The sequence below is a fragment of the Streptomyces sp. NPDC051051 genome (assembly GCF_040682975.1).
Classification (GTDB): domain Bacteria; phylum Actinomycetota; class Actinomycetes; order Streptomycetales; family Streptomycetaceae; genus Streptomyces.
In genome coordinates this window covers 54,271-144,332 of the sequence record NZ_JBFBCB010000013.1, presented here as the reverse complement: position 1 = coordinate 144,332, position 90,062 = coordinate 54,271, and the positions used below count along the sequence as shown (strand labels likewise).

Below are 90,062 nucleotides of genomic sequence, written 5' to 3'. Positions count from 1 at the left end.
CCCCGTAAGACCGCCCCCACACGATCGAAGCCGCGCTACACTCCGCCCGCCCGGCGAAAGACCAGGTCAGACAGCGAAATCCTGCTGGAGTACTAGAAGAAGCCGAGCTTCTTCGGCGAGTAGCTCACCGGCAGGTTCTTCGTCTGCTGGTGGTACGCGCTCACCGTCGCCTCTGACCTGCGGCAAAGGGTGGAATCGTCTGCTGCTGAGCCGAGTTGGTCCGCACCTGGTCCGGATCTTGGTCCGTGATCTGTGGTGTTGGCGTGCGAGTCCTGCGGTACGACATGGCACAGGTGGTAAATACTGTCCGTGGGCTTCCTGGCCGGTCCAGGATGAGCGCGTAATGCCTGTTCAGGGCAATTCCGGTCCGCGGGGGCCGACATAGTCGGTGACAGGCGTGTGACAGCGGCGTTCGATGGAAAGCCGCAGGTCCGGCCCGACGAGGCTTCCGGACAGGTGGGTTGCAGGGTCAGGCATGGGCACCGTTGCATGCGGTTGTCCGCTCTCGAAGCACCCGACGTAGAGATGCCGCAACGACACGCGTCGCATGCCCGGTGCGCAACACGCGACTCAGGGATTGCGCCCGACCAACCAGACCACATGCTTTGTGCATGCGAAATGGGACGCCTCCGCGACACTGCCTGCCCCTTGAGGTTGCGCGGGTCGTGTGGACGCGACCGCCCCGGCGTCTTGGGCCCGTGCGACGGTACCGCCGCCATGCCCGGCGGGCCGGACAGAGTCCGCCGGGCGTGTCTCGTCGGCATCGGGGCGTTTCCCGCCCGGAAGAACGTCCCCGACCCGTGACTCCGATCGGTGTCCCGCAGACGTGCGACGTTATCGGACCGGTGGCATGCGCCGGACATCGCCGCATGCCACCGGCCTGTTTTCTCATGACGTCACACCAAAGGGCGTGCCAAGGCAGGTCAGAACAGGTCGAGCTGGGCGGACTCGGTTGCTCCCAGCATGCGGCACTCCCCTGTTTCCCCGTCGACGCGAACGTAGCCCGTGCCGACAGCCATGTCCCGGAGGTCCCCGGTACGGAGGTAAGCGACCGATTGGCAGTCGAAGTAGAAGGTGCTTCCCACCTGGGTGCGCTCTCCTTCGACGAGCGCAAGGGTCATGCCCTCGTGGCTGACCTTCTCGTCCAGGAACTTCTTGGCCAGCTCGGTCGCCTCTTCTATGTCCAGCATCAATCTGTCCTCAGGAGGGAGAAGTTGCGCCACGGCGAGAGATCGGCATGCCCTGATTGGCCATCCAGGAACACCACGTCTCCCTTGATGTTCACCACGTTGAAGACATGGGCTTGCCTCCCCTTCTGACCCATCACGATACCTCGGGCGCCATTTCCCGCCTTCTTGATCTGATTGACGATGCCCGAGAGCGTGGACGCTTTGAACTGGCGTCCGCCGTACAAAGCTTCGATGGGTGCTGTGGAGCCCTCTCGGAGCCCTCCGGGCGCTGAGGACGGAGATCCCTCGGCCAGCAGGCGGTCGACTGCCACAGCGCAGGCACGGCAGTTCGTGTTGCCGCCTTGAGGGTTCACCAGTGCTTTGAGCTGCTCCGTGATCGGGGTCTTGTAGGGGATGCCTCCGTATCCCCTGGTCACGCCGCCACCTCCAACGCCGAACCTCAGGTTCCCCACATTGACCGCCGCGGTTTCGGGGGCCACGGCCGCCCGACGCCAGCCGGTCAGTCCGCCGACTCCCACGAGGGCGATCTGCTGGGTGAGTTCTTCGGCTGCTTCGGCGTACAGATCGGCGAGTGCGTCGCAGCCCTGTTGGCGGAGCATGTACTCGGCGCGGTAGAGGCGGTAGGCGGGGCGGACGGGGAGGTACTTGTCGACGAAGGCGCCGGCGCCGCCGTTCTCGCCGGTGAATGCGTCGTGTGCGTCACCGAGGAACACGAAGGGGGACTTGAAGACGTCGACGAAGGCGTCACCGAAGATGCCCGCTGCCTCGCCGAGGCTGTCGACGCGGTCGTTGTTCGGGTCGTCGGGGGTCAGGCCGCTGGGGTCGGTCAGGAGGGTGGGGACGTTGTCGGCGTAGGCGTAGGGCGAGGCGTACGGGGTCGTCCGGGCGCGGGTGGCGGGGTCGGGCCGGGTGAAGCGGCCGGTGGTGGTGTCGTACTGGCGGGCGTGGAGGTCGAGGCTGCCGGTGGTGGTCTCGTAGCGGGCGCCGGTGTACGACGGGGTGTTCGCGGGTGCGCCGGTGGTGGTGGTGTTCAGCACGCGGGTGCCGAAGGGGTCGTAGGCCCAGCGCTGGTGCAGGGTGCCGGTGCTGCCGGTGACGTCGACCGGGGAGCCCTGGGTGTCGTGGTGGTAGTAGAAGAGTGTCCCGGAGCCGGTCTTGGTGGCGGTGGGCTGGCCGAGGGGGTCGTAGTGGTAGGACTGCTTGACGGTCCAGGCGCTGTCGTATTCGGTGGCCAGGATCGGCAGGGGTGCGTTGGGATCCCACTGGGTGCGGTTGGTGACCGCGCCGTCCTTGAGCGTGGTGACCTGGTTGCCCTCGGCGTCGTGGTCGTAGGTGTAGCTGCTGCCGCCGACGGTGGCGGCGGAGATCTGTCCGGCCAGGTCGTAGGTGTAGGTGTCGGCGCCCTTCTTGGTCTGGTTGCCCTCGGCGTCGTAGCCGTAGGCGGTGGTCGTGGTGCCGGTGGTGGCGGAGGTGAGCTGGTCGGCCGCGTCGTAGGCGTAGCCGGTGGAGGTGGTACCGAGGGTGGAGGTCAGCCGGTTGCCGACCTTGTCGTAGGTGTAGGCGGTGGTGCGGCTCGCGGCGCAGCCGGTGACCCAGGGCTGCGGGAAACAGCCGGAGGTGAGGCGGCCGGCCGTGTCGTAGGTCAGGTCGTAGCCGCCGGTGCCGACACTCGCGCGGGTGACGTCGACGTGGGTGGGCAGGCCCGCTGGGGAGAGGGCGAGGGCGGTTCTGGTGACCGTGGCGCCGGCCTTGGAGGAGGTGACGGCAATGAGGCGGCCGGCCCGGTCGTAGGCGCGGTCCTCGGTCTCGGTGTTGGGCAGCGCCGACCTGGTGAGGCTGCCGGCCGGGTCCCAGGTGTACGTGGTGGTCTTGCCGTCGGCCAGCATCGTCGCGGTGCGGCCGTCGTTGTCGTACGTGTAGGTGATCGTGTTGCCGTCGGCGTATTTGCGGGTGAGCATCTGTCCGGCGGCGTCGTAGGTGTAGGCGAAGCCGCGGGTTTTGGTGAGGTTGCCGACCGCGTCGTAGACGAAGTCCTCGGAGATCTTCGCGTTGGCGCGGGTGGTCATGTGTCCGGCGTCGTCGTAGCCGAACGTCGCGTCGGGGGTGGAGTCGGAGTAGTCGATCTTGGTGAGCAGGCCGCGCGGGTCGTAGGTGTAGCCGGTGGCTCCGCGGGGCGTGGTCTTCTTGGTGAGGTTGCCGGCGGTGTCGTAGGTGTACGTGGTCTCCCGGTTCAGCGGGTCGGTGACCGAGGTGAGGCGGCGGGCCGCGTCGTAGCCGTATGCGGTGACGTGGCTGTTGGCGTCGGTGCGGGTGGTGACGTTGCCGGTCTTGTCGTGCCCGTAGGTGGTGACCGCGCCGCCGGGGGCGGTGACCTCGGTCAGCTGGTCGAGCTTGTTGTAGCCGTAGGCGGTGACGCGCTTGTCGGCGTCGGTGTGCTTGGTGACGTTGCCGACCGCGTCGTAGACGGTGGTGGTCACGCCGCCGAGCGGGTCGGTGACGGTGGTGGGGTTGCCGGCCGGGTCATAGCCGTAGGTGGTGGTGTACTGGGCGGGGTCGGCGCCGGTGGCGTTGCCGCGGGGGTCTACCGAGGTTGCTTGGCGGCCGTCGGCGTCGTAGGTCCAGCTCTCCTTGTGGCCGAGCGGAGAGGTGCGGCTGAGCAGGTTGCCGTCGGCGTCGTAGGCGTAGGCGGTGGTCTTGCTCAGCTGGTCGGTGCTGCTGGTGAGCCGGTTGTTCTTGTCGTAGACGGAGGTGACCGTCTTGCCCGCCGCGTCGGTGGTCTTGGTGACGTTGTCGTTGGCGTCGTAGGTGTAGCCGGTGGTGTGGCCCAGCGGGTCGGTGACCACGAGCGGCCGGTTGATCGCGTCGTAGGTCGTGGTGGCGGACGCCCCGGTGGGGCCGGTGACCTTGGTGGTGTTTCCGGCCGCGTCATAGGTGTAACTCGTGGTGTACGCGGCCGGGTCGGCGCCGGAGACGTTCCCCCGTGGCGAGACGCTGCTCAGCAGGCGGCCCACCTTGTCGTAGGTGTAGGTGGTCTTGCCGCCGGCCGCGTCGGTCTCGGAGGCCAGGCGTCCGCTCGCGTCGTAGGTGCGGGTGACCGCGTTGCCGGACGGGTCGGTGGTGCGGGTCGGATGCCCGGCGTCGTCGTAGGCGAACGTGGTGATGTCGCCCGCCGGGTTCTTGGCCGACGTCAGCTGCTCGGCGCCGTTGTGCCCGTAGGTCGTGGTGCGGCCCAGAGAGTCCGTGGCCGAGCTGAGCAGACCGCGCCCGTCATAGGTGTACGTCGTGGTGTGCGCGGCCGGATCGGCGCCGGCGACGTTGCCGCGCGGGTCCGTCTTGGACAGGATCCGGCCGGCCTTGTCGTACGTGAACGTCGTCCTGGCGCCCAGTGGGGTGGTGACCGACGTGCGGTTGCCGGCCGCGTCGTAGCCGTAGGTGGTGACTTTGCCGCGCGGGGTCGTCACGGTCTCCAGGGAACCGAGCGCGGTGTACGTGTAGAGAGTCTTGCCGCCCATCGGGTCGGTGGTGGAGGTGAGTTGGTTCGCCGTGTTGTACGCGTAGATCGTCTTGTTGCCGCGTCCGTCGGTGTGACTGGTGATGTTGCCCGCGCTGTCGTAGGTCCAGCTCTCCGCGTAGCCGAGGGCGGTGGGCGCGGTGCGGGTGAGCATCCGTCCGGCGCTGTCGTACGTCATCTGCGTGGTGTTGCCGCGCTGGTCGGTGATGGCGGCGGGGCGCAGGTGGCGGTCGTAGTCGTAGGTGATGCTCTTGCCGTAGGGGTCGATCGTCTCCATCAGGACGTTGCCGGCATACACGTCGGTCCACACGCCGCCGTCGGGGGCCGTGGTGTGCGACGCGCTCCTGCCGTCCCAGGTGAAGGTGGTGGTCCTGTCGTTCTGGTCGGTCTGGGACTTGATGCGGCCCGTCGTGTCGTAGGCGTTGGTGACCTTGCCGCCCGCCGGGTCGGTGTAGGAGGACAGCCGCTCGTTCGTGTCGTACGCGTACGACGACGTCCTGTCGGCCGGGTCGGTCACCGAGGTCAGCAGGCCGTCGGTGTAGCCGTACGACACCGACGTGCCGTCCGGCAGGCCCACCTCGGCCAGCAGTCCGTCGGTGCCGGTCGTGAAGGTGGTGGTGCGCCCGGCGGCGTCCTTGACGGAAGCGAGCCTGCCCGACGTGTACGTCAGGCTCAGTCCCTTGCCCGCGGTGTCGACCACGGAGGTGAGCAGACCGGCGCTGTCGAAGACGCGCCTGGTGTGGTCCGGTGTGGTGATCGTGTACGTGCTCGTGCCCTTGACCAGCTTGGCCGCGGAGCCCGCCGGGGCGGTGTACGTGCCGTCGCTCGCCTGCGTGAAGACGAACGACGCACCGTCGTCGGTCCGGTACGTCACCTTGTCCGTCGCCAGTGTCAGCCTCGCGTCGAACGGGGTCGCCCAGCCGCGTCCCAGCAGGCCGACGGCGGTCGAGTCGGAGCGGTAGGTGCGCTCCAGGGCCAGGGGCACACCGGGGCTCACCAGGGAGGCGTCGGTGAGCTGTTCGTAGAACATGCCGGTGGCCGTGTTGACCGGGTCGGCGCGGTGCGCCTGTGCGTAGCAGGTGCAGATGCCCGCCTGCGCTCCGGGGATCACCGGGGTGTAGAACGCCTCCACCAGCGGCGAGGTGGTCCCGCCCGGGCTCGACGTCCCGTCGGCACTGTTCAGGAAGACCCAGGCGTAGTATTTCTTGCCGTCCTGCAGGATTCCACCCAGTTCGCTACTGGCCCACCAGAAGCACTGGTCGGTGGGGTAGGAAGTGCTTCCCCACCAGTCGTAGCACCAGGCCCCGGTGTTGGCGGTCGAGCCGGCCGGATCGTCCGTGGCTTTCTTGATCTCCTGCTGGACGACGAAGTTGCCCGCCTCGTCCCGTACGTACAGCCACATCCCGGTGTACGACGAGCCCCGCTTGGGCAGTTTTACCTGCCCGCCGATCGACAGTATTCCCGGGTACGCCTCGGCCCAGGAGGACACCCACGTCGGGTTGTCGCCCGCCGTCGCGAGGGGCTGGACGGCTGTGCTTCCCCCGGCGGCTGGACCGCGTTCGGCACTGTTCTTGCCCGGCCGACTGTGAGGCTTGCCTTGGGGCTCGCGCTCGGGCGAGTTCATGTACTCGCGCATCGGCGACCGTTCGTGCCGGTCCTCCGCGACCTGCTTGCGACGCTCGGCCAGCGTCATGGCCCTGGGTGGCTTGGGCAGGTCGGCGGCTGTCCGGGCCTGTGCTCGTGTGACGGCCGCGGTGGCCGTGGAGGGCGGACGGTCCCGGGGGGACGCCCAGGAGGGGACGACCCCCGCTATGGCCAGCAGAGTCAGGGTCAGAACGGCCGTGACGAGTCCTCGCGCTTGTGTGCGCACAGTGCATCACCTGTGGGTCAGGAGTGAAGAGAGGTCGCGGTGATGCATGATCAGGAGAACCGTCGAACTAACGTGCCGTGGGACTCGGGGCCGAAACACGACGGGGTCCCCACTCGCCCTGGGCCATAACTCTCCTGGCCGAGTGGGCGAAGGGCTCCGACTGGCCGCGCCATTTGGCGCGAAGGTGATACCGAACGCCAGATGGTGTGGGTAAACGGAGCATCGACGGTGGGTCAAGGGGAGGTGGCGGGCCGGAAACGGGAGAAGGGGCTGCTTGAGCGGGATCTTTCTCCGGCCTTAGAGCTCGTGACAGGATCTTGTTGAAGCGTGCTGGTGGGGCGTAACCGGTGTGACGATTCGGCCGTTCGTGGGGTGTGGGTACTCGACCGTGGATCGTGGACGATGAGTTGTGGGCGCTGGTCGAGCCGTTACTGCCGCCGTGGCCGGAGCGGTCCCCGGGGCCACGACCGGTGGCGGATCGGCTCTGCCTCCAGGGCATCCTGTTCGTCCTCTACAACGACATGGTCTGGCAACTCCTGCCCCTGGAGCTGGGGTTCGGCTCGGGGCAGACCTGCTGGCGCCGCCTGGACCGGTGGCAGAAAGCAGGAGTCTTCGACCGGCTACATCGGGTCCTGCTCGCGGAGTTGAACGCGGCCGGCGAACACGCCCTAGTCACGTGCGTGCGTGGACGGCTCTCACATCCGCGCGAAAAAGGGGGCGCCGACACGGGTCCGTCGCCGGCCGACCGGCGGAAAGCGGGCAGCAAACACCACCTGATCTGCGATGGACGCGGCACCCCGCTCAAGGTCATCACGACTGCGGCCAACGTCAACGACGTCACCCAGACCCTCGCCCTGGTCGACGGCATCCCGCCCGTCGCGGGCCGCCCCGGCCGGCCCCGCCGCAGGTCCGAAGCCCTGCTCAGCGACAAGGGCTACGACTCCAACGCCCACCGCGACGAGTTGCGTCGCCGACGGATCCTGCCCGTCATCTCCCGCAAGGGATCATCGAACATCCAGGGTATGGGCAAGCCCGCTACGTCGTCGAGCAGACTTTCGCCCTGCTGCACCACTTCGAACGCCTCGCCGTCCGCTGGGAACGCCGCACCGAACTCCACGGCGCCTTCGTCTCCCTGGCCTGCAGTCTCATCTGCCGGCGAGGCTTCGGAAGCACAAAAACGACTGACCGTGTCAGGACAGGCCAGGGCCCCAGCGGGCTACTTCAGAACGTTGGTGCTCTCCGCACCTACGGCGAGGCGGGGGAGACGATCGTGGGAGCAGCGCCGTCGAGTCCTCCGAGCCGCTGGTTCAGAGGAACTGGCTTTGGTGTCCTCTTCGGTGGGCTGACCACGGTGGTGTCCGTTGCTGCGATTGGGAGGGTATGGGCTGCTTGTGACATCGGCGGCAGCGCGGCAGCCAACGGCATGACTTTGCTGTTTCTTGCGCCTCTCATATGGATCGCCGCTGCGGTTCCGTGGATGATCCTGCACAGCACCCTCGGAAGACGTCATTGCAGGACAGCCCTGACTGCAGGGCTCATCTTCACCCTGTGGTTCACCTGGTTCCTTGTCACATGGTTCGGCATGCCGGACTCCTACCCCGCCCTGTTGTGCCCGGGCAACGTCCCACCCTGGTGGCCGAGCTTCATCCCAGCATGACTCCGGCGTAGCCCGTGAATGACCTCGACAGCGGCAACCTGCTCGACAGCGCGCCGACCAGCCGCGGCACGCCAGCAAGATCGTGTGACGAGTTCTTAGCGAGACCTTGGCTCGGAAATGCCCCGGAACTGCTGGTCAGAGCTGGGGCACGGGTGGGAGATATCGGGAGTAAGGGTGTGTTTCCACTCGCTACTCAGATGTGCTCCGAGAAGGGCGCCTGCCGGGCATCAGCCCTGGTCAGGCGCCCTTTTTCTGCGCCTAGAAGAAGCCGAGCTTCTTCGGCGAGTACGACACCAGCAGGTTCTTCGTCTGCTGGTAGTGATCCAGCATCATCTTGTGCGTCTCGCGGCCGATTCCCGACTGCTTGTAGCCGCCGAACGCCGCGTGCGCCGGGTAGGCGTGGTAGCAGTTCGTCCAGATGCGGCCCGCCTGGATGGCCCGTCCCGCGCGGTACGCCGTGTTGATGTCCCGCGTCCACACCCCGGCGCCGAGGCCGTACGACGTGTCGTTGGCTGTCTTGACGGCGTCCTCGAAGTCGTCGAACGAGGCCACCGAGACGACCGGGCCGAAGATCTCCTCCTGGAAGATCCGCATGCGGTTGTCGCCCTCGAAGATGGTCGGCTGGACGTAGTAGCCGCCCTTCAACTCGCCGTCGTAATCGGCACGTTCGCCGCCGGTGAGGATCTTGGCGCCCTCCTGCCGACCGATGTCGATGTACGAGAGGATCTTGCTGAGCTGGTCGCCGGACGCCTGGGCGCCGATCATCGTGTCGGTGTCCAGGGGGTGTCCGGGCTTGATCAGCTCGGTGCGGGCGACGGCGGCCGCCATGAACTCGGAGTAGTTGCCCCGCTGGACCAGCCCGCGCGACGGGCAGGTGCACACCTCGCCCTGGTTCAGCGCGAACATCGTGAAGCCCTCCAGGGCCTTGTCGCGCAGGTCGTCGTCCTTCTCCCAGACGTCGTCGAAGAAGATGTTCGGCGACTTGCCGCCCAGCTCCAGCGTGACCGGCTTCAGGTTCTCCGCGGCGTACTGCATGATCAGCCGCCCGGTCGCCGTCTCACCGGTGAACGCGACCTTCGCCACCCGCGGGCTGGACGCGAGCGGCTTGCCCGCCTCCTCGCCGAAGCCGTTGACGATGTTCACCACGCCCGGCGGCAACAGGTCCGCCACCAGACTCATCCAGTAGTGCAGCGAGACCGGTGTCTGCTCGGCGGGCTTGATGACCACCGCGTTGCCGGCGGCCAGGGCCGGCGCGAGCTTCCACGTCGCCATCAGGATGGGGAAGTTCCACGGGATGATCTGCGCGACCACCCCGAGCGGCTCGTGGAAGTGGTACGCCACCGTGTCCTCGTCGAGCTCGCTGAGCGAACCCTCCTGCCCTCGGACCGCACCCGCGAAGTAGCGGAAGTGGTCGATGGCCAGCGGGATGTCCGCCGCCAGCGTCTCGCGGACCGGCTTGCCGTTCTCCCAGCTCTCCGCGACCGCGAGCGGCTCCAGGTGGGCCTCCATACGGTCCGCGATCTTCAGCAGGATGTCGGAACGCTCGCTCGCCGACGTCCGGCCCCAGCCCGGCGCGGCCGCGTGCGCCGCGTCGAGCGCCCGCTCCACGTCCTCCGCCGTGCCGCGGGCCACCTCGGTGAACGGCTGCCCGTTCACCGGGGACGGGTTCTCGAAGTACCGGCCGCGGGCCGGAGGCACGTACTCGCCACCGATGAAGTGGTCGTAACGCGCCTGGTAGGAGACGATCGCGCCGTCGGTTCCGGGCGCCGCGTAACGGGTCATGGTGGATGGCCTCCCTCAGCAGCGCTGCCCGCCGTTGGGCAGCTCTGCTGAGGGAGGCTAGGCAAGCCGACGTTGCATGCACGTTGCGCGGGCGGGGCGGCGACCGGAGCCGTCCGGGCGGCGCGCGCGGGCAGCGCGTCGCGTCGACGGTGCCGGCCCGGGCGGGCAGCCGGTGATCAGCGGCGCGTCCATGACGCCGGCGCCGCCAGCTCCGACTCCAGCGCGGCCAGCCGAGCCCGCACCGCGGCCGTCGGCCGTGCCGTCGCCAGCGCCCGCCACACGTCGATGTCGTCCTCGCCCCACGGCGCGTGCGCCCAGTCGGCGAGCAGGTCGGGGTCCCGGCCGGCCAGCAGGGCGGCGCGCAGGCCGTCGGCCAGGCGGTCCCGGAGCCGTACCACCGCCGGTGCCCGCGACGCCGGCAGCGGCGGCCCGGTGTACGCCGTGATCGCGGCCGTGACCGCCCCGGTCGCCAGCCGCCGCTCCACGACGGCGAGGTCCGACTCGACGGGGACGGTGAGCCGGTACGGCCGCGAGGCAAGCAGTCCCGGTCCCAGCACCCCGCGCAGCCGGGCGAGTTCGACCCGCAGCGTCACCGGGGTCACCGACTCGTCCTCGTACAGCGCGCACAGCAGCTCGTCCCCGGTCAGGCCCTCCGGACGGCGGGCCAACAGGACCACGATCTCGCTGTGCCGTCGGCTCAGCCTGATCCGTCGCCCGCCGACGGCGAGGTGTGCCTCGTCGCGCCCCAGCACGGTCAGCTCGGGCGGGTCGGTCTCCGGCCGCTCCGGGGCGAGCAGCGCGAGGTGCGACTCCGCGGCCCGCGCGACCGCCTGGACGAAGCCCAGGCTGTGCGGATGCGCCAGCCCGTCGCCGCCGGTGATGTCCACCGCGCCCAGCACCCGCCCGGTCCGCGGATCGTGCACCGGCGCCGCCGCGCAGGTCCACGGCTGCACCCGCCGGATGAAGTGCTCGGCCGCGAACACCTGCACCGGCCGGTCCACGGCGACCGCCGTCCCCGGGGCGTTCGTCCCCACCGCGGTCTCCGCCCACCGCGCACCCGGCACGAAGTTCATCCGCCCCGCCTGCCGCCGTGTCGCCGGGTGACCCTCGACCCAGAGCAGCCGGCCGTGCGCGTCGCAGACCGCGAGGAGGTGTTCTCCGTCGGCGGCGAACGTGCCCATCAGCTCCCGGAACAGCGGCATCACCCGCGCCAGCGGATGCTCGGCCCGGTAGGCGCCGAGGTCAGCGTCGGTCAGCTCCACGTCCGCGGTGCCGTCCGGCCCGACGCCCGCCCGCGCCGATCGCCGCCACGAGTCGGCCACCACGGACCGCACCGGCCGCGGGACTCTGCCGGCCTGGGTGAACGCGTCGTGCGCCCGTCGCAGTGTCCGTACACGCTCGGCAGGGTCGGCCCCCGGTTCCAGGGCCACCCAGGGATCGGTCACGTCGTCCTCCGGAAGGCGATGCGGCTGGGGGACATCGTCACGCCGGGGGTGCGTCCCGACAACCGTTTGGACCGGGGTCACCCGAAAGAGGGGAACAGGCGCAACCCGCGGGAACGCCCTCGCGCTCCGGCCCTGCCGACGCATCAGGCGTCGGGCCCGGAGGCTCAGCCCCGCCCCGCCACTCCCGCCGGGTCGTCCAGCACCGCCCGCACCACGGAGTGCGCCGCGCCGAGCAGCGGGCCCTCCGGGCCCAGCAGGGAGACGGACACCGGCCAGGGCGGGCCGGCCGTGCGGCGGGCGAGCTCGGACTCCAGGGACGGCAGCAGCCAGGGTGCCAGTCCGGCGAGGGCCCCGCCGAGCACGACGGCCTCCGGGTCCAGCAGGTTGAGGGCTCCGGTGAGGGCGACGCCCAGTGCCGTGCCCGCCTCGCGCAGTGCCCCGCGCACCCGCTCGTCGCCGTCCGCCGCGCGTCGGGCCAGCAGACCGACGCGGTCCTCGCCCGGTTCCAGGCCGGCCGCGCGCAGGACCGCCTCCTCGCCGGCGTACTGCTCCAGGCAGCCACGGCCGCCGCACACGCAGTCCGGCCCGTCGGGATGGACCGGAACGTGCCCCAGTTCGCCGGCGAAACCGCGGGTACCGCGCAGCAGGCTGCCGTCGACGACGAGTGCGGCACCGATGCCGATCTCCGCCGAGACGTGCAGGAAGTCCCGCGGGGTGTCCGCGCCGAGCCAGAGTTCCGCGAGGCCGCCGAAGTTGGCCTCGTTGTCCACCGTCAGCGGGAACCCGCCGGGCAGCAGGGCGCCGAGATCGACGTCGTGCCAGTCCAGGTTCGGGGCGCGGACGACGGTGCGGGCGTCCCGGCCCACCAGTCCGGGGACGGCCACCGCGAGCCCCGCCGGCCACAGCCCCTCACGCTCCCCGTCGGCCACGACCCGGCGCACGAGCGCGGTGAGTTCCCGGAGCACCGGTCCGGGGGCGCGACCCCGGTTCGTGCCGTGCCGTACGGCGCGCGCCCGCACCTCGCCGCGCAGGTCGACGGCGCAGACCGCGAGGTGGTCCACGCCGATCTCCGCGCCGATCCCCGCCGGGCCGCGCCCGCTGACCGCGAGTGCCGACCCGGGCCGGCCCACCCTGCCCGGCCGCTCGGGGCCGAGTTCCTCGATCAGGCCGGTGCGTATGAGTTCGTCGACGAGCGTCGAGACCGCCGCACGGGTCAGGCCGATGCGCGTGGCGACCGCCGCCCGCGACAGCGGTCCCTCGGCGCTGACGGCGTGCATCACCCGGGCGAGGTTGCGGCGGCGCATGCCCTGCTGGGTGTCGGGCAGCGTTCGCCCGGGGCCGGTCGGGCGGGCCTCGTGCGGCGGTGCGCTCATGCCTGCGTCGATCCTCAGTGGGTGTCCGTGCCCCGCTCCAGCAGCGGGGACGCGTCGGAGAGTACCCCGGCGATCCTGGCCAGGGCCGCCTCGTCCCGCTCCACGGCGTCGAGCACCGGGCCCCGCGCGGTGTTCCAGCGCCGGGCCACGGCGGCCGGGTCCTCCCCGGTCAGCAGGCCGGCCGCCTGTGCCGCGGCACCCAGTGCGACGAGTTCCCTGGCGTCCGGGATCTGCACGGGCCGTCCGGACAACCGGCGCACGGTCTGCTGCCAGGCCGTGCCACGGGCACCGCCGCCGATCAGCAGCAGCGGGGCGGAGCGGTCGGCGTCCTCGTCGAGGACCAGGTCGAGTGCGCCGAGCAGGGAGTGCACGGCACCGTCGTAGGCGGCCTGGAGCAGCTGGCCGGCGGTGGTGTCGTGGCGCAGACCGTGCAGCAGACCGGAGGCGTTCGGCAGGTTCGGGGTGCGCTCGCCGTCCAGGTAAGGCAGGAGCGTGAGGCCGGTGGCGGGCTCGACGGCCTCGCGGTCGAGGCCGAGCAGGGCGGCGACGCGGTCGACGGCGAGGGTGCAGTTCAGCGTGCAGGCCAGCGGGAGCCAGTCGCCGTGCGCGTCGGCGAAGCCGGCCACCGTGCCCGTCGGGTCGGTGGGGCGCCGCTTCGACACGGCGTACACCGTGCCCGAGGTGCCGAGGCTCAGCACCGGGCTGCCGGGGCGCAGCCCGAGGCCGAGCGCGGCCGCCGCGTTGTCGCCGGTGCCCGCGGCGACCAGGGTGCCCTTGGAGAACGGCAGGTCGTGGCTGTCCCGCACGGTGCCCGCCACCTCGCCGGGGCGCACCACGCGCGGCAGCAGCGCCGGGTCGAGGCCGACACGGGCCAGGATCTCGTCGTCGTACGCCTCGGTCGCGGACGCCCACCAGCCGGTGCCGGACGCGTCGCCGCGGTCGGTCGTGCCCTCGCCCGTGAGACGTTCGGTGAGGTAGTCGTGGGGGAGGCGTACGGCCTCGGTCGCGCGCACGGCCTCCGGCTCGTGCTCGGCGAGCCACGCCCACTTCGTGACCGTGAAGGAGGCGGCCGGCACCAGGCCGGTGCGCTCCGCCCAGAACTTCGCGCCGCCCAGCTCCTCCGTCAGCCGGCGGGCCTGCGGGGCCGAGCGCACGTCGTTCCACAGCAGCGCCGGGCGCACCGGTTCGCCGCGTCCGTCCAGCGTCACGAGCCCGTGCTGCTGCCCGCCGATGGACACGGCAGCCGCTTCGCGCGCCGCGTCACCGCACTGGCGCAGGGCCTCGTGCAGGGCCTCCCACCACTGGCGCGGGTCGCTCTCCCGGCCGGCGCCGGAGGTCACCGTGTGCGGTGCCTGGCCGCTCGCGACGACCTGGCCGGTGGCCGCGTCGACGACCAGCACCTTGGTGGACTGGGTGGACGTGTCCACGCCGACGACGAGCGGACCCTCGGCTGCTGACATCGGGATCTCCCTAACTTTTTCCGCGGCTCCGCGGGATCTGACTTCCCAGAGATGCCTCCGCATACTAATTTGTAAACGGCCATGACGAAATAGTCTGCAAGCAAGGAGCCGCGGCAATGAGCTACCAGCCCACCCCCGAGGACAAGTTCACTTTCGGTCTGTGGACCGTCGGCTGGCAGGGACGCGACCCGTTCGGTGACGCCACGCGGCGTGCCCTGGACCCGGTCGAGACGGTGCAGCGCCTGGCCGAGCTGGGCGCGCACGGCGTGACCTTCCACGACGACGACCTGATCCCCTTCGGATCCTCCGACAGCGAGCGCGAGGAGCACATCAAGCGCTTCCGCCAGGCCCTGGACGCCACCGGCATGAAGGTGCCGATGGCCACCACCAACCTCTTCACGCACCCCGTCTTCAAGGACGGCGCGTTCACCGCGAACGACCGCGACGTGCGCCGCTACGCGCTGCGCAAGACCATCCGCAACATCGACCTGGCCGCCGAGCTGGGCGCGAAGACCTACGTCGCCTGGGGCGGGCGCGAGGGCGCGGAGTCCGGCGCCGCCAAGGACGTGCGCGTGGCCCTGGACCGGATGAAGGAGGCCTTCGACCTCCTCGGCGAGTACGTCGTCGAGCAGGGCTACGACCTGCGCTTCGCCATCGAGCCCAAGCCGAACGAGCCGCGCGGCGACATCCTGCTGCCCACCGTCGGGCACGCGCTGGCCTTCATCGAGCGCCTGGAGCGCCCGGAGCTGTACGGCGTCAACCCCGAGGTCGGTCACGAGCAGATGGCGGGCCTGAACTTCCCGCACGGCATCGCCCAGGCGCTGTGGGCGGGCAAGCTCTTCCACATCGACCTCAACGGTCAGTCCGGCATCAAGTACGACCAGGACCTGCGCTTCGGCGCCGGTGACCTGCGCTCGGCGTTCTGGCTGGTCGACCTGCTGGAGAGCGCCGGCTACGAGGGCCCCAGGCACTTCGACTTCAAGCCCCCGCGCACCGAGGACCTCGACGGCGTGTGGGCGTCGGCCGCGGGCTGCATGCGCAACTACCTGATCCTCAAGGAGCGTGCGGCCGCGTTCCGCGACGACCCCGAGGTCCAGCAGGCCCTGCGCGACTCCCGTCTGGACCAGCTGGCCCAGCCCACCGCCGCCGACGGCCTGCAGGCCCTGCTCGCCGACCGTGCGGCGTTCGAGGACTTCGACGCCGACGCGGCCGCCGACCGCGGCATGGCCTTCGAGCGCCTCGACCAGCTGGCCATGGACCACCTGCTCGGCGCCCGCGGCTGACGGCACGCGCGCGTGGGTGCATCCGGACCGGACCCCTCCGGTGCCCTCACGCGCGCCGTTCGCCACGTACGCGCGTGTACTGATCGCCACGTACGCGCGTGTGCGGCTCACCACGTAGGCGCGTGTGCGGCTCGCACGTACGCGGGTGTGCCGTCGGGACGTACGCGCGTGTGTGCCGTCGAGCACGCCGAGTCGGGACCTCCGTGGGGAGTACGCCGGAATGATGCCGTCCATGACATGAGTCGGTATCAACTTCCGTTCAGGGGTCGCGCGTCGGCGCGTCCACCACGACCCTGGACGCCATGGCCATGCCGCCCGTACCGCCCAAGCCGCCCGGCCCGCCGGGTGACACGCCGCCTCCGAGCGGCTTCGGACCGCCTTCCCCGGGCTTCGGCCCCGATCACGACGCGGGAGGCGGCGGCCGGCCGCCGTCCGAGCCGCCCCCCGCGCCGCCCGGCCCTCCCGACGGCCCCGGAAGGCGCAGGAACCCACTCTTCGCCGTACTGGCGCTGCTGGTCGCCGCCGCAGTCGTCGTCGCCGTGGTGCTGACGACCTCCGGGAACGGCGACTCGCCCGACGGCGACGCGCCGGCGGGCACGGGCTCCTCGCCCACGCCCTCGCTCCGTCCGCCGAGCGGGCTGCCCAGCGGATTCCCGACCGAGCTGCCGTCCCAGCTGCCCAGTGGGCTGCCGAGCGGGCTGCCGTCCCAGCTGCCGAGCGGACTGCCGACTGTGCTGCCGAGCGATCTCGAGTCCCTCCTGCCGTCTTCGGAGGAACTGCTCCCGTGAGCCTGCCGTCGTGCGGCACGCGCGCGTGAAGTCGCGTGCCGCACGCGCTTCGCCGCATCGCGCGTGGGCCCCTGCGCCGCATCGCGCGTGACGGCGTGTGCGGCACGCGCGCGTGCCGCACACGCCCACCGTCGTCGCCCGGCCCGTGCCGCCCGGCCCGTCGTCACCGGCCGGCTGTCACAACCCCTTCGGCAGGCGCACGTACGTCACCTTCGTCTCGATGCCGCTGTCGACCAGCCGGCCCCGGGCGTCGAACGCGTCCGCCCCGTCCGTCATCCCGAAGTCGTTGTCGTTGATCAGGGCGAGCGTGTCGCGGTTCACGAGCGCGACGCCCTCGATCTTGCCGGGCACTCCGGCGACCGTGCCGAGGTCGACGACCAGCCGCTTGGAGAGCACCGGGACGCCCGCGGCCGCCGGGTCCGCCAGCTGTTCCAGCGACGGCGACGTCGCCCCGTCGTCCCAGCGGCCGCCCAGGATGTCCGCCTTGCGGTCCAGCCGCACCAGGTGCAGGCGGGCGGCCTTGTCGGTCCGTTCCTCGACCAGCAGCCGGTCACCGCCCACCGCGACGACCGAGGAGATCTTGAGCTCGGAGGCGTCGTCCTCGCTCGGGTCGACCACCGTCACCGGGTCGAAACGGTACGCGTACTCGGCGGTGACCGCCTTCTTCTTCGGCGAGAAGCGCAGCAGGCGCACCGTGCGCGAGGCCTCGCCGGCGTCCTTGTCCGGCAGCGACAGCGGGCTCTGCATCGCCAGCACCAGATCGCCGCCCGGTAGCTGTGCGAGCCCTTCGAATCCGCGGTTGACCTTGCGGTGCAGCAGCACCCCGGGCAGCGCCTCCACCACCGGGTGGTCGGCGCCCGTCAGGTTCAGGCCCTCGGGCACGTAACGGGTGAGGACCTTCCCGCGCGCGGAGACGTGGACGAGCGAGGGCCCGTACTCGTCGACGAGCCAGAAACTGCTGTCCGCCGCCGGCACGACGCCCTCGGTGTCCAGCCCGTTCGGATCGAACGGCAGTGGCGTCCTCGCGTCGTAGGAGTACGGCGCCTCGTCGCGTTCCGCCTGGTTCGACAGGCCCGTCACGGGCTCGCCGGACGAGGTGGTGAGCGGGATCGACCGAAGCACCTTCACCGTGTCCCCGGACACCTTGATCCGGACGATCGCCGGATCGAAACCGGGCACGGGGAACGTCCGGCGCTTCGTGCCGTCCACCTTGATCTGGCCGTTGGGGCCGCGGTCGGTGACCGTCCAGTACTCGCCCTTGCGGCCCGCCGGGTGGATGTCGCTGCCGATGCCGCCGAGGTCCACGCCCCGGTCCTCGGCGACGGTGCCCGGCAGAAGCGCGTTGCTGAACGTCCCGAGCGGGATGTCGCCGAGCGTCGCCGTCGAGATCACGCGCGCCTCCCCGGACCGCCTGTGGGCGGACGCCGGGCCGGCGGTGGCGAGGGCGGCCAGCACGGTGAGCGGTACGACCGCCGCGACGCAGCGGTGGACCGCGCGTCGACCGGTGGCATGCGGGGACATCGAGCCTCCTGAGGAGCATCTGTGGTGACAGCGGACAGAGTCGGTTCACCCGCGGAACACCGTGCGACGCCCCGGTGAACGCGTGCCGTCGGCCGACCGTCGGTCCGGCCCGCCCGCCTCCACCGGAGCGGCCCCCGCCTCAGGAAGGCTCTTCCTCCCCGTCGGACCCGACGGCGGCCAGGGCCGTCGCCGGGTCCCGGGCCGCGTCCCCGGCGGGCACCCAGCGCCCGCGCTCCTTGCGATACGGCCACCAGCGGCCGTCCCGCCCCAGACGCAGCTGACCGGCCGACCCGACCACCGTCCACCGGTTGCCCCGCGCCCGCAGCGCCGGCCGCTCGTCCTGCGCCCAGGCGGCGTCCAGGGCGGCACGCGCGCGTGCGAGAGCCTCGCCCTCGACGGCCCACTCCTCCTCGAGCACCGCCAGGGCGGCCCGGCCCCCGATGCGCCAGGCCCGGACGGCCAGCTCCAGTTGCTCCCGGCCACGCCCGGAACCGGCGGCGAGCCGGTCCGACACGGGGCGCGGCGTCCCGGGGACCGCCCGCCGCCAGCCGCACCGCGTCCTCACCGACCGTCAGCGCTCCGGCCGGAGACCGCTGTTCCGTCCCGCCGCGCAGAGCCTCCGCGAGCAGGGCCCGGGCCCGTAGGGCCGTACGGGCGGCCAAGAGCTCCAGGGCGGCCGGCTCCACCTCCCCGGTGGGCGGCACCCCGGTGTCCAAGGAGGGTGGCACGCCGGGGTGTTCGGGCAGGTCGGGAACGGAGGGCAACGGAGGCAGGACATGCCCGGCGAGGTACGCCTCCAGTGCGTCCACGCCCTCCTGCGGGACGGGCGCGGTCTCGGCCGGTGCCGCGGCGGTGCTGCGGGCCTGGAGGTCGGCGAGGAGGGCCCGTTCGGCGCCGCCGCGCAGGAGCAGCAGGACGAACGGATCCTCGTCGAGCAGCCGTGCCACCTGGTAGCACAGGGCCGTCGTATGGCCGCAGTGGTCCCACGCGCCGCAGCCGCATTCCGCCTCCAGGTCGCCCGGCCCCGGCAGCAGGTCGACACCCGCCGTCCCCGCGTCCTCGACCAGGTGCGGCGGCAGCTCACGGTCGAGCAGCGCGGCCACATGACCGGCCCGCTCCACGGCCAGGTCCAGGAACCGGTCCCACTGGCCGTCCGTCAGGACCTCGAGCAGCACATCGGCCCGGTGTCCCGTGCCGTCACGGTCCTTGACGACGGCCGTGACCCGCCCCGGCCGCACCGACACGGCGCCCACCGCTCCCGCGCGCGCGAGCCTGCGGCCCGTCCGCACCTGCTCCCCGTCCAGCGCCCCGTCCTCCAGGGCGGCCAGCCAGGCCCGCCCCCACCACGACTGCGCGAAACCCTTCCCCCGTGCGGGAGGCAGCGCCTGAAAAGTGCGTTCCCGCTCGCCGTCGTACGCGTTCACCGCGTTCCCCCTCGCAGTTCCACCAGTTCGGCCAGTTCGGCGTCCGACAGCTCCGTGAATCCCGCCTCTCCGGAGCCGAGCACGGCGTCGGCGAGTTCGCGCTTGCGGCGCAGCATCTCGGCGATGCGGTCCTCGACCGTGCCCTCCGCGATCAGCCGGTGCACCTGCACCGGCCGGGTCTGTCCGATGCGGTGGGCCCGGTCGGTGGCCTGCGCCTCGACGGCCGGGTTCCACCAGCGGTCGTAGTGCACGACGTGCTCCGCGCGCGTCAGGTTGAGTCCGGTCCCGGCGGCCTTGAGCGACAACAGGAACACGGGCACCTCGCCGTCCTGGAAGCGCGCCACCATGGCCTCGCGCTCCGCGACGGGCGTCCCGCCGTGCAGGAACCGGGTCGGCACGCCCCGCGCGGCCAGATGGCGTTCGAGAATCCGTGCCATGCGCACGTACTGCGTGAACACCAGGACGCTCGCCCCCTCGGCGAGGATCGTGTCGAGCAGCTCGTCCAGCAGTTCGAGCTTCCCGGAGCGCCCGGCGGTCCTCGGCCGTTCCTCCTTGAGGTACTGCGCCGGGTGGTTGCAGATCTGCTTGAGGCCGGTCAGGAGCTTCACGACCAGCCCGCGCCGTGCCATGTCGTCCGCCTCGGCGACCGCCGCGAGCGTCTCGCGCACCACGGCTTCGTACAGGCCCGCCTGTTCCCTGGTCAGGGACACCGGGTGATCGGTCTCGGTCTTGGGCGGCAGCTCGGGCGCGATACCCGGGTCCGACTTGCGGCGGCGCAGCAGGAACGGGGTCACGAGCCGGGCGAGCCGCTCGGCCGCGGCCGGGTCCCCGCCTTCCTCGACCGCCCGGGCGTACCGGGTACGGAACGTGCCCAGCCGGCCCAGCAGTCCGGGGGTCGTCCAGTCCAGGATCGCCCACAGTTCCGACAGGTTGTTCTCGACCGGCGTTCCCGTGAGCGCCACACGCGCGCGTGCCCCGATCGTGCGCAGTGCCCGCGCGGTCTCCGCGTACGGGTTCTTCACGTGCTGCGCCTCGTCCGCCACCACCAGCCCCCAGGGCACCTCGCCCAGCCGGCCCGCGTCCATGCGCAGGGTGCCGTAGGTGGTGAGGACGAACTCCCCGTCTGCCGGGTCCGCGAGATCGCGGCGCGGCCCGTGGAAGCGGCGCACGGGTGTGCCGGGGGCGAACTTCTCGATCTCCCGCTGCCAGTTGCCCATGAGGGACGTCGGGCAGACCACCAGCGTGGGACCGGCTGCCGAGGGGTCCGTCCGGCGGTGCAGGTGGAGGGCGATCAGCGTGACGGTCTTGCCGAGGCCCATGTCGTCGGCCAGGCAGCAGCCGACCCCCAGGGACGTGTTCCTGACCAGCCAGCCGAGGCCGCGTCGTTGGTAGTCGCGCAGCGTCGCGTGGAGTGCGGCGGGCTGTTCCACCGGTTCCTGGTCCTGCGGGCGCGCCAGACGCTCCCGCAGGACCGCGAGCCATCCCGTGGGTCGGACCTCGACGCGGCGGCCGTCGACCTCCGTGGATCCGGTCAGAGCGGCGGCGAGCGCGTCGACCGGGGGCACCTCGCGGTCCTGCCGGGCGTGAGCGCGACGCACCTCCCGGAGGTCGATCAGCACCCACCGGTCGCGCAGCCGCACGAGCGGCCGGTTCGCCTCGGCGAGGCGGTCCAGCTCGTCGCGCGTGAGGTGCTGGTCGCCCAGCGCGAACCACCAGCTGAGGGTGAGGAGCGCGTCCGCGGACAGGGACGACGGCGTGTCCGAGGCGGCCCGGTCCGGTCCGGTGACGTCGTCGGGCGGGCCCACCACCGCGCGGGTGGTGAGCGTGCGGGCCAGTTCCCTGGGCCAGTGCACCGCGACTCCCGCCGCTGCCAGCGCCCGCGATCCTTCTCCCAGGAGTTCCGCTACCTCCTCGTCGACCAGATCGACGGCGTCCGGGACGGCCGCCGACAGCAGGGGCGTGAGCGCGGGCCACGCGCGGGCGGCACGGCGCAGGGCGAGGAGCGCGTCCCTGCGCGCGCGTGGGCCGAACGCCGGCCGGCCGGCACCGGAGCCCTGCCAGATCTCGGAGGCGTCCGCGAGGAGCCCGGGATCACTCACGCTGTGCACCTGCGGCACGGCGCGGAAGGACGGTGCCGCTTCCTCTGCACCCGGGGCGAGCCCCGAGACCTCGATCCGCAGCGAGACCCGTACACCGGCGTCGTGGCCGGCCGCCACGTCGGCGGCCCAGGCCCGCAACTGCGGCACGTGCAGTGGCCCCGGCGCCGCGTAGGCCGGTCCGCCCGTCAGGAGCGGCGCGGCGGGGGAGCGGGGGAGGGTGTCCGCGACCGCGTCCAGGAAGGCCCGCAGCAGCCGCTCCTGGTCCGGCAGCCGCAGGGGCGGGACGTGGTCCAGCGGTAGGGCGTGCGCCTCGGGAGGCATGGCGGCGGCCAGCCGGCGCACCCGCTCGACGTCGTCCGGCCCCAGGGGGCCCGCGCGCCAGGCGTCGTGATCGTCCGAGGAGAGACCGGGCAGCAGCAGCCCGCGCGCGGTGAACTCGAGGGCCGTCAGAGCCGCCGCGCCCCAGAAGGCGACCGCCCGGTGCGCCTCGCGAACGGCACGCGCGCGGGTGAGGACGGGCAGGGCCTCGTGCACCGGCAGCAGCACGGCCGGTACGCGGACCAGTGCCACGCCCGCACCGGAGGGCCGGACGACGGACAGGTCCTCCAGCGAGCCCGACCCGGGGGCGGGCGGGATCTCGCCGTCGTGCTGCCAGAAGGCGAAGCGGCCGGTGCGCGCGGGGACGCCGGGCACGAACAGGGCGGGCCGACGCGCCAGTTCCACGATCTCGGACGGCGTTCCCGCGGAAACCCACTGCACGGAGAAGTCCACTCCTCAAATTTGACTACTGATGTCGGCGGCCGAGGGTACAGCACTCCGCCACCAGACGCGTGCCACCGCCGGAAGGGCTCCCGGGGGATGCGCGGTCGAGGGGTCTCAGGGGCATCTCGGGGTGGACGTCAGGGACGTCTCAGGGCTGATGCTGGAACCGGGCGCCGCACAGAGCCGTTCTCACACCAGAGAGCGGCAGTAGCCGCGGAGGAGGCGACGCACATGTCGAAGAACGCGAAGATCGCCGCAGGGGGTGTGGCCGTAGGGCTCCTGCTGCTGATCTGGCTGCCCTGGTGGGCGGCTCTGCTGATCGTGCTGGGAGTTCCGGCCGTGGCGTACCTCGCGCTGGACCCCTCACAGCGGCGCAGGCTGCGCCGGGTCACGCGCAAGGAGATCGGCCGCTGATCCGCGGGGGCCGCGTCGCGGCCCCCGCCGTGCGGCATGCGTGCGGGCTCAGCTGGGCCGTACGGCCATCTTGTCGAGCGCCTCGAGCAGGCCGGGCAGTTCGGGCCCCCGCCCGACCGGCAGCACCTCTCCCGGTTCGTCGTCGAGCAGGACGAAGGCGATGTCGTCGGTGCGGGCCACCAGTGACCAGCCGGGGCCGTCCGCGCGCAGCGTGCGCGCGTCACCCGGAGCGAACGAGGAGCGCACGCGCCCCAGCGGAGGCGGTGTCTCCGCGTAGGCGCGGACCTCCGCGAGGACACGTCGGACACCACCGTGCCCCGCCGGGGTGTCCCTGCTGCTTCCTTCCCCGCCGTCGGCCGGCTCGGCCGCCTCCGCCCCTTCCGGTGCGGGCGCGAACTCGGCGTCGTCGATCTGCTCCCGCCACAGCGCCCACTGGAGCGCGATCTCGTCGGCTCCCAGCCGCCGCTGCGCGGGGCCCCAGGTGGTCGTGTCCGGCGGGCGCAGGGCGGGGCCGTCCGTCGCCTCCGGCCCGGGGTCGTGAGGCGCCGGCACGCCGGGCGCCGCGACGGCCACCGCCAGGGGCCAGCCTGGCAGGGCGGCGACCATCGTCCGCTCGTCGGGCGACAGGTCGTACTCCATGCCGCAGTCCCACGACGCGATGGCGACGGCCACCAGCGACACGTCGTCGATGACGACCGTCCACCGGGCGCCCTCACCGTCCTGGCCCAGCACCAGGCCGTAGCCGTCGGCGAGCGGCGCGAGACCGAGCGCCGCGCAGGCCTCCGGGTAGTCGTCGCCCAGCACGCTCGGGAACTTCGCCGGCGTCAGCAGCACCGCCGTGAGCACGTAGAGCGCATCGTCCGCGGCGGCGACGGTGTCCTCCTCCGTCCCTGCCATCCCAGCCTCCCCATCGGTTCGTCCGTCGGCGCGCACCCTAGTGCGGCGAGAAGGCGCTTGTCACGACTCCCCGACCTGCCCGGAGCTGCAGTTTTCCGACCGGACGGGGGCGAATCGCCCTCTGGCCGCCGACAGCGTCACGCCGACGACAGCCCGAGAAGGGCCCGCGCCACCGTCCGCGGTGATTCGTCGCGCTCACGCGCGAGCGCGATCACCGCCCGGCACGCCAGCTCGTTGACCCCGAAGGACAGCGCCTCGGGGGACACCCAGCCCGCCACCTCCTCGATCCCGTCCTGATCGTCCTCCGCGCACGCCGCCACGTACGCGGCGGCCGCCTCGAACAGGTTGGGCGCGCGCTTCGTGCCGGACCCCCGCGGATCCCCGGCGGAGCGCGACTCGCCCGGACGCGGCCGCCCGCGCGCGGCGCCGAGAAACCGCTCCCAGACCCTGCGGACCGAGTCGAACATCGCCGACCGCCTTCCCCTTGTCCGTTGTGCCGACCGAGCGTTCATCAGCTGTCACTCAGAGTAGAGTCGGAGCTTCGGCGGCAGAAGGGGGACGGAGCGGTGAAGCGCTACGAGCGGCTCGAACGGATCCGGCGCATGGACCCTGTGACGGAGGCCTCCGAGATCTACCGGCTGACCGTCGCCCACGAGTTCCCCTGGGACGTCACCCGGGCCCTGGAACTCGCCCTCTACCGCACCTACGCGGTGCCGAGCATCGGCCGTCTGCTCGCCCGCACGGCGGAACTCACGGAGCGCTCGCAGAAACGCTACGACGACACCGCACTGCTCCTCGACGCCGTCGTCGAGCACGGATTCGACAGCGAACAGGGCCGAACGGCCGTCCGCCGCATCAACCGCATGCACCGCAGCTACGACATCAGCGACGACGACATGCGTTACGTGCTCTGCACGTTCGTGGTCGTGCCCAAGCGCTGGATCGACACCTACGGATGGCGCAGGCTGTCCCGCCACGAGATCGTCGCCTCCAGCGTCCACTACCGCACCCTCGGACACCGGATGGGCATCAAGGACGTTCCCTCGTCCTACGAGGAGTTCGAGGCCTGCCTCGACGCCTACGAGGAGGCCCACTTCGCCTGGGACGAGGAGGCACGGGCGGTCTCGGACGCCACCCTCGACCTGATGGCCTCCTGGTACCCGAGGCCGCTCGCCCCCGTGCTGCGCACCGCCACCCTCGCCCTGCTGGACGAACCGCTCCTGCGGGCCTTCCGGTACACCCCGCCCGCCCCCGCCACGCGCGCGCTGGTCCGTCGGGCCGTACGCGCGCGTGGACGTGCCGTCCGGCTCCTCCCGCCGCGCCGCGCACCGCACTTCGCGCGCCAGAACCGGGAGATCAGGAGTTACCCGGACGGCTACCGCCTCGAGCAGTTGGGCACCCGGCCGACGCCCGGACTGCGAGGCTGCCCCGTGCGGCACGGTGACGGCTCAGCCGGCCGGTGACGTCGGCGTTTCGCGCAGCCAGGTGAGTTCGGCCCGCGACGTCGCCCGCGCGACGGTCGGTGCACCCGCCGGAACAGGTCGTCCGACTCCTCCATGAGCAGAGCCCGTCCGCCGTCGTGGAAGAAGCTCGCCGGCTCCTCGAGGAAGGCCGGTCGGCGGCGCGACACCGCTGCCCGGGCCGGGGCGCCGTCGGGCTGCGACGAGGGTCCCGACCGGTCATGCGGGAGATCCGCACGGGGCTCGACAAGGCCGAGCGCGTCTGCCCGCAAGGCGAGTCGAGCGGCCCGCCCGACGGGGCCGACGCCCTGAGGGCGTCGGACGTGCGGGTCGAGACCGCGCCGGCCGCCGGGTACCACGTCATGGTCGACGACCCCGGCACCTTCGTGAAGGCGGCCGCCGGAGACGCGTGGGCCTCAGCCCTCGCGCACGGCCAGCGCCAGGAACCGGGCGTCCTCGTCGACGTACGACGTCATGCGCCATCCCGAACCCGCCAGCAGCGGCCGCAGGTTCGGCTCGGCGCGCAGGTCGTCCGGAGTGACGCTGCGGCCCTGGCGTGCCGCGAGGGCCGCCCTGCCGATCGGATGGAAGAGGGCCAGCGCGCCGCCGGGACGGACCACCCGCGCCAGTTCGCGCAGGTTCCGTGAAGGGTCGGGCAGGTGGGCGACGAGACCGGCGGCGAACACCGCGTCGAGCGAACCGGAGCGCAGGGGGAGCGCGGTGACATCGGCGAGCAGCAGCCGCCCGGCACGGTCACGTCCGGCCCGCGCGGCGGCTTCCAGCATCGCCGGGGTCAGATCCGCCCCGACGACCACCCCGGAGGGTCCCACGGCGTCGCGCAGTGGTGGCAGGGCCCGTCCGGTGCCGCAGCCCGCGTCGAGCACGCGGTCGCCCTCGCGCAGACCGAGTTCCGTGACCGCGGTCGCGTAGGCGGGGGCGTCGTCGGGGAACCGGCTGTCCCAGTCCGCGGCGCGCGGGGTGAAGAACTCCTGGACGTGTGTGTGGTCGTCGCTCATGGTCCGCATGATCCCTCACCGGCGGGGAGACCGTCGCTGCGTACACGTTCGGGCGAGAGGCGATCACCCCGGCTCGTTTTCGTGTCATATTGCGGCAGCTTTCGAAATGCGCCCCCTTTGTGCTTCCGTGCCCCGGCTGGCGTCCCCGAGCCATGGGACACCTGGACCACGCCGCCTTCGGCTGGCTGACCCCCGTGCTCTCGTACGCGATGGCCCGCATCGGCGCCGCCCTCGGGCTGCGCTGCACCGTCCGTGCGCTGGGCGCGACCGGGCGCTCGCGCCGCAACCGGCTCGTCACGGCGGCATCGTCGATCGGCACCGGCATCTGGACCATGCACTTCGTGGCCATGCTCGGGTTCGGCGTCGGCGGTACCGACATCCGCTACGACGTCCCCCTCACCGTGCTGAGCCTCCTGGTCGCCATGGTCGTCGTCTGCGCCGGCGTGTTCGCCGTCGGCCACAGCCGGGACCGCACGCGCGCGTTGCTGATCGGCGGGCTCACCACCGGGCTCGGCGTGGCGAGCATGCACTACCTGGGCATGGCGGCGGTGGACTGCACGGCGACGTCACCTACGACCCGATGCTCGTCGGACTCTCCGTCGCCATCGCCGTCCTCGCGGCGACCGCGGCGCTCTGGGCGGCCCTCAACACCAAGTCGCCGGTCGCGGTCACCCTCGCCTCCCTCGTGATGGGAGCGGCGGTCAGCAGCATGCACTGCACCGGGATGTTCGCGGTCCACGTCCAGGTCACGCCCTCGCCCGAGACCCCGCCCGGCGCCACGGCGATGCAGTTCGTCTTTCCCCTCGCCGTGGGTCTCGGGTCGTACCTCTTCCTGCTCCCGGCCTTCGTCGCGCTGTCGCCCACCGCGGGGGAACGCGAGGCGTCCGCCTCCGCCCAGTGGACGGAGAGCACCGTCGGCCTTCAGCAGGCCCGGACCGTATGACGGGACCGGACCTCCACCTGCGCGCCACTGACGAACGAGGAGGCCATGCGCAGACCCCGGACGACCCCACGGACGGCGCCCGCACACCGACCCCCGTACGCGGGCGCCGCGCCCACGCCGGACGGTCGAGGACCACGCGCGCGTGGAGGTGCGACAGCTCCCGGAGGCCTTCGTCGAAGGAACCGCCGTCGCGGACCTCACCCACCTGCTCGCCGAACTCGTCGAGAACACGGATGCACACCGCCCGGATCCTCGACTCCGTGAGCTGAGGGAGGCCGCCCTTCGCGTCAGTCCGCCACGGCCCTCTGCGCCAGGACCTTCTCGATCCCGACGCGGACCAGCAGTTCGCCCGGGACGCCGTTGCGGGCGCCGAACGCCTCGGCCCGGTCCTCTCCCATGTACCGGGCCGCGATACGGGTCGCCCACAGCCGCACCTGGTCGAGGTCCTCCGAGATCCGGGCGCGTCCCTGCAGCACCACGAAGTCGAACGGCGGCCGGTCGTCGTCCACGCACAGGGCGACCCGGCCGTCCCGCGCCAGATTGCGCCCCTTCACCGTCTCCTTACCGGTGTTGAACACCACCTCGTCCCCGTCGAGCAGGAACCAGACGGGTGCCACGTGCGGGCTTCCGTCGGCCCGTACCGTCGACAGCTTCGCGGTACGGGTGCCCTGCGAGACGAACGCCCGCCATTCCTCGTCGGTCATCTTCTGTGCCATGCCCCCATCCTCCTTGCCCGGCGGCCGGAGGTGGGGAAGGCTGGCGGACGGACCTGTCGGCCAGGCGGGAACACCACACGGGGAAACGTCACGGGGAGACGGATCATGGCGCAGAAGCAGAGCCTGGGGTGGCTGCTGGACGACCTGACCGAGCGGGTCGAACAAGTGCACCACGCGCTGGTCCTGTCCAACGACGGGCTGGTGGCGGGCGCCAGCACGGGACTGCGCAGGGAGGACGCCGAGCACCTCGCAGCCGTCTCGTCCGGACTGCACAGCCTCGCCAAGGGATCCGGCCGTCACTTCGGCGTCGGCGAGGTGCGCCAGACGATGGTCGAGTTCGACGACGCGGTGCTGTTCGTCACGGCTGCCGGCAGCGGCAGCTGTCTCTGCGTGCTCAGCACGGCCGAGGCCGACATGGGACAGATCGCCTACGAGATGGCCCTGCTCGTCAATCGCGTCGGAGAACACCTCACCGTCGACGCACGCCGACCCGGCAGCGACCCCTACCCGCATCTCTGACCTGCGTGTTCGCTTTCCCCTGTGGAGTTATCCACAGGCCGCCAAGAATTTCGCGAAGACGGCTACGGTTTTTCCCGAGGCCACCGCGGACGGCGCGGGGCCCTTCACTCCACGGGGGAGACCGACCATGTCAGGCAACACCGTCGCGCCACCGCACACCCTCTCCTGCGCTTACAGCCGTGCGGCACGGGAACTGGGCCTCAAGCGAAGCCAGTTCGATCTCGCCGTGCACCTCGGACGCATCAGGACCGTGCCCGACGACGGAGGCGGGGGCCGACGGGTGGCCCACGCCGAGATCGACCGCCTGCGCGCGGCGCCCGGCTTTCCCGACACCCTGACCAGGAGCGTCGAGGCCGTCGGCACCACCGAGGCGGCAGCCGTCATGCGGGTGCCTCCGAGCCGGTTCACCCGCCTGGCGCGGATGGGGTTCCTGGTGCCCGTGACGTTCTACCTGAATCGCTACCGTGCCGTCGTATGGCTCTATCTCGCCGATGAACTGCGGCAGTTCGCCGCCGACGAGGACAACGCGACCCTGCTGACGGGCCGCGCGCCCGAGGGGATGCGGGACCAGTTGGCCGCGGGACTGGACCTACGGGCCCGGAACTGGCGCGGGCGGCACCTCGGATCCCTGCTCCGGCAGGCCGAGGGGCCCTGGCAGCGGGCGGGCGCCCTGGCCGCCCTCCTGGACCCGGCACAGGTCGCCGACATCGCCAGGGACCCCTACGAACGCTCCCACCTGAACCGCTTCCGGCCCGGACCGCCGACGTACAGTGCCCCGGGTTCACCGGCAGCGCAACTGGCGGAGAGGATCACGACGGCGGCCGACCCCGACGAGATCGCCTGGCTGCGCTCCGACCTGACGCACGCCCTCGAACTGGCCCGCGCGCACCGACCGGCACCACGACCCACCGAGAAGCCCGCCCCACCGCGGCCGGCCGGGAAACGGGAACCGGCCCCGCGGACCGAGCGGCCCAGGACCGGACTCCTGGGCCGGCTGCTCCGCAGAAGCGTCCGAGACGCCGGAGCCTACAGCTTCCGGAACAGGCCCTCCTGCACGACGGACACCAGCAGCCGCCCCTGAAGGTCGTAGATCCGCCCGCGGGCCAGACCGCGACCCCCGATCGCGACGGGCGACTCCTGGTCGTAGAGGAACCACTCGTCCGCGCGGAAGGGCCGGTGGAACCACATCGCGTGGTCCAGGGACGCCATGTCGAAGTTCCGGGGCCCCCAAAGCGGTTCGACCGGAAGACGCACGGCGTCCAGGAGAGTCATGTCACTGGCGTACGTCAGGGCGCAGGTGTGCACCAGCGGATCGTCACCCAGCGGACCGACGGCACGCATCCAGACCGCACTGCGCGGCTCGGCGTCCTTGATCTCCTCGGAGCTCCAGCGCAGCCGGTCCGCGTACCGGATGTCGAAGGGCTGCCGACGCGCCATCCGCTCCAACTGCTCCGGGAGCGCGCCCAGATGTGCCCGGACCTCATCGGTGACCGTCGGCAGGGACTCCGGATCCGGTACCTCGCGGGCCGGCGGCAGCTGGTGCTCGAAGGGACCTTCCTCAGGCTGGTGAAAGGAGGCGGTGAGATTGAAGATCGTGCGCCCCTGCTGCACCGCGGTGACCCGGCGGGTCGTGAACGACCGCCCGTCCCGTACCCGTTCGACCTGGTACACGATCGGCACCCCCGGCCGGCCCGGCCGCAGGAAGTACGCGTGCAGCGAGTGCACGGGCCGATCGCCCTCTGTCGTCCGGCCGGCCGCCACCAACGCCTGGCCGGCGACCTGCCCACCGAAGACCCGCTGCAGCGACTCCTGCGGGCTGCGGCCGCGGAAGATGTTGACCTCGATCTGCTCGAGGTCCAGCAGGTCCACGAGCCTCTCGGCCGGATTCGTCATGTGTGTGCTTCTCCTGTACCGCGACTGCCTCGTCCTGTGCTCACAACTGGCCGACGTCGGTGACGCGGACCACCGCGCGACCCTCGGCGTCCGACGCCGCCAGGTCGACCTCCGCGCTGATGCCCCAGTCGTGATCGTCGTTCGGGTCGTCGAAGATCTGACGGACCCGCCACAGCCCGTGCTGCGACTCCTCCTTGATGACCAGCAGCCTGGGACCGCGGGCGTCCGGACCGGTGCCGAGGTCGTCGTACTCGTCCCAGTACTTGTCCATCGCCTCGCCCCACGCGTCGGCGTCCCAGCCGGACTCACCGTCCATCTCGCCCAACTCGTCGACGTGATCGAGGGCGGCGAGTTCGACACGGCGGAACATCGCGTTGCGGACGAGGACACGGAAGGCACGCGCGTTGGCGGTGACGGGCTTGACCTCGTCGGCCTTCTCCTGGGCCTCCTCGGCGGTCATCTCCTCCGGGTTGGCCAGCTGCTCCCATTCGTCCAGCAGACTGGAGTCGACCTGCCGCACCATCTCGCCGAGCCACTCGATCAGATCCTGCAGGTCCTCCGACTTCAGGTCGTCCGGGACCGTGTGATCGAGCGCCTTGTAGGCGCTCGCCAGGTAGCGCAGCACGATGCCCTCGGTGCGGGCCAGCTCGTAGTGCGACACCAGCTCGGTGAACGACATCGCCCGCTCGTACATGTCACGGATCACCGACTTCGGCGACAGCGGATGGTCACCCACCCACGGGTGACTCCTGCGGTACGTGTCGTACGCGTGGAACAGCAGCTCCTCCAGCGGCTTCGGGTACGTGATGTCCTGGAGACGCTCCATGCGCTCCTCGTACTCCACGCCGTCCGACTTCATCGCGGCGACCGCCTCGCCGCGCGCCTTGTTCTGCTGGGCCGCGAGGATCTGCCGCGGGTCGTCCAGCGTGGACTCCACGACGGAGACCATGTCGAGCGCGTACGACGGCGACTCCGGGTCCAGCAGCTCGAACGCGGCCAGCGCGAAGGTGGACAGCGGCTGGTTCAGCGCGAAGTCCTGCTGGAGGTCCACCGTCAGGCGCACGACGCGGCCCGTGGCGTCCGGCTCGTCGAGCTTCTCCACGATCCCGCCGTCCAGCAGCGAACGGTAGATCGCGATCGCGCGCCGGATGTGCCGCAGCTGCTGCTTGCGCGGCTCGTGGTTGTCCTCCAGCAGGTGCCGCATCGCCTCGAAGGCGTTGCCGGGGCGTGCGATGACCGACAGCAGCATCGTGTGCGTGACCCGGAAGCGGGAGGCCAGCGGTTCCGGGTCGGAGGCGATGAGCTTCTCGAAGGTGCTCTCGGTCCAGCCGACGAAGCCCTCGGGCGCCTTCTTGCGGACCACCTTGCGGCGCTTCTTCGGATCGTCGCCCGCCTTCGCGAGCGCCTTCTCGTTCTCGACGACGTGCTCGGGCGCCTGCGCGACCACCAGGCCCGCCGTGTCGAAGCCGGCCCGGCCGGCCCGGCCCGCGATCTGGTGGAACTCACGGGCCCGCAGCGTGCGGACACGGCTGCCGTCGTACTTCGTCAGCGCCGTGAACAGCACGGTGCGGATCGGCACGTTGACGCCGACGCCGAGCGTGTCCGTCCCGCAGATCACCTTCAGCAGGCCGGCCTGGGCGAGCTTCTCCACGAGTCGCCGGTACTTGGGGAGCATGCCGGCGTGGTGCACGCCGATGCCGTGCCGTACGTAACGCGAGAGGTTGCGGCCGAACTTGGTGGTGAAGCGGAAGTTCCCGATCAGCTCGGCGATCCGCTCCTTCTCCTCGCGCGAGCACATGTTGATGCTCATCAGCGCCTGCGCCCGCTCCACCGCCTGAGCCTGGGTGAAGTGCACGATGTACACGGGAGCCTGCTTCGTCTCCAGCAGCTCGGTGAGCGTCTCCGTGAGCGGCGTGAAGCGGTACTCGTAGGACAGCGGTACGGGCCGGGTCGCCGAGCGGACCACCGCGGTGGGCCGGCCGGTGCGCCGGGCGAGGTCCTTCTCGAAGAAGGACACGTCGCCGAGCGTGGCCGACATGAGGATGAACTGGGCCTGGGGCAGTTCCAGGATCGGGATCTGCCAGGCCCAGCCGCGATCACCCTCCGCGTAGAAGTGGAACTCGTCCATGACGACCTGGCCGACGTCCGCGTGCCTGCCGTCGCGCAGCGCGATCGACGCGAGCACCTCGGCGGTGCAGCAGATGACCGGGGCGTCGGCGTTGACGGACGCGTCACCGGTGAGCATGCCGACGTTCTCCGTGCCGAAGATCTTGCACAGCTCGAAGAACTTCTCCGACACCAGCGCCTTGATCGGAGCGGTGTAGAAGGTGACCTCGTCACGGGCGAGGGCCGCGAAGTGCGCACCCGCCGCGATCATGCTCTTGCCGGAGCCGGTCGGCGTCGACACGATCACGTTCGCCCCGGAGACCGCCTCGATCAACGCCTCCTCCTGGTGGGGGTAGAGCGTCAGACCGCGCTCCTGGGCCCAGGACTCGAAGGCTTCGTACAGGGCGTCGGGATCTGCGGTCGGCGGCAACTGATCGATGAGGGTCACGCCCCCATCTTGCCTGCCCCGGTGCGCAACGGGGGAATCGGATGCGAGACCGAAGATCACGGCAGCTACGCTGTGTCGCCGACGGAGCGTCATCGCACCCGGTCAACCGGACAGCGGCGCACGAGGAATGGGGCGGGCAACGGCCATGATGGGACCAGCACACTCACTGTCGGGCGCCGCCGCCTGGCTCGGCGTCGGCGCGGCGGCAGCCGCGGCCGGCCACTCGATGCCGTGGCCGGTGCTGCTCGCCGGTGCGCTGATCTGCGCCGGCGCCGCTCTGGCTCCGGACCTCGACCACAAGGCCGCGACGATCTCCCGCGCCTTCGGACCCCTCTCGCGCTGGCTGTGCGAGATCGTGGACAAGCTCTCCTACGCCGTCTACAAGAGCACGCGCAAGCAGGGCGACCCGCGGCGCTCCGGGGGGCACCGCACCCTGACGCACACCTGGCTGTGGGCGGTGATGATCGGTGCGGGCTCCTCGGCGCTGGCGATCACCGGTGGACGCTGGGCGGTTCTGGCGCTGCTCTTCGTCCACATGGTCCTGGCGATCGAGGGCCTGCTGTGGCGGGCGACGCGGGGGTCCAGCAGCGACGTGCTGGTGTGGCTGCTGGCGGCGGCGACCGCGTGGATCATCGCCGGCGTGCTGGACGAGCCGGGCAACGGGTCGGACTGGCTGTTCACGGACCCGGGCCAGGAGTACCTCTGGCTCGGACTGCCGATCGTGCTCGGCGCCCTGGTCCACGACATCGGGGACGCTCTGACCGTCTCGGGCTGCCCGGTTCTGTGGCCCATCCCGATCGGGCGCAAGCGCTGGTACCCGATCGGCCCGCCCAAGGCGATGCGGTTCCGGGCCGGAAGCTGGGTCGAGCTGAAGGTGCTGATGCCCGTGTTCATGGTGCTCGGAGGAGTGGGCGGCGCGGCCGCGCTCAACTACATCTGAGTCCTGCCGTGGCCGACGGGATCGGCTCAGGTCTGCGTGCCTTCCCCGTAGCGCCGCTCGAAGCGGGCGATGCGGCCTTCCGTGTCCACGGTGCGGGCCTTGCCGGTGTAGAACGGGTGGCTCTCCGAGGAGATCTCGACGTCCACGACGGGGTAGGTCTCCCCGTCGTCCCATTCGATCGTCTGGTCGCTGGTCGCGGTGGACCGGGTCAGGAAGGCGTAGCCGGCGGTGCGGTCGCGGAAGACGACCGAGTGGTAGTCGGGGTGCTTGTCCTGCTGCATGCGTGCTCCTCGGACAGTGCGTGCGGTGGGTGCGGGGCCGCCCGGCACGGGTGGGCCGTGGCGGCCGGACCGGACGGACGGCGCCGATCAGCCGGGCAGGGCGTCCTCGTCGACGATGTGCATCGCTGCCTCCTCCGCGGAGGAGGCAGCGCCGTCGATACCGACGTCGGTGGCGACCAGGGCACTCTCCTCGTCCTCGTGGGCTCCCTCGTCCGGTGCGACGAGCCGGCCGGAGCGGACGGCGCCGACCTCGTTGTCCAGGAGTTCCCCGTCGGTGCCGTCGCAGTCGCCGAGGCCGTCGCCGTCGGGTGCGACGAGGTCGGGCAGTTCTTCCGCGAGCCGCTGGTCCAGGGTCTCGCCCCGCCGGCGCTCCGCGGCCGTCACGCCGGAGTGCTCCACGGCCCAGGGCCGCTCAGGAGGCGACCATCCCCGGTCCAGGGGATCGCCGACGCCGTCGTTCTCCAGAGTGTCCTCCGCGTCGAGAAGTCCGGCGTCGTCCTGGATCTCGGAGGCGTCGGGCTGGTAGACGTCGTCTCCCCATCCGTCGGCGCTGTTCACGGGTACCTCCAGGGGGTGACGGGCCCGTCCTCACCGCGAGGTCGGCGGTGGGCGACCGTGGCACGGGACACCGACCGGCGGCGGTGCGCGCCGGACCGGCCGGCCCGGCTGCCTGCCGCGGGGGGTGCCGCTCTCCAGCGTTCCACCCCCCTTCGGGAGTGCGCAACGCCAGAGCCGCGCCGACGCGCTCGGACGCGGGCGGAGGGCCTCCCCCCCGGCGCCGCCGGCGTGGCGACTCCGGTGGTCCGCCGACGGGGGCCCCACCGGTCCCGCGCAGCGTCGTCACCCCGGTGCGGTGTCCGCCTCCCGTTCGTCCGGCGGTGATCCGGCCTCGTGGGGCAGCCGCCCGTCCCGCGGTGGTCCGGCCGCCGTATCCGCCCCGGGTGAGCCGGGCGGCCGGCTCCCGCCGGTCCGTCCGGTTGCGGGCCGGCCGCGACCGGTTCCTGTCCGTCCGGGTCCCGGATCCGCCTCCTCAGCCGTGCCAGGACCGCCACAGGGCCGCGTAGGCCCCGTCCGCGGCGACCAGCTCGGCGTGGCTGCCCAGCTCGCTGATGCGGCCGTTCTCCACGACGGCGATGACGTCCGCGTCGTGCGCGGTGTGGAGGCGGTGGGCGATGGCGACCACGGTGCGGCCGTCCAGGACGCGGGCGAGGGAGCGTTCCAGGTGACGGGCGGCGCGCGGGTCGAGCAGCGAGGTCGCCTCGTCGAGGACCAGCGTGTGCGGGTCGGCGAGGACCAGGCGGGCCAGCGCGATCTGCTGGGCCTGTGCCGGGGTGAGCACGTGCCCGCCCGAGCCGACCTCCGTGTCCAGGCCGTCGGACAGGGCGCGTGCCCAGCCGTCGGCGTCGACCGCGGTGAGCGCCGCCCACAGCGCGGCCTCCTCCGCCGGCCCGGCGTCGGCCTGATCAGGCCGTTCCTCCTCGAGGCGGGCGTGGGGGAGGGCCAGACGGAGGTTGTCGCGCAGCGAGCCGACGAAGACGTGGTGCTCCTGGTTGACGAGCGCCACGTGCGAGCGGACGCGTTCGGCGGTCATCCGGGACAGCTCCGCGCCGCCGAGGGCGACCCTGCCGTCCCTGGGCGCGTAGATGCCCGCGAGGAGCCGGCCCAGCGTGGACTTGCCCGCGCCGGAGGGGCCGACGAGGGCCAGCCGGGTGCCGGGCGTGACCTCCAGGGACACCTGGCGCAGCACGTCGACGCCCTCGCGGTAGCCGAAGTGGACCCGCTCGGCGAGCACGTCCCGCCCGTCCGGTTCCAGCCCGGGGTCACCGGCGTCCGACTCGATGTCGCGCACCCCGACGAGCCGGGCCAGCGACACCTGCGCGACCTGGAGCTCGTCGTACCAGCGCAGGATCAGGTTCACCGGGTCGACGAGCATCTGGGCGAGCAGCGCGCCCGTGGTCAGCTGACCGACCTCGATCCAGCCCTGCAGGACGAACACCCCGCCGAGCATGAGGACCGAACCCAGGACGGTGACGTGCACGAGGTTGATGACCGGGAAGAGGACCGACCGCAGCCACAGCGTGTAGTCCTCCCAGGCCGTCCACTGCTTGATCCGCAGTTCCGACAGTCCGACGCGGCGGTCGCCCAGGCGGTGGGCCTCGACGGTACGGCCGGCGCCCACGGTCTCGGCGAGGGCGGCGGAGACGGAGGCGTAACCGGCCGCCTCCGAGCGGTAGCCGGCCGGGGCCCGTTTGAAGTACCAGCGGCAGCCGGCCACCAGCAGGGGCACCGCGACCAGTACGGCCGGTGCCAGCGGCGGAGCGGTCACGACGAGTCCGCCGAGCAGCAGCGCCGCCCACATCACGCCGATCGTCAGTTGCGGCACGGCCTCGCGCATGGCGTTGCCCAGCCGGTCGATGTCGGTGGTGATGCGCGACAGCAGGTCACCCGTGCCGGCCCGCTCCAGCACGCCCGGCGGCAGCCGCACCGCCCGGACGAGGAAGTCCTCGCGCAGGTCGGCCAGCATGCGCTCGCCGAGCATCGCGCCGCGCAGCCTCACCTGCCGCACGAAGACGGCCTGGACGACGAGGGCGAGGGTGAACAGCGTCGCGGTGAGACCCAGGTGGAGTTCGCGGGTTCCTTCCGACAGCCGCTCCACGACGTCGCCGAGCAGCCACGGGCCCACCATCGAGGCGACGGTGGCGATCGTGTTGACGGCCAGGAGGATCCCGAACGCGCGCCGGTGCCGGCGCAGCAGTTCGGCCACATAGGCGCGTACGGTCGCGGGGGCGCCGACGGGCAGCGTGTCGGCTGTCGTCGGTGCCGCCGGATCGTGAGCCGGTGGCGCCACGCCGATCATGCGGACTCCTCGATCTCGTGCCGTGCTGTGTCTTTCAGTCCGTGCAGTCCGTGCAGTTCGTCCAGCACACCGCTCAGCGCGGTCTCCTCGTCGGTCTCGCGGGTGACCACTGCGCGGTACCGCGGCTCGGTGTGCAGCAGTTCGCGGTGCACACCGGCGGCGACGGCCAGGCCCTCGTGGACGAGGACCACGCGGTCGGCCCGGTCCAGCAGCAGCGGGGACGAGGTGAACAGGACCGTGGTGCGCCCCGTCCTGATCTCCCGCAGCCCTTCGGCGATCCGTGCCTCGGTGTGCGAGTCGACGGCGGAGGTGGGCTCGTCCAGGACGAGGACCTCCGGGTCCGTGAACAGCGACCGGGCCAGTGCCAGCCGCTGGCGCTGGCCGCCCGACAGGGAGCGTCCCCGCTCGGTGATGTGGGCGTCCATCGGATCGTCCACGTCCAGGGAGCCCTGGACAAGGGCGTCGAGGACGTCCCCGCACCGGGCGGCCGCCAGCGCCGCGGCCGCGTCGACCGCGCCCGAGGCGGGCACGTCGAGCAGGTCGCGCAGGGAGCCCGACAGCAGCACCGGGTCCTTGTCCTGGACGAGGACGGCGGCGCGCGCGCTGTCCAGCGGCAACTCGTCCAGCGGGACCCCGCCGAGCAGCACGGACGGGCCGTTCTCGGCAGGGTGTCCGCCGAGGCGTTCGGCCAGCCGCCCGGCGGCGTCCGGGTCGCCGCACACCACGGCGGTGAGCCGTGCGGCCGGGGCGAGAAGGCCGGTGGCCGGGTCGTACAGGTCACCGGCGGGCAGGTCCGCGGCGCGTGATCCGCCCGCGTCCGTGACCCGTTCCATCGACAGGACGCGGGCGGCGCGTTTCGCCGACGGACGGGAGAAGGAATAGGCCATCGCGATCTCCTCGAAGTGCCTGAGGGGGTACGCCAGGACCATGACGGAGCTGTAGACGGTGACGAGTTCGCCGACGGAGATCCGGCCCGCGCGGGCCAGGTGGACGCCGTGGAACACGACCGCGATCAGCAGCAGCCCCGGCAGCAGGACCTGGACGGCGCTGATCAGCGACCACATGCGGGCACTGCGCACGGCCGCGTGACGGACTTCCTGGGAGGCGCGGCGGTAGCGGTCGAGGAAGAGGTCCTCGCCGCCGATGCCTCGCAGCACCCGCAGGCCCGCCACGGTGTCGGAGGCCAGTTCGGTGGCGCGTCCGGCCTTCTCCCGCTGGAAGTCGGCCCGACGGGTCGCGCGGGGCAGCAGGGGCAGCGCCGCGAAGGCGACGACGGGCAGGCCCACGGCGACGACGACGCCGAGGGCCGGCTGGTAGACCACCAGGCCGACGCAGACGAACACGACCGTGAGGGCGGCTGCCGTGAAGCGGGAGGCGGCCTCGACGAACCAGCCGATCTTCTCGACGTCGCCGGTGGAGACGGCGACGACCTCCCCGGCCGCGACCCGCCGGCTGAGCGCCGAGCCCAATTGCGAGGCCTTGCGGGCGAGGAGCTGCTGGACGCGGGCGGCCGCGGTGATCCAGTTGGTGACGGCGGCGCGGTGCAGGAAGGTGTCCCCGAGCGCGGTGGCGGCGCCGAACAGGGCCATCAGTCCACCGGCGAGGGCCAGCCGGGCGCCGGAGCGGTCGACGACCGCCTCGATGGCGAACCCCACGCAGAACGGCTGGGCCGAGACGGCCGTGAAGTGCAGCAGGCCCCAGGCCAGGGAGGTGAGCTGACCGCCCAGTTGTCTGCGTCCGAGCCACCACAGGAATCGGGGCCCCGAGCGGGCGTCGGGCACACCCGGGTCTGGATAGGGAAGGTCTCGGATCTTCATGACGTCCCGGTGGCTCGTGTCAGGGATGGGGGAGGGGACCGCGGCGAGCGGCGACAGCAAACCGTGAAAGGTTCGCTCCGCAGGGTGGTCGGAATCAACCGGTTTTCCGTGGCACCGCGTGGTTCCGGCTGCCACCGGAAGCGGTCGTCGCCCCGGGGAACCCGCCGCCGGCGCCCAGTGCGGCCGGCCAGTCGTCGGAAAGTCGTCCCCAAAGGCGACGACCGCCCCTCCGGCATCCCGGAGCGGCGGCCGTGGCCTGCCCTCGTGTCGTGCGTGAACGCCTCAGCAGTGGGGGGCCGCCGTCCCGCCGATCAGCGTGTCCAGCAGATCCCCGAGCACCGCCCGCTCCACGTCCGTCAGGGGGGCCAGGATCTCCCGCGCCGCCGACTGACGTGCCCGGTGCAGTTCGCGCAGCGTGGCGCGGCCCGCGTCGGTCAGCTCGATCCGGATCACCCGGCGGTTGGTCGGGTCGGGTACCCGGCGGACCTTGCCGTGCGCCTCCAGCCCGTCGACCAGCGTGGTCACCGCCCGTGGCACGACCTCCAGGCGTTCGGCGAGGTCCGCCATCCGCGGCGGTGCGCTGAAATGGGAGAGGGTGCGCAGCAGGCGGGACTGGGCGGGCGTGATGCCCAGGTCCGACAGCTCCAGATGGTGCTTCTGGATGCGGTGCACCCGACGGGTGAACCGCAGCAGCTGCTCGGCGAGCGCGCCGTCGGGATCTGAGGTGGTCATGCGGGAACAATATCAGGACGCCGCTCATTGTGAGTATAGGTAACAATGAGCTACGCTCCCTGTGTCTCGCTCACCTCGCCTCACCTCCCGTAGGAGCCCATGCACCCCGACACGCCAGATTCCTGGAACCCGTCCGGCGACACCGGGGAACACCCCCGGCAGGTACGCCGCATCCTGAAACTCTTCCGTCCCTACCGCGGACGGCTCGCGGTCGTCGGCCTGCTCGTCGCCGCCTCCTCGCTCGTCTCGGTGGCCACGCCGTTCCTGCTGAAGGAGGCCCTGGACGTCGCCATCCCCGAGGGCCGCACCGGCCTGCTGAGCCTGCTCGCCCTCGGCATGATCCTCAGCGCCGTCCTCGCCGGAGTCTTCGGCGTCCTCCAGACGCTGATCTCCACCACGGTCGGCCAGCGTGTGATGCACGATCTGCGCACCGCCGTCTACGGCCGCCTCCAGAGCATGTCGCTCGCGTTCTTCACGCGCACGCGCACCGGCGAGGTCCAGTCCCGCATCGCCAACGACATCGGCGGCATGCAGGCGACCGTCACCTCCACCGCCACATCCCTGGTCTCCAACTTCACCAGCGTCGTCGCCACGATCGTCGCGATGGTCGCCCTCGACTGGCGCCTCACCGTCGTCTCGCTGCTCCTGCTGCCGGTGTTCGTGTGGATCAGCCGCCGCGTCGGGAACGAACGGCGGAAGATCACTACTCAGCGGCAGAAACAGATGGCGGGGATGGCCGCCACGGTCACCGAATCGCTCTCGGTGAGCGGCATCCTGCTCGGCCGCACCATGGGCCGCGCCGACTCCCTCACCCACTCCTTCGCCGACGAGTCCGAGCGCCTCGTCGACCTCGAAGTGAGGTCGAGCATGGCCGGCCGCTGGCGCATGGCCGTCATCGGGATCGTCATGTCGGCCATGCCGGCCGTCATCTACTGGACCGCGGGCCTGACGATGGAACTCGGCGGACCCGGCGCCTCCCTGGGCACGATCGTCGCCTTCGTCTCGCTCCAGCAGGGCCTGTTCCGCCCGGCCGTCAGCCTGCTGTCGACCGGAGTGCAGATCCAGACCTCCCTCGCGCTCTTCCAGCGCATCTTCGAGTACCTCGACCTGCCCGTCGACATCACCGAGCGGGCGGACCCGGTCCACCTCGACCAGATCAAGGGCGAGGTCCGCTTCGAGCACGTGGAGTTCCGCTACGACGGCGACGACGACACGGTCGCCCCCGTCCTCGACGACATCGACGTGACCGTCCCGGCCGGCAGCAGCCTCGCCGTCGTCGGGCCGACCGGCGCGGGCAAGTCCACGCTGGGCTACCTGGTGCCGCGTCTGTACGACGTGACCGGCGGCCGGGTCACCATCGACGGGGTCGACGTCCGCGACCTCGACTTCGACACCCTCGCGCGCGCGGTCGGCGTCGTCTCGCAGGAGACGTACCTCTTCCATTCCTCGATCGCGGACAACCTGCGCTTCGCCAAGCCGGACGCCACCGACGAGGAACTGCACGCCGCGGCGCGGGCGGCCCAGATCCACGACCACATCGCCGCGCTGCCCGACGGGTACGACACGGTCGTGGGCGAGCGCGGCCACCGTTTCTCCGGTGGTGAGAAGCAGCGCCTGGCCATCGCCCGCACCATCCTGCGCGACCCGCCGGTGCTGATCCTCGACGAGGCGACCAGCGCCCTGGACACCCGGACCGAGCACGCCGTCCAGGAGGCCATCGACGCGCTCTCGGCCGACCGCACCACGCTCACCATCGCCCACCGGCTGTCCACCATCCGCAGCGCCGACCAGATCGTGGTCCTGGACTCCGGCCGATTGGCCGAACGGGGTACGCACGAGGAGCTGCTGGAGCGCGACGGGCGGTACGCCGAGCTGGTGCGCCGGGACGCCCGCCTGGAGCCGACGAGATGACAAGATGACGATAGGCCGAGTTGTGTCGGGATTGTGATGGTATGCGGGTTACCGTGCCCGCATGCAGATGAACACTCCGCCACGGAGCGCGATCCGACTGACGCGCCGGGGCCGTCTCGTCCTCATCGCGATCGGAGCCGTCGCGGCCGGCACCGCTGTGGCCGTGCCGCTGCTGAGCATGGACGGCTCCGAGGAGAAAAGACCGACGACGCTGGTGATCCCGGAGGGCCGGCGCGCGAGCCAGATCTACGAGGCCGTCGACAAGGCCCTCGCCCTGCCGCCCGGCACCACCAGGAAATCGCTGCCGAAGGCCGGTCTGAAGCTGCCGGCCGACGCCGAGGGCAACCCGGAGGGCTACCTCTTCCCGGCGACGTATCCGCTGGGCGAGAAACCGACGCCGCAGGCGCTGCTGGCCCGGATGGTCGACACCGCGAACAGGAAGTTCAACGGCGCCCCCGTCGCCGCCGGGGCCCAGCGCAACGCCATGAACGTCTACCAGGCCGTCACCGTCGCCAGCATCGTCCAGGCCGAGTCCGCCACCAAGGCGGACATGGGCAAGGTGGCCCGCGTCGTCTTCAACCGCCTGGAGCGCGGCATGCCGTTGCAGATGGACTCCACCATCAACTACGCGCTGAACCGCTCCACGCTCAGGACGAGCACGGCGGACACCCGCATCGACAACCCCTACAACTCCTACCAGCGCATGGGGTTGCCCCCGACCCCGATCGGCAACCCCGGCGAGGAGGCCGTGCGCGCCGCGATCAGCCCGACGCCGGGCGACTGGCTGTACTTCGTCACGGTCAAGCCGGGCGACACGCGCTTCACCGCCAGCTACGAGGAACACCAGCGCAACGTCGCGGAGTTCAACAGGATCCAGCAGAGCGCTCAGGCCTCGGCGAGTCCGTCGAAGGCCCGCTGATCCGACGGCGGCGCATCAGGCGGCGGCCGGCTCGCCGGCCCGCTCGGCGAGCAGCCGCCTGATGTCCCGCACGGCGGCGCGCCCCGCCCGGTTGGCGCCGACGGTGCTCGCGGAGGGGCCGTAGCCGACGAGATGCACCCGAGGGTCGGCGACCGCACGCGTGCCCTCGACGCGGATTCCGCCGCCCGGCTCGCGCAGCCGCAGCGGTGCCAGGTGGTCCACGGCGGGCCGGAAGCCGGTCGCCCACAGGATGACGTCGGCGGACACCCGCCGCCCGTCCTTCCACTCCACGCCGTCCGGGGTGATCCGGTCGAACATCGGCAGCCGGTCGAGGACCCCGTCCGCCAGCCCCTGCCTGATCGCGTCGTTCAGCGGCAGGTCCGTCACGGAGACGACGCTCTTCGGCGGCAGCCCCCGCCGCACCCGCTCCTCCACGAGGGCGACCGCCGCGCGGCCCGCCTCCTCGTCGAAGGGGCCTTCGCGGAAGACCGGCGGGCGTCGCGTCACCCAGGTGGTGGCGGCCGCGTACGGGGCGAGTTCCAGCAGGTGCTGGGTCCCCGACGCGCCCCCGCCCACCACGACCACCCGCAGCCCGGCGAACGCCTCGGGCCCCGGATAGCGCGCGGTGTGCAGCTGCCGGCCCAGGAAGGTCTCCTGCCCGGGGTAGCGTGGCCAGAAGGGACGGTCCCAGGTGCCGGTGGCGTTGATCAGCGTCCTCGTCGCCCACGTACCGGCGGTGCTCTCCACGAGCAGTCGCCCGTCCGTCCCCTCGCGCACCGCCGTCACATCGACCGGCCGCCGTACCCGCAGGTCGAAGGCGCGCTCGTACGCCGTGAAGTACTCGGTGATCACCTCGGAGGAGGGCCGCGCCGGGTCCGCGCCCGTCAGCTCCCTGCCGGGCAGCGCGTGCATCCCGTGCACCTTGCCGTACGTCAGTGAGGGCCACCGGAACTGCCAGGCGCCGCCCGGGCCGGGGGAGTGGTCCAGCACCACGAAGTCCCGGTCCGGCTCGAAGCCGGTGCGCCGCAGGTGATAGGCGGCGGCCAGCCCGGCCTGCCCGGCGCCTATGACGGCGACCTCGACCTCACGCATGTCGTTCACGTTTGAACCAACAGTGGCGGAGTCGTGGATCTTCCCGCGAACGCGTCGGAGCCCCTCCGTACCGGCGCGGCCGTGGTCGTGGCCGACGGGCGTCTCGCGGACCGGGCCCCCTGTGTCACGGGCCGGCTGGACACCGGCCTGTGGAATCCGGCCTGTGGAATCCGGTGTACGGGGTTGCCGATGGGCCAGGATGGAGGCATGTCAGATGCGTTCACCACCCGGGTACTGCACATCGCCTCCGGCGCACAGGAGAGGGTCGTCGACCTCACCCGAGACTGCGAGGCCTTCCTGCGGGAGGCGGCGGCCGGCCGCGACGGCCTCCTGAACGTCTTCGTCCCCCATGCGACGGCCGGCATCGCGATCATCGAGACCGGTGCCGGAAGCGACGACGACCTCCTCGCCGCCCTGCACACCCTGCTCCCCGCCGACGACCGCTGGCAGCACCGCCACGGCAGCCCCGGCCACGGCCGCGACCACGTCCTGCCGGCCCTCGTGCCCCCCCACGCCACCCTGCCGGTGGTGGACGGCGCCCTGCAGCTGGGAACCTGGCAGTCGGTGTGCCTCGTGGACACGAACAAGGACAACACCGACCGTGGAGTCCGGCTGAGCTTCTTCGGTCAGTGAACCGCTCCGGTGAGACCGTGGAGGGGACCTCCGGCCGTAGCGACTGAGCAGCACCACGGTTGCGGGGTGAGCGTGCCACACCTGACAGCGAGTCCTTCGCCTCATGGCGATACGGCAGTCATGCCGCCACCACCTCGGCCCTGCGGCCCTCGGGGCTGCGGACGGGGTTCGCAGTCCCGAGCCTGACGCTCACCGCGTACCCGAGCTCCAGCGCCTCGCAACGGTACAGCGGGGTGTCAGGAAGACGGTTCCGGAGCCTGTCGCGGGGTCCCCGCCGTCGTGGGCCTCTTCGACCCGCTCATACTCGGCTCGCGTCCTCGCGGACGACCCGCGTGGAGCGGCCGGGATCCTCGCCGGGCAGGCCCGGCGGGAGCACCGGGGCCAGGGCGCGGAACACCGCCTCCATGTGCCGGTCGTCATATCCGGCGAGGGTCTCGCTGGCCTGGAGCAGCAGGCCGCCCGCGCGCAGCGGGCGCACCGCGTGGAAGGCGCCGGTGGCCTCCAGCGCGGCCGGACCGCCGAGCCGGTCGGCCAGTTCGGCGGGGACGCCGGTGACCCAGGAGTAGCCGCGCAGCAGGGTCCGCGACTCCCGCAGGGAGCGGCGCCGCGGGCGCTTGAGCACCGCCTCCAGATCGGTGGTCTCGTGGAAGTTGCGGTGGTCGATCCGCGCGAAGGCCGGGTTGGCCCCGTCCAGGGCGGTGGCCAGGAAGGCGACCAGGCCCGCGCACCACGCGGCGTCGGCGACGTGCTCGGCGCCCCGCACCGCCGCCGACAGCTCGGTGTGGCTGCCGCCGCGGCCCGTCTGCGTGCCCCCCACGCGGCCCACGTCGTCGACCCAGACGCCGCCGTCGTCGCGGGAGGACGGGTGGAAGCCGGCCGCGGCATAGAACGGCGACGGCCGCAGCGCGTCGGCCAGTTGGCCCCAGTGGGCGCGGACGTCGCGCATCCGGACGTCCCGACCGCCGGTCATCGACTCCGTGACCAGGGCCCAGGATCCGGCCGACTCCTCGTCCCCGGCGGGGAAGAGCCGGTCGGTGGCGGTGCGGAACCAGTGGACGAGGAGGTCGCCGCGGGGTGCCGCCGCATGGTCGTCGAGCGTGGCCCACAGGGCCACGTCCATGGTCGGGGTCTCGTCGTCCACCGGGTACGTGCCTTTCTCGATGTTTCGGGGCCCTCGGCCGTCCGCCCGACCCTACCGGGGCGGGCCGACGGCCAAGGGTGCTGTGCCGGTGGCGCGGACCGTGGTCGGGCGAAGGCGCCTCCGGTCAGCCCGTTGACGAAGAAGCCGACGGTGAACAGGACACCCGTGAAGACCGCCGGCACCGGACAGCGCGTGCGCCGCCGGAGCCGCGACCGGGACGCTCATCAGGACGGTGGACCCGCACACGGCCGCGACCGCGGCGAAGGCCGTCGGCCCGCGCCTCCGTCCTGATGGGGGACGGCCCCGGCGCCCGGCAATGCACGACAACACCGACAGCACAACTTCCCCCCACGTTGCACATGATCGTCACTGCGGTTGCCATCCCTGCTCCGGTTGATTGCGTATGGTCAATCACATTCCGTCCGGCTCGAAAGAAATGATTGTTTGCGGGCCGGGAATTCTGCGGGAGTGTTTGTTCGAGGTGAATGTGAGGGAAATGTGAGCCGTCCGGTTGCCGATGCGTGATGGTGTGTGACCGAATGCCGTGCCACTGCGCACACGATGGTGCTCGGGCCGACGCGCACGCAGCTCGCGGCGTACGGGACGTGAACCGCCCCGGGTTCGCTGGAGATTTCAGTCGGTGACTGTGGACCGGGATTTCGTGGTCGCTCGGTAGTGATTCGCTTCGTGTGAGTTTCCTCGGCTGAGGCACGCGCCGGACGGAGGCCTCGCATGCCGGCCCCGGCGGGGTCGGGAAGGGGGCCGGCGAGCTGGTCACGATCCGTACCTCCTGGCGGGGGACTCCCACCGGCACGGCGGTCGCGGGCACGACGCCCACCGGCACGGCGGTCGCGGCCCGCGCGGCCGCGGCATTCCCTCACGGTCCGTGTTCACCGCGCGATCCGTTGGTGTGGGCGAAGCGACCCCCGGTGTTATTCAATGAGGTGTGCGTCCAGGGGTCTCGCGGGGCCCCGTCGCACGGGTCCGAGTACGGCCCCGGTGCTGTGCCGGGGATTGCCGAGAGAGCCGCATGGACTCCACACCGTCTCCGTCGTCGCCCTTCGAGCTGGTGAGCAGCGCCCTGGGGCGCTACATCCCGCGCGGCGGAGCGGCAGCCGCCGACGAGCAGGACGACCGCGCCGCCCGCCGGCGCGAGCCCGACGACCCGGAAGCCGACCGGCAGGAGCAGATCCTCGGCGTGGTCAATCTGGACCGGGACCTGAGGGTCACCCGCTGCAATCTGGACGCCCCCGTGTTCGCGGGCCTGGAAGCCGACACCGGAAGCCTTTTCGTCGATCTCCTGCCCGCCGGGGACGTACCGACGGTCACCCGGCGGTTGCGACAGGTTCTGGAGACCGGTGAGGCGCACGTCGCCCGGATCCAGCGCCTGCGGCGTGGCAACGGGTCGGAGCTGGTGGTCTCCCTGAGCATCCTGCCCGCCGCGGCGCCCGAGGAGGGCCTGACCGTCTCCTTGATCGCCATGGCCAGGAGGCTGCACCTGTACGCCGCCGAGACCGCGATCGGCACGTCGCTGGACATCGGCGAGACCGCCCAGTCACTGGCGGAGTCACTGCTGGCCTGGGGCGATGTGGCCGCCGTCGACCTCGACTTCGCCGTGTGGACGGGTGAGGGGGTCACCGGGCAGGCACAGGGGCGCATCCGGCTCCGGCGGGCGGCCCTCGTACCGGACCGCGCGTGGCCCGACGGCTATGCGACGCCGGGTGACGATCTCCCCGGCGACGCGAGTCGCCTGCTGGCGCAGGCGGTACGACGGGACGACGCCCCGCAGACGATCGTCATACCCGACCGGGAAACGGTCGAGCGGGTACTCGGCAGTCCGCGAGTGGTGCGCGCCCTGGTGCCCGGCGACCGGTCGGCGGGCGTGGCGTGCATCCCGCTGGTGCTGGACGGCGCGCCGCCCGTCGTGCTGGGCGTGGCGGAGGTCTGGCGGCGGGCGGACCGTCCCTTCCGCGACAGCGAGTTGCTGGACCTGCAGGAACTGGTGGCCAGGACCGCCCATCACGTCGATCTGGCCCGCCAGCACCAGCGCGAGCACACGCAGGTCCTGGCGTTGCAGCGCCGGCTGCTGCCCCGGACCGGCGGCGACACCATCGCGGTTGCCAGCGTCTACCAGCCCGCCACCCCCGACAGCGCCGGCGTCGGCGGCGACTGGGTGAACAGCTTTCCCCTGGCGGACGGGCGCACCGCGCTGGTGGTCGGTGACGTCGTCGGCCACGGCCTGGGGGCCGCGGCGGCCATGGGCCAGCTGAGCATGGAGGCCCGGGCGCTGCTGTCCGCGGGGCTGGCGCCCGACGAGGTGCTGGAGCACCTGGACGAGACCGTGACGCTGCTGGACGACGCGGAGTCCGGGCTGACGGCCGGCTACAGCGCTCTCGGGTCGACCTGCTGCATCGTCCTCTACGACCCGGTCAGCCACCAGGTGACGCTGTCCAGCGCCGGCCACCTCCCGCCGGTCCTGGTGTCGCCGGAGGGGCAGGCGGACCTGCTCGCGGTCCGCCCCCATCCCGGCCTCGGCGCCGAGTTCGCGCTGCGGGAGCCGTTCGACCTCCACACCTTCGACGCACCTCCGGGCTCCCTGCTCGCCCTCTACACCGACGGCCTGGTGGAGGATCCGGCCATGTCGATCGACGAGGGCATCGGCAGACTGGCGGAGACCGTGTCGACGGTGCACCCCTGGGACTCCCTGCAGCAGGCCGCGCGGCAGGTCGTCTCCGTGCTGGCGCCCGTGCGCCAGCGCGACGACGTGACCCTGCTGCTCGCCCGCACGATCGGCTACCGCAAGGGGGACACCGCGACCTGGCGGCTGCCCGCCCGCGACGACGCGCCCGCGCGCGCCCGCGCGCGGGTCTCCGCGCTGCTGCGGCAATGGCGCACCAGGGACGACACCCGCGACAACGTGTCGCTGCTGGTCAGCGAGCTGGTCACGAACGCGGTGCGCTACGCCACCGGTCCGATCACGGTACGGCTGATCAGGACCGGCCACGGCCTGCTGTGCGAGGTGGGCGACACCGGCAACGGCAGACCGCGCCTGAGCCTGGGCGGCCTCCTCGACGAAGGCGGTCGTGGCCTGCACATCGTGCACAGGCTCACCACCCGGTGGGGAGTGCGGTGGACGGAGACCGGCAAGGTGGTCTGGGCGACCGTCGTGAGGTGACGCGCCCGGCGGGCGGTGACGCTGCCGTGCCCCGCGAGCCGCCGCACCCGTTCGGCCCAGCGCGCGGCCACCGCCCGGCGCGCGCCACCGGGCCGAAGCCGGCCGCCGTACCGGAGCGCGGTGCCGGTCCGGGCGGCGTGCGCGTCGGCCCGGCACCACGGTACGCACGGTGCTCCCCGGCGGTGACGGCCGCGTGCCGCGGCCGTCCCGCCGCCGCTGCGGTTACAGCCACTCCCCTTCCAGGGCGGTGGCGGTGAGGCCCGGCGCCGCCGCGTACAGCACGGCGCGACTGCCCGGCTTCTGCCCGGCGTCGTGCGCCCGCCGCAGGATGTCGAACACGGCGGCGCCGCCACGGTTGCCGCTGGTGTAGCTCTCCCGGCTGTGGTCCAGCAGTCCCGACGGCCAGGAGTCGGGCATCGTCTGCTCCATGTACTCCAGCACACGGGTCCCGCCGGGGTGCGCCAGCAGCACGTCGGGGTGCCAGGAGACGGGGTCGTCCTGGTAACGGACGCGCAGCCACTCCCACATCGCGGTCACCGTCTCCTGCACGGCGCGCGGCCCGCGCCGGTCCATCACGAAGTGGGTGCCGTCCGCCCGCGTCTCCAGGCGGTGCAGGTCCTGTGTGCCGGGCAGGGTGTGGTGCCAGGCGGAGTCCAGCCGCAGCACCGACTCGTGCCGCGGGCGACCCGTGACCACCGCGGCGACGGCGGTGTCCGCGAACAACAACCGGACGATCAGGGACTCGAGGGTGTCGTCCGCGGGCTGGTAGGTCGTGCTGAGCGCCTCCGCGATGACGACCAGGACCACCCGGTCGGGGTCCGCGGCCACGAGATCCGCCGCCAGCGCCAGTGAGCGGGTGCCCGCGATACAGGCCCACTGCGTGGCCGGGAGCAGCATCGTGTCGCTGCGGAGCGAGAGCTTGTCGGCCAGGGAGACGTCCAGGCCCGGCAGGGCCGGGGTGGTGGAGTGACTGGTGATCAGACAGTCGACGTCCGCGGCCTCCAGCCCGGCGATCTGCAGGGCCCCGCGCGCCGCCCGCTCGCCGTAGGACTGCACGGCCTCCCAGGCCGGCGCGGTACGTTCCTGAACGGTCTGCGGCCCGGGTATCGCCTCCAGGGTGGCGATCACCCGCTCCACGTCCTGCTGGGCGAAACCGGCGTGTGCCAAGGCCTCTTGGGTCGGCCCCGCGCCGACGGCCGGCAGACCGCCGCCGTTGCCGGGCGCGACGGCGGCCTCCAGCGGCAGCATCCACCCGCGGGTCTCGATGCCCGTGCTTGCCGCGATGCCGTCGATGCGCGGCGCCCACGCCGCATGCGGATGCCGGTCGCGCACCTCCGCCACGATCTGGCTGGTCCGCACGGCGTGTTCGCCGTGTATCACGGCGGGAGGGCAGAGGTATGCGGCCATGGTGGGTCACCTTCCAGGAGAACGAGCGGGAGTGTCACGAGCGCTGTGTCATGGGTCACTTCGGGATTCGGCGCCCAAGGCGTCGCCGGGGGGCTCCAGTTCGGGAGCCGGTGTCTGCCTCGAGCATGGGCGGTAAAGGGACATTTCCGCTGTGATGTAGACGACTTAGGCGGTCCCCGGAGTGCGTGACGCCGCACACACCGCCGGGGCGTGCCCCGAGGCGGTTCCCGGGATGTTGCCTGACCTGCCGTCAGCCGGCGGTGACCGGTCACCGAGCCGAGCAGGTCGCGCCGAGGAGGACGGACCGTCCGACGGCCGGCGAGTTCCCCGTGACGAGCCGTACCGCCGGCCGGGCCCTGACTCCGCGGCATTCCGGGCGGTGGCGGCGGCGGTGTGCCGCTCTGCGAGGATCCGCCCATGAATCGCACGCTCGCCCTCGCCGGACTCGACGACCGTCCCTGGTCGGAACTGGACCACGCCTACGGAAGCGCGGAGGACCTGCCCGCCCTCCTGCGCTCCCTCGCGGGCGACGACCCGGACATCGCGGACGGTGCCCTGGACGAGCTGTACGGCAGCATCCTGCACCAGGGCACCGTCTACCCGGCGACCGCCGAAGCGGTGCCGTTCCTCGCGCGTCTCGCGGCGGCCGGCCACCGCAGCGCCGACCTCCTCGTCCTGCTCGGCGGCATCGCCGAGAGCACCGACGAGTACGGGGTGGCACCGGGCGCCTGCCGCGCGGCGGTCGCCGGTCAACTCCCGTCCGTCCTGGGCCTGACGGGCGCCGGGGAGGCGCGGGTGCGGCAGGCCGCCGTATGGGCGGCCGGGCACACCGCCGCCCCCGTCGAAGCGTGGCCCGTGCTGCGGCGACGGTGGGAGGAGGAGCCCGACGAGGTGGTCCGGGCGGAGCTGGTGACCGCCCTGGTCCGGCTCGACCCGGCACGCGGCGCCCCGACGGCCCTGGCCGCCCTCGCGCCGGACGGTCCGGCCCGGCTGCGCGTCACCGCCGTCCTCGCCTGCCTGGCGGCGGACCTGCCGTGGGACACCCGGCAGCACGACGCCGTACTCGCCGCGTTGCCGGCCGAAGGCCTGGTTTCCGCGTTCGAGCAGTGCGAGCCCCTCCATGCGGTGGTCGGCGCGCTGCTCCGGCGGGGCACGGCCGAGGACCGGGAGGCCGCCTTCGTACTGCTGGCGGACGCCCTGCGCGTTCCGGCGCCGGACGTACGCGCCGAAGCCGTGTGGGCGGCGGACCACGCGTGCATGGTCTCCCGTTCCGCGCCCGCGCGGTTGCTGCCCGCGCTGCTCCCGCTGCTCGACGAACCGGAGCCGCCGCACGATGTGGTGACCCTGCTCGGCAAGGTCGCGGAACAGGCGGGCGCCGCCGGCACCGCACTCGCCCGGCTCGCCGCGGGTGACGGAGACCTTGCCGACCGGGCGCTCGCCGTACTGGTGACGGCCGCCCCCGGCCTGGCGGCCCCGCTGCTCGCCGAGCGGCTGCCGGAGCGCCCCCTGGCGCTGGCCGAGGCCGTCGGAGCCCGCACACCCGGTACGGCCGTCAGTGCTCCCTTCCCCTACGACGCCGCGCTGCTCGACGCGGTCCGACGGCGCCTCGCCGACCCCGGGTCGAAGGGGAACGAGCCCATCCACCTCGCCCTGCTGCTCGCCTCCTGGGGGCAACGGGCGGCCTCCGCCGTCCCCGAACTGCTCGACGCGCTGCCGAGGATCCCGCTTGCCGGTCCCACCGCGCTGGCGGCGGTCTGCCCGCCCGACGGCGAGCCCCGGACCCGCACGGCGGAGGCCCTGCGCGCGGCCGCCCTGCACGGTCCCGACGGGGGACGGCTGTCCGCGGCGCGTGCTCTGCACGGGCTGACGGGCGAGAGCGGACCGCTGCTCGCCGCGATACGCGCCGAACTGACCGGCGAAGGACGGTCCTTGCGGGAGGCCGCCCGGTTCGTCACCGGTCTCGGGGAGGCCGCGGGGGAACTCGTGCCCGCGATGCGCGACGCCCTGCGGGAACGGCCCGAAGGCCGGTCGATCCCCCGGCTCGACGCCCTCGCGGAACTCGCCGTCGCACTCTGGGACATCACGGGGGACGCCGCCACGACGGTCCCGGTGCTCGACGCCGTCATCAGAGCCGACGGCGGCCCCTGGACCCGGTGGACGGCCCTGCGGACGGCGCGCCTCGCGGTCCGGCTGGGGCCCGCGGCCCGGCCGTTGCGCCCGGCGCTGGAGGACCTCCTCGCCACACCACTGCACGCACCGGCCGCGGTCCTCGCGTTGCTGGCCGCGCTCCCCGAGGAGGAACTGCACGGCCCGCTGGAGCGCACCGCGCTGGCCGGGCAGGTGCTGGACGCGGCGGAGTCCGGCGTCGACGCGGCCGGAGCGTTCGAGGCGCTGTCGACGCTGGGCCGGGCCGCCCTGACCGGCGAACACCTGCACCGCGTCGAACGCCTGGCCCGGGGCGACCGGCGGGTGGTGACCGCAGGGATCGAGAACCGGATCATCCGCGCCGACGAGCAACTGGCCGCCCGCGCCCGCGAAACGCTCACGGCGCTCACGGCGGAGGGGGCGGACGCGGTGCCGTCCGGGCCGCCGGCACGGACACCCCTCCGGGGCTGACGCACCGGCAGACCCGAGCGCCGGCTCGGCAGAACGCCGGACCGCCCACGTCGACTCCGTCGATCGGAGCCCGCTGTTGTCCTCCCTTCATGAATCCGCCACCCGGGAAACCCTGCTGAGGCTGGTCCGGGCCGGCAACGCGGAACACCTGGCCGCTCCGGGCGGGTACGTGGCAGGACAGATCGGTCACCACGGGTGGAGCCTGCCCGTCCAGCGGAACTTCCCGATGCCCGGACGGACCGCCGGCACGACGACACGCAGGCCGAGCACGCAGGCCGAGTTCGACGCCGCGCAACAGATCCGCGGCGCGCTCGAGGAAACCGGCGCCGACAGCGTCCCCTTCACGGCGGAGATCGCACCGACCGGGCGGGCCGTGCTCCACCTGCTCGGTCCCAGTGCCGCGGTGGAGCCCGGCGTCGGAGGCCCGCACCCCGGCTCCCTCCTGCTCGTCGAGGGTGCGGTCCCCGAACCCTGGCGGCGCCTGCCCGCCCCGGTGCCCGGGGCGGTGCCGGCTCCCTCGGCGGACCCCGCGTTCCTGGAGCGGACGCTTCGCGAGCGGCTTCCCCACGGCGGCGGATGCGGCGGCCGCGGTCGGCTTGACCGGGGCAGGAGCGGCCGTGGCGGGAACGGTCGCGGCCGGCGTGGCCGCTCCGCCCCGCGGGGCCTCGGCCGTCCCGCTCCGCGCGCGGTCCGCGAACACGAACAGGCGCAGCACCACGAAGCGCCCCGTGCCGGCCAGGGCGGAGGCGCCCAGGTACACGGCCTGCTGAGTGACGAGACCGGGCGACGACCGCACCGCGTACAGGACGAACACCGCGGCGCAGGTGACCCCGTACGCGGCGGTCGCCGAACCGGCGGACTGCAGGTGACGGCGCCACCCGGCGCGTCGTCCGGTGCCGAAGGTGAAGAAGGCGTGCAACTCGGTGCACACCAGCGTCGAGGCCACGGTGATCACCGCGTTCGCCAGGGCCCAGGGAATGAGCGTGGCCACCAGCGGGACGGCGGCGCCGGAGAGGAGCCCGACCCCGCCGCCGCAGACCACGAACCGCACGAAGGAGGCGAGCGGGCCGGGCGTCGTCGACGGAGCGGCCGCCACCACGGGCCCCGCGCCGGCCGAGCCGCCCGTGCGCAGCGGCTCCGGCTGCCGCCGCGGCTCAGGCCGGGGCTTCGGCCGGGGCTTCGACAGGACGGGCGACGTCATCGCGGGTTCCTTCCGGGGCAATCGGACCTACGGGCGCGCGGACCTGGGCACTCGGGCCACTTGGACATCAACCCCGTTGCGGAACCGCCGCGTTGAACGATGCCGTGTCCCTCTCCTCGGCACGAGGGAGCAACCCACCGGACCGGAGGTGGGGCCTGCCCCACCACGACGGTGGGGCAGGCGGCCGGGGACCCGGCTTCGGGCGCGCCCGCATCGCCCGTACGGACGTCCCCGTGAGGCGCCCGCACCGGCCCCCGCCCGCCTCACGGGTGTCCCCCGACGGCACCGACCCGATCTCCACCACCCGTGCCCACGCGGGCGGGGGCCTCGGCACGTGGTCGGGATCGTCCTCGTCCCACGACCCGCCCCTTCGGGGAAACAGCCCCACGACCGTCCGGCACGGCGGCCGCGAGGTGGGCCAGGGTGCCTGACCGTCCGTCAGGACCGCGATGGCGTCGGGCCGGGGCGGCGACCGGAGCGCCTTGGCGAAGCCCGTGCGCAGGTCCGTGCGCCCACCGTCCATCAGGGGGATGCCCTCGCCCCGGCACAGCGGGTGCACGATCCGCGCCGACGCGTCGCACGGCAGCACCGTGACCAGGTCGCGCTGGCCGCCCACGGCGCGGGCGACGGCCGCGGTCGGCTGCTGCGGGCGGCGCCGGCCGTCCGGCGGGGCGAATGGCGGACGGTCACGCCCGCTGGCCTGCCGGGCGACGACACTCACCGCGCCCTGCTGAGCTGGACGTGGACGCAGGCGCAGGCACGCCACCTGGTCGTGGTCAACCACTCCGGCCGCCCCGGCCCGGGCGCGGCTGCCCCTCCCCTGGGGCGGCCTGCGGGGCCGCACACCGCGCCTGACCGACCCGCTCACCTCACGGACGTACGACCGTGCGGGCGACGAACCGGCCGACCGGGGTCTCTTCGTCGACCTCGGGCCCTGGCAGGGGCACCTCTTCCGGGTCTCCTGACGGACAAGCGGCTCAACCGGCTCATCCCATGGTCTTCGCGCCGTCCAGGGACTCGCGGATGATGTCGGCGTGCCCCGCGTGCTGGGAGGTCTCGGCGATCACGTGCAGCAGCACCCGGCGGGCCGACCAGTGCGCACCCGGTTCGAACCACGGCGCCGAGGGCAGCGGGTGCGCCGCGTCGAGGTCGGGCAGCGACGCGACCAGTTCGTCGGTACGGCGGGCCACCTCGGCGTACTCCCTGAGCACCCCCGCCAGCGTCTCGCCGGGCAGCATCCGGAACTCGTCGGCGCGTCGGGCGAAGTCCTCCTCGGTCATGTCGTCGAAGTCGCCCATCGCCGACGGGCCGTCCACGATGAAGGAGGCCCAGTTCCGCTCGACCGTGGTGACGTGCTTGATCAGCCCGCCGAGACACAGCTCGCCGGCGGTGGTCCGCAGCCCCGCCTGCTCGTCGGTCAGGCCGTTGGTGGTGAAGCGCAGGAAACCGCGGTGCTTGGCCAGGGTCTCCAGCAGGTCGGCGCGCTCCCCGGTGAGGGCCGGGGCGAGGGGGGCGGTGCTGTTCAGGGACATGGCGTGTCTCCGTCTCCGAGAGGTGTGTTCCGCGTTCGTGGACCACGCTAGGAGGGATACAGGCCAGGTCCTGTCCTAAAGGGACGGGGCTGCGGATCGTTCTCACGCCGGGAGCGCGGCCACCCCCCACGCCTGCGCGCACAGCGCCCGCTCGACCTCGCCGGTGTACAGCGCCGCCGCCAGCCACGCGCTCGCGAAACGCCCCGAGTCCGACGGCAACAGCCGCCCGAACGTGTCACGGGCGCGGTCCGCCGCGGCGGCGTGCAACGCGTCGAGGAGGTCACCCGCCGTGCCGAGCCCCACACGGCGGAGCCGGGCCCCGTCGCCCGCCGCGCCACCCGGGAAGGCCAGCACCCGGCGGCCCCCCGACACGGCCTGGTGGACCCGTCGGCGCAGCAGATGCAGCGGTGCCTCGTCCACGTCCGGGGCCGGACTCCCGTCGCGGGACGTCGTCGCGGGCAGATCCGCGTGCTGGAGCCGGTCCAGCCCCAGGTCCACCCGGGCGGCCGGGTCGCTCGGGTGCTCGGTGGCCAGCAGCAGCGCACGGGGAACCGGCCCGGGCGCCAGCCGGGCCACGACCCGCACACTGCCGCCCCCGGCCGCCGCCAGCAGACGCAGATTCTCGCGGTACGGCAGAGCGGGCGCGTCGTGGGCCACCGCCAGCCGTAGGGGCACGCCGGCGCAGTCGGCCAGCAGACAGTCGCCCGCCGCCTCCCGGACCGCGCCCCGGAGCGTCACCTCGAGGAACAGCAGATCATGACCGCCCCCGAGGGCCTGCGCCACCTGATCGGCGACGGGTACGGCCCACAACCGGTCCAGCGGCTCGCCGCGCCACGACGCGCCGGACGCGCGCACCGCCCGTACCCCCGCCCCCGCGCCGAGACGCCCCGTCGGCGAGACGGTCGCGCCCGACACGGCGAGGCCCGCGCGCGCCAGTTCACGATGCGTCAGGGAGGTGTCGCCGATCCGGACGGCCCGGTCGGCGGCACCGGTCGCGCGGCCGGGACCACCGGGCGCCACGTCGGACACCGTGTAGAGGCGGCCGCCGGCATCCGCGGTCCAGGTGACCGCGCCCGCGTAACCGGTGGCCGTCAGGACCGGCTCGGAGAACAGTCCGTACAACCGCAGGGAGCCGTCGGGGTGGTACGGCTGCCGTGCCGTGCCGCGCAGTTCGGCCAGGTCGGGGCCCGTGGCGCGGGGGAGGCGGTGCGCCACGGCCAGGAGGCCGCGGAGCGCGTCCGCGAGGCCGTCGAGGCGGTGGGCCGGGTCGGCGGAACGGGCCGCGCGCACCCCGGTGACCACGGAGACCGCGGCGGCCGAGGCGCGGGGGAGACCCGCGAGTCGCGCGGTGTGCGCGGCGCGCAGCAGCTCCGACTGGAGCACGGCGCCGGCCCCGTCGGTGCCGGCCTCCAGGACGGCGGCCGCCGCCTCGAACACCGCACGGGCGGCGGCGCGTTCCTCGGGCCCGGCGGACTGCGGCTCGGGTCCGGGGCCGGCATCCTCCCGCGACTTCCTCGCCGTGTCCGCCGGTTCGCCGGCCGGCGCGGCCGGTGGTGTGTCCTCGGCGACCGGAGCCGCCGAGGCGGCGGCCGCGCGGTGCAGGCAGTCCGGTGCCAGCAGACAGCCGCAGCGGATGGCGTCCGTGCTGGTCACCGTCCCGCCGGGGGCGCGCAGTTCGAGGTCGGTGTCGTCGTCGACGGCGATCCGCACGATGTCGCCGTCGCGCACCGCCGGACGGGCCGCGAGCTTGGCGACCCCCGCGTCCAGCCGCTTGCGGAGCCGGGGCGACAGCGCCCCGACCAGCTCGGCGGTGACGGACGGGGCGACCGGGGGCAGCCCGGCGCCCGGGCGGTCCGAGGCCCCCTCCGGGTCCGGGGGACCGGAGGCGCCTTCCGGCTTCGGGCGACCCGAGGACCCTTCCGGGCCGGGGTGCCCCGAGGTCCCTTCCGGGCCCGGGTGTTCCGCGGACAGGTCCGGAGTCATGCGATCTTCTCCCCTACCCAGCGGGCGAGTTCGAGTGGACTGAGGGCGGCCACGGGCATGCCCGCGGCGACGAGCTGACCGGCGACGCCCGTGGAGTAGCGGGGCCGGCCCGTGTCGTCGAGGCTCGCGCAGCCCAGGACGTGACAGCCCGCCCCGACCAGTGCGCGGACCTCGGCTAGCAGCCCGCCGAGCGGATGGCCCTCCTCGAAGTCGCTGACGACCACGACGAGGGTCCGCGAGGGGACGGTGACCAGCTCACGGGCGTGCCGCAGTCCCGCCGCGATGTGCGTGCCGCCGCCCACGCTGACCTCCAACAGCAGCGACAGCGGGTCCTCGACGTGCCCCGTGAGATCGATGACCTCGGTGGAGAACGCCAGGAAGTGCGTGGACAGGGTCGGCACCCCGGCCAGCACCGACGCCGTGAGCGCAGCCCAGACGGTGGACGCCTCCATGGACCCGGACACGTCGGTGACCAGGATCAGCCGCCAGTCCGCGGACCGGCGCGCGCGGGTGCGGAACACGGGGTGCTCGGGGATGACCCGGACCGTGCCGTCGGGGGCGCGGCGCGCGGTCGCCAGGTTGGCGCGCAGGGTGCGCGGCAGGTCGAGGCCGCCGCCCGGGCGTCTGCTCGGGCGCGGCAGGGCCGTGCCGTGCAGGGCCGGCCGCAGCCGGGTGGCCAGTTGCCGGGTCAGGGCCTCGACCAGCCGTCGGACCAGCGGACGCAGCGCGGCCAGCCGGGCCTCGGGCAGGCCGCCCGCGTGACTCAGCACGGTGCGCAGCAGGTCGACCGAGGGGCGCACGCTGTCCGCGTCCAGCTCGGCGAGCACGTCCCTCCGGCCCGCCGCCGCGGCCGCCGCCAGCACCTCCTCCCGGATGCCCGGACCGAACAGCACCGCCAGCTCCTGCGACCACTCCCGCACGCCGGGGTAGGGCACCTCCCGGCCGCCACCCGAGCCGCGCCCGGTCAGGTCGCCCCTGCTGCCCTCCCCGCGTCCGCTGCCGTACAGCTCGTCCAGCGCGGTCGCCAACGAAGCAGCCGAGGAGGCAAGCCGGTCCTTCCCGCGGCCCAGGACGAGTCGCCAGCGGTCACCGGGGGCGAGCAGACCGCCCTCGGCCCGGGCCCCCGGCGACCCGACGGGCACATCCGCCTGCGCGGCGGCGGGCTCGGGCAGCAGCCCCAGAGTCCGCAGGGTCTCGCGGCCGGCGAGGTCCGCCCGCGCCCAGGCGGCGAGCGCGGCCGGGTCGACACCGCCGGTGTCCGCGACGTGCGAGACGTCCAGGCGTTCCTCGACGGCCGCCAGGAGACGGTCGCGGGCCGCGGGACTGAGGGCGTCGAAGCCGCCGCGCAGCGCCGGGAGCCGGTCGAGGAACTCCCGGTCGGGCAGCTCCGACACCCGGTCGAGCAGGGGTTCCAGCGCGGTCGCCGCCGCCTCCAGCAGGGGACCCGCGGCGGTCAGCAGCCCGCCGAGCCGCGCGGTGAGCGCGGCCCGCGAGTCCGCGTCGACGGCCCCGTCGACCCAGGACGCCACCCGGTCCCCGAACACCCGCGGATCCTCCTGCCCGAGCAGCACGCGTACGGCCCCGGCGGCGCCGCGCATCAGCGGGGACCCGTCGGCCGCCAGCCGGCCGAGGGCATCGGTGAGCCTGATGCCGCCCGACAGGTCGGCACGGTGGGCCAGTTCGAGCAGGGCGCGGGCGTCCGCCAGGTCCTCGGAACCGGTCAGGCCGTCCACCTGCCGCACCGCCGCCGACGTGAGCAGCTCGGCCACGCCGGCCGCCCGCGCCGTACGGTCCCCGTCGGCGCCGAGACCGGGGACGTGCCCGGCCCGCAGCCGGTCCAGCAGGGCCAGCCCGGCGAGCAGCTCGGGCAGGGTGCCGATGCCGGGAAGCGCCTCGGCGAGGTCGTCGAGGCGCTCGTCCGCGAGCCCGGTCAGACCGCACTCGGCGGCCTGCGCCAGCCCGTCGAGAGCCTGCGCCGCCGTCGGCCCGCCCTCGTCCTCCTCCGCGCGCCGCCGCTCGCGCAGCACCCCTTCGGCGGCCTGCGCGGCGGTGACCCCGCGCACACCGGTCGCGGTCAGCATGGCCGCCGTCGCGGGCGTCCAGCGCACCTCCCAGCGCGAGGTGAGCGCCTCGGCACCTCCCGCGCCGACCACCTCCTTCGCCTCCCCGTACGGCACCCCGCACCCCGCCAGCCGGCGCAGCAGCAGCTCACGGCGCCGGTCGAGGTCGGAGCGCAGCGGGTCCAGACGCAGGTCCCGTGCCGCACCGGGCACCCCGTCCGCCGGTCCGGGCAGGCCCAGTTCCGCCACCTCGCCCTCGACCGCCGGGGCCAGGCCGCAGCGCGGCGCGTCCGGCGCGGGCCGCCCGGTGCGGGTGCCGACCAGCACCCGCTCCATCGCCCGCGCCACGGCCCGCCCCCGCCCGTACGGCTCACCCTGCGTCAGCACCGTCTGCACGGCCTCCACCAGCTCACCCCGGCCCGCCGCGGGCAGCCCGCGCAGCCGGGACAGATCGGAGGCGAGCCGGACGATCTCCCGCGCGTCGGCCGGCCCCGACGGGTGACCGAGGAGGCGCAGCTCGGCACAGACGCGGACGGCGGCCCGCGTCAGCGCCTCTTCCAGCGCCTCGGGAACGCCCGCGGCCCGCAGGACCATGTCCTGCCACTCGGGGTCCCGGATGCCCGCCGGATAACCGGACCGCTCGTCCAGCAGGGCGTAGGTGTAGGGGATGAGGGACGTGGTCCACGCGGGGCGGTCCGGGCCGGCTGCGGCCTGATCGGTCTCCGCCGACCCCGCCGCCTCCGCCGCCTCCTTTGGGTGTCCACCCACCAGCGCCGGGGCGTGGAAGGCCCCGACCACCACGGCGGCCCGCTCCCCGTGCGCGGTGGCCCGCGCGATGCGCGCCCGCATCCACCGCTCCCGCCGCAGGTCCAGCTCGGGCACGCCGCCCGCCGCGGCCGCGTCCTCGCGCAGCGCCCAGCCGGTGAGCAGGGCCGCCCGGCGCAGGGCCTCCGGCGGCGAACCGGGTGCGGTGGCCTCGACGAGCCGGTCCCACAGATCGTCCCCGGGACGGCCGCTCACCCCGGCCCGCAGCGCGGCGGCCAGCCCTGGACCGCCCGCACCCGGCGGCGGGGCGGCGGCCCGGCCCGCGTGCCACGCCCGGTCGGCGAGCGGCAGGTCGCAGGCGACCACCGGCACGCCCCGGCGGTTCGCCCAGCGCACGGCGGCCAGCTCGGGCGAGAAGTCCGCGAACGGATAGAACGCCGGCCCCGCGCCGCCCCTGCCGTCGGCGGGGGCGGCGGCGAGCGCGACCGGGGCCCGCGTCTCCTCGTGCCCGAGCCACGGCAGCCACTCCTGCATCTCGGCCGGCAGCTCGACGAGCAGCACGTCCGGCTTCGCCGCGTCCAGCAGCGCGGGCATCGCCGCGGCCAGGGAGGGCGCGTGGTGCCGTACGCCCACCAGGTAGGGCGCCGCCGGGCCGGTCAGGGCGGCGAGGGCCTCCTCGGGAGGTACGGAACCGGGACGGGAACCGGGTGCCACCCGACCGGGGCCGGATCCGGCCGCGCCCGGTCCGTGGTGGGTGGAGAGGCGGGAGAGGGACACGGCCGTCAGCCCTCCAGAACCGTGCGCAGGTCCCACAGGGTGCGCCAGGTGGCGGAGCCCTGCTCCGCGCGGCGGCGGACGGGACCGTCCCAGTAGCCGCGCAGCCGGGCCGCGTCGGCGGGGTCGTCCTTGCGGACCACGCCCAGCAGGTGCCCCGGCAGCAGGCCGAGCACGTCACGGTCCCCCGGGAAGTACGCCGCCGCCAGAGCCAGGGCCCCCGCCACGGACACGGCCTCGGCGGTGCTCATCACGGTGGACGGCCGCTCCACCTCCCAGCCCTCCGCCGACCGGCCCTCGCGCAGATCCCGGAAGGCCGTCACCAGCGCCTCCAGCACCGCGTCGTCGACGTGGAACGGCGCCCCCGCCCGCTCCACGGACGCCCGCGCCTGGCTGCGCACGAGCGCCGTCTCCGCGTCGACGTCCGGGATCGGGCCGACCGTCTCGAAGTTGAAACGGCGCTTGAGGGCCGCGGACATCTCGGAGACACCCCTGTCGCGCAGGTTGGCGGTGGCGATGAGGTTGAACCCGGGCGCCGCGTGCGCCAACGCGTCCTCGGAGCCCGCCAGTTCGGGTACCGCGATGCGCCGCTCGGAGAGCAGTGACACGAGGGAGTCCTGCACCTCGGGCAGACAGCGGGTGACCTCCTCGACCCGTGCGATGCCGCCCCGGTGCATGGCGGTCAGCACCGGCGAGGGCACCAGCGCCTGCCGGCTCGGGCCCTGCGCCAGCAACAGGGCGTAGTTCCAGCCGTACTTGAGCTGGTCCTCCGTGGTGCCCGCCGTGCCCTGCACGACCAGGCCGCTGGTGCCGCACACGGCGGCCGACAGCAGCTCCGACAGCATGGACTTGGCGGTACCGGGCTCGCCGACGAGCAGCAGACCGCGCTCGCCCGCGAGGGTCACCACGCACCGCTCGACCAGGGCCCGGTCGCCCACGAACTTGCCCTCGATCACGAGCCGGCGCGGCACCCCGTCGGCCGCCTCGGCACCGTCGGGCAGTTTCAGGGCCCGCCCGCCGCTGCCCATGACGAACGTGACGACCGCCCGCGGGGTCAGCCGCCAGGCGGGCGGACGCGGCCCGTCGTCGTACGCGGCGAGGAAGGCCAGTTCGGTGGCGTGCCGGTCCTCGGGCGGGACGACCTGGCGGGCCGGGGAGGGGGAGAGGGCGGTCGTCATCGGCGCGGTTTCTTCCAGGTGCGGGGGGACGGTGGTCATCGGCGGCGGCCCTTGCGGGTGGCGCGGGTGGTCAGTTCCTCGTAGGCCGGGGCGTCGCCGGTGCGGACGCGGTCCCATGCGCGGGTGAACAGCTCGGGCACCGGCATCAGCGGCACCGCACGGGCGCGCTCACCCACCGGATACAGGCCCTCCTTCCACACCTCGACCGGCAGAGCGGGCGCCTTCGGCTCGCGCCAGCCGCAGGGCAGGAAGAGGGTGCGTCCGGCGCGCGGCCGCTTGGCCTCCACGACCAGGTCGGTGGCCGCGAGTTCCGCACGGGCCTTCTTCGTCCGGGCGGGCTTCCAGCCGGTCCAGCGGGCGCAGTTGCGGTCCGTGGGGTCGGGCAGGGCGAGCAGCTGGAGGTACAGCGCCGCCGCGTCCTCGCTCAAAGCGTGCGCACCGGCGACCTCCGCGACCAGCTCCGGAACGGTGGCCGTCGGGTCCTGGGCGTGCCCGCCGGCCTCCTCGGGACCGGTGCCGGCGGCGAGCGCACGGGCCAGGTCGTCGCCGAGGACGGCCCGCAGCGCGCGCAGGCCGCCGCCGCGTCCCGGTCCGGCCAGCCCTTCGACGAGTCCGAACACGGCGTCGTCCGGCCCGGTCAGCCCGGCCGGCCGCACCAGGACCGCCTCCTGGTCCTGGTACCAGGGGCGCAGCACGAGTGCGTCGCCCAGCCGGGTCAGACCGTCCGCGTCACCGCCGCCGGTGGCGGGCAGACCGTAGGCCTTGCGCAGGGCGGGAGCGGTCATGCCCTTCTCCGCCCAGGTGACGTCGAGGTCGAGCAGCAGTCCCGGGTCCGTGAGGCGGCGGCGCACCGCGGCGAGGCCTTCGGGCAGGGCGGCGCGCAGCGGATGGCCGTACGGCAGCGTGTAGGCGAGCCCGGCCAGGGAGGCCACGGCGTTCGACAGGTGGTGGCGGCCGGGCAGCGCCCGCGCGTCGTCGGGTACGAGGTCGCCGTTCCTGCCGGGCCGCTGCACGGTGGTGCGGCTGATCCAGGGCGTGCGCGTCGGGTTGAGCACGTCCTCGGCCGCACCGGCGGAGACCCCGGCGAGTTCGAGATCGGCGGCGATGTCCTCGGGGAGACGGACGAACCCGCCGAACCGCTCCTGCCAGATCCGTCCCGCGGCCGCCGTGTCGGGGCCGACGGTCCACAGGTCACCGGGGCTGCCGGGCAGCAGGGCGCCGACGAGGGCGGACCCGTCGCCGAGCCGGAAGGAGGTCAGCAGGCCGTCGCCGAAGGTCTTCTGACGGGGTTTCAGGCCAAGGGTCGCGAGCCGGTCCGTGGCCACCTGCACCGGCTTGCCGGCCAGCAGCAGCGCCGACTGCACGGGCCCGAGTCCGCCCCCTGTCGCGGCGACGAGCGCGTGCGGCGCCTCCGGCTGCCAGGGTGCGGGGCCCTTGTCCCGGATCAGCCCGGTGACGGCGGTCAGGGCGTCGGCGGGGAACACCGGCGGGTGCGCGCTCTCCCGCTCCAGCACGAAGTGGGCGATCGCGCCGAACGCCCCGGACGGGTCGTGGTCCAGGGCCAGCCAGTGCACCCGGCCCTTCTCCCGGTCGACCTGCCGGCAGCCGAGCACGACGACCGTACGGCCGTCGCGGCGCAGCACCTGGCCCAGACGCTCGTGCTTGTCCTGCGGCTCGCTCAGCACGACCTCCCGCAGAGCGGCGCCGTCGGCCGCGGCCAGCCGCCCGTCCGCGATCACCTCGAACAGCACCAGGAGAGCCTCCCGGTGCGCGTCGGGGAGGACCGGGGAGGCGGCACGGTAGGCCAGGGGTCGCAGCACGTCGAGCAGGGACGGCCACAGCATCCCGATGCCGGGGACGGTGAACTCGTCGCTCCGCCACCCTTGCGCGGACCCCGTCGACCGGGAGCGCTCGGGCAGCGGCCTGCCGTCGGCGGGCCTGCCGGACAGCACGTGGTTGACGGCGCGGATCTGCCGCACGGCGCTCCACTGCTGCCCGCCGCCCCACCAGCCCTGCTGGTCGGCGAGGCCGGCGGTGGCCTCCCGCAGTGTCTGGTCGTCCGCGTGCCGGGGGCTGTAGTCGTCGAACATGCCCTCGACGCGCCGCCGTTGCACCGGCTTCGGCTCCACCGGAGGAGCCACGAACGCGGCGGTCGACTCCGCGAGCCGCAGCACCGCGCGCACCAGCGCGGAGACCCCGATGAGCAGGCGCCGCTCGCGCAGACCGGGCAGGCAACGGGAGACCGCCTCGCGCAGGACCTCGTCGGCGGACGGCAGGACGGACGTGCCGTCGGTGGCGTCGTCCGACACCGAGGGCGTTCCCGCCGTGGCCGCCGTCAACCCCTCGGCCGAGCCCGCCGAGGCGGCCTTCGCCGCCGCCACGCGCGCGGCGTGCTCGGCGAGCGCCTCCGCGCCGGTGCGCAGCACCACGGCCGCCTGCTCGTCGCTCAGCGCCCGCAGCACCGCCGACGCGGCCTCGTCCCGGGGCCGCAGCGCGTGCCAGAAGTCGATCGGCGGGACCAGCCGCGTGCCGGCGGCGAACTCGCCGCCCCGCTCCAGCGGGGTCACCCGCCCCGACTCCCCGGACCCGGAGGTGTCGTCCGCGGTGTGGAAGGCGATCTGCCGGTGCAGGGCGACGACGACGGGCTCGGCCCCTCCGGGGAGCCGCAGCGCGCCGACCGGCACGCCGCGGGCGACGCCGTCGCGGCCCTTCGGCAGGGAGACCGTGCGCCCGTCCGGCGTGCCGGCGGTGATGCGGGCCCCGGCGCCCTCGCCCTCCTCGCGCACCCAGCGTCCGAGGACCGTGCCGTCCGTGCCGAACGGGCTGTGCTCCAGACCGGGCTGGAGCGGCAGCACCACGCAGTGCTGCTGGAGCAGCGTGGACTCGTCGGTGATGCCCGACCGCAGGAACACGGGCAGCGAGGCACGCCCGTGGGTACCGGTGGCCGGGTCGTACTCCAGCCACACCTGCTTGCGCCCCTGCCGGCCCTGACGCCAGTACGAGGTGCCGTCGCCGAGGATGCGGCGGCTCGGCGGCAGGACGGTGTCACCGGTGTGCAGCGTGCGGCCGCCGGTGGCCCGGCCGCCCCCCGGCAGCGGGATCGAGGGTTCACCGGCGTCGTTGGCGCCGTACCAGTGCGAGACCCGTTCGCCGCCCAGGGGGAAGGTGTCGGAGGGGCGGGCCGACCAGTAGCCGAACTGCTTGCCGCCGTGCGGCCACGTCACCAGCAGCTCGCCGTCCGTGAAGCGGAACGACGGACGCTGCCAGCGGTCCAGGCCGTCGGGCAGCCGCAGGTCGTGTTCGAGGAGGATGTCCTCGGGGCCGACGACGATCACCTTGTGCCTGCGGGAGAGGATCAGCGCGGGCCAGGCCTCCTCGACGCGCAGGGTGTCGTCACGGTCGCGCCTGGTCTCGGCGTCGAGCCGCTTCAGCGCCTCCTCGAGGGCGGGCCAGACCAGTTCGTCCGGGATGCCGGCGCGCAGCGTGCGGCCGAGCAGCGGCGCGACCTCGTGCGCGGCGACCTCGGCGACGGCGGCGGGACCGACCCGGGCCGCGACCGTGCGGAACGGCCGCAGTCTCTCCAGCGCCGCGCGCGCGGCGGGCAGACCGGCCGCGGCGGTCAGCTCCCCGGCCGCGTCCTCCAGCCACTCGCGCAGCACGTCGGCGAGCACGGGATGACCGGCCAGGCCCTCCAGCAGCTGCGTGTCCGGCCGGTGGCCGCTGAGCGTGCCGACGGACAGGTACAGCAGCCGACGGTGGCGCGGGTGCGCCGCGAGGGCCGTCAGGTCCCGCCGCCCCGGCGCCTCGTCCTTCAGCCACTGGCCCAGGGGGAGGAAGACGTTCCGGCCGGTGCCGGGGTCCGTCAGCGGCACGTCCTCCGCCAGGCACAGGTCGAGCAGGTCCAGGTCGGCACCGGGGTGCCAGCGGCCGGTGAAGAGGTCGACGGGCCGGCCGCCCTCACGCAGCCGCGACGCCATCCGCCGGACGAGCGCCAGTGTGGCGGGCGACCGGCCGCTGACCGAGCTGCCGTGCTTGCGGTGCAGGGACCAGCGGCTGAGCCAGTCCGCCGCGTCGACGTCGGAATCGGTCTCCCCGGTGAGCAGCAGATCCGCGCCGCACTCGGTGAGCAGGTCCAGCCAGAACTCGTCGTCGCGCGTGGCGCGGCCCAGGCCGGCCGGCATGATCTCCAGCAGCCGGGCCCGCACGGCGGGCTGCTCCCGGGCGAGCAGCACCAGCGTCGCCCGGTAGGTGTTCCAGAAGGACGCGGGCGCCCGGACCGCCGCCGGGGAGGCGATCAGGTCGGCGACCAGCGCGCACTCCTCGCCGACCCGGTCCAGGCCCGCGGCCTTGATCAGCCCGCGCGCGTCCTGCGGGAGCGAGGCGTACGGCGGCATGCCGGCCGCGCAGCGCTCCACCGTCAGCTGCCGGAACTGGCTCCAGGCGTCGGCGGGGCTGAGGCGCGCCGCGAGGGCCTTGACGTGCTCCTTGAGCGCCTTCACGGTGAGCGCCCCGGCGAACGCGAACTCCAGGAACACGGCGCGCTGCCGTTCCTCGTCGACGGCCAGCGCGTGCACCCGCTCGGCTTCGCGTGCCTTGCCGAAGAACGCGGCGGCGTACGTGGTGTTCTCGTGCCGGAGGAAGACGCGGGCGGCCTGCTCGTAGAAGGTGGGCAGGAAGTGCGGCACGGCCCGGCCGAGCCGTTCGCCGAGCGCCTCGAAGCCCTCCTTGGCGGTGCCGGGGCGGGACTTGGCCTGCCGGGCGAGCCGCTCGACGTCCTTGACGAGGGCCAGCGCGTGGTGGCCGTTCGCCGGGTCGTTGACCAGCGCCCAGGCGGGGAAGCCGAGCGTCTCCCGGCGTATCTGCCCGACCTGCGGCGTCTCCGGCTCCCGGACCAGGCCGAGGAAGTCCAGCGCCAGGTCCTCCGCCTCGCCGAGCGTGCCCGGCACCAGCCGCACGATCCTGCGCTCGTCCAGGGCGGGGTGCGTGTACGTGCGCACGGTGAGGACGTCGGCGTCCTCCCGGCCGGTCGTGCCCGGCGGCAGGATCGCGCCGGCGTCGAGCAGTGCCGCGGAAGCCGTCTCGTCGTACGTCGTCATGCCGCCTGCTCCTCGTCCTCGATGTTCCGCCCGGCGTACAGCGAGGCCGCCATGCGCATGCCTTCCGACCAGGCCACCGGCCCCACCTGACCGAGCTTCAGCGCCCGGCCGGCGGGGTCGGTGAAGGTGAGGGGGCCGGTCTCCGTCTCCTCGTAGCCTTCGTAGTCGCCGATCCACACCCGGGCCTCGACACCCCGGCCGTCCTCCAGGACGGAGCAGACGGCGTTGCCGCCGCGCACGCGGTAACCGAGCTGGGCGGCCCTGCCGTGCAGGAAGCGCAGCTCCTTGAAGGCGCCGCCGGCGTACTCCTCGACGGAGGTGCCCTCCGCGTCGAGCGCGGCGGGCCGGTGCCAGACCTCGCGGAACAGCTGCTGGGCGCGCTGCTCGACGCCGAGTTCGACGGCGAACTCCCTGAGGTCCTCCAGGTCTTCGAGGAGCACCGGGTGCGGGAGGCGGACGAGGCCAGGGGTGATGCGGACGGTGTCGCCGTCGAGGTCGACGAGGCCGAGGCCGCGCTCGGGGTCGGCGTCCCGCAGGAATCCGGCCACCTCGCCGTCCTCCCCGGTGACGACGAGGTCGCGCAGGGCGGCCTGCCACGCCGGGTCGGGCCACACCCGCGCGAGAACGTCGAACGGCACCGGCAGCGAGCGCACCATCCAGCGCTCGACGTCGGTCAGGCACCGCTGTTCGTGCCGTTCCAGCCATTCGACGAGCTGGCGCAGGCCCACCACGGCCGGATCGTCCGCGATCTTGGGCGGCACGGACTTCAACCGTCGTCCCGCCGCGTTGCGGCACACCACCTTGCCGTCCTCGAGGGCGACTTCATAGCCGCCGGCCGACACCCACCCCATGTGTGCCTCCCGCACCCGCAGTGATCAAGTGACGGGAACTCTAGATCAGGCCACTGACAACGGGCCTGCGACGAGTGGTCGGCGTTCCGGCGGCCGTTTTCCCGGGACCGGGCGCCTCGATCACCGCCGCCGGGACGGTCGCCGCGCCGCACGCCCTCGAACCACCGGGTGGAGGTGGAAGCGGAAGTGGAAACGGGCGGCGCGGGCCGGGTGGCACGCGGCCACGGGCCGGTCACGGAGGTGTACCGGCAGGGGGCCGGCGGGGGAGGTCAGCCCTCGACCCAGCCGTGGTTCTTCGCGAACTGGGCCAGTCCGGAGCGCACCTGGAGGATCTGCTCGGCGGTCAGCGAGGGCGCCGCCGTCAGCAGGGCCTCGGTGACGTCGCGGGTGAACTCCTCCGTGCTGAGCACGTCGCACAGGACGTCGTCGTCGGCCGCGAGCGGCTTGCCGTCCGCCCCGCGCGCGAGCCGTACCCCGGAAGCCTTCGGGCCGCGCTCGCCGTCCTCGATCTCGAACTCCACGACGATGCCCCGGCGGACCTGCGACTCGGGCATCAGCATGTCGTTGACGTGCAGGAACACGTCCTCCCCGCCGTCGTCGGGCGCGATGAACCCGTAACCGCGCTGGCTGTCGAAGCGCACCACACGACCAGCAACCATCCCAACCCCCAGCGACCTCGCACACCCACGTCGGTGAACCTCACCAGATCGTAGTCACCCCGACGGTCGGGGGCGACCACCACGGGCGCACGGGGCAGGCTCCGACGCCGTACGGGAGGCGGGTCAGGACTCCGCGCCGGCGGCCTTCTCGGCGTCGCGCTGCCGCAGGCGCGCCGCCTCCTTGCGGACCTCGGCCTGGGTGGCGCGCTCCTTCGCCAGCCACTCGGGCCCGGCGTCCTTGATCTCCTGGATCTGCTCGGTGGTCAGCGCCTCCGTGACACCGCCGCGCGCCAGTCCGGCGATGGACACGCCGAGCTTGGCCGCCACCACCGGACGGGGGTGCGGGCCCTTCTCCCGCAGGGCGCGCAGCCACTCCGGCGGGTTCGCCTGGAGCTCGTTCAGCTCGGCGCGCGTGACGACACCCTCCTGGAACTCGGCGGGGGTGGCGGGGAGGTACACACCCAGCTTCTTCGCCGCGGTCGCGGGCTTCATCGTCTGGGTGCTCTGGTGCGACGTCATGCCGTCCAGGGTATCGGCCGCGAACCGGACCGCCGACCACAGCCGGTAGCCTGGCGGGATGACCGACTCGGCGGATTCCCCCTCGTTCCGGCTCGCGTACGTCCCCGGAGTGACCCCCGCCAAGTGGGCGCGGACCTGGCAGGAGCGCCTGCCCGACGTACCCCTCGTCCTCCTTCAGACGGCGCCCGCCGAGGCTCCCGCAATGCTGCGCGAGGGCACCGCCGACGCGGCCTTCGTCCGGCTCCCGGTGGACCGTACGGTGTTCAGCGCGATCCCCCTCTACACCGAGACCACGGTGGTCGTGGTCCCCAAGGACCACGTGATCACGGCGGCCGACGAGGTGACCCTCGACGACCTCGCCGACGAGGTGGTCGTCCACCCGCTGGACGACGTCCTCGACTGGGAGCGGCTCCCGGGGGAGCCCGCCTTCGAGCGCCCGGCGACCACGGCCGACGCGATCGAGCTGGTCGCGGCGAACATCGGCGTGCTGGTCGTGCCCCAGTCGCTGGCCCGGCTGCACCACCGCCGCGACCTCACCTACCGGACCCTCGTCGACGCCCCGCAGTCCGGCGTCGCCCTCGCCTGGCCGCAGGACGCCACCACCGACCTGGTCGAGGACTTCATCGGCATCGTCCGCGGCCGCACGGTCAACAGCACCCGTGGCCGGGACCGGCAGCCGTCGGCCGAGCCGAAGGCCGAGCGTCCCAAGCCGAGGACCGGCGGCGCCCCGCGCAAGGCCGGCTCGGGCGGAGCCGCCCGGGGGCGCGCCGGTGGCGCCAAGGGAGGCGGCGGCCGGCGCGGCACCGGCGGCAGACCCCGCCGCCGCTCGTAGCGGTACCGGGCGTCACGGCACGAAGGTCGCGCTCCGCGCGGTGCCCACCACCCGCTCCCCGTCGGCCCGCCCGAGCAGCCCCGCGGCGACCCAGGCGTCCACCACGCTCCGCACCCGGCTCACCAGCGCTCCCTTCCCGCGGAACGGCGCCCTCGCCCAGATCTCGTCGAGCAGCGTGGTGCCGTCCGTCCTCGCGGGGTTGGCCACCCCCGCGTCGGTGCCGCCGAAGACGACCCGGGGCTCCACCCGCCGCACGTAGGCGTGCGTGGGGTCCTCGGTGCCCTCGAAGAAGGGCGCGAACTCGGTGCCGTCGAGCGTGTAGTGCAGCGGCTTCCCGCTCACGGGCGTCAGCGAGGGCGACAGGTCGCCGGAGAGCGCCGCGTTGCGGTAGAGGCCGAACTCCAGGTACGACGTCGACGGGTCGCGGGCGACCAGGTTCACGGGGCCGTGGAACAGGGTCTGCAGGGACGGGTCGTCCGGGGTCTTCTCGACCCGTAGCCGGAACGGGGCCGACACGCGCACGGTGTCCCCGTCGTGCCAGGACCGGGACACCGTGAAGTAGGTCCCGGGCGTCGGGACGCCGCTCGCCTCACGGCCGTTGACCGTCACCCGGAACCCGGCGGTCGCCCACGCCGGCACCCGCAGCCGCAGCGCGAAGGACGCCGTACGGCCCCGGACGGTGAGCGTGGTGCCCTGTTCGGGTGGGAAGCCGGTGCTCTGGGTGACGGTCACGCCCTTCTCGGCCCAGGTCAGCGTGGACGCGCTGTAGAGGTTGACGTACAGCGCGCTGCCGTCGGCGGCCGTGAAGTACACCGAGTCCTGGTACTTCGTGGCGCTCTCCATGCCGGTGCCCTCGCAGCAGGTGGTGCCCTGCTTCGGCGTGTAGTCGCGCACATGGCCCGGCGTGAGCCCGATGAAGTACGTGACCAGCGGCTTCTCCGCGTCCGCCCGGTCCTGCCGGGAACCGAGGACCTGGTTGAGCAGGGCCCGCTCGTAGTACTCCATGTACTTCGGGTCCTGCTCGTGGAAGAACAGCGTCCGGCTGAGCTTGAGCAGGTTGTACGCGCAGCACGTCTCGGCCGTGGTGGCGCCGATCGTGCCGGCGATGACGTCCCGCGCCTTCCAGAACTCGCCCGTGCCGGTGCCGCCGATGCCGTACGTGCGGTGCGGTACGACCATGTCCCAGAAGTTCTTCGCGGCGGTGAGGTAGCGTTCCTCGCCCGTCGCGTCGTACAGCCGGACGTACCCGGTGAAGATCGGTATGTGCTGGTTGGCGTGCAGGCCGTCGAGGACGTCGGTGTTCGCGGCGCACGCGTCGATGAGCCGGTCGAGGTCGAACAGCCGGGCCAGCGCGAGGTGTTCGGCCTTTCCCGTGAGCGCGTGTAGTCGCTGCCGGTCATCGACTCCAGCTGGACGAACTGCGTCTCCGGGTGCGCCGCGAGGAACCCCGGATGGCCGGGGCCGCCCCAGGTGCGGCGCAGGGTGGCGGTCAGGCCGCGCCCGGAGGAGTCCGCGAAGGAGGAGCCGGACGTCTCGTCGAAGGCGTACGAGACGAGGTCGCCGGGGACGCGGACGCTCTGCAGCTCGGTGATCTCGTCGGCGGTCAGGGTGCGCGACCACATGTCGAACCCGCCGAACGCGCCCGCGAAGACCGGGTCGGAGGCGTAGTGGGAGCGGCCGAGCCAGTGGTGGGCGAGGGTGCCGAGGGCCGCCGGGGTCAGGGACATCGCCGTGTTCCGGGCGACGGCCGTGCCGTTGACGTGGAGCGTTCCGGTGCCGCCGCCGATGGTGACCGCGAGGTGGCTCCAGCGGTTCAGGGGCAGTGCGGTGGTGCCGTCGAGGGCCTGCTCGGCGCCGGGCCCGTCGGTGGTCACGGCGAACCGGGGCACGCCGGCGGCGTTGCGCACGGCCAGGTAGAGGTAGCGGGTCGTGTCGTCGCCGAAGTCCAGGACGCGGGCCCAGGCGCCGTCGTGGGTGGGTCTCACCCAGGCGGCCAGGGTGATCTCGGCGGCGCCGCCGAGGACTGCGGCAGGAAGGTCGACGTACCGGTACGACCCGCGCACGTGCTCCGCGGCCCGTCCGAACCGTCCGTCCACGCTCAGGACGGCCGGGTCGTGCCGCAGCGCCTCGCGCACCTCCGTCAGCGCGCCGACCATCGTGCCGATCCGGTCCGCGTACACCTGCTCACCGGTGCCCGCGTACGCCTGGGACAGCATGGTGAGGAAGTGCCCGGTGCAGTGGCCGCGCAGATTGCCGTTGGCCTCGCCGTCGAGCCCTTCCCAGCCGCCGGGGGCGGCCGCGCCCAGGGTGGACAGGCCGGCGTTGGCGCGGAACACCTGGAGCAGCCGGTTCACGTCGTAGCCGCGGGCGTGGTCGAGCATCAGCTGCCGCTTGGCGGCGAAGACACCGGCACCGAGCCGGACGGCGTCGAGGGGGGAAGGGCCGGAGCGTCCGGGCGGCCGGGGGCGGCGGTGCCGTGGCCCCGGCCGCCGCCGCGGCCGCCGCGTCCCCGATGCGGGGGACGGCGGCGGTGGCGAGGATCGCGCTCTGCAGAAGGGTCCGTCTGGTGAGGGGCGGTGCCATGTGCTGCTCCTCCGGGTCCACAATGTTCGATATCACGGACAATGTGCGGATGATCGACCAGGCGGTAGAGGGGGTGACGGAGGGCGTCAACCGGTGCGGACGGGATCGGCGAGGAGTCGCCGCCGTCAGCCGCCGACCGTACGGCCGATCGACTCCACCAGCGGCAGCAGGCGGTACGGCACCCGCTCGCGCAGCGCCACCTCGGTGCGGGTGCGGACCACGCCGGGCAGACTGATCAGCTTCTGGATCACGTCCTCCAGGTGGGCGTTGTCGCGGGCCACCACCCGGGTGAGGAGATCACCGCCGCCGGTGATCGAGAACACCTCCACGATCTCCGGCACGGCGGCCAGCGCGTCGCCGACGTCGTCGAGGTGGCCCTGGGTGACCTCGATGTGCACGAACGCGAGCACGGGGTGGCCCAGCGCGGAGGGGGAAAGGGACGGGCCCGAGCCGGTGATCACGCCCTCGCGCTCCAGTCGGTCGAGGCGGGCCTGGAGCGTGCCGCGAGCCACGCCGAGGATGCGCGCGTACTCCCGCACGCTGGTGCGGGGCTGCTCGAGCAGCAGGCGCAGGATGCGGGTGTCGAGCTGGTCGACGGCCATGGTGCCCGGACTCCTCGTGTGTTCATCGGTGATCGCGAACGACTGTACCAATGGCCCAGGCGGGTGCATTCCGGGCGGACCGGCCGTTCCTGGTCCGTTGGCCCTTCCGCGGTCCTCCCCGAAGAGCAGTCAGTGGACCAATGGACCAGTCGATTTCCGGCCACTTGAGCCAGCGGCGGCACGGATGCTGTCATGGTGCCGTCGATGGCGCTGCGGATCCCGCGGCGCCTTTTCCATGCCGGTGTTCACGGGTGACCGTTGGGGGCGAGAAGTGCTGAAGAGGGTGTTCACGGCTCCGGATCCGGGGCGGGTACGGCTGCGGTTCGCCGCGCGGGCCGTCCTCGGCATCGGGCTGGCCGTCGTGGTCTGCGGCCTGGCGGGGCACTCCCTGGCCGGTGCCGTCACCGGAGGGCTCGCCGCGCTGCTCGCCCTGTTCACCGTCACCGACACCACCGTGCGCGGCCAGGCGGTCACCACCGCGTTGCTGCCCGCCGTCGGCCTGCCCGTCCTGGCCGCCGCGGCCCTCCTGCACGACCAGCCCCTGGCCCGCGACCTGACCTTCCTGGCGGTCACCGGCGCGGGCGTGTACGCCCGCCGGTGGGGGCCGCGCGGCCACAGCCTGGGCGTGTTCGCGTTCATGATGTTCTTCGTCGCCCAGTTCCTGCACGCGACCGGGGGGCGGCTCCCCGAGCTGGCCGCGGCCGTCGTCCTCTCCGTCCTCGGCGCGGCGGCCGTGCGCTTCGGCCTGTGGTGCTACGAGCGTCGCCTGCCCCCGGCCGCCGTGCCCGCCCCGCCGGGCGGCCGGGGCCTCGCCCGGGTCACCACCCGGCAGGCCGTCCAGGCGACGGCCGGCGCGGGCTTCGCGCTCCTCGTGGGCCAGGCGGTGTCCGGGGAGCGCTGGTACTGGGCCGTCGGCGCCACGTGGTGGATCTTCGTCAACACCACCTCCCGCGGCGAGACCCTGGTACGCGGCTTCCGCCGGGTGCTCGGCACGGTGATCGGCATCGGCCTCGGCCTCCTCGTCGCCGCCCCCGTGCACGGCGCCGGCGCCCCCACGGCCGCCCTCGTCGCCGTCTGCGTCTTCGGCATCTTCTACACGGCCGCCGTCTCCTACACCTGGATGATGCTCTGGGTGACCCTGCTCGCCCAGCTGCTCTACGGGCTCCTCGGCGTGCTCACCCCCGGCCTGCTGGCGGTCCGCCTCGCCGAGACCGGCGTGGGCGCGCTCGGCGCGGGGCTGGCGGTGCTGTTCGTGCTCCCCGTCACCACCCACGCCGTCACCGACGCCTGGATCCAGCGCGCGCTGCGCTGCGTCCACACCGGCACCGCCGAAGCCGCCGCCCGCCTCGCCGGCGACCCCGCCGCCGACCCCGGCGCGCGCGTCGCCGAACTGGAACAGCTCCTCGGCCGGGTCCGGCTCTCCGTCGCCCCGCTCACCCACCCGCTGAACCCCATGCTCGGCCGCAAGGCACGCGCCCGCCGCGTCCTCGACCTCCTCGACGACTGCGCGCGCGAGATCCGCGGACTCGTCGCCGTCGCCGCCGACCCGGAGGCCTCCCACGACGCCCGCCTCGCCGCCGCCTGCTGGCGCGTCCAGGCCGCGGTGGAGGCCCTGACCGACGGGGGCACGGAACACCTCGCCCCCGCCGAGCACCCCTCGGCGGCCGGACCCGCCCTGGCCCACCTGCACGGCCTGGAACGAGCCCTGGCGGAACTGGCCCACCCCCTGCGCACCCCGTCCGGCTCACCGCTGGTGGGAGCCTGAGCGTCTGCGGCGACGCCGCCCCCGCCACGCCCGGGGGCCGGCGTTCCGGCCTCGACCGCGGTTCGCGTCGCCCGGCTGAACCCCGCGGCACGCCGCCGTGTCATCCGTACCATCTTGGTCTAGACCGCGCGTGATCGGCTGCTACCGTCACCCCGGACAGCGGCGGCACGAGAGGGGACAGCGGTGGCAGACGTCGACAGGCGGCCCCGGCGGGCGTTCATCGGGTCGTTCACGGCGGCCGGGGGGCCCGGGATCGTGGCGGCGGCCGTGGACCCGAGCGACGGCGCGCTGACCGTCCTGAGCAGCGTGAACGGCCTTCCCGATCCCTCGTACCTGACCCTGTCGCCGGACGGCGGCACGCTCTACGCCGTCAGTGAGACCGCCGAGGGCGCGGTGGCCGCGTACAGCCTGGCCGGGGACGTCCCGGAGCAGGCCGGACCGGCCGTGCCGGTCGGCGGCGGTGGTCCCACCCACCTCACCGTGTTCGACGGCCACGTCGTGACCGCCAACTACGGATCCGGCAGTGTCACCGCCGTCCCCGTCCGGCCCGACGGCACCCTCGCCCCGGTGCCCTCCGGCGTGCTCCACCACAGCGGCTCCGGCCCCCACACCCCGCGCCAGCAGGGGCCGCACGCTCATCAGGTCCAGGCCGACCCGAGCGGACGCCGGCTGGTCAGCGTGGACCTCGGGACGGACTCGGTGCGGGTGTGCGCCCTGCGCGACGGCAGGCCGGTCCTGCACCGGGAGTTCGCCCTGCGCCCCGGCTCCGGCCCCCGTCACCTGGCCTTCCATCCGGACGGCGGCCACGCGTACGTCGTCAACGAACTCACCCCGACCGTGACCGTCTGCCGCTGGGACGCCCCGGACGGCTCACTGAAGCCGCTGGCGGAGGTGCCCGTGCTGCCGGGCGCGCCCGCCGGGGACGCCTACCCGTCCGGCATCGTCGTCTCGCCCGACGGGCGGTTCGTGTGGACGGCCACCCGCGGCGAGGACGTGCTGTCGGCGTTCGCCGTCGAGGGCGGCGGAGAGGCACTGCGCCTCATCGGCACCGTGCCCTGCGCCGGCCGCTGGCCGCGTGCGCTCACCGAGTCCGCCGGCTTCCTGTACGTCGCCAACGAGCGCTCCGGCGACGTGACCTGGTTCGCCCTCGACCCGGCGACCGGCCTGCCCCGGCGCGGCGGCTCGATCCCGGTGCCGGCGGCGTCCTGCGTGGTCTTCGGCTAGGACCTCTCGTTCGGATCGTGCCGGGCCCGCGGGGTCCGGCCCGATCCGGACGAAAGACCCTGGTCCCCGAACCCGGCAGGAGCCCGGGGCCCACTCGTCGGCTCCGCACCCTGGCCCGCAGGCACGACGAAGGGCCCGCTCCCCGGTCGGGAGCGGGCCCTTTCGGCGTCCGTGCAGGTCGTACGGGCTCGCGCCCGCGTCGCTTACGACTGGCGGGCAGGCGTGCCCTGCGGCTGCTGCGGCGCGATCCCCAGCGTCGTCGTGTACTTGGCCAGGGCGAGCTTGCCGATGGCCGGGTACGGGCCGAGCGCGTCGGCGGACGCGCACTCCGCCTCCCTGGCCGCCTCCTCCAGCAGGGTGGAGTCGATCTCCGGACCGATGAGGTACGGCGCCAGGGCCAGCTGCTGGGAGCCGGAGCCGCGCAGCTGCTCGGCCACGGAGGCGATGGAACCCTCCTGGTCGAGGGCCGCGGCCATCACCGGCACGGCGAGGCGCGCCGCGAGCAGCATGCCGGTGATGCCGGCGGCCTGCACGGCCTCCTCGCCGCCCACGGTGGCGAGGATGATGCCGTCCGCGGCCGTGGCGACGGTGAACAGGCGGGCGCGGTCGGCGCGGGCCAGACCGGCCTCGGACAGCCGCACGTGCAGCGCCTCGGCGAGCAGCGGGTGCGGGCCGAGCGCGTCGGTCAGGTCGGCCGCGACGCGGCTCTCCATGACGGCCTGGCGCACCTGGCGCAGCAGCGCGCTGTCCGGCCCGGCCAGCAGCGGTACGACGACGGCGACCGGGCCGTCGGGCTCCTTGGCGTCCACCCCGGCGGCGAGGGCCTGCTCGTAGCGGGCGGTGCGCTCGTCGGCGGCGTGCGCCAGGACGGACTGGAGGCTGGGGAACTCGGCGTCGTTCCCGTCGAGGTACCCGATGCGCGCGTCGAGGCCGGGAAGCTCGGAGCGGGCGATGCTCACGACTTCCTCGGCGAGGCCGCGGGTGGCGGCGCTCGGCGTACCCGGCACCGCGAGAACGAGCGCGGGCGCGCCCTCGGGAGCCGCCAGGGGCTCGGGTCGGCGGTGTCGTCCGGGCTGGCGGGGGCGCGGCATTCGTACAGGGAGGCCGGACGCGGGCCCAGTGGGGGAGCTCATGGCGCCGCATGTTACTGGCTTCCTGGGCTCCCCTGTTCGGGGAGGGTGCAGGTGAGCGGTATCCGTCCGGTTTTGTCTGATGAGTTACGTACGGATCAGAAGTGATCAGCGTGTGTTCCGGGCGACTTGCCCCTGAAGGGTTCGATTCCCCTTTTCCGTCATGACGCGCCGTTCACCCGCGGGGCCACGCAGAGCATCGCCCCGTCGACCGGCAGGCCGAGCGTGCCGGCCGTGAGGGCGAGGGCGATGCGGACGGCGCCGTCCAGCGGATCGCCGGCGGCCGCCACCCGCCGGGCGTACGGCAGCCGCCGCGCCAGTTCCTCCGCCAGCGGTACGAGGAGGGGGTCGCCCAGTTTCACGAGGCCGCCGGTGACGGCGACGCGGGGGCGGGGTTCGGCGTCCGGCGGGCAGACCGCGACGGCCGAGTCGGCCATGTGCCGGGCCGCCGCGCGCAGGATGTCCGCGGCGACCCGGTCGGCCGGCGCGCAGGCGGCCACGCGGGGCGCGAAGGAGGCGAGGACGGCGGCGCGGTCGGGGCGCGGGTAGAGCAGACCGGGCAGACCCGGCATCGGTCCGAACTGTTCCTCGGCGCCGGCCAGGAGGGCGGCGGACCCACCGGGCCGGCCGTCGTGGGCGCGCAGAGCGGCCTCCAGGCCGGCCCGCCCGATCCACGCGCCGCCGCCGCAGTCGCCCAGCAGATGGCCCCAGCCGTCGGCCCGCTGCCAGGACGTCAGGTCCGTGCCGATCGCGATCAGTCCGGTTCCGGCGGCCAGCACGGCGCCCGGACCGGTGCCGAGGGCGCCGGCGTAGGCGGTGACGGCGTCGGCGGCCAGGGCGGTGGTGCCCACCCCGAACTCCCGCGCCAGCGCGCCCGGCAGTTCGGCCCGCAGCGCGCCGCCGAGGGTGGCGAGACCGGCGGCGCCGACCACCGCCGTGACCGGCCGGGACACCCTCGTCTCCGCCGCCAACGACCGCACCATGGGCAGCAGTTGTGCCATCAGGTGCTCGGGGTCGATGCCCCGCGCGCCGGTGCGCACGGGACTCCGTGACGACCGTACGGCGGGTGCGCCGCCGTCGGTCGTGGCGAGTGCCACCCGCAGTCCGGAGCCGCCCGAGTCCACGGCGAGGACACCGGGGGAGGGTTCCGGAACCGCGGGGGAGGTCACGGCAGGCGCCAGTCCACGGGTTGACCGCCCTGCCGGATCAGCAGGTCGTTCGCCCGGCTGAACGGCCGGGAGCCGAAGAAGCCCCGGTCCGCCGACATGGGCGAGGGGTGCGCCGACTCCACCGAGGGCAGGTCGCCGAGGAGCGGACGCAGGTTGCGGGCGTCGCGGCCCCACAGGATCGACACCAGCGGCTTGCCGCGGGCGGCGAGCGCCCGGATCGCCTGCTCGGTGACCTCCTCCCAGCCCTTGCCGCGATGGGCCGCGGGTTTGCGCGGGGCCGTGGTGAGCGCCCTGTTGAGCAGCAGCACCCCCTGCCGCGTCCACGGTGTCAGGTCGCCGCTGGACGGCTGGGGCAGCCCCAGGTCGGTGTTCAGCTCCCGGTAGATGTTGACGAGGCTGCCGGGCAGCGGCCGTACCTCGGGTGCCACCGAGAAGGACAGGCCCACCGCGTGGCCCGGCGTCGGGTACGGGTCCTGCCCGACGACCAGGACGCGGACCTCGTCGAAGGGCTGCTGGAAGGCCCGCAGGACGTGGGGCCCGGCGGGGAGGTAGGTGCGTCCGGCGGCGATCTCCGCGCGCAGGAAGTCGCCCATCTCGGCGATCCGTCCGGCCACGGGTTCGAGGGCCTTCGCCCAGCCCGGTTCGACGATCTCATGCAAGGGTCGTGGTGCCACGGGCGTCACCCTACTGCCGTACGGGCGGCGGCGATCAACCGGTGGCCAGGACCCCGCGCCTCACCCGTCGGACTCATCCGACCACCGCGGCCCTCATGCAGAGCACGTCCGGCAGGTGCGAGGCCAACTGCCGCCAGCTGTCGCCGTCGTCGGCCGAGGCGAACACCTCGCCGTTGCGGTTGCCGAAGTACACGCCCGCCGGGTCCGCGTCGTCTGTGCAGAGCGCGTCGCGCAGCACGGTGCCGTAGTGGTCCTCCTGCGGCAGGCCGGCCGACAGCGGCTCCCAGCTCTCGCCCGCGTCCGTCGTGCGGTAGACCCGGCAGCGGTGGTCGGCGGGTACCCGGTCCGCGTCGGCGTTGATCGGGAAGACGTACGCCGTGTCCGCTCGGTGGGGGTGCGCGGCGGCGGCGAAGCCGAAGGTGGACGGCAGGCCGGCGCCGATGTCCGTCCAGTGGGCGCCCGCGTCGTCGCTGCGGTACACCCCCCAGTGGTTCTGCAGGTACAGCCGGTCCGGATCGGCCGCGTCCCGCGTGACCTTGTGCACGCACTGGCCGAACTCCGGGTTCGGATCCGGCAGGAACACCGCGGAGACACCGGAGTTGGAAGGCGTCCAGCTCGCGCCGCCGTCGGTGGTGCGGAACACGCCGGCCGTGGACACGGCCACCGTCACCGCCCGTGGGTCCCGCCGGTCGGTGAGCACCGTGTGCAGGCCCTCACCGCCGCCGCCCGGCACCCATCGGGAGCGCGTCGGGTGCTCCCACAGCGGGCGGACCAGCTCGAAGCTCTCCCCGCGGTCCTCGGAGCGGTACAGTGCGGCCGGTTCCGTGCCCGCGTACACCACGTCCGGCTCGCCGGCGGCCGGGTGCAGCTGCCACACCCGCTCCAGCGAAGCCCCGGTGTCCTGGGGGAACCTGACGGCCGGCTTCGCCGGTTCGGTCCAGGTCCGGCCGAGGTCGTCGGAGTGGAACACCGACGGGCCCCAGTGGGCGCTGTCCCCGCCGGCGAGGAGCCGCGTGCGGCCGCCCCGGGTGTCGATCGCGACCGAGTAGATCGCCTGTGCGTTGAAGCAGGGGGATGCGTCGAACTCCCAGCCGCCCCCGCGCCTCCGTCCGATGAACAGGCCCTTGCGCGTGCCCACGGCGAGCAGTACCTCGGTCATGCCGGTCACCTCCGCTGCTGTGACGTCCTTGTCCCAACTACCGGCCAGTCTGCACCCGGCCACTGACAGTCACCCCCGAAGCGGCCGTCGCCGCAGGTCACCGCGGCGGCGACGGCCCGGGACCGCAAGGTGTCGGCCACCTTCGGCGGGAGTCCCGCGCGCCCGCCGCGTCCGTGGCACCGTCGGGACGGAGGACTCGTCCTGAGCATCCGGGCCGCCGGGCCCGTATGGGAGGGCGGCCGGGATGTTCACGCGCTCATGAGGAGGAAGCCTTCGATGGCGTTCCGTGGTCCGAGGGTGTGGCTGTGGCGCTGGCGGCGCAATCCGCTCAAACGGCGCTCCGACACGGTGGAGGCCTGGGTGATGCTCGGCGCCTGGGTGCTGACCGTCGTGTGCGGCGTGCTGGCCGGCTGGACGGCCGCCCGGTCCGTCGAGCAGGGTCTGGCCCGGGAGCGCGCCGAGTGGCGGCCGGTCGCAGGGCGCCTCACCGAGCGGGCGCCCGGAAGGGCCGCCGCGCACTCCGGGGAACGGGTCTGGGCCGAGGCCGGCTGGACCGGGCCCGACGGATCCGCCCGCACCGGTCAGGTCGGGGTGGCTCCGGGCAGCGCCGCCGGCACCGCGGTGACGGTGTGGACGGACCGCCGGGGCCGTCTGGTCACGGAGCCCGCCACCGCCGCCCAGGCCCGGGTGCGGGCCTCGCTCGTCGGCGGCCTGGCGGGCGTGACCGTGGGGGTCCTGCCGTGCGCCGGCGGCCGGTACCTGCGCGGCCGGCTGGAGCGCCGTCGGATCGAGCGCTGGGCCGTGGAGTGGGCCCTGTTCGACGCGGTGCGGGGACGGCCTGCGGGCTGAGCGGGGCCGCGCCACAGCACGCAGTGCCCCCGCTGGATCTCCTGGACCGTGGACGTGATGCCGAGGGTGGTGGCGGGGGTCGTCGGGGTGGCGGGCGCCGGCGTCGTCCAGTGGAACCGCGAACCCCGGCGCAGCGGGCCGGTGTCGAGGCGCTCCGAGCCGGTGACGGGTGGCTGCCAGGACGGCCGGCGCTCCACGTCGGTCTGCAGCTTCCCCACGGTGCTCACCGGCGCGTCGATCACGATGTCGGACTCGTACCGGATCAGGGCGGAGTCGTCCACGCCCTGCCCGCGGCACCCGTCCCGGTGCGCGGTCCGTGCGGGGGCGGCCTGGGCGGACCGGGTGGACCGCGCGGACTCGGCGGCCGGGGCGGTCGTCGTCCCGAGCACACCGGCGAGGGCGAGCGGGACGGCGACCGCGGCGGCCCGGCGCGCGCCCCTTCGGGAGCGCGTGCTGATCACGGGGTTTCCTTCGTCCGGTGGGTGGGGTGGGGCGCCGCGTGCCCGAGACGGTCGCGCGACGGTGGAGCGCGCCGTCCGGGCGGACGGCGGCGGCGCTCGGCCGCGGGGCGGGTGCGGGCTACTACGGGGTGAGCACGACCTTCCCGGCGACGGTCCCGGACTCGGCCAGCCGCAGGGCGTCGGCGACCTGGGCGAGCGGCAGCCGGGCGGCGATCTGGGCGGTGACCTCGCCGCGCTCGAGGGCGGTGAAGACCTGGGCGAGGTCGGCGCGCAGCCGGGCCCGGAACCGGTCGCGGGACAGGGCCCGTCCGGCCCACACGTTGAAGAAGAAGGCGTGGCGCCCGTTGGGCAGGGCGTTCCACAACCACACCCGGCCGAGCAGCTTGAGCACGGGGAGTCGGCCCGAGCCCTCGTCGTCCCGGGTGGAGGCACTGCCGTAGGAGACGAGCGTGCCGCCCGGGGCGAGGAGGCGCCAGGAGTCGACGATGCCGGGGCCGCCCACGTGGTCGAAGACGGCGTCCACCCCGCCGGGGGCGAGGGCGCGGACACGCGCGGGGATGTCGTCGGTGCGGTAGTCGACGGGCTCCACGCCCTTGTCCCGCAGGGCGGCGTGATGGCGGGCGGAGGCGGTGCCGATCACCCTGGCGCCCGCCGCCCGGGCGAGCTGGACCAGCACCGAGCCGACACCGCCGTTGGCCCCGTGCACCAGAACGGTCCGGCCCGCGCGGACCCGTGCCTTGCGGTGCAGCATCTGCCAGGCGGTGATGCCGTTGACCACCAGCGTCTCCGCCTCCGCCGCGCCCACCCCGGCGGGCACCGGCACCACGTCCGCCGCGTCGACGAGCACGTGGCTGGCCCAGCCGCCGACCTTCACCAGCGCGGCCACCCGCAGGCCGGCGAGGCCCGGCTCGACGCCCGCGCCGGACGCCAGGACGGTGCCGACCAGGTCGTAGCCGGGCACGAAGGGGAACGGCGGCTGGTCGTAGTACCGGCCGCGCCGCATCTGCTGCTCGGCGAAGGAGATCCCGGTCGCCTCCATCCGGACGACGACCTGTCCGGGGCCGGGGGCGGGCACGACGCCGTGTCGCAGGTGCAGCCCCTCGGGCTCCACCTTGCCGGGCAGGACGACCTCGACGAGTTCTTCGGCGTTCACGACGACCTCCATGCGGTCCGCTGAGTTACTGGCTTTCGTTTTCGTTACAAGTTGTAACTCGCGCGAAGGGGAGTGTCAATCGCTTTCGTGACACCCTCTAACTGAAATTGTTCCGTGCGGCTCCGCGGCCCCCGGGCCCTCGTCAGTCGCCGGCGGGTGGCAGCGCCCGCCCCAGAATCCCGTCCAGGTCGGCGCCGTCGGGCAGGGTGCCGAAGGAGTGCCCCCAGTCGCCGCCGAGCCGGGTCGCGCAGAAGGCGTCGGCGACCGCGGGCGGCGCGTGCCGGACCAGGAGGGACGCCTGGAGGGTGAGGGCCATGCGCTCCACGAGCCGACGGGCTCCCGCCTGCGTGGCCTCACCGAGGCCGGACCTGAGCCCGGCCACCGCCGCGTCCAGCCGGGCGTCCGCCCCGTGGGCCAGGGCGAGTTCGGCGAAGAGGGCGTCCGCGGTGGCGGGTTCGCGGGTCAACGCCCGCAGGACGTCGAGGGCGTTGACGTTGCCCGAGCCCTCCCAGATCGACAGCAGGGGAGCCTCGCGGTAGTGCCGGGGCATGCCGGACTCCTCCACGTAGCCGTTGCCGCCGAGGCATTCCAGGGCCTCCGCCGTGAAGGCCGGCCCCCGCTTGGTGACCCAGTACTTGCCGACGGCCGTGGCGATCCGCCGGAAGACCCGCTCGCCCGCGTCGCCGCGCGCCGCCCGGTCGGCCGCCCCGGCCAGCCGCAGGGTGAGGATGGTCGCGGCCTCGGACTCCAACGCCAGGTCCGCCAGGACGTTGCGCATCAGCGGCTGGTCGAACAGCCGCGCGCCGAACGCGCCGCGGTGACGCGCGTGGTGGCCGGCCTCGACGAGGGTCTTGCGCATCAGTGCCGCCGACATCATCACGCAGTCCAGGCGCGTGCAGTTGACCATCTCGACGATGGTCTTCACGCCCTGCCCCCCGGGCCCGACCAGCCAGGCCACCGTCCCGTCGAACTCGGGCTCGGAGGAGGCGTTGGAGCGGTTGCCCAGCTTGTCCTTCAGCCGCTGGACGCGGAAGGTGTTGCGGGTGCCGTCGGGCAGCACGCGCGGCACCAGGAAGCACGACAGGCCGTCCGGGGCCTGGGCGAGGACCAGGAACACGTCGCACATCGGCGCCGACGTGAACCACTTGTGCCCGCGCAGGGTGTACACCCCGGGCTCGGCGGTGGGCGTCGCCCTCGTGGTGTTGGTCCGGACGTCCGAGCCGCCCTGCTTCTCGGTCATCCCCATGCCCGCGAGCAACCCGCGCTTCTGCGTCGGCACCCGCAGCCCGGGGTCGTACTCGCGGCCGGTCAGCAGGGGTTCGTACACCTTCGCCAGCTCCGGCTCGCGGCGCAGGGTGGGGACGGCGGCGTACGTCATCGAGGTGGGACAGCCGTGTCCGGCCTCCGTGTGCCCCCACGTCAGCCCGCCGGCCGTGCGCGCCACGTGGGCCCCCGGCCGGGCGTCCGACCAGGGCGCTCCGGCCAGGCCCTCGGCGACGGCGACCCGCATCAGTTCGTGCCACGCGGGATGGAAGTCGACCTCGTCGACCCGGTGGCCGTACCGGTCGTGGGTGCGGAGCACCGGCCCGTGCCGGTTCGCCAGCTCGCCCCACTCCTGCGCCTCGGGACCGCCGGCCCGCCGGCCGAGGCGGCGCAGGTCCGCCTCCGCCCACCCGGCGCCCTCGCGCCGCACCCCCTCCAGCAGGGCCGCGTCGTCGGAGGCGTCGTACGGGGCCAGGGGCGGGGGCTGGTTGGTGACGTCGTGCGTGGCGGGGGAGAGGGTCGGGGGTTCTGCGTCCATGGGGCTCATGGCCTCATGTTGCATCTACGGTGCAGTCGCAGCAATAGTGCAACATCGTCGGCGGACGTACAGTACGTCCTCATGCACAGGAACGTGACGTCCGGGCCCGCGGGGGTGGAGCTGCCGCCGCTGTCGGCCCGGTCGGTGGTGCTGAGCCTGCTGCTCGGCGCCCATCCCCCCCAGCTGCCGGTGAAGGACCTCGTCCGGCTGGTGGAACCCTTCGGCGTCGGTGGCTCCACGCTGCGGGCCGCGCTCAGCCGGATGGTGGCGGCGGGCGACCTGCGGCGCGCCGGTTCCGTGTACGGCCTCAGCGACCGCCTGCTGGAACGCCGGCGCCGGCAGGACGACGCCGTTCACCCGGCTACCCTGCCCTGGAACGGCGACTGGGAGATGGCCGTGGTGACGGCCACCGGCCGGAGCCCCGCCGAACGGGCCGAACTGCGCACCGAGTTGACGCACCTGCGGCTCGCGGAACTGCGAGAGGGCGTCTGGCTGCGCCCCGCGACCCTGAGCCGCCCCTGGCCGGCCGAACTGGATCCCGTCACCCGTCACTTCACCGCCCGCCCGGACACCTCCGCCGGGGAACTGGCGGCGCTTCTGTGGCCGTTGGAGGAGTGGGCCGCCCGGGGCCGGGCCCTGCTCGCGCACCTCGAGCGGGCCGACCGGCCCGCCGACCGCTTCACCGCCTTCGCGGCCGTCGTGCGCCATCTCCTCGCCGACCCCGTCCTGCCCCCCGAGCTGCTGCCGGCGCACTGGCCCGGCGCCGCGCTGCGCGCCGCCTACGCCGGGTTCCAGCGGGAGGTGACCGCTCGCACGCGCGAACGCGCGTGACGGCCGGAGGGGGCGCGTGCGGGTCGCCTCCTCCGGCCGCCCGTGGGGGGAACGCCCGGTCTGCGGGGTGCTCGGCCTACTTGTAGGCGATGTCCGAGCTGGAGTACTTGCAGTACGTGCTGTCGGGGCCCGAGCCGTTCGTCGTCGGCTCGTCGCCGTCGTCGTTGCCGATGTACTTCTGGCAGGGGACGATCTTCTTGCTGGTGTCCCCGACGATCGTGATGCCCCGCAGGGTCGCGCTGTCGCCGTAGTTGGTGTTGATGCCGACGAGCTTGCCGCCCTTGTAGGTGGCCTCGATGGTGTTCAGGTTGATCGTCCGCTTGTACTGCGTGGAGCAGTTGCCGCAGGAGCGGATGAAGGTGCCGAAGTTCTTGACGGCGAAGTTGGAGACGTTCAGCGTCCCGGCGCCGTTGAACTGGAAGACCTTGTCGCTGGCTTCCTTCGCCCCGCCGCCGACGACGTTGTAGACGTTGGACGACGACGAGCCGCGGAAGGTCGCCGCGTCCTCGCCGACGTCCTCCCACCAGACGTTCTGGAGCGTGCAGCTGCCCTTGCAGTGGATGCCGTCGGCGGCGGGCGCGCCGATGATGACGTTCTTGAGGACCGCGCCGGCGGCCAGCTCCAGGATGGGTCCCTGGTCCTCGTCCTGGCTGCCGCTGCCGAGGTCGCCCGTGCCGTACAGGCGCTTCATCCCGTAGTCCTTGGTGCCGGAGACCGAGATGGTGGCGGAAACGGCCTGGCTGCCGTTCGCGGTGGGCCAGGTGGCCGCGCTCGCCGGAGTGAGCGCCCCGCTAGTCATGATCATGCCAACCGCGAGGCCGACGGCGGCCAGTGAGCCCGTCAGGGCGCGCCCGCGAGGGCGTGTGAGTGCTGGGGAAGTCATGTCCCGATGCCTTCTTCCAGGTGGGGATGGTCGAAGTTCTCCGGTGGTCGCGCCGGACGTCGCCAGAACGACACGTGATTCTCCTATATGAACTTTGTTCTCGATGTTGAACATATTGCTCGGGCGGCGTGGAGTCTCGCGGGTCACGGCGAGCGGCTCGTCCACACTTCTGAACGGAACGTAGAGGGCAAGCGCTTTCTAGTCAACGCCTCGCGCAGAAGACGGCGGAAGTCGTCCGACGGTGACGGCCGACCGGTGGGGCTCTGCGGAACGAGACCGTGGGAGCGCTTCCATGGAAGGCGTGTGCATGCCACTATGCGAGGTCCGGACGAACTCCGCCCGCTGAACCCTCCTTCCGTGCACGACGAGCCGTCAACAGAAGGGACCGGCGTGATCACCCCCGAATCCCTCAGGAGAGCGCTGCGTTCGGTACTCGCGGTGCTGCTCCTGCTCACCGGCGCCCTGCTCGCCGCCCCCGCCGCCTCCGCCCGGCCGCTCTCCGTGCCGGCGGCGGTCCCGCCCGCCACCCTCACCGAGGTCACCGGCTTCGGCGCCAACCCCAGCGACCTCCGGATGTACGTGTACGCGCCGGCCGGCGTCACCGCCCACCCCGCCGTCCTCGTCGCCGTGCACTGGTGCGGGGGCTCCGGCCCGGCCATGCACTCGGGCACCGAGTACGCCCAACTCGCCGACCGGTACGGCTTCGTGATCGTCTACCCGTCCGTCACCCGGAGCAGCAAGTGCTTCGACGTCTCCTCGCCGCAGGCGCTCCGCCGTGACGGAGGCAGCGACCCCGTCGGGATCAAGTCGATGATCGACTGGGTGAGCGCCGCCTACTCCGCCGACACCTCGCGCGTGTTCGCCACCGGCATCTCCTCCGGCGCGATGATGACCAACGTCCTGCTCGGCGACTATCCCGACGTGTTCGCGGCGGGCGCCGCGTTCGCCGGAGTCCCGTTCGGCTGCTTCGCCACCACCGACGGCTCCGAATGGAACAGCGCCTGCTCCGGCGGCACCGTCGTCCGCACCCCGCAGCAGTGGGGCGACCTGGTGCGAGGCGCCCATCCCGGCTACACCGGACCCCGGCCGCGCATGCAGCTGTGGCACGGCACCGAGGACGACGTGCTGCGCTACCCCAACTTCGGCGAGGAGATCAAGCAGTGGACCGAGGTGCGGGGGATCGGCCAGACCCCGTCCGCCACCGACTCGCCGCAGACCGGCTGGACCCGCACCCGCTACGGCGGCACCGGTGACCGGGCCCCGGTGGAGGCCATCAGTCTCCAGGGCGTCGGCCACAACCTCTACGCGTGGGGCATGGCCGCCCGGGTGCTCACCTTCTTCGGCCTGGACGCCGGCGGCGAGCCCGGACCGGATCCCCAGCCCACGGACTCCTGCAGGGTGGCCGTGTCCACCAGCGCGTGGAACACCGGTCTGACCGCTTCGGTGACGCTCACCAACACCGGCACCTCGACGGTGAACGGCTGGCGGCTTGGCTTCACCCTGCCCGCCGGACAGGCCGTCACCAACGCCTGGGGCGCCACCTACACCCCGGCCTCCGGGGCCGTGACGGCCACGAACGCGTCGTACAACGGCACGCTCGCGCCGAACGCGAGCGTCACCCTCGGCTACCAGGCGAGCCACACGGGCGACAGCCGGGCGCCCTCCTCCTTCACGCTGAACGGGACGCAGTGCGCACTGGGTTGATGCCGCTCGCCGCGTGCGGCGCGGAAATCCGGGGGCGGGGGAACGGTCGCGGCGACGCCACGTCGCCGCGACCGGGGCCCCGCCCCCCCGGCGGGACGAGGGGCGCGCAGGACGGCCGACGGCGCGGTGAGGCTGTTCGCCGACGGGAGACGTGCCCGCGTCTTCACCGCCGCGGCGCCGGGCGCCGCGAGCGCCGCGGTGCCCGCGGCACCCGGGCCCAGGACTCACACCGACCGGTGGTACTGGTCGGGCACCCGCACCTCGGCGCCCCTCTCGCGGGCCGCCTGCCGCGCCCAGGAGGGGTTGCGCAGCAGCTCGCGGCCGAGCAGCACCGCGTCGGCCTCGCCGTTGACCAGGATCTTCTCGGCCTGCCCGGCGTCGGTGATCAGGCCCACCGCGGCGACCGGCATCGGCGTCTCGGCCTTCACCCGCGCGGCGAACGGGACCTGGTAGCCCGGACCGACCGGGATGTGCACGCCCGAGGCGTTGCCGCCGGTGGACACGTCGAGCAGGTCCACGCCGTGCGCGTGCAGCTCACGGGCGAAGCGGACCGTCTCGTCGGGGGTCCAGCCGTCCTCCTCCAGCCAGTCGGTCGCGGAGATGCGGAAGAACAGCGGCTTGTCGTCGGGCCACACGGCCCGTACGGCGTCGACGACCTCCAGTGCGAACCGGGTGCGGTTCTCGTAGGAGCCGCCGTACTCGTCGGTGCGGTGGTTGGAGTGCGGGGAGAGGAAGTTGCCGATCAGGTAGCCGTGGGCGCCGTGGATCTCGGCGATCTCGAAGCCGGCGGCGAGAGCGCGCCGTGCCGCGTCCTGGAACTCGCCCACGATCCCCGCGATCTGAGGTGCGGTCAGCTCGCTCGGCACCGGGTGGGCCTCGGCGAAGGGGACCGGGCTCGGGCCCACCGGCTGCCATCCGTGCGCCTCCGGCCCCACGGGCGCCCCGCCCTTCCAGGGCCGGTCGGTGGAGGCCTTGCGGCCGGCGTGGGCGAGCTGGATCGCGGGGACGGTGCCCTGCCCGACGAGGAACCGGGTGATCCGGCGGAACGCCTCGACCTGGGTGTCGTTCCAGATGCCGAGGTCGTACGGGGAGATGCGGCCCTCCGGGGACACCGCGGTGGCCTCGACGATGATCAGGCCGGTGCCCCCCGTCGCGCGGGCCGCGTAGTGCGCGAAGTGCCAGTCGGTGGCGACGCCGGTCAGCGGGCCCTCGGGTGCGGCCGAGTACTGGCACATGGGCGGCATCCACACCCGGTTGGGGATCGTCACGTCGCGCAGGGAGTAGGGCTGGAAGAGCGCGCTCACGGCGGACTCCATTCGTCACGGGGCCGGTGGTCAACTCGTACGATAGGCATCGTAGTACGTCGAGTGTCAAACTACGATGGATCTCGTACCATGGGGATTCCCGACGAAGTGGAGCCGCCGTGACCACCCCCGCAGTGAGCAGCCGTGATCTTCCGCATCCGGCGCGCGAGGAGATCCGGCTGGAGGCCGTGCTGCACGCGCTCTCCGATCAGATGCGCCTGCGGATCGTGCGAGAGCTCGCCGCCGACGGCGACGAGCTCTCCTGTTCCCACTTCGACCTGCCGGTCACCAAGTCGACCACCACGCACCACTTCCGGGTGCTGCGCGAAGCCGGCGTCCTCCGGCAGGTCTACCGGGGCACGGCCAAGATGAACGGCCTGCGCAAGGACGACCTAGACGACCTCTTCCCGGGGCTTCTCGACGCCGTCCTCGACGCCGCCGGCCGCGAGGCCCGGCGTCTTCGCGCGGGGTGAACCAGCGCTCGGACCACCGCTTCGGGGAAGGTGGTTGAACAGCAGGTTCAGGACGATCGCGGTCACGCAGCCCGCGCTGATACCGCTGTTCATCACGGTCTGGAACCAGTCGGGGAACTTCTCGTAGACCGTCGGCACGCCCACCGGCAGCACGCCCATCGCCACCGACACGGCCACCACGGTCAGATTGTGGTTGTCCTCGAAGTCGACCTCGGCCAGCGTCCGCAGCCCGCTCGCCGCGACGGTCCCGAACATCACGAGGCCCGCACCGCCGAGAACCGGCGCCGGAACCGCCGCCACCACCGCGCCCAGCTTGGGCAGCAGGCCGAGCAGGACGAGGATGCCGCCGGCGGTGGCCACGACCCAGCGGCTGCGCACCCGGGTCATGCCGACCAGCCCCACGTTCTGCGCGTACGCCGTGTAGGGGAAGGTGTTGAAGACGCCGCCCAGCACGGTCGACAGGCCGTCGGCGCGCAGACCGTCGGAGAGGGAGCACGGGTCGACCTTGCGGCCGGTCATCTCACCGACCGCGATGAAGTCACCCGTCGTCTCCGTCATGGACACCAGCGCCACGACCAGCATGGAGACGATCGCCGACGCCTCGAAGACGGGAGCCCCGAAGTGGAACGGCGTGCTGATGCCGACCCAGTCGGCGTCGGCGACCCCGTCGAAGTCGGCGAAACCGAACGGGACGGCGACCGCGAGACCCACCACGATGCCGATCAGCGCCGCGATCCGGCTCAGGAAGG

General features: G+C 73.4%; 59 protein-coding genes and 9 pseudogenes (1 of these 68 running past the window's edge). 21 read left to right on the top strand and 47 right to left on the bottom strand.

What is annotated here, in order from left to right; all coding sequences use genetic code 11:
- Positions 1 to 923: 923 nt before the first annotated feature.
- Together AB0N31_RS13225 and AB0N31_RS13220 are read right to left on the bottom strand one after the other, a co-directional pair.
- On the bottom strand, positions 924 to 1,190 hold the full coding sequence (locus tag AB0N31_RS13225; RefSeq protein ID WP_366058453.1) for a YrhB domain-containing protein: 267 nt from the start codon (positions 1,188 to 1,190) through the stop codon (positions 924 to 926).
- Positions 1,190 to 6,394, bottom strand: coding sequence for a DUF6531 domain-containing protein (locus AB0N31_RS13220; protein WP_366058461.1), 5,205 nt, complete (start codon positions 6,392 to 6,394; stop codon positions 1,190 to 1,192). Before AB0N31_RS13220 ends, AB0N31_RS13225 begins: the two co-directional genes overlap by 1 nt.
- Before the next feature lie 551 nt (positions 6,395 to 6,945).
- Between AB0N31_RS13220 and AB0N31_RS13215 the strand changes: the two are divergent.
- A pseudogene (locus AB0N31_RS13215) lies at positions 6,946 to 7,724 on the top strand (IS5 family transposase); the annotation flags it as partial.
- Positions 7,725 to 8,486: 762 nt separating this feature from the next.
- Here the strand turns inward: AB0N31_RS13215 and AB0N31_RS13210 are convergent.
- The 4 genes from AB0N31_RS13210 to xylB all read right to left on the bottom strand — a co-directional run bounded on the left by AB0N31_RS13210 (position 8,487) and on the right by xylB (position 14,288).
- Positions 8,487 to 10,010: an aldehyde dehydrogenase family protein gene (locus tag AB0N31_RS13210; protein ID WP_366058452.1), complete on the bottom strand. Its 1,524-nt coding sequence runs from the start codon at positions 10,008 to 10,010 to the stop codon at positions 8,487 to 8,489.
- Positions 10,011 to 10,186: 176 nt separating this feature from the next.
- Positions 10,187 to 11,455, bottom strand: a complete 1,269-nt coding sequence (locus AB0N31_RS13205) for a GAF domain-containing protein (RefSeq protein ID WP_366058451.1) — start codon at positions 11,453 to 11,455, stop codon at positions 10,187 to 10,189.
- A gap of 164 nt (positions 11,456 to 11,619) precedes the next feature.
- Positions 11,620 to 12,828, bottom strand: coding sequence for an ROK family transcriptional regulator (locus tag AB0N31_RS13200; RefSeq protein ID WP_366058450.1), 1,209 nt, complete (start codon positions 12,826 to 12,828; stop codon positions 11,620 to 11,622).
- Between the two features lie 14 nt (positions 12,829 to 12,842).
- The gene (gene xylB, locus AB0N31_RS13195) at positions 12,843 to 14,288 is read right to left on the bottom strand and encodes a xylulokinase (RefSeq protein WP_366058449.1); all 1,446 of its coding nucleotides are present in this window, start codon (positions 14,286 to 14,288) and stop codon (positions 12,843 to 12,845) included.
- A 116-nt stretch (positions 14,289 to 14,404) separates the two neighbouring features.
- On the opposite strand from xylB, the gene xylA reads away from it, so the two are divergent.
- Positions 14,405 to 15,571, top strand: a complete 1,167-nt coding sequence (xylA, locus tag AB0N31_RS13190; RefSeq protein WP_366058448.1) for a xylose isomerase — start codon at positions 14,405 to 14,407, stop codon at positions 15,569 to 15,571.
- A gap of 302 nt (positions 15,572 to 15,873) precedes the next feature.
- On the top strand, positions 15,874 to 16,359 hold the full coding sequence (locus AB0N31_RS13185) for a hypothetical protein (protein ID WP_366058447.1): 486 nt from the start codon (positions 15,874 to 15,876) through the stop codon (positions 16,357 to 16,359).
- A gap of 177 nt (positions 16,360 to 16,536) precedes the next feature.
- On the opposite strand, the gene AB0N31_RS13180 is transcribed toward AB0N31_RS13185, so the two are convergent.
- The 3 genes and pseudogenes from AB0N31_RS13180 to AB0N31_RS13170 all read right to left on the bottom strand — a co-directional run bounded on the left by AB0N31_RS13180 (position 16,537) and on the right by AB0N31_RS13170 (position 22,162).
- On the bottom strand, positions 16,537 to 17,880 hold the full coding sequence (locus tag AB0N31_RS13180) for an esterase-like activity of phytase family protein (RefSeq protein ID WP_366058446.1): 1,344 nt from the start codon (positions 17,878 to 17,880) through the stop codon (positions 16,537 to 16,539).
- Positions 17,881 to 18,019: 139 nt separating this feature from the next.
- Positions 18,020 to 19,304: pseudogene (locus tag AB0N31_RS13175) on the bottom strand (SWF or SNF family helicase).
- Positions 19,301 to 22,162: a DEAD/DEAH box helicase gene (locus AB0N31_RS13170; protein WP_366058445.1), complete on the bottom strand. Its 2,862-nt coding sequence runs from the start codon at positions 22,160 to 22,162 to the stop codon at positions 19,301 to 19,303. Before AB0N31_RS13170 ends, AB0N31_RS13175 begins: the two are co-directional and overlap by 4 nt.
- A gap of 234 nt (positions 22,163 to 22,396) precedes the next feature.
- Here AB0N31_RS13170 and AB0N31_RS13165 point away from each other — a divergent pair, with 234 nt between their 5' ends.
- Positions 22,397 to 22,579: a hypothetical protein gene (locus tag AB0N31_RS13165; protein ID WP_363090317.1), complete on the top strand. Its 183-nt coding sequence runs from the start codon at positions 22,397 to 22,399 to the stop codon at positions 22,577 to 22,579.
- Between the two features lie 48 nt (positions 22,580 to 22,627).
- Here the strand turns inward: AB0N31_RS13165 and AB0N31_RS13160 are convergent, their stop codons facing one another.
- Both AB0N31_RS13160 and AB0N31_RS13155 read right to left on the bottom strand, forming a co-directional pair.
- On the bottom strand, positions 22,628 to 23,476 hold the full coding sequence (locus AB0N31_RS13160) for a hypothetical protein (protein ID WP_366058444.1): 849 nt from the start codon (positions 23,474 to 23,476) through the stop codon (positions 22,628 to 22,630).
- Positions 23,477 to 23,613: 137 nt separating this feature from the next.
- Positions 23,614 to 23,943 (bottom strand): hypothetical protein, encoded by a 330-nt coding sequence (locus AB0N31_RS13155; RefSeq protein WP_366058443.1) that lies wholly within the window; start codon positions 23,941 to 23,943, stop codon positions 23,614 to 23,616.
- Positions 23,944 to 24,042: 99 nt separating this feature from the next.
- Between AB0N31_RS13155 and AB0N31_RS13150 the strand changes: the two genes are divergently transcribed.
- Positions 24,043 to 24,939 carry an oxygenase MpaB family protein gene (locus AB0N31_RS13150; RefSeq protein WP_366058442.1) on the top strand — a complete coding sequence of 299 codons (897 nt, stop codon included), beginning with the start codon at positions 24,043 to 24,045 and terminating at the stop codon, positions 24,937 to 24,939.
- On the opposite strand, the pseudogene AB0N31_RS13145 reads toward AB0N31_RS13150, so the two are convergent.
- Together AB0N31_RS13145 and AB0N31_RS13140 are read right to left on the bottom strand one after the other, a co-directional pair.
- A pseudogene (locus tag AB0N31_RS13145) lies at positions 24,925 to 25,118 on the bottom strand (PadR family transcriptional regulator); the annotation flags it as partial. The gene AB0N31_RS13150 and the pseudogene AB0N31_RS13145 overlap by 15 nt on opposite strands.
- A 234-nt stretch (positions 25,119 to 25,352) precedes the next feature.
- On the bottom strand, positions 25,353 to 25,952 hold the full coding sequence (locus tag AB0N31_RS13140) for a class I SAM-dependent methyltransferase (RefSeq protein WP_366058441.1): 600 nt from the start codon (positions 25,950 to 25,952) through the stop codon (positions 25,353 to 25,355).
- A gap of 152 nt (positions 25,953 to 26,104) precedes the next feature.
- Between AB0N31_RS13140 and AB0N31_RS13135 the strand changes: the two are divergent.
- A pseudogene (locus tag AB0N31_RS13135) lies at positions 26,105 to 26,895 on the top strand (MHYT domain-containing protein).
- A 287-nt stretch (positions 26,896 to 27,182) separates the two neighbouring features.
- Here AB0N31_RS13135 and AB0N31_RS13130 read toward each other — a convergent pair.
- On the bottom strand, positions 27,183 to 27,611 hold the full coding sequence (locus tag AB0N31_RS13130; protein ID WP_366058440.1) for a PPOX class F420-dependent oxidoreductase: 429 nt from the start codon (positions 27,609 to 27,611) through the stop codon (positions 27,183 to 27,185).
- Positions 27,612 to 27,716: 105 nt separating this feature from the next.
- Here AB0N31_RS13130 and AB0N31_RS13125 point away from each other — a divergent pair, with 105 nt between their 5' ends.
- Positions 27,717 to 28,130, top strand: a complete 414-nt coding sequence (locus AB0N31_RS13125) for a roadblock/LC7 domain-containing protein (protein WP_366058439.1) — start codon at positions 27,717 to 27,719, stop codon at positions 28,128 to 28,130.
- 127 nt (positions 28,131 to 28,257) lie between these two features.
- Positions 28,258 to 29,211 (top strand): DUF6397 family protein, encoded by a 954-nt coding sequence (locus AB0N31_RS13120; protein WP_366058437.1) that lies wholly within the window; start codon positions 28,258 to 28,260, stop codon positions 29,209 to 29,211.
- Here the strand turns inward: AB0N31_RS13120 and AB0N31_RS13115 are convergent.
- The gene (locus tag AB0N31_RS13115; protein ID WP_366058436.1) at positions 29,157 to 30,023 is read right to left on the bottom strand and encodes an acyl-CoA thioesterase II; all 867 of its coding nucleotides are present in this window, start codon (positions 30,021 to 30,023) and stop codon (positions 29,157 to 29,159) included. The two genes, AB0N31_RS13120 and AB0N31_RS13115, sit on opposite strands and share 55 nt — an antisense overlap.
- Before the next feature lie 40 nt (positions 30,024 to 30,063).
- Positions 30,064 to 32,577: a DUF3516 domain-containing protein gene (locus AB0N31_RS13110; RefSeq protein WP_366058435.1), complete on the bottom strand. Its 2,514-nt coding sequence runs from the start codon at positions 32,575 to 32,577 to the stop codon at positions 30,064 to 30,066.
- A 145-nt stretch (positions 32,578 to 32,722) separates the two neighbouring features.
- Here AB0N31_RS13110 and AB0N31_RS13105 point away from each other — a divergent pair, with 145 nt between their 5' ends.
- A complete protein-coding gene (locus tag AB0N31_RS13105) occupies positions 32,723 to 33,517 on the top strand; it encodes a metal-dependent hydrolase (RefSeq protein ID WP_366058434.1) in 795 nt (264 codons plus the stop codon).
- A gap of 26 nt (positions 33,518 to 33,543) precedes the next feature.
- Here AB0N31_RS13105 and AB0N31_RS13100 read toward each other — a convergent pair whose 3' ends face one another.
- The 5 genes from AB0N31_RS13100 to AB0N31_RS13080 all read right to left on the bottom strand — a co-directional run bounded on the left by AB0N31_RS13100 (position 33,544) and on the right by AB0N31_RS13080 (position 39,204).
- Complete coding sequence (locus tag AB0N31_RS13100; protein ID WP_366058432.1) at positions 33,544 to 33,798, bottom strand: type B 50S ribosomal protein L31; 255 nt, start codon at positions 33,796 to 33,798, stop codon at positions 33,544 to 33,546.
- A gap of 87 nt (positions 33,799 to 33,885) precedes the next feature.
- The gene (locus AB0N31_RS13095) at positions 33,886 to 34,356 is read right to left on the bottom strand and encodes a DUF5709 domain-containing protein (RefSeq protein WP_366058431.1); all 471 of its coding nucleotides are present in this window, start codon (positions 34,354 to 34,356) and stop codon (positions 33,886 to 33,888) included.
- 472 nt (positions 34,357 to 34,828) lie between these two features.
- Positions 34,829 to 36,655, bottom strand: a complete 1,827-nt coding sequence (locus tag AB0N31_RS13090) for an ABC transporter ATP-binding protein (RefSeq protein WP_366058430.1) — start codon at positions 36,653 to 36,655, stop codon at positions 34,829 to 34,831.
- Entirely contained in the window at positions 36,652 to 38,472 is a 1,821-nt protein-coding gene (locus AB0N31_RS13085) for an ABC transporter ATP-binding protein (RefSeq protein ID WP_366058429.1), read from the bottom strand. The genes AB0N31_RS13090 and AB0N31_RS13085 overlap by 4 nt, the downstream gene beginning before the upstream one ends.
- 282 nt (positions 38,473 to 38,754) lie before the next feature.
- On the bottom strand, positions 38,755 to 39,204 hold the full coding sequence (locus AB0N31_RS13080; RefSeq protein WP_366058428.1) for a MarR family transcriptional regulator: 450 nt from the start codon (positions 39,202 to 39,204) through the stop codon (positions 38,755 to 38,757).
- A gap of 99 nt (positions 39,205 to 39,303) precedes the next feature.
- Between AB0N31_RS13080 and AB0N31_RS13075 the strand changes: the two genes are divergently transcribed.
- On the top strand, positions 39,304 to 41,115 hold the full coding sequence (locus AB0N31_RS13075) for an ABC transporter ATP-binding protein (protein WP_366058427.1): 1,812 nt from the start codon (positions 39,304 to 39,306) through the stop codon (positions 41,113 to 41,115).
- Between the two features lie 61 nt (positions 41,116 to 41,176).
- Positions 41,177 to 42,034, top strand: coding sequence for an endolytic transglycosylase MltG (mltG, locus tag AB0N31_RS13070; protein ID WP_366058426.1), 858 nt, complete (start codon positions 41,177 to 41,179; stop codon positions 42,032 to 42,034).
- A gap of 15 nt (positions 42,035 to 42,049) precedes the next feature.
- Here mltG and AB0N31_RS13065 read toward each other — a convergent pair whose 3' ends face one another.
- The gene (locus AB0N31_RS13065) at positions 42,050 to 43,135 is read right to left on the bottom strand and encodes an NAD(P)-binding domain-containing protein (protein WP_366058425.1); all 1,086 of its coding nucleotides are present in this window, start codon (positions 43,133 to 43,135) and stop codon (positions 42,050 to 42,052) included.
- Positions 43,136 to 43,333: 198 nt separating this feature from the next.
- Between AB0N31_RS13065 and AB0N31_RS13060 the strand changes: the two genes are divergently transcribed.
- A complete protein-coding gene (locus tag AB0N31_RS13060; protein ID WP_366058424.1) occupies positions 43,334 to 43,759 on the top strand; it encodes a secondary thiamine-phosphate synthase enzyme YjbQ in 426 nt (141 codons plus the stop codon).
- Between the two features lie 121 nt (positions 43,760 to 43,880).
- On the opposite strand, the pseudogene AB0N31_RS13055 reads toward AB0N31_RS13060, so the two are convergent.
- Positions 43,881 to 43,988 (bottom strand): annotated as a pseudogene (locus AB0N31_RS13055) (threonine dehydratase); the annotation flags it as partial.
- 69 nt (positions 43,989 to 44,057) lie between these two features.
- The gene (locus AB0N31_RS13050) at positions 44,058 to 44,900 is read right to left on the bottom strand and encodes a hypothetical protein (RefSeq protein ID WP_366058423.1); all 843 of its coding nucleotides are present in this window, start codon (positions 44,898 to 44,900) and stop codon (positions 44,058 to 44,060) included.
- 1,030 nt (positions 44,901 to 45,930) lie between these two features.
- Here AB0N31_RS13050 and AB0N31_RS13045 point away from each other — a divergent pair.
- Positions 45,931 to 48,075 (top strand): SpoIIE family protein phosphatase, encoded by a 2,145-nt coding sequence (locus AB0N31_RS13045; RefSeq protein WP_366058422.1) that lies wholly within the window; start codon positions 45,931 to 45,933, stop codon positions 48,073 to 48,075.
- Between the two features lie 222 nt (positions 48,076 to 48,297).
- Here the strand turns inward: AB0N31_RS13045 and AB0N31_RS13040 are convergent, their stop codons facing one another.
- On the bottom strand, positions 48,298 to 49,482 hold the full coding sequence (locus tag AB0N31_RS13040) for a type III polyketide synthase (protein WP_366058421.1): 1,185 nt from the start codon (positions 49,480 to 49,482) through the stop codon (positions 48,298 to 48,300).
- Positions 49,483 to 49,899: 417 nt separating this feature from the next.
- Here AB0N31_RS13040 and AB0N31_RS13035 point away from each other — a divergent pair, with 417 nt between their 5' ends.
- Positions 49,900 to 52,098 carry a hypothetical protein gene (locus tag AB0N31_RS13035; RefSeq protein ID WP_366058420.1) on the top strand — a complete coding sequence of 733 codons (2,199 nt, stop codon included), beginning with the start codon at positions 49,900 to 49,902 and terminating at the stop codon, positions 52,096 to 52,098.
- Positions 52,099 to 52,783: 685 nt separating this feature from the next.
- Here the strand turns inward: AB0N31_RS13035 and AB0N31_RS13030 are convergent.
- From AB0N31_RS13030 to AB0N31_RS12985, 10 genes and pseudogenes are all read right to left on the bottom strand, one after another.
- Positions 52,784 to 53,197 (bottom strand): annotated as a pseudogene (locus AB0N31_RS13030) (hypothetical protein); the annotation flags it as partial.
- A 391-nt stretch (positions 53,198 to 53,588) separates the two neighbouring features.
- Positions 53,589 to 53,933 (bottom strand): annotated as a pseudogene (locus tag AB0N31_RS13025) (hypothetical protein); the annotation flags it as partial.
- Between the two features lie 352 nt (positions 53,934 to 54,285).
- Positions 54,286 to 54,831, bottom strand: coding sequence for a DinB family protein (locus tag AB0N31_RS13020; protein WP_366058419.1), 546 nt, complete (start codon positions 54,829 to 54,831; stop codon positions 54,286 to 54,288).
- A gap of 102 nt (positions 54,832 to 54,933) precedes the next feature.
- Positions 54,934 to 56,814, bottom strand: coding sequence for a hypothetical protein (locus AB0N31_RS13015; RefSeq protein WP_366058418.1), 1,881 nt, complete (start codon positions 56,812 to 56,814; stop codon positions 54,934 to 54,936).
- Entirely contained in the window at positions 56,811 to 60,353 is a 3,543-nt protein-coding gene (locus AB0N31_RS13010; protein ID WP_366058460.1) for a DUF5682 family protein, read from the bottom strand. Before AB0N31_RS13010 ends, AB0N31_RS13015 begins: the two co-directional genes overlap by 4 nt.
- Positions 60,354 to 60,421: 68 nt before the next feature.
- Entirely contained in the window at positions 60,422 to 61,591 is a 1,170-nt protein-coding gene (locus AB0N31_RS13005; RefSeq protein ID WP_366058459.1) for an AAA family ATPase, read from the bottom strand.
- Between the two features lie 35 nt (positions 61,592 to 61,626).
- Complete coding sequence (locus tag AB0N31_RS13000; protein WP_366058417.1) at positions 61,627 to 66,687, bottom strand: hypothetical protein; 5,061 nt, start codon at positions 66,685 to 66,687, stop codon at positions 61,627 to 61,629.
- Positions 66,684 to 67,538: a DUF4132 domain-containing protein gene (locus AB0N31_RS12995; RefSeq protein WP_366058416.1), complete on the bottom strand. Its 855-nt coding sequence runs from the start codon at positions 67,536 to 67,538 to the stop codon at positions 66,684 to 66,686. The genes AB0N31_RS13000 and AB0N31_RS12995 overlap by 4 nt, the downstream gene beginning before the upstream one ends.
- Before the next feature lie 269 nt (positions 67,539 to 67,807).
- Positions 67,808 to 68,197: a cold shock domain-containing protein gene (locus tag AB0N31_RS12990; protein WP_363090272.1), complete on the bottom strand. Its 390-nt coding sequence runs from the start codon at positions 68,195 to 68,197 to the stop codon at positions 67,808 to 67,810.
- 123 nt (positions 68,198 to 68,320) lie between these two features.
- A complete protein-coding gene (locus tag AB0N31_RS12985) occupies positions 68,321 to 68,716 on the bottom strand; it encodes a DUF5997 family protein (RefSeq protein WP_366058415.1) in 396 nt (131 codons plus the stop codon).
- A 58-nt stretch (positions 68,717 to 68,774) separates the two neighbouring features.
- Here AB0N31_RS12985 and AB0N31_RS12980 point away from each other — a divergent pair, with 58 nt between their 5' ends.
- Positions 68,775 to 69,548 (top strand): LysR family substrate-binding domain-containing protein, encoded by a 774-nt coding sequence (locus AB0N31_RS12980; RefSeq protein WP_366058414.1) that lies wholly within the window; start codon positions 68,775 to 68,777, stop codon positions 69,546 to 69,548.
- Between the two features lie 12 nt (positions 69,549 to 69,560).
- Here AB0N31_RS12980 and AB0N31_RS12975 read toward each other — a convergent pair.
- Together AB0N31_RS12975 and AB0N31_RS12970 are read right to left on the bottom strand one after the other, a co-directional pair.
- Positions 69,561 to 72,131, bottom strand: a pseudogene (locus tag AB0N31_RS12975) (beta-L-arabinofuranosidase domain-containing protein).
- A 125-nt stretch (positions 72,132 to 72,256) separates the two neighbouring features.
- Complete coding sequence (locus AB0N31_RS12970; protein ID WP_366058413.1) at positions 72,257 to 72,733, bottom strand: Lrp/AsnC family transcriptional regulator; 477 nt, start codon at positions 72,731 to 72,733, stop codon at positions 72,257 to 72,259.
- Between the two features lie 271 nt (positions 72,734 to 73,004).
- Here AB0N31_RS12970 and AB0N31_RS12965 point away from each other — a divergent pair, with 271 nt between their 5' ends.
- Positions 73,005 to 74,498: an FUSC family protein gene (locus tag AB0N31_RS12965; protein WP_366058412.1), complete on the top strand. Its 1,494-nt coding sequence runs from the start codon at positions 73,005 to 73,007 to the stop codon at positions 74,496 to 74,498.
- A 183-nt stretch (positions 74,499 to 74,681) separates the two neighbouring features.
- Positions 74,682 to 75,722: a lactonase family protein gene (locus AB0N31_RS12960; protein WP_366058411.1), complete on the top strand. Its 1,041-nt coding sequence runs from the start codon at positions 74,682 to 74,684 to the stop codon at positions 75,720 to 75,722.
- Between the two features lie 203 nt (positions 75,723 to 75,925).
- Here AB0N31_RS12960 and AB0N31_RS12955 read toward each other — a convergent pair whose 3' ends face one another.
- From AB0N31_RS12955 to AB0N31_RS12940, 4 genes are all read right to left on the bottom strand, one after another.
- Positions 75,926 to 76,855: a hypothetical protein gene (locus tag AB0N31_RS12955; RefSeq protein ID WP_366058410.1), complete on the bottom strand. Its 930-nt coding sequence runs from the start codon at positions 76,853 to 76,855 to the stop codon at positions 75,926 to 75,928.
- Positions 76,856 to 77,013: 158 nt separating this feature from the next.
- Complete coding sequence (locus AB0N31_RS12950; RefSeq protein WP_366058409.1) at positions 77,014 to 78,021, bottom strand: BadF/BadG/BcrA/BcrD ATPase family protein; 1,008 nt, start codon at positions 78,019 to 78,021, stop codon at positions 77,014 to 77,016.
- The gene (locus AB0N31_RS12945; RefSeq protein ID WP_366058408.1) at positions 78,018 to 78,695 is read right to left on the bottom strand and encodes a uracil-DNA glycosylase; all 678 of its coding nucleotides are present in this window, start codon (positions 78,693 to 78,695) and stop codon (positions 78,018 to 78,020) included. Before AB0N31_RS12945 ends, AB0N31_RS12950 begins: the two co-directional genes overlap by 4 nt.
- A gap of 73 nt (positions 78,696 to 78,768) precedes the next feature.
- A complete protein-coding gene (locus tag AB0N31_RS12940) occupies positions 78,769 to 79,917 on the bottom strand; it encodes an exo-alpha-sialidase (RefSeq protein WP_366058407.1) in 1,149 nt (382 codons plus the stop codon).
- Positions 79,918 to 80,130: 213 nt separating this feature from the next.
- Here AB0N31_RS12940 and AB0N31_RS12935 point away from each other — a divergent pair, with 213 nt between their 5' ends.
- Positions 80,131 to 80,703 carry a hypothetical protein gene (locus AB0N31_RS12935; protein ID WP_366058406.1) on the top strand — a complete coding sequence of 191 codons (573 nt, stop codon included), beginning with the start codon at positions 80,131 to 80,133 and terminating at the stop codon, positions 80,701 to 80,703.
- A gap of 53 nt (positions 80,704 to 80,756) precedes the next feature.
- On the opposite strand, the pseudogene AB0N31_RS12930 reads toward AB0N31_RS12935, so the two are convergent.
- From AB0N31_RS12930 to AB0N31_RS12920, 3 genes and pseudogenes are all read right to left on the bottom strand, one after another.
- Positions 80,757 to 80,921: pseudogene (locus AB0N31_RS12930) on the bottom strand (hypothetical protein); the annotation flags it as partial.
- 364 nt (positions 80,922 to 81,285) lie between these two features.
- Complete coding sequence (locus AB0N31_RS12925) at positions 81,286 to 82,329, bottom strand: medium chain dehydrogenase/reductase family protein (protein ID WP_366058405.1); 1,044 nt, start codon at positions 82,327 to 82,329, stop codon at positions 81,286 to 81,288.
- 130 nt (positions 82,330 to 82,459) lie between these two features.
- Positions 82,460 to 84,127 (bottom strand): acyl-CoA dehydrogenase family protein, encoded by a 1,668-nt coding sequence (locus AB0N31_RS12920; RefSeq protein WP_366058403.1) that lies wholly within the window; start codon positions 84,125 to 84,127, stop codon positions 82,460 to 82,462.
- 72 nt (positions 84,128 to 84,199) lie between these two features.
- Here AB0N31_RS12920 and AB0N31_RS12915 point away from each other — a divergent pair, with 72 nt between their 5' ends.
- The gene (locus AB0N31_RS12915) at positions 84,200 to 84,949 is read left to right on the top strand and encodes a PaaX family transcriptional regulator C-terminal domain-containing protein (RefSeq protein WP_366058402.1); all 750 of its coding nucleotides are present in this window, start codon (positions 84,200 to 84,202) and stop codon (positions 84,947 to 84,949) included.
- 76 nt (positions 84,950 to 85,025) lie between these two features.
- Here the strand turns inward: AB0N31_RS12915 and AB0N31_RS12910 are convergent, their stop codons facing one another.
- Positions 85,026 to 85,832 (bottom strand): pectate lyase, encoded by an 807-nt coding sequence (locus tag AB0N31_RS12910; protein ID WP_366058401.1) that lies wholly within the window; start codon positions 85,830 to 85,832, stop codon positions 85,026 to 85,028.
- Positions 85,833 to 86,222: 390 nt separating this feature from the next.
- On the opposite strand from AB0N31_RS12910, the gene AB0N31_RS12905 reads away from it, so the two are divergent.
- A complete protein-coding gene (locus tag AB0N31_RS12905; protein ID WP_366058400.1) occupies positions 86,223 to 87,536 on the top strand; it encodes a PHB depolymerase family esterase in 1,314 nt (437 codons plus the stop codon).
- A 224-nt stretch (positions 87,537 to 87,760) separates the two neighbouring features.
- On the opposite strand, the gene AB0N31_RS12900 is transcribed toward AB0N31_RS12905, so the two are convergent.
- The gene (locus AB0N31_RS12900; protein WP_366058399.1) at positions 87,761 to 88,840 is read right to left on the bottom strand and encodes an NADH:flavin oxidoreductase/NADH oxidase; all 1,080 of its coding nucleotides are present in this window, start codon (positions 88,838 to 88,840) and stop codon (positions 87,761 to 87,763) included.
- Positions 88,841 to 88,959: 119 nt separating this feature from the next.
- On the opposite strand from AB0N31_RS12900, the gene AB0N31_RS12895 reads away from it, so the two are divergent.
- Positions 88,960 to 89,313 (top strand): helix-turn-helix domain-containing protein, encoded by a 354-nt coding sequence (locus AB0N31_RS12895; RefSeq protein ID WP_366058398.1) that lies wholly within the window; start codon positions 88,960 to 88,962, stop codon positions 89,311 to 89,313.
- Here AB0N31_RS12895 and AB0N31_RS12890 read toward each other — a convergent pair.
- Positions 89,233 to 90,062: the 3' portion of a nucleobase:cation symporter-2 family protein gene (locus tag AB0N31_RS12890; RefSeq protein ID WP_366058397.1), read on the bottom strand. 571 nt of this gene lie beyond the right edge of the window; the window shows 830 of its 1,401 coding nt (coding positions 572-1,401); its start codon lies off the right edge, out of view — the gene reads right to left on this strand; the stop codon is at positions 89,233 to 89,235. The two genes, AB0N31_RS12895 and AB0N31_RS12890, sit on opposite strands and share 81 nt — an antisense overlap.

What these genes read in the sequence shown, in the direction of transcription:
- AB0N31_RS13225 (WP_366058453.1), bottom strand. Translation starts at nt 1,190, where the DNA reads ATGCTGGACATAGAAGAGGCGACCGAGCTGGCCAAGAAGTTCCTGGAC.
- AB0N31_RS13220 (WP_366058461.1), bottom strand. Translation starts at nt 6,394, where the DNA reads ATGACGCTGGCCGAGCGTCGCAAGCAGGTCGCGGAGGACCGGCACGAA.
- AB0N31_RS13210 (WP_366058452.1), bottom strand. Translation starts at nt 10,010, where the DNA reads ATGACCCGTTACGCGGCGCCCGGAACCGACGGCGCGATCGTCTCCTAC.
- AB0N31_RS13200 (WP_366058450.1), bottom strand. Translation starts at nt 12,828, where the DNA reads ATGAGCGCACCGCCGCACGAGGCCCGCCCGACCGGCCCCGGGCGAACG.
- xylB (WP_366058449.1), bottom strand. Translation starts at nt 14,288, where the DNA reads ATGTCAGCAGCCGAGGGTCCGCTCGTCGTCGGCGTGGACACGTCCACC.
- xylA (WP_366058448.1), top strand. Translation starts at nt 14,405, where the DNA reads ATGAGCTACCAGCCCACCCCCGAGGACAAGTTCACTTTCGGTCTGTGG.
- AB0N31_RS13185 (WP_366058447.1), top strand. Translation starts at nt 15,874, where the DNA reads ATGGCCATGCCGCCCGTACCGCCCAAGCCGCCCGGCCCGCCGGGTGAC.
- AB0N31_RS13180 (WP_366058446.1), bottom strand. Translation starts at nt 17,880, where the DNA reads ATGTCCCCGCATGCCACCGGTCGACGCGCGGTCCACCGCTGCGTCGCG.
- AB0N31_RS13165 (WP_363090317.1), top strand. Translation starts at nt 22,397, where the DNA reads ATGTCGAAGAACGCGAAGATCGCCGCAGGGGGTGTGGCCGTAGGGCTC.
- AB0N31_RS13160 (WP_366058444.1), bottom strand. Translation starts at nt 23,476, where the DNA reads ATGGCAGGGACGGAGGAGGACACCGTCGCCGCCGCGGACGATGCGCTC.
- AB0N31_RS13155 (WP_366058443.1), bottom strand. Translation starts at nt 23,943, where the DNA reads ATGTTCGACTCGGTCCGCAGGGTCTGGGAGCGGTTTCTCGGCGCCGCG.
- AB0N31_RS13140 (WP_366058441.1), bottom strand. Translation starts at nt 25,952, where the DNA reads ATGAGCGACGACCACACACACGTCCAGGAGTTCTTCACCCCGCGCGCC.
- AB0N31_RS13130 (WP_366058440.1), bottom strand. Translation starts at nt 27,611, where the DNA reads ATGGCACAGAAGATGACCGACGAGGAATGGCGGGCGTTCGTCTCGCAG.
- AB0N31_RS13125 (WP_366058439.1), top strand. Translation starts at nt 27,717, where the DNA reads ATGGCGCAGAAGCAGAGCCTGGGGTGGCTGCTGGACGACCTGACCGAG.
- AB0N31_RS13120 (WP_366058437.1), top strand. Translation starts at nt 28,258, where the DNA reads ATGTCAGGCAACACCGTCGCGCCACCGCACACCCTCTCCTGCGCTTAC.
- AB0N31_RS13115 (WP_366058436.1), bottom strand. Translation starts at nt 30,023, where the DNA reads ATGACGAATCCGGCCGAGAGGCTCGTGGACCTGCTGGACCTCGAGCAG.
- AB0N31_RS13105 (WP_366058434.1), top strand. Translation starts at nt 32,723, where the DNA reads ATGATGGGACCAGCACACTCACTGTCGGGCGCCGCCGCCTGGCTCGGC.
- AB0N31_RS13100 (WP_366058432.1), bottom strand. Translation starts at nt 33,798, where the DNA reads ATGCAGCAGGACAAGCACCCCGACTACCACTCGGTCGTCTTCCGCGAC.
- AB0N31_RS13090 (WP_366058430.1), bottom strand. Translation starts at nt 36,655, where the DNA reads ATGATCGGCGTGGCGCCACCGGCTCACGATCCGGCGGCACCGACGACA.
- AB0N31_RS13085 (WP_366058429.1), bottom strand. Translation starts at nt 38,472, where the DNA reads ATGAAGATCCGAGACCTTCCCTATCCAGACCCGGGTGTGCCCGACGCC.
- AB0N31_RS13080 (WP_366058428.1), bottom strand. Translation starts at nt 39,204, where the DNA reads ATGACCACCTCAGATCCCGACGGCGCGCTCGCCGAGCAGCTGCTGCGG.
- AB0N31_RS13075 (WP_366058427.1), top strand. Translation starts at nt 39,304, where the DNA reads ATGCACCCCGACACGCCAGATTCCTGGAACCCGTCCGGCGACACCGGG.
- mltG (WP_366058426.1), top strand. Translation starts at nt 41,177, where the DNA reads ATGCAGATGAACACTCCGCCACGGAGCGCGATCCGACTGACGCGCCGG.
- AB0N31_RS13060 (WP_366058424.1), top strand. Translation starts at nt 43,334, where the DNA reads ATGTCAGATGCGTTCACCACCCGGGTACTGCACATCGCCTCCGGCGCA.
- AB0N31_RS13045 (WP_366058422.1), top strand. Translation starts at nt 45,931, where the DNA reads ATGGACTCCACACCGTCTCCGTCGTCGCCCTTCGAGCTGGTGAGCAGC.
- AB0N31_RS13040 (WP_366058421.1), bottom strand. Translation starts at nt 49,482, where the DNA reads ATGGCCGCATACCTCTGCCCTCCCGCCGTGATACACGGCGAACACGCC.
- AB0N31_RS13035 (WP_366058420.1), top strand. Translation starts at nt 49,900, where the DNA reads ATGAATCGCACGCTCGCCCTCGCCGGACTCGACGACCGTCCCTGGTCG.
- AB0N31_RS13020 (WP_366058419.1), bottom strand. Translation starts at nt 54,831, where the DNA reads ATGTCCCTGAACAGCACCGCCCCCCTCGCCCCGGCCCTCACCGGGGAG.
- AB0N31_RS13015 (WP_366058418.1), bottom strand. Translation starts at nt 56,814, where the DNA reads ATGACTCCGGACCTGTCCGCGGAACACCCGGGCCCGGAAGGGACCTCG.
- AB0N31_RS13005 (WP_366058459.1), bottom strand. Translation starts at nt 61,591, where the DNA reads ATGACGACCGCCCTCTCCCCCTCCCCGGCCCGCCAGGTCGTCCCGCCC.
- AB0N31_RS13000 (WP_366058417.1), bottom strand. Translation starts at nt 66,687, where the DNA reads ATGACGACGTACGACGAGACGGCTTCCGCGGCACTGCTCGACGCCGGC.
- AB0N31_RS12995 (WP_366058416.1), bottom strand. Translation starts at nt 67,538, where the DNA reads ATGGGGTGGGTGTCGGCCGGCGGCTATGAAGTCGCCCTCGAGGACGGC.
- AB0N31_RS12990 (WP_363090272.1), bottom strand. Translation starts at nt 68,197, where the DNA reads ATGGTTGCTGGTCGTGTGGTGCGCTTCGACAGCCAGCGCGGTTACGGG.
- AB0N31_RS12985 (WP_366058415.1), bottom strand. Translation starts at nt 68,716, where the DNA reads ATGACGTCGCACCAGAGCACCCAGACGATGAAGCCCGCGACCGCGGCG.
- AB0N31_RS12980 (WP_366058414.1), top strand. Translation starts at nt 68,775, where the DNA reads ATGACCGACTCGGCGGATTCCCCCTCGTTCCGGCTCGCGTACGTCCCC.
- AB0N31_RS12970 (WP_366058413.1), bottom strand. Translation starts at nt 72,733, where the DNA reads ATGGCCGTCGACCAGCTCGACACCCGCATCCTGCGCCTGCTGCTCGAG.
- AB0N31_RS12955 (WP_366058410.1), bottom strand. Translation starts at nt 76,855, where the DNA reads ATGAGCTCCCCCACTGGGCCCGCGTCCGGCCTCCCTGTACGAATGCCG.
- AB0N31_RS12935 (WP_366058406.1), top strand. Translation starts at nt 80,131, where the DNA reads ATGGCGTTCCGTGGTCCGAGGGTGTGGCTGTGGCGCTGGCGGCGCAAT.
- AB0N31_RS12925 (WP_366058405.1), bottom strand. Translation starts at nt 82,329, where the DNA reads ATGGAGGTCGTCGTGAACGCCGAAGAACTCGTCGAGGTCGTCCTGCCC.
- AB0N31_RS12920 (WP_366058403.1), bottom strand. Translation starts at nt 84,127, where the DNA reads ATGAGCCCCATGGACGCAGAACCCCCGACCCTCTCCCCCGCCACGCAC.
- AB0N31_RS12915 (WP_366058402.1), top strand. Translation starts at nt 84,200, where the DNA reads ATGCACAGGAACGTGACGTCCGGGCCCGCGGGGGTGGAGCTGCCGCCG.
- AB0N31_RS12910 (WP_366058401.1), bottom strand. Translation starts at nt 85,832, where the DNA reads ATGACTTCCCCAGCACTCACACGCCCTCGCGGGCGCGCCCTGACGGGC.